Origin of the sequence: Ancylothrix sp. D3o, from assembly GCF_025370775.1 — a bacterium.
Taxonomy (GTDB): Bacteria; Cyanobacteriota; Cyanobacteriia; order Cyanobacteriales; family Oscillatoriaceae; genus Ancylothrix.
The window spans coordinates 1-115,343 of record NZ_JAMXEX010000014.1 but is presented as its reverse complement, the minus strand read 5'-3'; the positions used below and the strand labels follow the sequence as shown (position 1 = coordinate 115,343).

Sequence of the window (115,343 nt, the reverse complement as noted above, 5' to 3'; positions counted from 1 at the left end):
TTACTTCTCGCGCTATTACAAAAGAAATTCGGGCCGGTCGTGGAATTCATCCTGATGGGAGTGCCGGCGGGCCTTTTGTGTATTTAGATTTGCGACACATGGGACGCGAAAAAATTATGTTGCGCGTTCCTTTTGCTTGGGAAGAAGCACACCGGCTTGTTGGTATTGATGCGGTGGAAAAACCGATGCCGATTCGCCCAACTGTTCACTATTCAATGGGGGGAATTCCTGTTAATGTGGATGGCAAAGTTCGCAGTGGGCCCGATAATTTTGTGGAGGGATTTTTTGCTGCCGGTGAAGCAGCTTGTGTCTCGGTTCATGGTGCAAACCGGCTGGGGAGTAATTCGCTTTTGGAATGTGTTGTTTATGGCAAACGTACAGGTGCAGCAATAGCTGAATATGTGCAGAATCGCAAAATGCCGCAAGTTGATGAACAGCGTTATTTAACAACTGCGGTTAAACAAATGCAAGCTTTGTTTAATCAAAATGGGGAAATTCGGATTGGCAAATTGCGTCAAGATTTCCAAGATTGCATGACTCAACATTGCGGGGTTTTTCGCACGGAGGAGGTGATGCAGGAAGGGTTAAAGCAACTTGAACAACTCCAGCAACAATACCAAAAAATTTATTTAGATGACAAAGGAAGTTGCTGGAATACGGAGATCCTTGAGGCAATTGAGTTGCGAAATTTGATGATTGTTGGCAAGATGATTTTGACTTCGGCGTTGAACCGCAAAGAAAGTCGCGGTGCTCATTCTCGTGAGGATTTTACCGAACGGGATGATAGTAATTTCTTGAAACATACGTTTGCTTATTATTCGCCGGCGGGGATTGATTTACAATACCGGCCGGTGACTATGACGCTTTTCCAACCGCAGGAACGCAAGTATTAATGATGGGAGAGGAAAAATCTCTTTCTGATGGTTAGGGTGTTTTAAGTTCCAATTTATTCCTATTTGCAGATTTTTTCGTCTGGCAAATAGGATATCTTTTTTTATAGTAGTAGCAAAAAAAATTAGAGGCTAAAATCATGGCAGATAAAGAAAAAAAAGCTGCACCGACAACAGAAAATGAACAAGATTATGGGGATTTACCGCAAGGAATTACTGAGTCTTATGGCACCGGCGTTAAAGAAGAACCGGCCATGAATGGTGCCCGCAGAATGCGAAAAGAAATGGCTCAATATAATTCCCTGGGCCCAGAATTAACCGGCGGCGATATTGATGCAGCTTGGGATCAGGCAAATGTGGGGGATGAAGCGGTTGGCGGAACTGTTGCAACACCGGATCAAAATGTAGTTGAAGAATTAGCAGCGGCGGTGGGTTTAGAAATCGATGATCGCACTGATTTGCGTACCATCGATATGTTAGATGAACGCGACGATAATAGGTGGGAATTAGACCCAATGGCTTCGGAAGATTACGAGGAACGCCGGGATTAATAAGGGCAATTTTCATCGAAAAACCGGCAGTGAAAATGATGGGAAGAAAGCCCAAAAAAAGGGTACAAATTGATAAAACTGCCCGCATTGAGTTCGGCTATAAATCGCTGCGTCCAGGGCAAGAGGAGGCAATTTTAGTAATTCTGGAAGCTCACGACACGCTGGCGGTGATGCCCACCGGCGAGGTGATTTTAGGCGAAGAAAGTGCTGATTTAAAGGCAGCAGGAACGCCGGCAGCAATTTGTAAAATCGCGTTTAGAAATGATGCGTGGTTATGCAGAGTTAGGTAATTGCCGCCGTGAGTATTTGCTTAATTATTTGGGGGAAAATTTAGGCCGGCCTTGTGGGAATTGCGGCTGAGGAAAGTTCAGGAAAGCAGCCATTTCCGCTGTTATGTCGCGTGGTTCATGCAAGCTGGGGAGAAGGCCAAGTGATGCGGTATGAGGGGGATAAAATTGTGATTTTATTTGATGAGGTGGGGTATAAAAATTTGGCTGTTGAGGTTGTGATTCGGCGGCGTTTATTGAGGCCGGTGTAATTCCAAATTAATACCGGCCTTTGATTTTAATTCCCCACTATTTCGACCTCAGCTTGCGACAATCTTTTATAGCTCTTATTCAGCTTTCATCAAAGCTTGAATATCTCCCTCCATAATAATAGGAATATTGCGAGTAATTTTTTCTATTTCCCAATCCCACCAGCGAATCTTTAGCAAAGTTTCTATTTGGGAATCGCTAAACCGCTGCTTAATTTTGCGGGCTGGGTTGCCACCAAAAACCGTATAAGCCGGCACATCACTAACAACCACCGATTTTGCGGCAATAATCGCGCCGTCACCGATACAAACTCCGGGCATAATTACAGATTCATAGCCAATCCAAACATCATTTCCAATCACCGTATCCCCCCGACTTGGCAGGGCAATTAATTTATCCATAGCTGTTTCCCAACCTTGCCCAAAAATTGGAAATGGATAAGTAGAAATGCCATCAAGTTTGTGGTTTGCGCCGTTCATAATAAACTTAACATTTGTAGCAATGGCGCAAAATTTCCCGATAATTAATTTATCGGGGCCGTAGTTGTAGAGGACGTTTTTCTCGAAGTTTTCGGGGTCAATGGGATCGTCATAGTAGGAATAATCCCCGACAATAATAAGCGGGGATTTTATAAAATTTTTGATAAAACAGACGCGCCGTTGGTCTGCCATTGGATAGGGTTTATTGGGGTTGGGGCCGAAATTTGCTGTCATAGTTTTTGTTAATTCAAAAAAGCATTAAAAAGATTTAAAGTTCGCAATTGCTGAGTTGCAGCGAGGGCATCATATTGAAGTTTAATTCGCAACATTGAGCGAACCCGTGCTCGGAGTTCGATGCTATTAATCGGTTTGGATAAAAAATCATCAGCCCCCGCCTCTAAACAACGAGCTAAATCTTCTTTGGAACTTAAAGCTGTTACCATAATAATTGGAATCGGACGCCAGCGTTCGTTAAATTTTATTTTCTGGCAAGTTTCGATGCCATCCATTTCTGGCATCATTAAATCGAGTAAAATTACATCGGGTTGAATTTCATCTATTTTGGTTAAGGCTTCGATGCCACTGGGAAGATAGGTAAATTCATATCCTTCTCGAAAAAGCAATCCTTCGATGACTTCAAAAATGCTTTCTTCATCATCAATAACCAAAAGGCGGAGTTTTCTATTGTTGGTTTGAGTAGGTTGATTTTCCATAAAAATTCTAAAGTTGGGATTGAGGGAGAGTTTGGGAAGCAGCAATCTGCTGAGCGATTGTTTCAGCTAACTTTTTCAAGCTTACAGGTTTGGCGAGATATTCATTCACTCCCGCCTCAAAACATTTTTCCCGATCTCCTGGCATGGCAAGGGAAGTGAGGGCAATAATCGGCGTTTTGGCAAGTTCTGGACTGGCGCGAAGAAGGCGGGTTGCTTCTAAACCATCCATTTCTGGCATTTGAATATCCATTAATATTAAATCAGGTTTTAAATGTTGGGTCATTTGCACTGCTTCTACACCGTTGAAAGCGGTTGCCAGACGATAACCTCGGATTTCTAAATATTCAACAATTGTACTAATATTTGCTTCATTATCTTCGGCAAGTAAAATTAAAGGCGTGTTATTTTGAGGAGCGGGTAAAGGGGTTTTTAGAGGTGTTGTTACGGCTAATAATTTGCGTAAAGCAATTTGGAATTGATAGGCAGAAAAAGGTTTGAGTAAATATTCACAGGGGCCGGTATATTGTTTAATTTTGGCCGGTTCATCGGCGACGGAAACAATCAAAATGGGAATGTTTTGGGTGCGAGGTTCGGTTTTGAGTTGTGCCAAAACATCCCAACCGGAGCGATCAGGTAGTTGTAAATCTAAAATAATTGCATCTGGATTTATTTTTATGGCTTCTTCTATTGTGCCGGTTCCCAAGGGATGAATTTCGCAGTGTTTAACGTTTAATTGTGATAAATAAAGGGCGATTTGTTCGGCGGCGGGGGGAGAATCTTCTACGATTAAAACCTGATTTAAGTTAATAGATAAGTTGCCATAGTTGGCCGGTTCAGCTAAGGATTTTTTGGTTTCTAATTTCCAGGGCAAAGATACTGTAAACCGGCTTCCTTGCCCGACTTCACTTTCGAGAGAGACACTACCGCCGTGCAATTCTACGACTTGCCGCACTAATGCTAAACCTAAGCCGGTGCCGGCATAACGGCGCGTGAAGGAACTATCTAACTGTACAAAAGGTTTAAAAAGTTTGGTAATATTTTCGGCGGAAATACCAATGCCGGTGTCAGCGATGGTAAAGTTTAAAACTTCTTGTTCTAAATTTCCATTAACTTCTATCCAAACTTGGCCGCCTTCGGGGGTAAATTTTACGGCATTACTAAGTAAATTAATCAGCACTTGGCGAATGCGGCGCTCGTCTAGTTCTACTTGTTTGATGTGAGGAGAAATTTGCGAACTGAGTTTAATTTGTTTTTGATAGGCTTGTTGCCTTACAAAGGCTAAACTGGCTTGGCATAAACCTAAAATATCGGTATTTGCCAATTGTAAATCCATTTTTCCTGATTCAATTTTGGCCAAATCAAGAACATCATTAATGAGTTCTAATAAGTGTTGGCCGCTTTGTTCAATGGTTGCTAATTTTTGATGTTGTTTAGTGGTTAAAGGCCCAAAAACTTCATCGCGCAAGGCTTCAGAAAGACCGAGAATTGCTGTTAGCGGTGTGCGGAGTTCGTGGCTCATATTGGCAAGAAATTCGCTTTTGGCTTTGTTGGCAGCAAGGGCGGCTTCGGCGGCGTGTTGCTGGGCAAGTTCGGCTTCGTGGCGAGCAAGGGCAATTGTAATAATTTCACCGGCAACTTTTAACAAATTAATTTCTTGTTCACTCCAAGCTTTCGGCGTTCGCACTGCATCTACTCCTAAGCAGCCGATTAGTTCATTTCGGTGGAGGAGGGGAATGTTAATTAAAGATTGGATGGAGAGTTTTTCTAAAATTGAGCGATCTGCGTTGGCTTCGGGAGGTAAATTGGCAACCTTGGGAATATTAATCAGGGTTTTATTGCTCAGTTGATTGTAAATCCAAGGGGCTGCATAAATAGAGATATTTTGTAAAATTGGCGCGGCGGGGGAAACTGTTTCTGCATACCATTCATGGGTGACACTCCAATGAATTTGACTCTCGGAATAGCGAATTAAATAACTGCGTTCGCCGCCGGTGGCTTCTGCTAAAATTTTGAGGATGAAATTGAGGGCACTTTCAAATTCTCGATCAAGAAAAGCGCGGGATATATTGCTAAGATAACTGTCCATTTTGGCTCGATGTTCAAGCGCTTGTTCTGCTAATTTTCGTTCAATTTCTGCACCGGCTCTGGCGGCAAAAATTCGGAGAATTAACTGCTGGTTGGTGTCGTTGATCATAGGTTTGGTGTCCATTACAGATAAATGACCTAAAATTTGGCCGGTGGAGTCTAGCAAGGGAATTCCTAAATAGCTTTCCACTCCTAAATCAATTAATTCTTGATCTTCGGGAAATCTTTTTTGAACGCTATCAGGATAGTAACAACATTGGCCGGCTAAAACTTTTTCACAAGGGGTGCTTGCAAGTTCGTATTCCACGTCGTCGCTCCAAGTTTCACCCGTCCAAAATGCTAAAGTGCGAACTTTTGTAGTTTGATATATTCGCTGGCTGACAAGCGCATAACGCACCCGCAAAACAATGGCTAAATAGCGAACGCAAGAGCGGAAAAATTCTAAGCCTGTTTGTGCGGCGGTGCCTTCGACAATTAATTGCAATGCTTGTTCTTGTTGTTTGCGTTCAGTAATATCAAAAATTGCTCCATCAAGACAGAGTAAATTATCTGATTGAAAAGAAGCTTGACCTTTTTCGTAAACCCAGCGAATACTGCCGCAGGCGTGAATAATGCGGTATTCTAAAACAAAAGCTTGTCTAATTTCAACAGATTTATTAATGCTAATTTGTACATTTAATCGGTCGTCTGGATGAATGATACTTGCCCAACTCCTTACCTTATTTTTAATAAAATCATTGGCTGGATAACCGCTGATTTCTTCAACCGCATCGCTGATAAATTGCATTGTCCAGTCTCCATCACAAGCGCAGCGATAAATCACCCCTGGTATATTTTCTACTAAGCTTCTAAATCGCTTTTCACTGTGGCGCAAGGCGGCTTCTACTTTTTTGCGATCTCGAATGTCTCTCGCTACCCAAGTAACTGTATTTTCGGAAGTAGGGGTGATGCTGGCTGTAAACCAAAATTTCTCGCCAGCGGCTTCCAAACTGTACTCAAAATTAACAAGTTTTTGCTCGGCTAAAGCTCGCTCTACTTGGCTTTTAAAAATAGGAGCTTTTTCTTCTAAAAAAAATTGCTCAATTGTTAAGCTTAAAATATCAACTTCTGGCGGGTAAAATCGCGCCGTATTGGTTGGGGCAACTTTCAGATTTCCCTCTTGGGTATTCAAAATTAAGACAACATCATTCATCGCTTCAAAAAAAGCCCGGATTTCTGTTTCGGAAGAATGCAATTTGTCTTCCAGTAATTGCCGTTCCCGAATTTCTTGCTGCAACCGGCTGTTTTGTTCGCTGAGTTGTTTTTGCAACAATTTTAAGTGTAACTGATTTTCTACTCGCGCTAAAACTTCTTCTATCTGAAAGGGTTTTGTAATGTAATCTACACCGCCCACTGCAAAGGCTTTAACTTTCTCGCTGGTGTCTTTTAAAGCACTTAAAAAAATTACGGGTATATCACGGGTTTTTGGAGAAGCTTTGAGTTGCCGGCACACTTCATAGCCATTAATTTCTGGCATGAGAATATCCAATAAAATTAAATCAGGAGCCGATAACTCCGCAGCAGATATTACTCTTTCGCCTTTGCGAACTCCCCGGACTTTATAACCTTTTTGTGTGAGGATATCGGATAGCAAACGCAGATTATCTAGGGTATCATCCGCGATCAGGATACTGGCTTTTAGAGGAGTGGTAGAGTGGCTGTTCATTGCTGCTTTTTTTATGAAGTCAGATAGCTTAAAGAGCGGCTATTCTTATTTTAAAACAAATTTTCCAGAATTTACTCGCACCCTACGAGGATCGATTTTAAGGCTTTTCCTCCTTTATTTAGTAATTGTTATGTTCGCTTCCCAACATTCTCTTTACTTCTGTTTTTCCATTTTACTAGCATCTAAAGAATCCCTTATTTATGATGCTACCATCGCGGAGAAGCCCCTATTAATTCAATCACTTTTGTCGGTTCCAACGGTCGAGAAAATAAATATCCTTGCGAATAATCACATTTTAAATTTCTCAAATATTTTAATTGTTCGCTGCTTTCAATTCCTTCGGCAATCACACTCATTCCCATTGTTTTTGCAATACACATGATCGCCGGCACTAAGCCCAAATTTTTATCATTATCCTCCAAACAACCTACAAAAGATTTATCAATTTTAATGGTATCCACCGGAAACGAATGCAAATAAGAAAGTGAAGAGTAACCAATTCCAAAATCATCAAGGCTTAATTGAATTTCTCGCTCTCTTAGTTGTTGCAAAACCTTAGCTGCCGCTTGGGTATTTTCCATAATGGCGCTTTCGGTAATTTCTAATTTTAAGCAGTGGGGATTCAGTTTAGTTTCTGCAAAAACTTCGTCAATTTGATCAATTAAATCCGGTTGATTAAATTGTCGCGCCGATAAATTTACGCTCATAGTAAGAGAAGAATCAGCAAGTCCCGCTTTTTGCCAGACAGTAAGCTGGTGGCAAGCTTCTCGCAACACCCACTTACCAATATCATCAATTAAACCGGTTTCTTCGGCTATCGAAATAAATTCTGCCGGTGGCAATAAACCCCGCAGTGGATGCTGCCACCTTACCAACGCTTCTAAACCGGCAATCCGACCTGTTTTTAAGGCAATAATCGGTTGGTAATGTAATACAAATTCTTGTTGTTTAATCCCCCGGCGTAACTCTGTTTCTATTTGAAAAAATTCCGAATCTATCTCTTTCATTGTTTGATCAAAAATTTGATAATAATCTTTACCAATTTGTCGAGAGCGAGCTAATGCAGTATCCGCATCTCTAATTAAATGTTCGGGTTGATAATAGTTTTCATTTCCTACAACAACCCCAATACGGACACTCATAAAAACTTCATAACCTTGCAGGTAAAAAGGATGAGTGACTGCGGCTTGAATTTGCTTTGCCATCTCGGTTGCTTGGGTGCCTTCTTTCGTATCAGTTAGTAAAATTCCAAACTTATCTTCATCTATCCTCGCTAAAATATCGGTTTGATTTAAACAATTTTTTAGGCGCTTTACAATACCCTTAAGCAGTTTATCTCCTATCTTAGCGCCTAGAGAATTATTGAGAATGTTAAAACGGTCACAATCAACAACTAATAGCGAAAATTGATATCCTTGTTTTGTCTTAAGGCAATTGAGAGCCGTTTGCAAAAATTCAGTGAAAAACTCTCGATTGGGTAAGCCGGTGAGCCGATCAGAGTGCAAAGCACTCACTTTATCCAAGGCTAATTTTAAGTTTTCTTCATACTTTTGTTTTTGCGCCACCAGTTCATTTTTTAACCAGGCAATTTCCTGTTTTGCTGCTTTTAATTCTAGGTGAATTTTAACTTTATTGACAATTTCATTAGCAATAAAAGGCTGGCTGATATAATCCACTCCCCCAACTTCATAAGCCTTGACTTTATCCAAACTTTTATCCAAATGACTTAAAAAAATTACCGGAATTTCTGCGGTGGCCGGATTAACTTTCAAACGGTTGCACACTTGATAGCCATTGAGAACAGGCAACATAATATCAAGTAAAATCAAATCTGGCTTGACCGTTTCAGCAATTTGTAAAGCCGCTTCTCCGTTAAGCGCTTGATGAACTGTGTAACCTAACGGCATCAAAAATTCCCCTAGTAATCGCAAATTTGCCGGCGTATCATCAACGATTAAAATATTACCCAGTGCCCCGGCTATTTGATTTTTTTTCATAATTTCCTCTTCTTTTGGCATAAGGTAGGTATGTTCTTTTTTTGAATAGCATTTTTGAAAACTTATAAAATCTAAACGACTAAAAATCTTACCTGCCTGCGTATTCATAAAATTTGCCAGTGGTTTAAACATTCAAACAAGGAATCTAAATCTCCAGTACGACCGGTTGTTATTGATACCTGTCATTGCTGATAACTCTAGTTTTCACCGTCCGGCAGGTTCTTGGGGAGAAGATAGCGATCTTAAGAAGAACTTAACAGCAAAAAAACCTCTCCCCCCTACCCCGCTTCAGAAGGCGGCAAAGCGGGCAACTTCTCCCCCTTGCCTCAAACTCAGGCGGGGTACGGCGATTAAGTGTTTACTATATGCCCTAAAACTAAACGCAATTCAAGGCATTTTTCCGCCCATTACTTTTTATTAAATCCCTGATATTTTTGGCTTTACCTTCTCTTAAACTCCCAAATCACCAACATTTTCTACGGCCCCCAGCGCCTTTAATGTCGCTTTTTGGGCCTCTGTTAATCCCAATAAACTGGTAATATTCATACCCTCACAAATTCGGGCCGGTCGCAGAGTTTCCACACACACAAACTTTTCTACATCCCAACACTTAATAGTCTCATCCAAAGAGCCACTCATCAGCATTTTTCCATCGCCACTAAACCCCACCGACCATACTCCACCCCTAGGACCTTCTAACACCTTTAAACACCGGCCCGTCCCACTATCCCAAAGCCGAATTGTCCGGTCAGCGCTACCCGTTGCCAGCAAATTTCCGCCCTTTTGAAAAGCCGCACACAACACTAAACTTTGATGACCTTGCAAAATTTTTTCGCACAAACCCGTCTCAACTTCCCATAACTTTACGATCCCATCTTCGCCCCCACTCACTAAAATTTTTCCATCCCCCCTAAACGCCAACGACCAAATTAAACCCTGATGAGCAAATAAACTTTTTACACCCGCATTTTCGCGGCCACTCTTTGAAAAATTACTCGGACTGGCTAAAGAAGAAAAAGTTAGATTTTGACCCATCAAATCCCCTCTCTGGGCTTGTTTCGAGCTTTCCCAGTTTTCCTCAACTGCCAAAACTTTTGTCAGATCCCACACCCGAATAATGCCCTCGGCACTGCTACTTGCCAGCCATTTTCCATCCCCACTAAACACCACAGAAAGCACCCATTTTTCATCTTTTTGCAAAATTTTTAACAAGCGGTTTTTGCTGACATCCCAAAGTCGTAGCGTTCCATCTGCACTCGCACTTGCTAACAATTTTTCCTGGGGATGAAAATGCACCCCCCACACACAGCCAGTGTGTCCAATAAACCGGCAAATTTGCTGGCCGGTGGAAGCCTTCCAAATCGCAATTGTTTTATCTTCACTCCCCGATGCCAGCCATTCCCCATCCCCACTAAATGCTAAACTGCGAATCGATTTTTGCGAGGCTTGCCAACTTCTTAAACACTGCCTATTTTCTTGATTCCATAGGCTAATCATGCCATCTGCACCGGCACTCACAAACGTCTGTTGATTCTCATTCACCGCAATCTCATAAACCGAATTTGTATAACTTTGAATTGTTTGCAGGGCGTGAAATGTGCCGTTTTCTCCAAGTCGCCATAACTTCACCATTTGCTTATCGTTAGCCGCCAGGAGTTTTTCTTTTTCATTCCAACTCACCGCCCAAATTTGGCTGCTAAACCCTGCGAAAACACACCGGCATTCTCCACTTTCAATTTCCAAAACTTTTAATAATTTGCCATCTCCTAAAGCCAGCAGCTTACCGCCAAAACAAAACGCCACCCGCCAAACAAACGTAAAATTACCCTCAAAAGTGTATCGGCATTCCCCACTTTCTACATCCCAAATTTTAATACTTTCTCCATCACAACTTGCCAAAGTTTTGCCATCGAGACTAAAAGCAATTGCTGAAATTTGATGCCGGTGTCCGTGCAAAATTGTGACAGAATTTATGGCTAAATTAACGCTACGACTATCAGCCTTTTCTGTTAAATACCACAGCCGAATTGTTCGATCTGCACTGCCGGAAGCAATCAGCCTGCCGGTGGGACAAAAAGCAATTGTTTGAACAATATCTGTATGCCCTTCTAAAGTTTTAATACACAAGCCGGTTGACTGTTCCCAAATTTTCACAGTGCGGTCACTACTGCAACTCGCAATCATTCCACCTTCAAAACCTAACTCCCCTCCACTAAACCCACCTTTAGGCTTAATTTCCTCCCCGTAAATGGGGCTTGGTAAAGTAGCCAACCCAGAGGTAATTAATGGTTTTTGCTCCACAGAATTAATCGCTGGGTAAAGAGGCGAAACATCCACTCCCCACACCCAATCTGTATGAGCTTGGAAAAGTTGAAAAATCTGGGGATTCTTAACGTTTACTGCTTGAATTTTTCCGTCAAAACTTCCACTGACAAGCACTTCTCCATCCCCACTAAAATTTAAACCCCAAACTGCGCCGGTGTGGGGATGCAAGCGAAACAAAAGTTTTCCATCAGCAATTACCCATAAACACACCTCACCATCCCCATGACTGGTTGCTAAATGTACCCCATCAGGCGATATCACCATACTGCAAATATTGCCAAAATTCTCACTAAAAATTGATTTAGCTACATGAGCGCCGGTGAAGTTACACCCCCGTAAATTTAGCCCCTTCAAATAAGCTTGCAAAATTGTCAAACCGGCCAAATTATAGCCGCTTAAATCTTGGCCCAAATGCACCAATAAATTCAGCGTATTTCCCGCCACATAGCCCCAATTTGCGGCCCCATCTAAACGCAATTTTTCTAAAATTTTGTCAGCCAAGAAAATTAAACCTTCTAAACCGAGAATGCTAGATAATAATTCTTCTATAACTTGCTGTAAAATTATTTGCTTTTGGGCAAAACGCACCGCATCTGTTACTTCAGCTTTCATCAAAGCATGATGCTTAAATAAATTAAACTCTGCCAAATTTTCTGACTCTTGAAAAGCCCGAATTTCCCCACAAACTCCCTCAATCAACCGGCCCGTCACATACTCCATCACCACAGGTTGCAGCGTAAACAACTGCCCCATTTCTGTCGTTTTAATTTCAATCAGCGAACGCCAACCAATAAATTCTATCGCTTCCAAAAGCCTGCCAGAAGACACCAAACGAAGATCCTCCCGCAAACAGTTTAAACTCACCGGCTCCCGATTAATTGCTAACCAAAAAAGAATCTGTTTCTCTAAAGGCGCTAAACGCTCAAATTGCTGCTCTAAAAGGCTGCGAATTCCATTAAAAACCCCAATTCCGCAGCCCAAAAATTCCCCGACATTGCCGGCAAAAATTTCTTGAATAGAAGTCGCTACAATTTTGAGCGCCAGGGGATTTCCTTGATAAATATCAATCAATTGCTTTCGCTCACTTGCCAAACTCTGCAAATTTTTATCGATAAAAATTCTTTCTGCATTTTCTGCCGGTAAACCCTTCAAACTCAACACTCTCACCGCTGCATTTTCCCCTTCCAAAGCCGAAATGCCTTGTGGTTTTTCCCGTCCTGTCAAAATCACACAACTTTGATGATTTGTTTCCGCAATTGCCCTTAAAAATTCTCCATAATCTTCATAACCTTCTCGATAAGAACCCGCCGGACTTCCAGGTTTTAAAATCGTCTCGAAATTATCCAAAATTAACAAACACCGTGCAGATCGTAAATAATAAATTAATTGCGATAAATAACTCTGAGTTGGTTTTCGCTGTATTTCTATTTCATTTTGGCCAAAAAAATCAAGAAGTTCTATTAAAATTTCTTCCAAAAACTGCCCATTTCGCAACGAACGCCAAATTAAAAACTCAAATTTATCCTCCAACAACTGCCCTAACTTTACCGACAAAGATGTTTTACCTATCCCCCCCATCCCCAACAATAACACCAACCGGCACCGGTCAGAAATCACCGCTTTTTTTAAGAGTTCTAATTCCAAATCTCGGCCATAAAAAACCGAAACATCCACCGCCTCCCCCCAATCTTGGGAAGCATTAACACCGACAATTTCATCTAAACCAGGTTGTGTATAATCTTCCTCTTCTAACTCTAGTTGAAACACCTTAAAAATTAGCCTTAAAGACTGTTCATCACTTCCACTTGTACCCCGCAATATTTTCCGAATCGTCGTCGGATGCAGCCCTTGACTACTAATAAGTTGAGTACGTTCAGCTATCTTATTTGCATTATATTTTATTCCCGTTTTCTCTTCTAACTCGCTGATCCGATTTTGGATTTTTTTCGCACCCGCCGGCGTCAGGAGATACCCCCGGTGGCGTTTAGGTTTAGCAGAGTTTTTTTCTTTCACGGCAGTTGTTTTATTTCCCGGTAACAGAACTCTCTAAAAATTCAAAAATTACAAATATCATATCATAAAAATTATCGGCCACAATAAACTTTAGCCTCCAAAACAATTACCTGACGGGGAACCCTAAAAAGTGAGTAAAAAAACCTAAAAATAACAAATCAATCACGTCCTCATACCAAACCCAAAAATCGCCTAATAACCCTTAAAGCACAACGAATTTTCCGATTATAAAAAAAACATTGACTATTAACAGCAAAAACCCCCAAAACAAACCAGTCAACCCATCTGCGGCTAAAAAATAAAAACCCAAACAAACCTCAAATCTAAAGCCAATTTCATATCACCCTTCCCCAACTCCTAGAGAAGTAATTGCTTCCAGTAAAGCCTGCAACAAAACCCATAATTCGCAGTAGCAACCAAACCTCGCTAGATAACTTATTGGCGGCTGTTCCACTATATTACCGCACCACAAAGAGTTATTTAACCAACTCTCAGCAACGTTATTACTCCGAATTTTTTGTGTAAAAAAAACCCAGTTTCTCTCAGAAACCGGGTTTTTGATCGGCTTTTTGATGAGGCTGTATCTTAAAGTAAACCCACAAAGTGTAATAACCCTTGGCCGGTGATTAGTTCAATAACTAAGGCTAGAAAACCAAGCATAGCCAGCCGGCCATTCCAGACTTCCGCATTAGGAGTTAATCCCCATTCCCAACCTTCTTGAGGATACATCTTGACTTTTTGCGTCGGATGTGCTACCTCTTCAAACTTAACGCTGGGTTGATCGAGAGATTCCACAACCATGTCGGCGAGATCATCAACAAAAATCGGATGGGTATTAAGGGCCGGCACACGGTAAAAGTGATGTATCCCCGCCTCTTCTGCCAATTCGCGGTACTCCATGTCAATTTCTTGTAATGTTTCGATATGTTCTGAAACAAAACTTATGGGAACCACTAATAATTCTTTCACCCCTTGTTCTGCAAGTTGGGGGATAGCGTCTTCGGTGTAGGGTTTAAGCCATTCCACCGGCCCAACGCGGCTTTGATAGGCGAGAGTATGGGGGTTAGGCCGGTTGAGGGTTTCCATAATCAAGCGGGTGCATTCCTCAATTTCCCGCTGGTAGGGGTCGCCGGCTTCTTCCACATAGCTGAGAGGTACACCATGTGCGCTAAAAAAGATATGTACTTGATCCGGGTTTTCCAGTTGGTCAAGTTCTTTGGCGATTAAGTCAGCCATTGCTTGGAGATATCCGGGCCGGTTATACCAAGAAGGGATAACAGTATAATCAATTTTTTGAAGATTCGGGTCTTGTTGCCAAATTTTCTCAAGGAGACGGAAAGAAGAACCGCTGGTGCTGATCGAAAATTGGGGGTAGAGGGGGAGGATAACAAGTTTTTCTATTTTGTCGCGTTTGATGCGAGCGATGGCTTCTTCGGTGAACGGGTGCCAGTAGCGCATTCCGATGTACACTTGGGCATCCGTGCCTTTTTCTTGCAAGACTTGCTGCATAGCCAGGGCTTGTTCTTCGGTGATGCGGCGCAGAGGCGAACCGCCGCCAATTTGACGGTAGTTTTCCTGAGATTTTTCGACCCTCAGCGTGGAAATGAGCCATGCTAGGGGTTTTTGCAACCAAGGAAAGGGCAGTCTAATGATTTCTGGATCGGAAAATAAGTTAAAAAGAAATGGTCGGACATCATCAAGTTGATCCGGCCCTCCTAGATTGAGCAATAAAACCCCTACACGGCCCATAGCAGTTACACTTTATAGTTTGTTTTCATTTTCGTTACTGATTTTAACAATGATAAGGCGTCCGGGGGTGAGACGGAAAGAGGAATTTTTATGAAAATCAGCGCTAGGCTGTATCTTGGGCTACACAAGTGTTGTGTATTTATTTAAGGGAGTTGAAGGGTGGCTACAATTTTGCGAGATTGGAGTTATCGCTATCAGTGGCTTTATGATGGCATTTCCCGGTTGGCGGCGTTGGGTGTAGGGGGGGAGAGTCGGTTTCGTCATTTAGCGTTAGAGGGATTGTCAATAAATGCTGATACGAAAATTTTGGATTTGTGTTGTGGTGCCGGTCAAACGACGCGGTTTTTAGTAGAGTTTTCGCAGGATGTGACGGGGTTGGATGCGTCGCCTTTTTCGGTGAAGCGAGCGCGGCAAAATGTGCCGGAGGCGAAGTTTGTGGAGGCGTTTGCAGAAGAGATGCCGTTTTCGGATGCGGTGTTTGATGTGGTGCATTCCAGTGTGGCGATGCACGAAATGGAAAAAGAACAGCGCCGGCAAATTTTTGGGGAGATTTTTAGAGTTTTAAAACCGGGGGGAGTTTTTACTATGATCGATTTTCATTCTCCCACTAATGTATTATTTTGGCCTGGGTTGGCGGTGTTTTTATGGTTATTTGAAACTCATACATCTTGGGAGTTATTGGATATTGATTTGTTGGAAGTTTTGCGGGAAATTGGGTTTAGTGGGGGTGAGAAAAAGTTGTTTGCTGGGGGTGCTTTGCAGGTAGTAAGGGTGTGGAAATAAGAGTTTTTTAACCGCAGATAAACGCGGATGGACGCAGATAGGTTAGTTTTTAAAAAAGAAACCGGGTTTGTTTGAGAAATTTACGTTATGTGGCAAGAAACCCGGTTTTTAATATTTAGTTAGTCGTCTATGAAGCTGTTTTGATAGATGTCTTCAAGGCTGATGGTGAGGTCGAGAGTTTGAATGTAGATATCTTCGGTTTCTTTTAGGGTTTGGCTTCTCCAGTAGCCCTCTTTTTTGCGGTAAATTTCGATTTTGGGTTCTTTTTCAGAAATTAAGATATATTCTTGCAAAGTTGGGATAGCTTGGTAGTTGGAGAATTTTTCTTGCCGGTCGGTGGCTTGGGTTCGGGAACTGAAAATTTCTATGATGAGGTTGGGGTTAGTTTTGTAGGGGGTTTCGGTTTTTTGGGTTGTGGGAATGATCATCATATCGGGATAGTAACAAACAGCAACTTGTTCTATCCAAAGGGGGTTTTCAAAGCTATAGAGTTGATAGGATTTTTCGCGGAGTTTGGCGGCAAATAAAGTTTCAATTTTGGTAGCGATGAGATGATGTTCTTCGCTAATTTCTGGCATTTCAAATTTGTAGCCGCTGACGTATTCATGCCGGCTGGCTTCGGTTTTTTCTTGTTCGATGTATTCGGCAAAGGTGCAAGATGGCATGGTTTCCTCTGTTGGATTTTATGGGTTATATTTTACAGTATGACGGGATTTTGGATTAAGAAATTAGATAAATAACGTTTTTGTTTGACGACTTGGTGATGGGCCGGTGGAGGGAAAATTTTTAGTTGTTATGATGAAGAGAACTGAAAAGGCCGGTGCGGTTTCCAACGCAGAGTTTGGCAAAAAATACACTAACCGGCCTGCTTATTTACGGGGATTTTTTTGCCCAATCAATACAGCGATCTGCTTGCTGAAACCAAAACTCAGAATTCCAGTAAACATAACAACTGGTTTCGCATAAAAGCACCGGCATTTTATCTTGAAGAGCGTTATTTGCGTAGTTTTGACTTAACTGTTCAATGGCGGCTAAAACTTGTTGGCGGCGATCTCCTTCATTCCAGCTTTGATGTCCCCCTATCCATGATCCGCCGGTGGGTTTTAATCGCACTTCTGTTGTTGCGCCATTGGGCAAATATTGGTCTATATATTCGCTGACATTCATAAAGGCGATATCTTGCCAAGATTGAGAATTACGAAACAGGGGTGCAAAGCTATTGCGGAAATATTCAAACATCATTACATTGCCATTTTCTCCGTCAGAAGTTGGCACAATTAAAGGGGGGATTTTTTCAGCTTGTAATTCTTGGCCGCGATAACGCATATCGTTAATACAACCATCGACATTTTGACCGCTTTGCTGACGAATTCCCATGTCTGTATCGCGGATAACGCATAAAATTTGCTCGGTTTCTCCTTGAGATTCAACGGTTAACCAATGGACGCGATTTTCGAGGGCCGGCACACTCCAATTTTCAGGATGTTCGATGGCGCTACGGGGTAAAATTATCCATTCATAACCGCATTTTTTCAGCAAACGAATAAACCGCAATGCTTCCGCAGGATCGCCGGTCATTCCCATTTCTGGCGGCCAAAAACCGCGTACTTTTGAAAGTGCTTTTTCGCCAAATAAATCAGCAAAAACTTTGCGCCATTGCATGATTTGTGCTTCGTGATCGCGTTCGGGGGTAGCGGGGAAATAACAATGACTATAGGCGGTGCCGGCAAATTCGACACTATCGGGATATTCGTTTAAAATATACCGCCATAATTCTATGACATTACCAATCGCTTCCCCATCTACATAGATATTATTAAATAAGCCGGTGCTTAGTTTGGCTAATTCTTCAAGTAAAACCCCTGAATAATCAACCATGATGCGGGGAAAATGCCCTTCTTTTCGCAAAATTTCGATGTATCTGGCGGGGTTTTTGTAAGCTTGAGCAAACCATTGTGCATTCCAGCGTTCTTCGGAATTTTCGGGCCCATTGAGCATTTTTTCAAGGTTGCCGGTGAGGGTTTCTCCTACCCAGATGGGGGGTTGGTGAAAGTGTAGCCAGGGAACGAAGACAGCTAGAGGTTTGGTTGTCATTTTTTAACCGCAGATAAACGCGGATTAACGCGGATGAATTAATTATATTATCTGCGTTAATCTGCGTTCATCTGCGGTTTTTAATTTCTTTTTAAGTTTTGAGTCGGGGTAAGGCTTAAAACGTTAGCGTTCGGGCGTTTCCATCATCTGTAAAACGCTCTTCCCCTACTCCAATAACTTGCACAATAAGTTGACGCGCTGGGGGAGTATAATTACCTTGTTTTGCACCTATTTCAACAAGGATTTTTTCATTTTCAGAAAAGACTTTGTAAGTTGTGGTGGCAAAATTGCCGGTTTTGTATTCAAAGCTTTTTCCATCATCTTCATAGAAAGTAAATTCGCCTTCTCCGGGGTATATTTTTACAGTCAATTCATCAACCGGACGCTGATCAACGTATTGCATAACCGGCATCATGGGAATAACAGCACCGGCCCGGACATAAAGTGGCATTTTTTCGAGGGGTGCGTGTGCTAAAATGTGCTGCGAACCTTGATAACGTTCACCTGTCCACCAATCAAACCAGACACCTTCTGGTAAATAAACACTGCGATATTCCACCCCCGGACGATAAATTGGGGCTGCCATTATTGCCGAACCAAGGAATACTTGATCATAGAGATGATAGGTTTGCAAATCATTGGGATAATGATAAAGAAGCGGTCGCAAAATTGGTGCGCCGGTGGTTGCGGCTTCCCAAAACGCTGTGTAAATATAAGGCAAAAGTTGATACCGCAATTGGATATATTCGCGGCAAATTTTCTCGACTTCTTCACCAAAAACCCAAGGTTCGTGACGTGCGGTACTAAAGGCAGAATGGGCACGCATGAGGGGGTAAAGCATTCCAACTTGCATCCAACGCGCAAATAATTCCGCAGTAGCATTGCCGGCAAAACCTCCAATATCACAGCCTACAAATGCCACACCAGAAAGTCCCATATTGCATAACATGGGCAGCGACATTTCCAAATGATCCCACAAAGAATGATTGTCACCCATCCAAACAGATGACCATTTTTGCACACCGGCATAACCCGAACGAGTTAAAACAAAAGAGCGCTCATGGCGATGCTTTTCTAAGCCTTCAGATGTCGATTTTGCCATCATTAAACCGTATAAATTATGCGTTTCTGCATGGTTTGTGCGGTCATTATCATCGCCTTGCGGTGCATCAAAAGGAAACCAAATTTTATTACCCGGATCGCCAAAAGGCCGGTCATCTAATGCCGGCTCATTCATATCGCACCAAATGCCGCTAACTCCAACATCTGTAAGGGTTTTATGCCAATCTCCCCACCATTTTCGCACATCAGAGCGCATAAAATCAGGAAACACCGCTTTATCCGGCCAGACATAACCATGAAATAACTGTCCGTCGGCTTTTCGGACAAAATAATCGTTTTGCAGACCTTCATCAAAAACGGCATAATCTGCCTCTGGTTCGTATTTTACGCCAGGGTCAATAATCGTCACAGCTTTAAAGCCGTTTTCAGCTAAATTGCTGAGTAAATTTTGATAATTAGGAAAGCGTTTCGGACTCCAAGTAAAAACTCGATATCCCCGCATATAATCGATATCTAAATGAATCACATCGCAGGGAATTTGACGTTGACGAAATTCTTTTGTAAGGTTTTGGACAACAATTTCGGATTCATAACTCCACCGGCATTGATGATAACCTAAAGCCCATTTTGGAGGCAGAGGCATTTTGCCGGTTAACTCGCAATAGGTTTGTAAAATTTGGGAGGGTTCCGGGCCGTAAATGATATAATAATCCAGTTCCGGGGCGCGAGTTTCCATTTTTAAAATTGCCGGTTCTTCGGCACCAATATCAAAGCAACTCCAAAAAGTTGTATTAAAGAAAACACCATAGGCTAAACCCGGACGTAAGGCAATAAAAAAAGGAATCGCTTGGTACATTTCATCAGTAAGCGAACCAAAATCAAGCGCATCTGTTGTCCAATTAGTTTTAACTTGGCTGAGTTTATCTAAAAAGCCGGTGCGTTCTCCAAAACCATAAAAATGTTCGTCTGCGGCAATTTTTTTCCAACTTGCTGTCATTCCCATCCGCCAACCGGCACTTGGGTTTGCATCACAAGCAAAGGCATTTCCTTGTTTATCAAAAAACGAAATTTGGCTATCTTTTGTTACAGAAATTTTAAGTTGTTCTGTCTCAATTTCGGTGTTATTCCCGCTTTGGTTGTGTTGAAATGAAACAACCGGCCACTCACTATCATCTTTAGCCACAGCCCAAGATCGGCGCGGTAAAAAATCGCCATTAGGAGACATTTTGACGCGGATAAGATTGGGCGCCAGGATACTGAGAATTAGATGCGCTTCCCCACACTTAAATTGTACGGAACGCTCATCCTTTTGCACAGATTCTACCGGCTCAATAGTTGACCAAGGTTGAGCGGTTGTAGGAAGTTTACCGAAGTATTGGGGCATAAAATCTCAAAAAATCTCAAAATAAAACCTATTCATTTTGTAGCTTGAATTTAGAAATTTTAATTCCCCCCCAGATAGAGAGTGTTTCAGCCGGTTTTCTCCCTCAAGACAGAGCAAATGTTATGGGCCGATGACCTAAAGTTAACTTTTGTAAAGAGAAATCGGAGAGCAAAACGTGACCCAAGAAGCAAGCGGACTGCACGAACAAGCATTAAGCAAAGCAGCAGAAATTGGTATAGCCAGTCAACTCGATAAAGTCGAAGAATTGCAGGTAAAAGTCAAAGCTGATGCCTTCAAAATGATGGCAGGAGAAATAGATTCTGTCGTCATAGAAGGCGAAGGATTAGTCATGCAAGAAAGCTTGAGAATGGAAAAATTGGAAATGCAAGTTAACAACGTTGCAATTAATCCCATGCAAGCAGCTTTTGGACAAATTGAACTCACCAAACCCACCCAAGGAAACGCGAACGTTGTTTTAACAGAAAACGATATTAACGGCGCTTTTAATTCCGAGTATATCGCCCAAATGCTGCAAAACTTGCAGGTGAATGTCGAAGGAAAGCCGGTGACAGTAGATGTAGAAAGCGTTAACTTTCAGCTTCCGGGGAATGGAAAAATTGCATTGAGTGCAGCCGTAAAAGTACGCGAAACAAAGGAAACCCAACAAATTGAATTTACCGCCGTTCCCCGCGTCCTTACAAATGGCAGCGGCTTGGTTTTAGAAAATGTTGAATATCCAGACAACAAAGAATTGTACCCCGAATTAACCAAAGCTTTGTTAGAGAAAACCGCCGAAATTCTCGACTTTAAAAACTTTGAATTGGATGGGATGTCTTTACGGTTAAACCGGCTTGATGTCAACAGCGATAACTTGAATTTGCAAGCCCAAGCCCATGTCCAAAAAATCCCCACCGGCTGATCTCTAGCTAACTTCTAATTTCCTATTCACTTACTTATTCCTCGAAAGGCACTTTATTCTTGTAGCCACCGTTTGAAATCGGTGGCTTTCTTTTAAACCTTAAATTTACGCCGTCGCTTTATCAATTTGCCCCATCTCTTCCGCCGTCAACTTCACCTTCACAGCCTGCACAGAATCCTCAATACTAGATACCTTAGTTGCCCCAGGAATCGGCACAATACAAGAAGATTTTGCCCGCAACCAAGCCAGCACAATACAATAAACAGAAACTTCTTTTTCTTGCGCCAAATTAGCAATCACCGTAAACTCTTTTAAACTTTTAACCCGGCGACTTCCCCCCAAAGGACTCCAAGGCAAAAACGTCAGCGTTTCCCGTTCACAATATTCGAGAACCCCATCAAATTCTGGTTGCCGGTACCAGGGATTATATTGATTTTGCACAGACACAACCTCAACCACATTCCGAGCCCGTTTTATCTGCTCAACCGAAAAATTAGACACCCCAACAAACCGAATTAATCCCGACTTTACCGCCTCCTTCACCGGCGCCAGCGATTCCTCAATCGAATAGTCAGGATCAGGCGCATGATATTGCCAAACATCAATCGCCTTTTCCCCACCCAAAGCCTCAAAACTCCCCCGAATAGTCTCCCTTAAATGCTTCGGATTGCCATTGCGCGCCCAGCTACCATTGGGGCGCATTAAACCCCCTTTTGTTGCTACAACCACATTATTTTTATTCCCCGAATATTCCTGAATTGCTTTAGCAATAAGTTTTTCATTGTGGTGTTTGTCGCTTTCATCTAAGCAATAAGCATCAGCCGAATCAATAAAAGTCACACCCAAATCTAAAGCCCGCTGAATAACAGAAATCGCATCATTTTCAGGAGGCCGGCCGGTTAAAGATAACGGCATTCCTCCTAAACCAATAGCACTGATCAAGATGCCGGTGTTTCCCAAATGTTTACTTTCCATTCCTACCTTCCTACTCTCATTAGCTTTTCTTGTTATATCCTGAAACATTACCTCCAAACTCTCACCTTTGGTAGAAATCTGCCAAATAAATTTGCCAATAAATATTTAACAAACCGGCATTCTTTCTCCCAACCCCTCCCTAACTTGAAGCACTCGTATAAAAACGCAAAGCAAAGCGCCAAAAACCCATCGAAAAAACCAACAAAAACAGCGCCAAAAACCCCGCCCCAGCAATCCAACCAACCTCACCCCTTCCTAACAACGCCTCCGCCGGCACAGTCGTTAAAAAAGCCACCGGCACCACAAACGTAAAAAACACACGATACCCCGCAGGATAAGCCGCCATTGGATACCTCCCCGCCTCCAACAAACCCCGCAAAACCTCCGTCACATTATAAATTTTCACAAACCAAATACTCGTCGCCCCCAACACAAACCACAAACTATAAAGACTCACCAAACCAAACCCCAAAGGAATCACACCCAGCAAATAATTACTTGCTTGCAAATTTAACTTTGAGCCAGCATACCATAACACAATCACCCCAAAAATAAGATCCGGCAAGCCCCAAGGCGAAATTGTCCGCGTAGACAACCAAAACTGAGAATTAATCGGTTTTAACAAAACAAAATCCAGAGTTCCCTGCTGCACATGATCCACAATCTTATTCAAATTTGGCACCAAAAACGTACTCGAAAACCCTTGCAAAATCGTAAAAATACCCAACACCACAAGCGCCTCCTCCCACTTCCAACCAGCAAAAGTATAACCAGTGCGGTAAAACAAAAACAAAGCAAAAATACTCCCCGCCAAATTCCCCAAACTCGTCAAACTCGAAATCAAAAAATTAATCCGATACTCCAACTCCGCCGCAATAGCAGCACCCCAAAAAAACTTTAAAACATTTAAATATCTAAACATTGTTAACTTTCCTTTCCGTGATTGTAAATAGGTGAAAAACTAACCAAAAACTCTGAACCAAAAACCGAGAAACTCAGTTTATCAAAACTCATTATACACTTTAACCTCTCCAACAGCCCAACTCCACTCGCCACCAACAAAACAATCCCCTCACCCCACTTTGAAGTTTACCCCCTCTAAATTGCCTGAAAATTGCTGCCGGCCTCCCCAAAAAATGTTATCATTCAATAAGGCTTTAAAAATAAAAAATTCATCTTAATCTAGCCCATTTTGTCCAAAATTAAAAAATTATCCGGCACCGACAAAAACCGCCTTATAAAGATGTTTTTTAACAAACCATTCAATCACTCAGCATACTTCGCAGAATTCCCTCTTTACCCTTCACCTAATTTATTAACAAAGCATTTGAAATTGCCCCCCGCCCCCACACCAGGCAAGCCCATCAAATTATCAACCAAACAATCCTAGACCCAGATACCCATAAAACAAGCCACCAAATCACCTAATCTATAAATAGCGACTTCCGCACAGACAAAAAAACAGCCGATACCCATGAAAGATTTTAGCCTCGCACTCCTTAACAAAATAGAAATAATCATCGAGCAATGGGTAGAAGCAGTCCGGCAGGACGAAAAAATCGAAACAGCAAAAGAACTCACCTATAAAGGCATCCGAGACAGCCTCCCCATCCTTCTACAAGCCATCGCCACCATTCTTTCTGAATCAGAAGACAGCGACATAAAAACCCTAGTCGAAAAATCATTAGAACACGGAAAACTCCGCGCCAAACAAGGCTACGACGCCGAAGAAATAGCCAGAGAATACCGGCTAATCCGTTGCGTAATATTTTCAGTATTAGAAGAAGACTTAGAACAAGGAACCACAGTAGAAGTCATTCGCGCCATGCGCTTAATAGACACCGCCATAGACGAAATCATCGCCCGCTGTTTTCAAACCTATACCCAAGAAAGACTCAAAGAATTCGAGCAACTCCAAAGCCAAATGCGCCTCACCAACCAAGAACTAACCCGCCTAGTACGCGCATCCAAAGACAACCTCGCCCACCTCGCCCACGAACTCAAAACCCCCCTCACCTCAATCATCGGCTACTCCGACCTATTTCTGCGGCAAATGAAACAAAACCCCAACGTAGAAAATAACGTCCCCAACCTCGAACACATCGAAAAAGTCCAGCGAAATGGCCGGCAACTGCTCCGCCTGATCAACGACTCCCTCGAAATCTCCCGCTATGAAGCCGGTCAAATGCAGCTTCACCCCACCGAAATCAACCCCCAGACCTTAATCAACCAAACCCTAGAAATGGTCGAATCCTTAGCCAGCGCAAAACTCTTAAAACTCACCCTAGAATGCCAGAATTGCCCAGAACAAGTCATCACCGACAGCCTACGCCTACAGCAAATCCTCACCAACCTCCTCAGTAACGCCATCCGCTACACAGAAACCGGCACCATCAAAGTCATCTGCGAGTCTCTCCCAGACAACCAATGGTCAATCACCATCAGCGACACCGGCAAAGGAATCACCCCAGAAGACCAAAAACACATCTTTGAGCCCTACTTCCGAGTCGTCTCCGCCGATAACTCCTACCTTCCCAACAGCACCGGCCTGGGACTCGCCATTGTCCGCCGCCTCGTCAAACTCCTCCAAGGTCAAATTTCCCTCACCTCCCAACCGGGTATCGGTTCCACCTTCACCATTACCCTGCCCACAGAAGTCTCACTCTCTTAATGCCGTGTTATCTGTGCCACATCTGCAAACCTCTCAGCCACCGCCTTGCCAATTTCCGCTACATCCGACAGCGGCATATAGCGAATTTGCTCCAAAATCTCCGTCAACTCCTTGGACGAAGACACCGGCTTACCCTCCAAATAACTCAGCAACTCCTCCAGCGAATAGCCGGTTCTAGCAGCCAGTTTACTCAACTGCTCAGTTTCAGGAAACGTTTGTCCCGTTTCCCACAACCGAACCGCCGTATCCGTTACACCCAAAAGCCGGCCAAAAGCACGCTTAGTCATACCGCCCCGTGCCTTTTTCACCAGTTCCATCAGTTTTTCTTTACTTTGTGCCGTTACCATCTAGCTTGCGCCACCCATTCTAGCCAAGAGAACTTAACAAAAACTCTTCAGTTTACTTATCAGTGTACAAGTTTCATTTTCATGCTTGACATAAATCAAAACATTGTTTAAAATGGAACTATAAATCATTGCGAACAGCCCCAGCAAGCCAAACCTCCACTCACAAGTTATTCAGGGAGCCACACCTATGTCCCGCAAGCGCCAAAGCCTGATCAGCCGAAAAATCCTCAAACCCACCGTCCAACTCGCCAACAAAATCGGCCAAATCAAGCGCGAACTCGCCCGCCTTATGGCCATGCGCCTTGAAAATATCTATCAAGTCCGCTTACTCGCCCATCAACTCTGGGTTTCCTACAAAGGCAAAGATGGCCGGTGCTGTTCGACATTTTTTAGCTACAGAAAACTGCTGGTCTGGCAAAACCTCGTTCTCCAAGCCATCGCCGAATCTCAAGACTTGCCAGGCGCCTTCAAACTCCGCAACATCCTCAAATTTGAATTCAAACGCTATCCCTACCCCAGCACCATCATCGACACCCTCCAACAAGCCCTAGAAACCCACATCGCCTACCTCACCGGCTGGCCCCAAATCGCCCTCTAATCGGAAAAGAGCCGGTGTTGTGGCGCGATAATTGCCGGAACCCTAAATAAACTCAATAACTTTCAAAACGCTGAGGAAATACTGCTTCAGGCAAATCCCTATTACTTTTCTCAAAAGAACTCTTAAAATAGGGTTTAGTGCGTTTATGTTCGTACATAAGTTTGTCAGCCTGAGCTATCAATTGTTCTAGCGAACATTCACTATTCATATCTCCCCATTGCAAGCCTATACTGATAGAAAGTAGATAGCAGCGATCAGGCTGTTGATTAAAGCGATCAATATTATCTTGGAGTCGAACATAAAAATCATCAGCCTCAGCCAAACAACCAGGCATAAATATAGCAAATTCATCTCCTCCCAGTCGAGCCACAATATCCGCATCACGAAAAGTTTGCTTTAAAATTTGGGCTGCATCAACGATGAGTCTGTCTCCCATTTCGTGACCTAAAGTATCGTTTATATTCTTTAAACCATCCAAGTCAGCAAATAAAAGACAGGCAGAAGTTTGCGTGCGTCGAGCAATTTTCAATTGTTGCTCTGCCAGCAAAAAAAAGCCGCGCCGGTTATATAATTTCGTTAATTCATCCGTTAGAGATAGCTGTCTAACTTCTTCTTCAGCCCTCAGACGTTCCTGTATTTCCTGTTCTAAACGTTGATTTTTTTCGAGGAGTTCCTGATGTTGATGTTGGATCACTAATTGGGTATGAACACGCATCAGCACTTCTTTTTCTTGAAAAGGCTTTGTGATATAGTCTACAGCCCCCACTTCAAAAGCGCGTACCTTTTCGTCAACTTGATCCAGCGCACTGATAAAAATTACGGGAATCTCAGCAGTCGCAGCCGATGCTTTTAAAAGTTGGCAGACTTCATACCCATTCATTTCTGGCATATTGATATCAAGTAAAATGATATCAGGAGCTTGCCGTTCAACCGCTTGGAGCGCCATTCTGCCGTTCAGTGATTTGCGAACTATATAGCCTTGAGACTCTAGTATTTTGGCTAATAATCGTAGATTGTCGGGGATATCATCAACGATGAGGATATTCGCTTGGCGGCCAAATTTGAGAGTAGTCGCCATAATCTTCTCCTAAATTTGAGTAAAAGTAGTGAGCAGTTCAATTTGCTGTTTTTAAAGACATCTTCTCAACGTATGTTAAAGAGACAAACAGCTTATGAATTGGAAGAAGAAACCCTCGTGGGAAAATTGTCTTGAATCAGCTTGAGAATTTCCTCAAATTGATACTGGTTGGCGAATTCTACAAGCTCCGTAGCCAGTGAAGAAAATTCTGGCGATAGTTCAGCAACCAAGTCAATGATCAAAACATCATCCCCGCAGACAGCCGCCTTCTCCAACTGCGTTAGCCATGCCGATGATAACGTGGCCAGAAGCGCTGGATCGAAGCAACTAGAAGCCGGAGTGGAAAGAGAAGATAGGGAAGGCGAAGAATTATGGCCTCTCCCTTGCCCCGCCATTGTTTCTTCCTCATAGATATACTTTAACCCTAGATATTCCGACATCTTGAAAAAGACGGTCTGTTCTCGGAAGGGCTTGCTGATATAGTCGTTGCAACCAGCAGCGAGGGCGAGGGCGCGATCACTCTGGGATGCTTGGGCAGTCAGTGCAATAATAATGCCATTCTGCCCGTGTTCCATTGCCCGAATTTGCTTAGTGGCTTCATATCCATCGAGCACCGGCATCCGAATGTCCATCCAGGTTAAGTCAGGAAGCCATTCCTGCCAAATCTTTACCGCTTCGCGTCCGTTAGTCGCTTCTTTTACCTCTAAGCCTAATTGACCCAGTAATCGAGCGATCAGCCGACGATTTTCAAGCCGATCATCAACCACCAAAATGCGATGATGGGGTTGGCCGGGCGCTAACCCAATCACAAGGCGATCATTCTCTTCGGGTGTAATATTAACTCCGCTCGTGGGAGTAACGGGAACAGTAAAGCTAAATTGAGTGCCCACTCCGAGAGTGGTACTGACAGAAATTTGACCGCCCATCAGTTCCACAAGTTTGCGGCTAATGGTTAAACCTAGGCCGGTACCATTGGCTGAGCGCTTCCCAGCTTGAGCTTGTACAAACGCATCGAAAATGGTGTCCAGTTCTTCTACGGCAATGCCTACACCGGTGTCAGCCACCACAAACCGGAGAATCGACTGAGTGATGGGTGTCGTTTTTTTATCGTCAACCGCAACGCTCACGCCCACAGTAATACTTCCCCGACTGGTAAATTTAATTGCATTACTGAGAAGATTGAGTAAAACTTGGCGCAATTTTTGAGCATCGGCAAGGATGTATTGGGGCACGTCTGGGCTAATCTCCAAAGAGATGTCAAGCCCTTTAGAACTCGCTCGTTCTGCAAACATATTGCGGAGAGAATGCAGCAATGCAATTAAATCAAAGGGGCTCTCTTCAATCGTGCAGTGCCCCGATTCAATTTTTGAGATATCTAACACATCATTAATCAAATTCAAGAGATGATCGCCACTCCGGCGAATCGTGAGTAAGTCTTCTTGTTGACTGGGAGTTAGGGCAGAGTCATGGGCCATCACCTGGGCAAATCCCAAAATCACGTTGAGCGGAGTGCGTAGTTCGTGGCTCATATTCGCCAGAAAAATACTTTTTGCTAAATTCGCTGCTTCTGCGGCTTCCATTGCTTGTTGCAGGGCTCGTTCTTTTTGTTTGCGCTCAGTAATATCTTGACCAATCCCTAACAAATATCCGCTGGAAAGCCTCACGTTTGCCCAAGATGTCTCTAACGATTGTTTGGTAGCGGTTAGCGTAGTTGCATCTTTCCATTTTCCAGTAGCCGACAGCATATGTTCTAAGACACTTTGGCGATAAACCGGGTCTGGATAACACTCTTCTAAGATATCTTTTTGCTTCCAATCCTCTAGCGACCAACCTAAAATTCGTTCTAATTCCGGGTTGATAAATTCAATTATCCCCTCTGGGTTAAACAAAGCAATCATAACTGGGATATGACTGACGATGGTTTGAAACATCTCTTTTTGATGTCGCAGAGCTTCTTCTGTTTGTTTGCGTCCGCTGATATCGCGGCAGATACATAAGTTCATAACTTTTCCTTCTAAAGTCACGCGGCTCCAGCTAATTTCAACATCATAAATGAAACCATCTTTCCGGCGGTGTCGAGTTTCAAAGAGAGGAAAAGTTTGCTGTTCATTTAATATTAGTTCTAGCTCTTCCTTCGACCATTGAGCATCCCAATCAAAAACACTAAGATTTACCGTTTCTTCTAAAGTGTAACCCAGCATTTGGGCAAAACTGGGGCTGGCTTCAACCACTTTTCCCTTTGCATCCATGACAACAATACCATCCATTGAAGTGTGGAAAAGTGTTTTAGTCCGCAGGAGTTCTTGAGCTAGTGCGACTTCGGTTATTTTGCGCTCAGTAATATCTTTCATAAAGCAGTAATGCCCTATGAATTGGTGTTGTTCGTCGTAAGTTGAAATCATCACCAATTGTTTGTAAAAAATTGAATTATCTTTACGGACTCCTGTGGTTTCAACTTCAACTCTACCCTGTTCTACCATCTGCCCATAGGCTGCAATTAGTTTGTCTAACTCGTCGGGATGTACGGTTTTTTGCCAAGCCATTCCGAGCATTTCTTCTGGTTGGTAGCCTGTCAGGTCAGCATAAGCTTTATTGACGAAGAGGTAACATCCTTGGGTATCTAGTTTAGAAATACCGGACACCGCATTTTCTACCGCCTTACTCATTTCTCGCAATTCTGTTTCTGCTTGTTTGCGAGCAGTGATATCTTCTGAAAATTCAAGCAGATAATCGGGCTGATTCTGCTCGTTATAAATGGGAATTTTGATGGTATGCAGCCAACGTTGGCCTAAACTATGACTATCGATGACTTTTTCGGGAATATCCTCAACACTACCTTTGCTGACAGTTTCTCTATCTTTTTGGTCGAAAAAGTTTGCTTGTTCGGTTGGGAAAAAGTCATAGCAAGTTTTGCCGGTGGCTTGTTCGGCGGAAATTCCAAATAACACTTCGCTAGTTTTATTCCAAAACTGAAATACTCCAAATCTTTCAGGATGTGCATCTTTGACAACAATCGCAACGGGTAGATGATTCAAGAGTGCTTGTAAGAAATTCCGGGTTTGTTGAATTTCTGACTCGGCTTGTTTAAGCTTGCTAATATCAATAAAGGTAATGACAACTTGTTTGCATTGATTGTTGGTATCGAACTCTGGGTAAGCATTGACTAATACCCAAATTAAGGGGTCAATTCCTCTGTTAATTCCTAAAACATAATTTTTGAGGGGAATGTTAGAGGATAAAACTTGATTCACCGGATATTCCTCTTTTGGCATAACTGTGCCATCTTCTCGCAGGAAATGCCATGACTGATCAAAGGTGGTTTTTCCCAAGATTTGATCCATTGAAAGCCCTAGTAATTCACAGGCTTTTGAATTGCATAATATGATGCTGGTATCAATTGCGTGAATGACAAAACCAGCAGTTAAGTTATCGATGAGTTGGCGATATCTAGCTTCGCTTTCTTTGATGGCAACTTCAGTTTGTTTGCGTTCTGTGATATCGGTGTGAGAACCGGCCATCCGAATTACTTTACCTTTGTCATCCCAAAGTGCTTGAGCGCGATCCAGAATCCATTTATAGGAACCATCTTTACAGCGAATGCGATGTTCTGTGAGATAGAAGGGTGTTTTTTTGGCAAAATGGTCTTGAACGGCTTCCATGACCCATTCTAAATCATCGGGATGTATGCGGTTTGTCCATTCGTCCAAAGTGTTTTGGATTTCATGTTCTTGATAACCCAGCATTTCTTTCCACCGGCTAGAAAAGAAAACTTCGTTGCTTTGAATATTCCAATCCCAAATGCCGTCGTTATTCCCGCGTAGCGCTAGTTCCCAGCGTTCTTCGCTCTGACGTAGTGCTTCTTCAGCTTGTTTGCGGTCACTAATATTGCGGGCAATTTTTGAAGCTCCAATGATATTGCCGTTTTCGTCTTTAATTGGTGAAACAGTAATTGAAATATCGATTAAAGCTGCGTCTTTTCTCAGCCGTTTTGTCTCGTAATGTTTGATGCGTTCTCCTTGCTGAATTCTGCGAATATTGTTGTTTTCTTCATCTTGATATTCTGCTGAAATTAATTTTGTCGCCCTTTGGCCGATGATTTCTGCGGCGGTGTAACCAAAAATCCGCTCGGCTCCACGATTCCAGCTTGTAATTACATTATCTAAATCTTTACTAAAAATTGCATCTTCTGAGGATTCAACAATGGCGGCTAGTCGAGCGATCTCAATTTCTGCCTGTTGTCGTTGGTGAATTTCCCGTTCTAACTGACGGTTAGCTTTTTTAAATTGATGAATTTGACGATAGCTAATTTGGGTTAAATAAACGATTAATACAAGCATCCAAACTAAAGCTAAACCGCCTATTAAGACGACATTTAGCACCGGAGATTTTACTTGTTCCAGTAATTCGGGAGTGGGAGAAACCTCTAGGCGCCAGTCGGCACCATAGGTTTTAACGACTACCGTTTTGTGAGGGAAAGATTGAGATGTATTCCCTTGGCTGTAAATTAATTCTGCGCCATCATAAATCGCAACGTTATACCCAACCGGCACTTTTAAAATAGTGTGAAATAAACTTTGAAACCGAAAGACTCCAAGAATAAACCCATCAAATCTTTCGCCTACAAATAGAGGAACCGTTGCCAGAAATCCTTTACCGCCTTGAGCCAGTGCAATCTTGCGTGTTAAAATAATTTGACGTAAATCACGAGCCACCTGCAAAGTAATCTGGCGACGTGGCTCCTGACTCAAATCTAAGTTTTTTACGGCCTCATTTCCTATTAAAGGTACAACCCAGCGGACTTTAAATGAGGGATCGACCCACTCCAGCGCTTGACAACCGTAGAAATCCTTTACATAGGCTTCAGCATCAGCTTCCCAAAGGTCTTGGGGTGTAGCGCCACTCACTTCCCAACGATTTGCCATTTGCTGAAGTGCGACCATCCGAATTGATAATTCTTCGCTGATTTGTGACTTGATCGCATTGGCTTGTTGCTCAATTAACTGCTCGATGTGGAGTTGTTCGTTGGCAATTAGCTCTTGCCACAAGAATAAAACAGCCACAGAAGCGAGTAAACCAAGCAGCATAAGTAGCAGGTTCTTGACTAATGCGTGATATAAATTTTTAATTTGGTTGAGTCGAGGGATGATCATAATTTGAGCGGACTATCAGAGCAATAAGAGGATTTAAATATGCTTTATATTCATTTTATTCGATTTTATAATTTAATGGTTCAGTGTTTTAGCTGACTTTGAAGATGGACATTCAGAGCGTTTGTCTGTTAAGTAAGTCAACTTAATTAAACTCTATATGTAATGTAGGTTGGGTAGAGGAACGAAACCCAACACTCTCAACGCTTTGATGGGTATCGCTTACGCTCTACCCATCCTACAAATAATTAAGTGCTTCTACTTATTATGAAAAGAAAACGAGGATCTCAAAGTCACGAAGGTAGCTAAAGATGATTTTTGAAAGAATCCATCAAGCCTTAAACCAAGGAAATACCGGCCCTTAATATTTCTTAAGCCAAGATTGGATAAAAGATTTGAATCGGGTTTTTTCAGCATCATTATTGCTTTGCTGAATGCTCACGGAATTTTCTCTATCGAAACGGATGTGATAATAAAGCTCAACCAGCGATTCCAAATCGTCAATAAAAGCTAATTCTGGTTGTTCGTTTTTTAACCGCTTTATCCAACTTTTTAAAGGTTCGGAAGGAGGGCGAATAAATCCTAATTTTTTTAGCTTGTCTTCGATTAAATAAAATTCGGAAACCAAATCAGGTATGTTATTGTTTTGACTGGATTTAAAGGTTTTCGAGGTTTTAGTTAAACGGCGGATCTTTTTGGGAGAGCTAAATTTCCACCCCAGAAAAATTATTAATACCAAGACTAGCCCGCCGCCATATTTCCAGCCATAGCTACCGGCACCCTGCCGTAATAATAGGGAAAATTTAAAAGTCAATAATGACCATAAATCAGAAATAAAACTCAATTGAGAAGCAGCGTTATCCTCTACACTTATCCAGTCAGCCGGGGTTGTATCAAAGGCTTGCCATTTTCCCGCTATATAAGCTAATGTCCAAGCATGAGCATGACGACTTCTGACAATATATTGGCTCTCCAAAGGGCTAAATTCGTGAACTGAATATCCAACAGCATAACGTGCTGGAATGCCTAAAGAGCGCAACATAAGGGCTGTAGAAGTGGCAAAATATTCGCAATGTCCAGAGCGGGTTTCTAATAAAAATGTTGATAAGGGTGTCAGGTGATTACTTTTAGCTGTTTGGTTAAGAGAATAGCTGAAATTTTTTTGAAAAAATCTGTCTACGAGTTCTAATATTTGGGAAGGTGATTTGCCTTTGATATCCAATTGACTGATGATTTTATTGATGGCAAATAATTCGGATTTGGGAATTTCTAGGTCATCTTTAGTTGGCGGACTATCTAAAGAAAGGGTATTATTAAAATAAGCTTGATAGGCAATAAAATCAACTTTTCCTTCTACTTTGACTGTGCCATATTTATTTTTCTCCATTTTGATGACGGGTAATTCATTAATTTGAAAAGTTCCGTCCGCCAGCCTTAGCAAACCTTGATTTTTTTGGAGTGTGGCAAAAATATTAATCATTGAGGAATTTTCTGTTTTACTTCCTAAATGCCAAGTTTTGCCATTACTTTCTGGTTGAAGGACAGCAAAATTAGGATTTAAGGCTATCCAAGTAGAAGATGTGTATTTATTATAAGTTGCTTCTCTTAGCAGTCGGGGGGGAGTTTGTTTGGCTTCTGGAGTCACTCTTAAAATAATTTCATTTGACTGTTTCAATAAACCAATTTCTCCCATTTTGGTTTGCTTTTTCAAAAAGTCTGTTTCTTGTCCACTAGAATTGCTCAATAATTCCCCCATATAATTTGATACGGCTGAGTGGAGTTGATGCAGTCCAATTTGGCCGATAAAGCCCATACTACCGGCAATTAAAAGCAGAGAACACCAGGTTATAAGTGAAAATCTTTTTGTTCGCCCATAAAATAAAGCAACGGCTGACATTAAAAACATCCCAGCATAAAAAGAGATATCTCTGGTGTTGCCGGTACTAGCGGAGAGTAGACAAAGGGCAAAATAGGGATAATTTAGATTAGCAGTAAAGCCATTATGAGGTTCTTTTTTTGTTTTGTTATCTAGGAAGAAAAATAGCGAGCGTATATCTACGTTTTCTTTAACAGAGTATGCCTGAATAAGCAGGAGAGGAAAAAATACAAGAGGAAGCCACTTCAATAAATTATAGATAAAGTAAATTGAGCGATTAACAATCAAAAGATAAATCAGTAAACCGCACAAAATAATCAGACAGAGATTAGCAATGCGTCTAAAATCATTATCTGAAAAATCCCACCGAGAAGAAAACCAGCGAGCGGCTTCTAAAACAATGGCAATTGGCAAAGCTACAATCCATAGTTTTGTTTGCCAGCCCCAAAAAATTACAGCAGTACCCAGCAGAAACATTGGCATTTTCATAGTTTCATTAACTCCTCTTGTATTTTGCCCAATTTTAAGAGATGAAAGCTAGTTAGCTCATCGTTAATAAGGCGAGAATCTAATTCTTTTAATTGAGATTCTTTATTTGTTAAAATTAAAACTAAGGTAGAGATGCCTCTACTTTTAAGATAATTCACTAATCTTTTTCTCGGTTCGTCCCAACACAAAAATATACAGATGCACCCGCTTAACAGAGAAACTTTTTCAATGACAACGGGAATAATAAATTCAAAATCTTTGTCTCGACAGGCTCCGAGTGAGGCAAGAATTTCTAACATTTTATCAGTGGAATTCAGCCCCCGACCAAACGTAAAGCAGTAAGCTTCTTGAGCAACAAACATCAAATCTAATAACGATTCTTGAGTCTGAAATTCACCGGCTAATGAAGCAGCAATTGAGATAGCCTCTTCTAAAATTTCGCTATATTTTTGGGTTTGAAAAGTATCGAGAATTAAGGCGTGCCTAACAAAGAACTCATCTTGCTCTTCTTTGACAATTGGTTTGCCTACTTTTGCCCAACTTTTCCAATGAATTTTTCGTAAAGGATCGCCGGGACGATATTCTCGCAAAGAGCGAAATTCTTCGGAATCTCCTACAGATGAAGCTAGTGCTATACCACCGGATTGATATCTTCTTGACCCCGGAAGTTGAATCGGTGGAACGTGATATAATTTTGGTAAAATTAACAGTGATTGGGGCAAAGAAATGGTCTTGTAAGCATTCCAAAGCCCAAACGGATCTGACCTAGCTACTGTTAAACCTGTCAGGCGGATAACGCCTCTATGGGTGGGCTTAATTTCAAGTACAATTTCTGTTTTGCTATGGGGTGCAAGAGAAGGCAAATTTATCGCCTTAGCTGTAGCGCACTGTTTCCTAGAAGTTAGCCGCAGCCATCGATAATAACCCAAGTGTTTATCAAGAAAATTGCGTTGTTCTTCACTAGGTGCGGGTGTTTCTATAAATTCTTTAAAATTGGGGCGCGGATCTGCAAAATTTTCCCACAATTTTAGGCTGTTTTGAGTCTGGTTAGTTTTGTTTTGTACAATAATGCGGTACTTGAGAGTGATTCCAACTGTGGCAAATCTTGGCAGAATCCGCACTGCATTATAGTGGAAGCGAAAAAAACGACTGTAAATTATTGAAATGGTGAGGGTTGATAACAGGAAGGTAAATATTTGATAGGTCATGCTCTCATTGGTGTCTAAGCCAAAAATGCCTGAGAAGATTAGGCTAATTAAGACTATTAAACCATTGGGGGTTAATCGTTTTTTGGCTGAATATTCGAGGGAAGAAATGAACCTAAAAAGTTGATAAATAATGTAGGTCATTTTTTAGGCCGGTACAGGAAGAGTTGTAATAATTTCTTCAACAACGCTGGCGGCGGTTTTTCCAGAAAAACGCGCTTGGGGTTCCATTACTAGCCGGTGAGCAATCACTGAAATGGCCGGTTCTTGGATATGTTCGGGTGTAACAAATTCATAGCCATCAAACAATGCTAATGCTTGAGCAATTTTCATTAAAGCGAGGGATGCTCTCGGACTTGCCCCTAATTGTACGCCTTCTGCTGACCGAGTGGCATTGACAATATCGACGATATAACGTTTCAATTCTTCGCTTATTCGCGTTTGTTTGACTTGCTGTTTTAATAATATTAAATCCTCTAATTGGACACAGGGTTGAAGTGCATCAATTGGATGCTGCTGAATTTGATCGGAAAGCAGGTTAACCTCGTCTTCTGGCGAAATGTATCCTAAACTAAACTGAAGTGCAAAGCGATCCATTTGGGCTTCTGGAAGTGGATAAGTCCCACGAGATTCTACTGGGTTTTGAGTAGCAATTACAAAAAATGGGTCTTTAAGTTTCCGCAAATTTCCATCAATGCTAACTTGGAATTCTGCCATTGCTTCTAACAAAGCTGACTGAGTTCGCGGTGAGGAGCGATTGATTTCATCAGCCAAAACAATATTAGCAAAAATCGGGCCTTCATGGAAATGAAAAGTGCGTTCGTTGGGGTCAAGCATGGAAATTCCCAAAATATCGGAAGGTAAAAGATCGGGCGTAAATTGAATACGCTTAAATGTTACATCTACCGAGAAAGCTAGGGCTTTTGCTAGGGTTGTTTTACCAGTACCCGGATAATCTTCTAGCAAAACGTGCCCCCCGCTTGCAAAGGCTGACAACAATTTTCTGATTGCTGCTGATTGCCCTTTTATTACCTTTTCAATGTTGTTGAGAATTCTTTGATAGGTTTTTCTGCCACACCGGCCCTGATTTTCTGTAATTGCTTTATCCATAATTATTTGGCTAGGTAAAAATGCTGGTTACTCATATTAACGGCTCTATTGCCTTAGTTCCATGATATCCCGCCGCCTAGCCTAAATCAAGAACTATGCTCCCCCCAAAACAATTTAGGGGGAGAAAGTCAATAAAATTATGGATTTTAATTTAATTAAGGTGGAATTCTACCTAATTATTCGTTAGTTCGCCATCAGTAATTAAGGAGGTATTTCGGCTCAATTTTTAGCTACCCTTCAGGGTAGGCATTTTCTAATGATATCTAGTTTGTATGATTATTCCCATCGTTCGTTCTAAGTTACTTTAAAGATGTACAGGTGCTTTTCTGATGAGAAGGAACCGGAAAAAACCCTCCTTCTTGCATTTCTTGAACGCTCTCTTTAACCGCCTCAATGATGCGATTCATATCTTGATCTGTGTGGGCTGTCGAGAGAAAACAGCTACGACCTTCGCAAATAAAAATACCCTTTTCCAGTAAATGAAATAGGAAGGGATCTATATCAATAGAAGCCGCAGCGCGAAATTGCGAACCGAAATTAACAAGCCAGACAGAAAGCTCATTTTCTTTGAAATAAGCATTCAAAGTTTCGACTAGCTGGGAAGTTCGATAATTTAACTGTTGCTGAAGAATTGGGCCTTGATTTTTCAGATAATAAAGCACAGAACGTGCAGCAGCCAAAGCCATTGGGTGCTTGCAAAAAGTGCCGGCAAAAATTGTTTTTTCTACCTGGGGGTAAGAATCATCGCCATAGTTCCACAAACCGCCGTCAATTTTATCCATATAAGCGGCTTTTCCGGCGATAACTCCAATGGGCATACCACCCCCGACAATTTTGCCGTAGGTGGCGATATCTGCCTCAATGCCAAACCACGCTTGGGCGCCGCCTTGATGAATTCGGAAACCGGAAACCATTTCATCAAAAATGAGGGCAATTTCTGATTCTTTTGTTAATTTTCTAAGTTGGTGGAGAAATTCTTTAGGCTGCAAATCGAGGCGGCGACTTTGCACCGGCTCAACTAGAACTGCTGCTAATTCGTGCCGGTGAGCTTTGATAATTTCCAGGGATTGTGGGTTTGCGTAATCTAAAACTAAAACATTTTCAACAAAATTAGCGGGAATTCCGGGCGCTTTTGGCATTGTTTGTAAATCGCCATTTATCTTTTTTTGAATTGCCAGAATTCCGTCAAAATGACCGTGATAAGAACCAGAAAATAAAGCAATTTTATTGCGTTTAGTTGCGGCTCTTGCTAAACGTAGGGCTGCCATTACTGCTTCGGTGCCGGTGTTAGAAAAAGCCACGCGATCCATTTTTGTTAGTTCGCAGATTAATTCTGCAACTTCTCCAGCCAATTCTGCTTGAGCGCCAATTTGCAAACCGCTATCAAGTTGCTCTAATAAAGCTTGTTTAATAAAAGACGGATTGTGACCAAAAAGATTGATACCAAATCCCATCGTGATGTCGATGTATTCATTGCCATCGATATCCCACATTTTAGAGCCTAGGGTTTGCTTTGCCACAAGGGGATAAAACATCTCTTTAACAGGAAGGCGAAACCCATCAGAAGCGCGATTATCAGCAAGAACAGGCCGATATTTTTGGGCGAAACTTTTAGAAGTTTTTGTGCGTTGGGTGTAGCGCTCAATCAGGGCTAATAGATGTTTTTGCTGTAAGGATTCATTCATTTTCAAATCTCCAAAAATTTAAGCAGGTAGGATGTTGTACATTGCGCCCTTATAGGTTGTAATGAGGGGCATTAATTAAGCCACGATCACTGAGATGAGAAAAGTAAGTATGAAACAAATTTGCGTTTGCTGGCGGGCAAGTAATCTCTGTGTTAGCAAGTCCATTAAGCGTATTTTTGCAATCAAACTGTAGCTCTTCTGAATGGGGCATTTTTGCTTCTGAAAGTTTTTCGGAAAAAAGACTGGCAAGGGGGTATAAAGCATGATCGGGAGAATTGCCGGCGCGATTGATTATTTCTGCTTGCCAAGTTGGATAAGAAACCCGATCCACTGGATAGCCAAGCGCTTGCATCCAAGCGACTAATTCACTCAATAAAAAAGAATCTGGGTTGACTAAGTGGAAATTTTTGCCGCTCGATTCTTGTTGCTTTGATAGGTGAATAATTGCACGGCTGACATAATCCACCGGCGCCACATTCATCATCCAGTTTCCATCGGGTACGCATCCTAATTGCACACATCCTGCAAGCAATATAGAAAATGAATCGCTGGGATTGCAGGTGCCGGTTTTGCTGTCTCCAGAAATGCGTCCTGGGCGGTAAATACTGATAGGAATTCCGCGAGAACGCCCGATTTCAATTAACTTTTCTGCCACCCATTTACTCTGAGGATAAGCGCCTTTTAGGGCTTCTCCTGGGGTGAGTTGGTCTTCCTCTCCTATAACCTTTACGCTGCCTTCTTGCGTTGAAGAAAAAACGGATACAGTAGAAACGAAATGCACGGGTTTAAGCTTAATTTGACACGCCAACCGCAGAATTTCTTGAGTACCTAAAACATTTGATGGTTTGAGATATGAATAGGGATAAGTAAATTTGACAAATGCCCCATTGTGATAGATGACATCAATTAGGCTTGCCATTTCTTGAAACTTTTCTTGGGAAAGCCCCAAAAGTGGCTGAGCTAAATCTCCAGCAACCGGCATTATACGATGGCTTAAATTTTCGTCCCAAATCGAATAAGATTCGAGGCTAGTTTGGATACGTTTCTTGGCGGATTCAGCATCAGAAGAGCGCACCAAACAATAAATTTTTGCTTGAGTTTGTAGGAGCAATTCGCGGAGGAAAAAGGCTCCTAAAAAGCCGGTTGCTCCTGTTAAGAGAATGCGAGTAGGTTCACCCACCGGCCCCAAAAATGCAGTTTCAGGATGTATGGAAGAGTCGAGAATAGCTTCAGCATTAATATCGAAATTGGAAGGTAGGAAATCAGAAGATTTGCCCGCTTCTTTCATCTCGATTTTTTCAGCCAAACCGGCCACAGTAGGAGCCTCAAATAACACACGCAAAGGCAATTCTACCTGAAAAGATTCGCGTATTTTTGCTAACAACTGAGTGATTAGTAATGAGTGTCCGCCTAAATCAAAGAAATTATCGTGAATTCCTACTTTTTTAAGAGCGAGTAGTTGACTCCAAATGCCGGCAAGAATTGCCTCAACAGAAGTGCGAGGCGCTACAAAATTATCGGTTAAATTGGCGGCGGTTTCTGGTGCTGGTAGTGCTTGCCGGTCTATCTTGCCATTGGGGGTTAGTGGTAAGGATTTCAGAACAACAAAAGCCGAGGGAATCATATATTCTGGCAGCTTTTCTTTGAGGAATGAACGCAGATCATCAATTAATTCTGAAGCCTGAGATCCGAGTTTTGAGGGAGAAACAATATAGGCTACTAAACGCTGATTACTGAGTTTCGAGTTTTGAAGCAAAACAACTGCTTCGCGTACAGAGGGATGATGAGAAAGCGAGGCTTCAATTTCCCCTAATTCAATACGAAATCCCCGCAGTTTTATTTGATGGTCGATGCGTCCGATAAATTCGATATTTCCGTCTGGCAAATAGCGAGCCAAATCACCAGTTTTATAAAGGCGATTTTCTGCTTTTTGATTGAATGGGTTGGGGATAAATTTTTCTGCTGTTTTTTGAGGTTGATTTAGATAGCCGCGAGCAACTCCTGCACCGGCAATATATAATTCACCAGCCACTCCTACAGGCACCGGCTGCAAGTGTGAATCTAACAAATAAATCTGCGTATTTGGCAGGGGAACGCCGAGAGGAACTGTGTCAGAAATGCCAGGATTTTGCGCTTTTACCTGATAAGTTAACACGCCCACAGTTGTTTCTGTCGGCCCGTAGTGATTGAATATCAAACAGCCTGGATTGTATTTTTGAATGGTCTCAATTAAATTCCAATTCAAAGTTTCTCCACCGAAAATTAATCGCTTTTTGGGTAATATTTGCGAGGGGTTAGAAGCGCTCAACAAAGCTTTTAGGTGAGAGGGAACAATTTTCAGACAATCGATAGAATGTTGCTGAAAATAAGCCGCAATTGCTTGAGGATCTGTTGCGCGTTCTTGAGAAATAATGTGCAGGCATCCACCCGAACACAAAGCGGGAAAAATAACGGTGTGTCCCAAGTCGGCGGCGAAGGTGGAAACGGTGGCATAATTTGCACCGGCTGGGAGGTTTAATTTGTCCTGAATTCCGTATAGGTAATTGAGCAGTTGCCGGTGTTCAATGGCGACGCCTTTGGGGGTGCCGGTGGAGCCAGAAGTATAGATAACGTAAGCTAAATTTTCAGGAGAAGGAGAGGCGGAAGTAGCAGGAGAAAAAGAGGGAATTTCTGCATCTAAGCAGACTATATTTGCCTGAGTTTCTGGTAACTTTTCGATGAGATGTTGTTGGGTTAACAGGACAGTCGCCTGAGCATTTTGCAACATCAATGCTAGGCGATCTTTTGGCATAGAACAGTCAATTGGCAGGTAAGCACCACCGGCTTTAAGGATGCCTAAAATTCCAGCCAGCGCGTCTAAAGAGCGCTCAACGCAAATGCCAACAATAACCTCTGGCTTTACGCCTAATTGCTGCAAATAATAAGCGATTTGGTTAGCGCGATTGTTAAGTTCTGCGTAAGTAATTTGCTGATTTTCAAAAACAGCAGCAATGCTATCTGGTGAGCGCTCGGCTTGTTGTTCAAATAATTGATGAACGCACTTATTTAGCGGGTAATCAATTTTTGTGTTGTTGAATTCTACTAATAATTGATGACGGGCATTCTTGCTGAGAATTTCAAGTTGGGTAATTGCAGTTTCGGGGTTGTTGGCTGCACTTTCTACGAGGGTATAAAATTGGTCTGCTAAACAGCGGATGCTGTTTTCTGTGAGGTAGGCAGGATCATAGTTAAATTCAACATTGAGCGCGTCTTTTTGACGTTGACAAGATAATTTAACTTTGAAGTAATCGCAGCAAGCATATTGTTTGTAGAGCGAAAAAGATGCGCCCGCAGCAGAATAATTTTCGAGATATTCTTCAAACTCAAAACCAAATGTAGAGAGAGATTCCTGGCAAAAATATTCCTGCCATTTATATGCTTCGTGAGCGTTTTGTTGAACTTGCTCCAAGACTTCAGCAAAGGAAAACTCTTCTTTTAAATGGCTACACAGCGGTAAAAATTTGGCAAACAAACCTAGCGCTGGTTCTAGTTCTTCGTATTTTCGACCGTCGAATAATACGCTGACGATGATATCTGATTTGCCGGTCAAACGCCAGAGCAAAATTTTCCAGCAAGTCAGCAAAAATGTAGACACTGAGATGTTGTACTGGCGGGCGATAACTTCGACTTTTTCCAGCAAAGCTAGGTCTAATTTTACCTCAAAAGCTTGGGGTGAAAATTGAGATTGGGTGTCAATTAGTTTATTTTCAAAGGGCAAATTTAAACTCGCTTGCGGCGCTAATTTTTGCTGATTCCAGTATTCTTTACCTTCCGCCGCTTCCTCATCTTCGAGTAGTTCGTTTTGCCATTCGGAAAATTGAATGTATTGCACAACTTCATCGGAAAGTTCTTCACCTTGAAGGCTGGCTGCATAGCACTGGCTGATTTCTTGAACTAGATTTTTTAGTGTGCGATTATCAGCGCACAGTGCCGGCAAACTGACTAGCAAAATATGTTTGTCAGATGAAAGTTTAATTAAAGATAAGCGCCAAATAGGATTTTGATCGAAGTTAAAGAAAGCCCTCTTTTCTTGGTCAAAAATCTCGGCGATTTTGGCTTCTTGCTGTTGAGGATTAACATCACTTAAGTTAACCCAGTTCCAGAAAACAGAGCTAGGTTCTGAGATAACTTGTATAGGAGTTTTCAGCCCTGCTTTTCGCTGAAAGCTTGTGCGAATAATTTCGTGACGTTCGCTAACTTTTTCTAAAGCTTTTTTGAGGTTATCTGTTTGAAGATTTCCCTCAATCAAAATAGCCGCTTGAACGCGATAAGCAGGGCTGTTTTGCTGCAACAGCCAGAGATATTTTTGTTGGGGGGAAAGCCGAAAACCGTTAATTGTTTGCATTGTTCCTATTTCTCCAAACACTACTTTATTCTTCCAGACAAACGCAAGGAACGAGAGATGATAAAAAATTAAACTTCTGATTCTGCAATCATTTCGCCCATTGCTACAACAATTTTTCGTGGGCCGGTAAATGGATTCCGACTGTGAGCGGCAAGCATATTATCTAGCATTATGATGTCTCCTGCTTGCCAGGGGAAACTAACAGCAACTTGCGCGTAAATTTGCTGAATTTCTTCCATTACCGAGTCTTCAATAGGAGTGCCGTCACCGTAATAAACATTGCGGGGGAGGTTTTCTTCTCCAAATACGGATAGTAAAGAGGCGCGAGTTGCTGTATCTAAACAGGAAATATGATGCAAAGGAAGTTGATTAAAAAACACCATTTCTTTAGTTTTTGGGTGCTTAGCAATTGCTGGGCGAATTTTGCGAGTTCTCAAATTATTTCCGGCTTTCCATTCAAATTCTATTCCAGCTTGCCGGCAGTATTTTTCAACTACAGATTTGTCTTCGGTTTTGAAGAAATCTTGCCAACTTACATCTAGTCCATCTGTGTAGTTGCGGACGTACATTATTTGCTTTTCGGCAAATTTTTCTCGCAGTTTCGGGTTGAGCATTTGGTAAATTTTTCGGCAGTCAACTATGGGGGTTTCTCCGCCTTGTTGGGCCGGTTGAACGCAGAAAAACCAAATTTTCATAGGCCAGCGGTGCAAGTGCGAACTTTCGCTGTGAAATAAGATAGCTTTATCGGCTGGGTAAGGAGTTGAACCGTACACTTTGCCGCTAACTCCTTCGCGTGGTAAATCGCCGTATTCACCAAATAATTCCGAACAAATTGAGAGAGCAAATTGCTCGAATGCAGAAACAACAGGGCCGGTGAATCCTCGAAAAAGAATTCCTCCATGTTTGAGCAATTTTTCTTCTATAAACTCGCGGTTATTTTTTGCCCAATCTGCAAGATCAACATCGGTTACTGCCGGTTTTATTACTAATGGAAAGTGTTGGTCGGGGTGCAGATACTCGGTTTTTATCAAGTCGCCTTGCGGCAAAGCTACTACCTTTGGCTTGACGCTTTTAAATTTGCTGAAATTGCTTTTTTCGCGCTTTACTTCTTGCATAATTTGTTTTTGCTTCTCAGCTTCGGGGATAATTTCTAAAGTGTTTAAACGACTGTCTGGCTGCGCCACAATGCTGCCTAAGAGGGTTTCAAAACGATTTGATATTTGAGAGATAGTTTCTCTATCAAATAGGTCGGAATTATATTTCCAACTGCCGTTAATTTTTCCCTCTGTTTCTGACACGAATAACGCCACATCAAATTTAGCTGTACCGCTATCAATTTCCACCGGCATTAAAGTTAAACCGGCTAGTTCTAAAGTCGGCATAGGCGCATTTTGCATGACAAACAAAACTTGAAACAGCGGTGTCTGACTCAAACTGCGCTCTGGACGCAATTCTTCTACTAATTTATCGAAGGGTAAATCTTGGTGAGCATAAGCTTTTAATGTCACCTCGCGGACTTGATCAAGCAGTTGCCGAAATGTAGGATTACCGCGCATATTTGTTCGCAAAACAAGGATATTGACAAAGAAACCAATTAAGGCTTCTGTCTCCACTTGGGTGCGGTTTGCCAGGTCAGTACCAACGACAATATCCTCTTGATTTGTGTAACGATAAAGCAGCGTTTGAAGTGCTGCTAATAACGTCATAAACAAGGTGACATTTTCTTGACGGCTGAGGGCGATTAAGGCTTCTGAAACTTGCGTAGAAAGCTGGAAATTTTGAATCTCAGCTTGATGATTATAAACGGCAGGATGCGGTTGTTTTGTGGGTAATTGCAGCGGGGGCAAAATTTGACCTAACTGCTGTTTCCACTCCGCGAGTTTTGCTGATAAAACTTCTCCTTGTAGCCAGTTTCTTTGCCACACAGCATAGTCTGCATACTGTATAGAAAGTTCGGGGAGGGGAGAAGGTTTACCGGCACAAAAAGCTTCGTAAAGCGCCGCTAATTCCCGCACTAATATTCCTAGCGACCAACCATCAGCAACGATGTGGTGTATTGTCAGCAACAGCAGGTATTCTGTGTCGTCTAATTGCAGCAAATTAACGCGCAATAAGGGCCATTTTGTGAGGTCAAAAGCTTGTCGCACTTCTTCACCGGCAAGTCGCATGGCTTCGGCTTCTCTTTCAACTTCCGATAAGTGCCTTAAATTTATTATGGGAAGTGTGAAATTAAAAGATGAAGTAATAACCTGAACTGGTTTCCCTTCCACTGATTTAAAAGTTGTTCGCAAAGCTTCGTGACGCTTGATAACTTCCTGAAAACTTTGCTCGAATGCCGACACATTGAGAGGCCCTTTCAAGCGCACTGCTGCGGGGATATTATAGGCAGGATTTCCGGGTTGTAATTGGTCGAGAAACCACAGTCTTTGTTGAGCAAAAGAGAGGGGTAATTCTCCATCCCGCAACACCGGCTTAATAGGGGGAGCTTTAAGTTTTTCACCGGCCCGATATTGGGAGATACTTTCGCTGAAAGTTGCAACGGTAGGCGATTCAAAAATCAACCGTAGAGGTAAGTCAATTTGAAAAGCTTTTCCTAAGCGAGAAATCGCCTGAGTAGCCAGCAATGAATGGCCGCCCAATTCAAAGAAATTATCGTTAATTCCTACCCGCTCTAAATGGAGAACGTCTGCCCAAATTTTTGCTATTACTTGCTCGTCTGAAGTTCGAGGCTCGGCAAAATTGCTATCAAATTCTGCTGTGTTTGTGTCAGGTGCAGGAAGTGATCGCCGGTCGATTTTTCCGTTAGGCGTTAAAGGCATTGCTTCCAGCATTACAAATGCTGAAGGCATCATGTAATGAGGTAATTTTTGTTTGAGAAAAACGCGCAAGTTATTAATAAATTCAGAGAATTTAGGAGTAGTGTTTCTGTCCCCATTCAAGAGTTCGGAATTAGCAACTATATAAGCAACTAAACGCTTGTCACCTGGATTGTCTTCTCGAACGAGGGCGATCACTTCTCGCACGGTTGGGTATTGGCTGATCACCGCTTCAATTTCGCCTAATTCGATGCGAAATCCGCGAACTTTTACTTGGTTGTCAATTCGCCCGATAAATTCTATATTTCCATCTGGCAGATAGCGCGCCAAGTCCCCTGTTTTATAGAGGTATTTTGAAACAGTTAATGATGAAGAATGCTCTATAAATGAAGCATGAATTCCGCCCTCTGCAAAGGGGTTAGAAATAAACTTTTCTGCGGTTAATTCGGGCCGGTTTAAATAACCTCTTGATAAACCTGCACCTCCTATGTGTAGTTCGCCAAATACTCCTACAGGAACCGGCATTAAATAACGGTCTAATATATAAATTTCATTGTTGGCAATGGGGCGACCGATAGAAACCAATTTTTTGCCATCAAGCTGATAAATAGTAGACCAAATTGTGGTTTCTGTAGGGCCGTATAAATTCCACACAGAAGCGCCCCGTAAAAGCAATTGATCGGAGAGTTTTTGAGGTAAAGCTTCTCCACCACAGAGTATTTTTAATTGATTGCTTTTCTGCCATCCTGCTGCTAAAAGCATTTTCCAAGTAGCAGGAGTCGCTTGCATTACTGTTGCGCCAGAATTTAGCAAGGTTTCTAACAGTTTTTGTCCGTCAGATGTGACGCTTTTGCTGGCTACAATGAGGCGAGAACCTGTTGTAATAGGCAGGAAAATTTCTAGGGCTGCAATGTCAAAAGATAAGGATGTTACTGCCAGCCAAACATCTCGATCTGTGATGGCGAGTTGCTGGCGAATAGAAGTTAAGAAATTGACGACAGAGGGGTGCGTAATTTGCACTCCTTTGGGTTTGCCGGTTGAGCCTGAAGTATAAATGACATAGGCTAAATTGGCGGGATTTGGGATGGATAGGGCGCGATTAGTGCAGCTTGATATGGCATCCCATTCTGCATCTAAAAAGACTGTAGAGGCACTGTTTTGAGGCAGCGTTTTTAACAGTTTTTTCTGAGTTAATAATACGGGAATTTGTGCGTCTTCCAGCATTAATGCAATGCGCTCTGGCGGATAGGCTGGATCGAGGGGAACGTAAGCGCCACCGGCTTTGAGGATGCCGAGAAGTCCGACTACCATTTCTAGGGAACGCTCGACATAAATGCCCACTAAAGTTTCTGGATTGACACCAATTTTTTGCAAGTAATTTGCGAGATTATTTGCTTTTTCGTTCAGTTCCCGATAAGTTAGAGATTCATTTTCAAAAACCACAGCAATCGCATCAGGTGTCTGTGCTGCCTGGGTTTCAAATAGTTGATGTATGCAGTTATCTTGCGGAAATTCCGATTGAGTATTGTTCCACTCGGCAAGTAGTTGATGCCGTTCAAATTTTGTCAATATTGGCAAGTTTGAAATGCGCTGAGCGGGATTATCAGCAATGCTTTCTAGTAAGGTTAAAAAATGTCCAGCTATCCGCTTTGCAGTGCTGCTATCAAACAAATCTAGGCTGTATTCAAGGGCTGCATTAATACCTTCTGAGCCTTCTTCTAAGTCAAGCGCTAAATCAAATCTGGCGGTTTTGCGCTCTATTTCTAAACTGCTTAAGGTAAGTCTGGGTAGTTGTATCTGCGGTGTCTGAACATTTCGCAGGGAAAACAACACTTGAAACAGCGGATTGTGGCTTAAATCTCTTTCTGGTTGCAGAATTTCTACGAGTTTCTCGAAGGGAAGATCCTGGTGATTGTAAGCACCGAGGGCTACTTCTCGCACGCGCCCAATTAATTCTTTAAAAGTTGGGTTATGCGACAGATCGGTGCGGAAAACTAAAGTGTTAGCAAATAAGCCAATTAATCCCTCAATTTCGCGGCGGTTGCGGTTAGCAATGGGGGAGCCGACTAATATATCTTCTTGCTCTGTATAGCGATAAAGCAGTGTTTTAAATGCTGCCAGCAAAGTCATAAATAAAGTGGCTCTTTCCTGCTGGCTTAATTCGTTAAGCTTCTCTGTAATTGCCTTAGAAATGGTGAATTTATGCACCGCACCTCGGAAGGTTTGCACTGCCGGTCGGGGCCGGTCAATTGGCAAATTCAGCACCGGAAGATTGCCGCCTAGCTGTTTTTTCCAGTAACTTAGTTGTGTTTCTAAAACTTCTCCTTGTAACCACTGCCGTTGCCAGCTTGCAAAGTCTGCATATTGCACCGGCAAATCGGGGAGAGGGGAAGGTTCCCCCATGCAAAAAGCTTGATAAAGAGTGGCGAGTTCCTCAATAAATAGCCCCATTGACCAACCATCAGAAATGATGTGGTGTGTGCTGAATATTAATACCCAATTTGAATCGCTTAAATTCAGCAATTTAGCCCGCAATAATGGTGCTTTTGATAAGTCAAAAGGTTGTTGAGATTCTGCGACAATTAGCCGCTCTACTTCGCCATTACGCTGCGTTTCAGGAAGCGAACGCAAATTAATTTCTGCAAGCTTAATTTTTTGATTTGCAGTAATAATTTGAGTGGGTTGTCCATCGATTGTAGTAAAGGCAGTTCGCAAAACTTCGTGACGCTTGATAAGTTCATTTAAACTTTGCTCAAGGGCGATGAAATTAAGTGTGCCGCTAAGGCGCACAGCGGCGGGGATGTGATAAGTAAAGTTGCCCGGATTTAATTGCTCAAAAAACCACAACCGCTGTTGAGCAAACGACAAAGGAAAAAAATTAGATTCTCGACTTTGAGGGCGAATTTCTGCCGGTGAAATGCTTTGTTTTTTCTGCTTGAGTAGCTGCAACATCAACTCACGCTTTTCGGGAGAAAGAGAGGCGATACGTTCAATTAAATCACTCATTAGTTAACTCCTTGTTGGGTAATAATTTGTTTAATTTCTTCTTCTGACATTTGTTCCATCTCTGCTAACATCTGAGCCAGCATTTCACTATCCAATTTTTCGGCTTGTTTTTGGGTAATTGCCACACCTAAATCAGCGACAGTGGGAGACTCAAATAAGCGCTGCAAAGACAACTCGACTTCAAATATTTGGCGGACTCTGGAAATTACTTGTGTGGCTAATAAGGAGTGTCCTCCTAACTCAAAAAAGTTATCGTAAATGCCGACTTTTTTAACTTTGAGAACTTCCACCCAAATAGTAGCTAAAGTTTGCTCTGCATTGGTGCGAGGTGCTACAAAGTTTCCTGTCAATTCTGGTCGCGTTTCATCAGGTGCGGGCAGTGATTGCCGGTCTACTTTTCCGTTAGAAGTTAAAGGCAAAGTTTTGAGGATTACAAAAGCCGAAGGCACCATGTAATCAGGCAATTTTGCTATTAAAAAGTTGCGAATTTCGCTCTGGGTAGGTGTTTGTTTTTGATGGGGAACTAAATAAGCAACGAGTCGCTTTTCTGAGATTTCTTCTTCCCGCACCACAACTACAGCCTCGGCAATGTCTGGATGTTGCCTGATTGCTTGTTCAATTTCTCCTAATTCTATGCGGAATCCTCGAATTTTTACTTGATTGTCAATTCGCCCGATAAATTCAATATTTCCATCTGGTAAATACCTCGCTAAATCGCCGGTTTTATACAGTCGTTTTTCTGCCTGGGTGTCAAAGAAATTACGAATAAATTTTTCTGCTGTAGCTTCTGGCCGATTGAGATATCCGCGTGCTAAATTATCACCACCAATGTGCAGTTCACCTGTTATGCCTACCGGCACCGGCTGCAAATGGGAATCTAAGATATAAATCTGAGTATTGGCAATTGGAAGACCGAGCGGAACTGTGTCATAATCGGCTTTTATTTTATCGAAATTCACTGCATAAGTTAACACTCCCACTGTCGTTTCTGTTGGCCCGTAATGGTTAAAAACCAAGCAATTAGGAGACAAATTCCGAACCTTTTTAACCAAATTCCATTTGACAGGTTCTCCTCCTAAAATTAGCCGCTTCTGAGGCAAAATAAACTGGGCTTCCGGGGAGTTTAAAAGAGCGGCTAGGTGAGAGGGAACTATTTTGAGGATGTCGATAGAATTGCGGCGGAAATATTCAGCGAGTGCCTCTGCATTTGTTGCGCGTTCTTGAGATATTATGTGCAAACAACCACCGAAACAAAGTGCAGGAAAAATTGCTGTATTTCCTAAGTCGGCGGCGAAGGTGGAAACGGTGGCATAATTTGCACCGGCTGGGAGGTTTAATTTTTCCTGAATGCTGTACAGGTAATTAAGCAGTTGCCGGTGTTCAATGGCGACGCCTTTGGGGGTGCCGGTGCTGCCAGAAGTATAGATAATGTAAGCTAAATTTTCCGCAGAAACACAAGCAGTATAGCTGTCAGAAAAAGTGGGAATTTCTGAATCTATGCAAACAATATTTGCCTGAGTTTTAGGTAAGCTTTCAATCAGCCGTTTTTCTGTGAGCAACACCTTTGCCTGAGCGTCTCCTAGCATCAGCGCCTTACGCTCTTTAGGTGTTGTTGGATCGATGGGTAAATAGGCTCCACCGGCTTTTAAAATACCCAGCATTGCCACAATCATTTCTAAAGATCGTTCGAGGCAAATTCCCACAATTATCTCTGGTTCAACTCCCAAGTTTTGCAGGTGATGAGCTAGTTTATTGGCGCGATCATTGAGTTGCCGGTAGGTGATTTTGTGATTTTCAAAAACAACGGCAATGCTGTCTGGATCGCGTTCTGCTTGTTCTTCAAAAAGCTGATGAACGCATTTGTTATTCGGGTAATTTTTTTGAGTTTGGTTAAACTCCACGAGAATTTGCCGGCGGGCGCTATCACTCAGAATTTCTAAATGATTGATGTCAGCTTGGGTATTTTTCACCGCACTTTCTAATAACGCCTGAAAATGCTCTGACAAGCGCTTGATATCTTCTGCGTCAAATAATGCTGAATCATAGTGGAATTCTGCGATTAAAGAATTATCCCGACGAAGGCAGGAAAGTTTGAGTTTGAATGGCTCTAGGCAGGAATTTTGCTGAATGAGGGAAAATGAAACGCCAGAATTGCTGTAGGTTTCAGGCTGTTTTTGCCACTCAAAACAGACGGGGAAGAAACTATTATTTTGATCTTTTGGCAGTATTTCTTCCCAGCTAAAGTATTCTTGCCAGTTGTGCATTTCGTTGAGATTCGTATCAACTAGCCGCCACAATTCCGCGAAAGTTAAGTTATTTTGCAAGTCAAGCTGTAGGGGTAAATATTTACACAGCAGCCCCAGTGATAGCTCTAATTCTTGATATTTTCTGCCGTCGATAGCGACACCGATAATTAGGTTTGGCTGTTTGGTAAGCCGCGCCATTATAATTTGCCAGCAAGTCAGCAAGAATGTAAGAATCTCACTCTCATGTTTTTGGGTGATTATTTCTAGTTGCTTAAATAAATCACCCCGAATTGTCATTTTTTCTAGTTGCGGCTGAAATTCGGCTTCGGAATTCTTCTTTTGCCAAGGAAGCGTTAATAAATCCAAAGATTCAATGTTCAGTTTCCGCCAGTATTCTTTACCGATTGTTGATTCTTCGGCTTCCAGTAACTCATTTTGCCACTCAGCAATATCTGCATATTGCATTGGTTCATCAGATAGGTTTTCACCGCCCCCACTGGTTGAGTAAAAAAGACTGAGTTCGCGTGTAAAGTTTTTCAGGGTATAACTATCTGCAATTAAGGCCAAAAAGTTTGCCAGCAATAGGTGTTTGTCTGGCGCTAGAGTGAGTAAATAAATATGCCAAAGTGTGCCGCGCTCAAAATCAAAAGTAAGCCGGTTTAATTCTTGAATAAATTCTTCGATTTTAGATTCTTGCTCTTCAGTAGGCAAACTGCTCAAATTGTGTTCTGCAACTGAAATTTCATCAGCGCTAGTGATCACTTGCAGAGGTAATGTCATTCCTGGCAAGCAGGGAAAGTTTGTGTGCAGAATTTCGTGCCGGTTTACCACCTTTTGCAGCGCCGTTTTAAGAAGTTCTTTTTCGAGATTTCCTTCAAGAAGAATTGCACCCTGAACCCGATAGGAATGTTTGCAATTATTTTGTTGAACCTCCCACAAATGCCTTTGCTGCGGAGATAGTCTAAACCCTTCGATTGTTTCTTTTTGCATATTTACACTTCCTTTCATGTGTCTAAATTTCTTGACAGCTAAATCCTTCTGCCATCCCTACAACAACTCGACGCGAACCTACAAAAGGTGTCCGCCCGTGCGCGGCTAACATATTATCTAGGAGTAAAACATCTCCTTCTTCCCAAGGAAAAATTATCGTTTCTTGCTGATAGCAATAGCGAATTTCATCTAAAATATAATCTTCGATTGGCGAGCCATCGCCGTAATAAGCATTGCGTGGTAAATCTTCTTCTTTAAAAGAAGTTAAAAGCTCTCTCCTAACGGCGGTATCGAGACTGGAAATGTGGAAGAGGTGGGCTTGATTAAACCACACCATTTCTTTTGTTTGGGGGTGCTGGGCAACGGCCTGACAAATTTGGCGAGTTTTTAAGCGATTATTGTTTCCCCATTCTAATTGAATTCCGGTTTTATTGCAATAGTTTTCTACCTCACTTTTGCTATCAGTATTGAAGACATTTTGCCAGGGCAAATCTACACCGGCCCCGTAATTTCGCACATACATAACTTTTTTTTGTGCGAAGCGCTCTTTAATTTTTGGATCGATACGTTCAAAAACTTTGCGGCTGTCAGCTATCGGGGTTTCTCCTCCTTGTTCGGCTTTTTTAACGCAGAAAAAAGCAATTTTTAGAGGCCAATTTTTAGAATAGGCCATTTCATTATGAAGGGGGATGAATTGCTCGGCAGGATATTCGGTGGAAGTGTAGATATTTCCGCTTAGTTGACTACGCGGAGTTGAGCGAAAAGAATATTCTAACAACTCGCCGCCAACTGCTTGTATAAACTGCTCAAAACCGGCTACTCCGCCGACTTCAAAGCCTCGAAAAAGTATTCCGCCCTGCTTCAATAATTGCGTTGTAATTGACTCTCGATTGTTGGTAGCCCAAGCGGCGAGGTTTAATCGATCTACTGCCGGTTGAAAAATGGCCGGTAGGAGGTTTTCTGATTGGAAATAGGACGTTTTTACTAATTCCTCTGGAGACACGCTGACTGCTTTGCGTCTAACTGTGCCTAATTTGGGAGAATTGGGGTTTTTTAGTTCTGTATTGGTCATGTTTTTTCTTTTGGTAGGTAGGGTTTTTAGAGGGTGTTTTGGGCTAGGTGAGGTTTTTATAAGATATGTGACTCTGGGTTGATTTTTTTAACCGCAGATGAACGCAGATGGACACGGATAGGTTATTTTTTTGTTGCTTTGCGTTTGGCTATTTTTAATTTTTGAATGTTTGAGGCTTGGAGTTGTTTTTCTTTGTTTTTTTGGTGCTGCTTTTCTGCTTCAGCAACGGTTTCTGCTAAGTCGTTTATTCTAATATTGGGTTGGTCAACAATTTGGTGGACAATTGTTTTAAAACTTCGCACCATTCGCTCAATACTCGCTGCCTCAAATAAGTCTGTTTTATACTCAAATAAGCCTTGAATTCCTTCGGTAATTTCCCAGCAAGTGAGGCTAAAATCGTGTCTTGACGTACCGGCACCAAATTCCAAAACACTTAGCGTTAAACCGGCCAACTCCAGAGGTGGCATAGGCGCATTTTGAAGCACAAACCAAACTTGAAACAGCGGGTTATAGCTGAGATTTCGCTCTGGCTGCAATTCCTCTACGAGTTTTTCAAAGGGTACGTCGGGGTGAGCATAAGCCTGTAATGTTGTCTCGCGTACTCGGCTTAGAAGTTCGCGGAAAGTTGGATTGCCGGCTATGTCAATTTTCAGGACTAAAGTATTGACAAAAAATCCAATTAATCCCTCTAATTCCACTCGGCTGCGGTTGGCAATTGGCGAACCAATAGCAAGGTTTTCCTGTTTTGTATGGCAGTATAACAAAGCTTTAAATACTGCCAATAAAATCATAAAAAGTGTAACTTCTTGTTGCTGAATTAGGGTTTTTAGGGATTCCGTTAATGACGCAGAAATCACAAAAGATTGCTCGGCTCCTCTAAAATTTTGTGCTGATGATCTCTGCCGATCTGTTGGCATCACGTCTAAAACACCGTTTAATTGTTGTTTCCAATAAGCTAACTGTTTTTCTAATTTCTCTCCCTGCAAACTCTGTCTCTGCCAACTTGAAAAGTCGCCATACTGCACAGGAAGTTCAGGAAGTGGGGAAGATTTGCTAGTAGAAAAAGCTTCGTAAAGCGCCCCCACTTCGCGCACCAAAACCCCCATCGACCAACCATCAGAAATAATGTGGTGCATCGTCAGCAGCAACACATATTCTGCATCATTAAGTTGCAAAAGAGTAGCCCGCAACAAGGGAGCTTGCGTTAAGTCAAAAGGGCGCTGGGCTTCTTCTACAGCCTGTTTCTCAACTTCAATTTTTTGCTGTGATTCTGGTAAATTTTGTAAGTTTATCACAGCTACATTGAATTTTATATCTGGAGAAATAACCTGAGCCGGTTGTCCGTTTACCTCTGCAAAAGCAGTCCGCAAAACTTCATGTCGCCTGAGAATTTCATTAAACGTTTGTTGCAATGCCGGCAGATTGAGTTGCCCTTTCAAGCGCACAGCCGCAGGAAGGTTGTAAGCATAATTTTGGGGAGACAATTTATCGAGAAACCACAGCCTTTGTTGGGCGAAAGAAAGCGGCGCATAATCTTGCTGTAATCGCCTTTGAATGCGTTTCGATTCTTCCGTTTGTACGGCATTTTTTCGTAATGCTTTGAGTAGGAGTGTTCGCTTATCGGGCGAGAGGTTTTTTAGTCGTTCTGAACGATTATCTGGTTTCATTATTGACCTCCTCCCAGGGTTGGTTGTTTGCGATATTTAAGGAAAGTTTTGCTGCTATTTTTCGCTGGTCATTTAAAACAGCGTTGATATCTGCTTCAGTGGTGAGAGGGTTCGCAAGGACGACTCGCAAAGCAACAATGGGAATGGTTTTGCCATAGGAGGTATTTTGCACAGTTGTCCGCGATACAAAGGTTTGACCGGCCCGGCGCTGGGCATCTTGAAGGCGCTCATTAAATTGATTGATGACAAAATTATCAGCTTTTGTCAGTTTATTTTGGGTGGCTTTTTGCCTAAATGGTTCGGGAAGATAGCGATATAAAAGAATATTAATTGCCGGTTCTAGCAGTAACTCAAATTCTGAGCTTTTCGTAATTAAATCAGCAAGATACTTGGTTTTTTGTATCCCCGCATTTATCAAAAATTCATAGCCTTTATGACCGATGATATTTAACGCGGCTTGCAAAAATAAACTCACAGCCGGTCTTGATCCTTCCAGAGAGCGTTTGCCTAAATCAATAGAGTCTTTTCGCACTGTGTAGGGCGCGTTTTTTTCAATGACTTTTGCGAGTTGGGGATTGCGAAATAAAACCATCCCTATTCCCATCGGCAAATACATTTGTTTGTGTCCATCTACCGTGACGGAATCTGCCAACTCAATGCCTGCCAGTTTGTGCCGGTGTTGTTCAGAAAAAAGCACCGGCCCCCCCCAAGCAGCATCAACATGAAAATGAGCGTTTGCTTCCTGCGCGATCTCCGCTATTTCTGGGAGAGGATCGATACTTCCTGAATCGGTACTGCCGGCAATTCCAACAATTGCTAAAATATGCAAATTACGCGCCAGACACTCCGCCACAGTTTTTTGCAAAGCTTGTAAATCAATGGCGTGATTGCAATCAGTTGAAACTTTGATTAAACTGCTATCTCCTATGCCTAATAAACCGGCAGCTTTTTCAAAAGAATAGTGCATCAAATTAGAGCCAATAATTACCGCTCCCTTGTAGCCATAAAACTCTAATGCTGCGTGCAAGCCTTCTTTTTCGATGCCTTTAAAGCCTTCTTTTGGCCCTAAAGAAGCGTTGCGAGCACACCATAATGCTGAAACATTAGCAAGTGTGCCCCCGGTGGTCATAATACCAAGTGTACTCTCGCTTTTTTGAATATGTTGGTTGTAAAATTCCTCAGAAAAATCGTAAATTAATCGGTGCATCATCGCCAAAGTTTGGCGCTCACAGGGGCTTAATGTTTTGGCAGTTTCCATCTTGACCGAATTTTGATTCATGGCGGTCAAAAGTTTGCCAATTGGACGCACAAAATAGGGAAGTGCGCTTGTCATGTGACCGATATATCGGGGAGAAGAAGTGTGAATGGAATGGGCAACAAGTGTTTCAGTTAAATCATCTATATAGTTACCAACCTCCGCAGGAAAATCGGGGATTTGGCTTTTTCTAAATTTATCAAAAATTAATTCTATATCTGCATCTGTACTAGCAGTTTTTGTTTTCAAAAAATCTTGAGTAATGGCAGAAATTTGTCTTTCCATTTCTCGCTCGGCAAAAAGCGATTGCTCACCAGCTTTAAATAGCTCCATTAAGTCTTCTTCAAGCCGGTTTGCTGAGGCTTCTAAGGGCCGCACTTTGTCTTGCAAATCCACCACTTTTATTGTTTCACTCATTACAGTCATTTCCTTTTAAATGGGTATGTTCTTCAATTCTTGCGCCTATTTCCCTATACGGGTTTTCTACTCAGCACTTCCCACAGTTTGCACCTCCTCTTTTTCTAACTGATCGAGCAATTGATCTATCTGATCAGAATCAGCGTTTGCTAGAATTTGATCCTCTATCAGTTCAGCCAAATTCTGAAGAGTAGGAACGGCAAAAAAATCGCACAGCGCCAACTCTACCCCAAAGCTTGATCGCACTCTTGATATCAATTGAGTTGCCATCAGAGAGTGACCACCCAAATCAAAAAAGCTATCTTGAATTCCCACTTTTTCTACTCCTAAAACAGCCTTCCAAATCTCCGCTAGTTCTTTCTCCGTAGGTGTTTGCGGCTCAATTAAAACTTTCTCTTCAGAGAGGCTCTCGTATTTTTCAGGCAAAGCCAAATAGTCTATTTTTCCATTGGGCGATAGTGGCAGTGCATCTAATACCACAAAAGCTGAAGGTATCATGTATTCCGGCAGATTTTCTTTGAGAAAATAACGCACTTCATTAATTAATTCTGACTGTTTCGCCGCCTGCAAGCTTGCAAAATTAGGAACAACATAAGCTACTAAACGCTGTTTATCGGGCGCATTTTCTTGCAGCAAAACAACAGCTTGAGAGACTGAACAATGCTGAGAAAGTGCGGCCTCTATTTCTCCTAACTCAATGCGGAAACCGCGAATTTTTACCTGACGATCAGCACGTCCCAAAAATTCTATATTCCCATCTGGCAGATAAGAACCTAAATCACCTGTTTTGTACAAAACTTTTTGATGAGGTTTACCTATAAACTCTAATTCTTCCTGCCAAAATGGGTTAGGAATGAATTTTTCAGCAGTTAATTCGGGCCGGTTTAAATAGCCTTTTGCTAATCCATCACCACCCACATAAATCTCACCGGCAACCCCTATCGGAACTGGTTGTAAGTTGCGATCAAGCAGGTAAATTTGTGTATTAGAAATTGGCCGACCAATGGGAACTTTTTTCAACAAATCACCCTGAGTTGCATCATACCACGTCACATCAGCAGCAACTTCTGAGGAGCCATAAAGGTTGATTAATACCCGTTGGTGTAGGCGTTCACGAAACTGCTGGCAGAGTTCCATTGGCAAAGTTTCTCCGCTACAAACCCAATATTTTAAGTTAGGTAAAAGTCGGTCTAAATTGGGGAAAGAATCTAAGATAACCCGCAACAAAGAAGGAACCAACACCAACCGCGTTACATTTTGCTTTGCTAAAATTTCCACGAATTGGTTAATATCTTTAACTGCTTGATTGGGAATAATAACAGTTGCCAAACCATGCAGCAAAGGAGCAAAAATTTCCCAGACAGAATCAACAAAATTTAAGGAGGTTTTTTGACAGCAAATTTCTCCCTCAGTAAAGGGGTAGGGGTTCCAAAAACAGCGATTAATTACACCTCGGTGAGTGCCTAGTACGCCTTTGGGGGTGCCGGTGGAGCCAGAAGTATAGAGGAGATAAGCTAAGTTATCAAACCCCTCTTTAACGGCAGGATTCTCATCACTTTGTTGGGCAATCTCTTCTTTATCAGCATCTATAAATACAATTTTGGCGTTATGTTCGGGGAGAATTTCTAGGAGCTTTTTCTCAGTCAAAAGCACAGAAACTTTTGCATCTGCCAACATAAAAGCAAGACGTTGTTGGGGATAGGCAGGATCGAGAGGAACATAAGCAGCACCGGCTTTAAGAATACCCAAAATTGCCGCTACCATTTCCAGAGAACGCTCTAAACAAATGCCTACTAAAGTTGCTTTTTTTACCCCTAGAGATTGCAGATAATGCGCTATTTGATTGGCTTTAGCATTCAACTCGCGGTAAGTCAATTGTTGATTTTCGCAAATTGCCGCCACTGCATCCGCAGTTCTTTCTACCTGCGCTTCAAATAATTGCTGAATTAAGGAATTGTGGGGATATTCAGCTTCGGTATTATTCCAATCTACGAGCATTTGTTGCTTTTCAGCAGCGCTCAATAGGGGTAATTCTGATAGTTTAGCGTGGGGATTAGCAGCCATTCCCTCAAGTAAAGTTTGCAGGTGTCCCAGCATCCGCACAATCGTATTTTCTTCAAAGCAATTGCCATCAAAAATAATTTTGATTGTCAATTCTTCCCCTGGCACTGCGATCAGCGTCAGAGGATAATTCGTTGTTTCTAAAGAGCGAATATTTTGGATTTTTAAGTTATGAACTCCCTCCTGCAACGCATCATCAAAAGGATAATTTTCAAAAACAAAAAGGCTCTCAAATAAAGGCAAATTACGGGGAATTTCGCTCCACCGCTGCACCTCTACAAGGGGGCTGTATTCGTACTGTCGCGCCTCAAATTGTTGAGCCTGAATTTGTTTTAAACAAGATAAAAGAGAATTTTTTGGGCTAATTTTGACACGCACCGGCAGAGTATTTACAAACAACCCAACCACAGATTCAGCACCGGCTAAATCAGGTGTTCTCCCAGAAACAACTGCCCCAAAAACCACATCTTCTTCGCCACTATACCGGCTCAAAAGTAAAGCCCAAGCTGCTTGAACAAGAGTATTTAGAGTAAACTGATGTTGACGAGCCAAAGATTGCAATGCAGCGGTGGTTTTTGCAGAAAATTTAACCTGCTTTTCACCGTTGATTTCTAACTTATTCTCTCCGACAAAATTACCCCGGCTCAGCGAAGTTGGAGCCGCAAAATTTTTAAGAGTGCAGCGCCAAAATAACTCAGCCGCAGATAAATCTTGCTGGTGCAACCATGCGATGTAATCTCGATAAGGACGAGGACGTTTTAGTTGCAATTCCTCACCCTGACAAAAGGCTTGATAAAAGGAAAAAACTTCATCCAGAACGATAGAAAGTGACCACCCATCTAAAACTAAGTGATGGTGGCTTAAAATAAACTGAAAAGCATCTTCATGTAACTGCGCCAAAGCAATGCGAATTAGGGGAGCAGATTTTAGCTCAAAACCCTGCTCTCGATCAGCTTGCAAGAAAGTTTCTAGCTGCTGTTTTTGTTGGGTATCAGAAAGAAAGCGCCAGTCCATTTGCTGACAAGAAATTTCTGCTTGTTTGCGGACAGCTTGCACCGGCTCTTTCAAATTCTCCCAGACAAAAGAAGTCCGCAAAATGGGGTGCCGGTCTACAACTTTTTGCCAACTTTTTTTAAACGCTGAAACATTAAGAGAGCCACGCAAGACACACATCAATTGCCCAAAATATACCGCCGATTTTGGCTGGTAAAGGGCATGAAAGAGAATGCCCTGCTGTGCGGGAGATAAGGGATAAAAATCTTCGATATTGCCTTTGAGCATATTCATTACATCTCTCCTAAAATTGCAGCAATATTATCTAAATCGTCTTGCTCCCACCGGCTCCACTTAAACTCAGCAAAGTCAGAAGGAGTAAAGCCGGCAGCGTCCGAAGACTGACAGTATTGAATTATTAATCGCAGGGCTTTTATAAATTCCACCGCTAAACTTTCAATCGTTTCTTGACGGTGGATATTTTCGCTGTACGTCCAATCTATTTGTAGTTTTCCGCCGACAATAAACGCATTAATTTCGATTAAATAACGGCGATTTCCCTGCGGGCTGCGAATCGGCCCACTTGGCTCTGAGGATAACATTAATAAAGAAGATTCTGGCAACACTTGGTCAAACTGTCCAAGATAATTAAAGCATACCTCAGATTGCGGCAAATTGTTTAATTTTTCCCCAATTTCTCCGCTCAAATATTTTAAAACACCAAAACCGATACCGCGATTTGGTACACTGCGTAACTGCTCTTTCACTGATTTAAGCGCAGTTCCTAAATCAGCAGGTTTTACTAAATTTATCAGCAGAGGAAAAACTGAGGTAAACCAGCCTATTGTACGCGATAGATTGACATCTTCAAAAATATCTTCCCTTCCGTGTCCTTCTAAGTCAAGTAACAGACAATTGCTACCCGTCCACCGGCCAAAAACTTGAGCTAAAGCAGTCAGCAATACATCATTAATTTGAGTGCGGTAAGCAGCCGGTACTTCTTGCAAAAGCGCTTTGGTTTCTTCAACACTCAAAGAAACTGATGCTGTCTTTTCAGAAACCACTAAATTAGCTTTGTGGGAATCTATCGGCAAACGAGAAACTTGCTTATCAGACAAAGCCAGCCAGTAATTTAACTCTTCCTGTAATTCCTCGGATTTTCCCCACTTTTGCAAGCGTTCCGCCCAAGTTTTAAAGGAGGTTGTTTTGGGTGATAAAGTAACCGTTTCATTACGGCTAATTTGCTCATAAATTATTTGGAAATCTTCAATCAAAATTCGCCAGGAAACAGCATCAACAGCTAAATGATGAATCACCAATAACAGACGATTTAATCGGCGTTCACCAAAATCAAATAAGGCAGCACGAAGCACCGCACCCTCTGACAAATTCAAACTAGCTTGCAATTGGGAAGCGCTGGTTTGAAAAGCCATTTCTTGCTCTTCTGGAGGCAGCAAAGACAAATTAACGCGGCTAAACGGCACATTTTTTTCTGGATTAATAATCTCTTGTTGCCAGCCAAATTCGCCTCGCTCAAAACGCAAACGTAGTGCGTCGTGGTGTTTCAGCAATTCTTGCAAAGTCCGCTCAATTAATAGAGGCTCAAGAGGTTGGCGCAATTCTAAAAGCACAGCCTGATTCCAGTGATGCGGATCTAAAAGATTTTGCTCAAAAAACCAATGTTGAATCGGTGTCAAAGGAACTGTGCCGGTGATTAATTCTGGTTCAGTTTTGTTTACCTGATCCGCATCTGCTACGGTGGCTAATTGGGCAATTGTTTGATGTTGAAACAGTTGTTTGGGTGTAAGTTTTAACCCGACTTGATTTGCTTTAGAAATCACTTGAATACTGAGGATAGAATCGCCGCCCAATTCAAAGAAATTATCCTCAACGCCAACTTGTTCTAAACCTAGAACCTGCGCCCAAATTTCAGCGAGGATTTGCTCAACCGGCGTGCTGGGTTTGACAAATTTTTCAGAAATTTGCCCGCGATCTCTTTCCGGTTTCGGCAAAGCTTGGCGGTCAATTTTGCCATTATTAGTTAAAGGCAAAGCCTCTAGCAAAACGAAGGCAGGCGGCACCATGTATTCTGGTAATTTTTCTTTCAAAAAGCAGCGCAGCTTGCTAATTAACTCGCCGTTTTTAGGCGCACGTCCTGCCACGCCCCACTGTGTTGAATTAGAAACAATATAAGCAACTAAACGTTTTTCACCCGGTACATCTTCCCGCACTATAACCACAGCCTGCGCGACATCTGGATGCTCTCCTAATGCGGCTTCAATTTCTCCTAATTCAATGCGAAAACCGCGTATTTTTACTTGGTTATCTATTCTTCCCAAATATTCTAAATCGCCATTTGGTAAATAACGAGCTAAGTCTCCCGACTTGTACAGTTTAGCGCTGGAATTGTTATTAAAACAATTGGCAATAAACCGCTCATTTGTTAATTCGGCCCGATTGAGATATCCCCGTGCAACACCGGCACCCCCAACGTAAATTTCACCCGGAATACCGATAGGAACCGGCTGCCGGTTTTGATCAAGTAAATACACTTGTAAATCAGCAATTGGACGACCAATAACACTCGCATTTTTACTTAAATCAGCCATAGTCAGCGGTCGATAAGTGACATGAACAGTTGTTTCTGTAATGCCGTACATATTGACAAGTTGTGGTTGCTGATCGCCATGCCGGTTGAACCAAGGATTTAAAGCTTTTAAGTCTAAAGCTTCTCCCCCAAAAATCACTAACCGCAAACTCAAATCTTGAGAAATTCCTAGCGATTCTTCCGCCTTGATTAACTGATAAAATGCCGAAGGTGTTTGATTAAGAACAGTAACTCGTTCTTCGCATAACAATTTATAAAAATCTTCAGGGGTTCGGCTGACAGAATAAGGCACAATTACCAATCGTCCACCGTATAGCAAAGCACCCCAAATTTCCCATACGGAAAAGTCAAAAGCATAAGAGTGAAACAGTGTCCACACATCCTGCTGATTGAAGTTGTAATTTGACTGGGTAGCAGCAAACAAACGAACAACGTTTGAGTGAGGAATTAAAACGCCTTTGGGGGTGCCGGTGGAACCAGAAGTATAAATAATATAGGCAAGATTTTCGGCAGAGATTTCGCTATCAAGATTTTCTTTACTGTATTGAGAAAAATCTGCATCAAGGCAAACAAATTTAGCGTTGCATTCAGGTAAGTTTGGCAACAACTTTTCTTCAGTCAGCAACACCTTTAACTGTGTGTCTTTGAGGATAAAACTAAGGCGTTCCTGGGGGTTAGCTGGATCAAGTGGAACGTAAGCACCACCGGCTTTTAAAACCCCAATAATCGCAATAATTGTATGCAATGAACGCTCAACACAAATACCCACCAAAGCTTCAGATTTTACGCCAATTTCTTTTAGGTAATGTGCGAGTTGATTGGCTTTCTCGTTCAGTTCGCCGTAAGTGATTTTTTGGTTTTCAAACGTCACCGCCACCGCATCAGGAGTTTGGTTTACCTGTGCTTCAAATAATTGATGAATACAACGCTCACTGCTATAGTCGCTGTCGGTTTTATTCCACTCAACCAACAACTGATACTGCTCTTTTTCTCCCAAGATTGGCAACTCTTCAATTGCTCGATCTGGGTTAGCCGTTATCCCTTCCAGCAACGTCAGAAAATGCCCCGTCATCCGGTTAATAGTAGCTGCATCAAATAAATCGGTGCTGTATTCAAAATGGCCGTTAATTTCTTCCCCATTTTCTTCTAAATGCAGCGTTAAATCTACTTTTGAAGTCTGATTTTCTACATCTAAAATCGAGATATTTAACCCAGGCAAAGACTCAGCAGCAACCGGCGCATCTTGCAACACAAAAGCCACCTGAAACAGCGGATTATAGCTCAAATTTCGCTCTGGTTGTAATTCTTCAACCAGTTTCTCAAAAGGCAAATCTTGGTAATTATACGCTGCTAAAGTTATCTCTCGAATGCGAACGAGTAACTGCTTAAATGAGAGACTTTCTGACAAATTTGTTCGCAATACTAAGGTATTGACAAAAAAGCCGATTAACCCTTGAATTTCTGGCCGGTTGCGGTTAGCAATAGGAGAACCAACGCAGATATCAGACTGTCCTGTATAGCGATAAAGCAGGGTTTTAAAGGCTGCTAACAGCGTCATAAACAGCGTGACATTTTCTTGCCGGCTGATATTTCTCAGTGCTTTAGTCAGCGTTTTTGGAATCAAAAAAGATTCTTTTGCACCGCGATAAGTTTGCACAGCAGGCCGGTGCCGGTCGGCTGGCAATTCTAGCAAAGGAGGTGCGCCACTAAGCTGCTTTTTCCAGTAGTTAAGTTGAGTTTCCAAGCGTTCGCCCGAAAGCCATTCCCGCTGCCAAATTGCAAAATCCGCGTATTGTATAGCAAGTTGAGGAAGTGGGGATTTTTTACCATTCAAAAATGCTTCATAAAGGGCTGCTAATTCTTTCAGAAAAACACCAATTGACCACCCATCAAAAATAATATGATGCAGGGTAAGTAATAGGACGTATTCTTGAGAATTTAAGTGAAGGACTGTAGCTCTTAAAAGCTCACCTTTTGTTAAATCAAAGGGCTTTTTAGCTTCTTCTGTTGCTAGTTTTTTAACTTCCCCTTCTCGTTGATTTTCTGGTAATTGTTGCAAGTCTAAAACCTGTAACCGGAAATTAAAGTTTTGCCGTACTACCTGCACCGGCTGTCCTTCCGCAGTTGCAAATGTCGTCCGCAAAATTTCGTGCCGGCGAATAATTTCTTTAAAACTTTGCTCTAGCACCGGCACATTTAACCGGCCTTTTAACAATAAAGCTGCTGGTAGGTTATAAAAAGGATTACCAGGTTCAAATTTATCGATAAACCATAGTCTTTGCTGGGCAAAGGATGTGGGGAATACAAATACTTCTTCTTCGGTAAAGTTTGTGGTGGCGGAGGTTTCGGTGGTGGGTTTTTGGGAAGAGTAAACTGTCATGGTTTTTTTTGGTGGGGTTTATTTTTTAACCGCAGATAAACGCAGATGAACGCAGATGGGATGGACGCGGATAGGTTAAAGGGTTGGAGTTGGTGGGAGGGTTTTTTAGTTAGCTCAAGGAGGATAGTTTCATGCGATAGGCGGAGCGGGAGACGGGGGCAATTATTGGTTCTTCTACGGTGATTTGTTGAGATTTTCTTTCGGAAATTTTTTCGGCAAGACCAGCCAGTGAATGCCTTTCAAAAATCTCGCAAAGCGGCAATTCTACTTGACAAGATTCTCGCACTTTTCCAGTTAATTGAATTGCTAAAAGCGAATTTCCGCCAAGTTCAAAAAAGTTATCGGAAACACTGAGTTTTTCAATGCCCAAAACTTCTGAGCAAATTCTCACCAGCATTTCCTCAACGGGTGTGCGAGGTTCAATAAAAGTCTTTTGTTCTGGAATTGCTGCATCGGGTTCAGGCAATGCTTTACGGTTAATTTTGCCATTCGCAGAAAGTGGCAGTTTATCGATGATTACAAATGCCGACGGCACCATATAATCTGGCAGTTTTTCGCTCAAAAATTGTCGCAATTCGCAAGTTGCGGGTACAGCATTTTGTTGAGGCAAAATATACACGACTAAGCGTTTTTGACTGTGATTTTTTCCAAAAGCTGTAACAATCGATGTTTTGACTGCTGGATGCTCATTTAACGCGGCTTCTATTTCTCCTGCTTCAATGCGATATCCACGAATTTTTAAACGGAAATCTTCTCGCCCTAAAAATTCGATATTGCCATCAGGTAAATAGCGCCCTAAATCTCCTGTTCGATACAACTTTTCACCGGTGACAGGATGGGTGATAAAACTGGCTTTTGTTTTTTCTTCATTTCGCCAATATCCTTTAGTTAAACCTACTCCAGCACAACACATTTCACCGGCAACCCATACGGGGCAATCTTCCAATTTTTCATTCAAAATGTAATACTTTGTATTAACAATTGGCTTCCCGTAAGGAATGCTCTGGGAAAAACATTTCCTTTGAGATTTTTTGTAGGTTGGGTTGAGCGCAGCAAAACCCAACTCATTAGTTGAATTGAGCGCAGCAAAACCCAACTCATTAGTTGAATTGATCTCATTAGTTGGGTTTCGTTCCTCAACCCAACCTACCAATGAGTCCGTTTTTCCATTTGGCGAAGGTATTGAAGACGGATCGACGTTTTCCACCACATACCAAATATTCCAAAGAGTCGTTTCAGTGGGCCCGCCGACACTGACAACGCGGCATTTGTCCACGAGTTGCCCCAACCGTTCAGGCAGCGTCACCGGAATCCAATCTCCTCCTAAAAATGCCCAGCGCAAGCACACTGGTAGCACATCATTTCGACCGGCAGCGTAATCAAGCAGCATTTCCATCATCGGCGGCACCGAATTCCAAATTGTGACGCCCTCTTTGAGCATCAATTCCGCCCAGTGAGAAGGATCTAGCCGTTTTGCAGCATCGGGAATAATGATTGCCCCACCGGCAGCCAGCAACCCAAAAATGTCATAAACCGACATATCGTGATGCAGCGCCGTCACTGCAATAGCGCGATCCGAAGCACCTACCTTAAAAACTTCGTTGGTGTGCAGGATGGCATTTACAACGCCTCGGTGGGCAATTTCAACGCCTTTCGGCAAGCCGGTGGAACCTGAAGTATAAATCACATAAGCTAAGTCTTCTGGTTGCTGCACCGGCACCAAAGCTTCCTCACTTTCTCCCCTCAATTCATCAGTATCAACGCATATTCGCTGCACACCAGCCGGCCACACGAAGCGCTGATTTACCCAAGATTGCGTCAAAACAAACTGAACTTCGCCATTTTCAAGCAAATACAACAGCCGTTCTTGTGGTAGCGCCGCATCTACAGGCAAATAAGCGGCCCCAGATGCCAAAATCCCCAGCACAGCCACAATTTGCTCCCATCCTTTCTCCATCACAACGGCAACTAATTGATTAGGACGAACGCCTAAATGTCGCAATCGATGCCCAACTTGATTGGAAAGACGGAATAACTGGTTATATGTGAGAGTAACTTTACTCGTAATCACCGCTGCTTCCTGTGCCCGCAGCTTCACTTGGTGAGCAAATAACTCATGCAGCAAGACATCAGGTATAGGTGCATTGATGCCGTTAACAACCGCTCTTTGTTGCAAGTGTGCCGGGGGTAGCATCTTTCGTGCCGTTTTGTGCCACGTTTCCTCTTCTGTGGCGAGGCTTTGTAACAGCCGGCAATAGGCATCAAACATATCATCAATCATGCCTTGCGGAAAAAGGTCTTCCACCGCATCCCAGCTAAAAGACAACCCCTCAGCAGTTTCGGTAAATTGTGCATCTATCCAAACTTGCGGCGTTTGACCGATTATATAAATTAATTCTCCCAATTTTTCAATCATAGAAAAAATTGAATTATCTTCCCCAGGCGCATTTTGTGGATCGATAGTGAATACAACCGGCATCAGTGTTGCGGTGGTACCTTGCGCTTGGGCAAGTTCTCGCAAAATTCGCACACCGCTAACATATTGGTGCTCTAAATCTTGCCATAATTGTTCTTGCAAACGTTTTGCTTTTTTCTCAAAACTTTCTCGATTTGAGTTATCTACTTCCAGCAAAGTAAATGAAGCAAATTCGCCGATCAGTTCCTCAACTTGAGGATGCAAAGGAAGGCGATTAAAACGCGGCACATTAAGTGTAAAGCGAGGCGTTTTACTCCACAGAGAAAGAATGTCTGCGTATGCAGCTAATAATAAGCCGGTGGGTGTGAGATTGGCTTGAGCAGTGCGGGTTTTAAGACGCTGCCAGGTTGCTGCATCTAAACGATTACTCCAGCGTTTAAATCGCGGTTGCGTCAAGGAATTTGGCTGTTTGGCCAGGGGTAATTCTGGGGCCGGTGGCAGCGTTTTTAAGCGATTTCGCCAGTAGTTTAAAGACTGCTCAAATAAAGGTGATTTTTCTAAAGCAATAGTGGCTAATACGCAATCACGGAAAGAAAGTTCCAAGGGTAAAATTTCGATATTTGGATTGGTGTAAAACTTCACCAAATCTCCGAATAAAATTTGAAAACTCCAGCCATCTATGCACAAAGCATCAATACTAATGTGCAGACGAGTACGGCGATCTGTAATTTGGCAAGCGCAAATTTCAAAAAGCGGCCAACGATCCAAAGGTAGCACTTGGTGGGAAAGGCGATTGCGAATTTCTTCTAGTTTTTCACCGGCCAATTCTGCATCAATATTTCGCAAATCAAAAACCTCAATTTTATACACCGGCACCTTTTCTAAAATTTGCTGTTCTCCATTTGGCAAAACTATTGCTCGCAGCATATCGTGACGTTCTACAACTCGCTGCCATGCCAAAGAAAACCGCTCTAAATCTAAATTATCGCTCTCAATTTCTACATAACCGTGAATGGCAACATTACCCATTTCAAAAAAGCTATTTCTGCCAATCCAGTATGCCTGCTGCATTTCGTTAAGCGGAAAAGCTTGGTAGCGATTTTCCACATTTGGAGTAATCACCGGCAGCGAAAAAATCGGCTCTTGTTCTGTGTTTTTTGCCTCGGCTATCACCGCCGCCAAATTTGCCACCGTCGGCGATTGAAATAAAGCTCGCAGTGATATTTCAACCTGAAACGCATCACGCACTTTAGCAATCAATTGAGTTGCCAGTAAAGAGTGACCTCCCAACTCAAAAAAGTTGTCTTCTCTTCCCACCTTTTCCACACCCAAAACCTCAGCCCAAATATTAGCTAAAACTTTCTCTTCTAAAGTTTGAGGTGCGATAAAATCGACTTCGGATGTGTTTGGTAATGGTGCAGGAAGTGCCTTGAAATCAACTTTACCATTAGTAGTTAATGGCAGTGATTCTAAAAACACAAAACTGGCCGGTATCATATACTCAGGCAACTTATCTCGCATCCAGTGGCGCAGGCGTCTCGCCTGCGAATCCTGTGAATTTAAAACAACATAAGCAACTAAATGCTTATCACCTAAATCTTCCTCCCGCACAATAACTACTGCTTCCGCAACATCTGGATATTGACTTAGTGCAGATTCAATTTCTCCCAACTCAATACGGAAACCCCGAATTTTTACTTGCCTGTCAGTTCTCCCAATAAATTCTAAATTTCCATCAGGAAGATAACGTACCAAATCGCCGGTTTTGTAAAGTTTCTCACCTTCTACATTGCTAAAAATATTAGCAATAAACTTTTCAGAATTTAGCTCAGAGCGATTAATATAACCTCTGCTAACCCCCGCACCGCCAATATAAAGTTCCCCCGCTACCCCAATTGGAACAGGTTGCAAATTCTCACCCAGCACATAAATACAAACATTGGGAATAGGACGACCAATTGACACCGATTTTGCTGTAGAAAATTCCCCAGATAACTCGCACCATGTAGCCACAATTGTTGTTTCTGTAGGGCCGTAAGTATTGACGAGGCGCACTTTTTCTGATACGCAATTTCTCCACTGTTTCAGCGACTCTAAAAGCGCCGCTTCTCCGCCAATAATTACCAAGCGTACTGATGGCGGAAATTCTTGTTTTTCTCTGCTGAGTCTAGCAGTTAATTCTCGCCAATAAGCTGTCGGCAAATCTAATATAGTTATTTGCCATTCCTGACACTTTTTGAGGAAAGAAGAAACGCTATCTAACATCGAATACCCACGCAATACCAAAGTTGCTCCTTGCGTTAAACAAGGATAAATTTCTTCAGCGCTGGCGTCGAAACTCAGAGAAGCAAATTGTAGAACTTTATCACCGGCTTTAATGCCATATTCAATACTCGCAGCTTGAGTATAATTTGCCAAAGATTTATGCTCTACCATCACTCCTTTTGGCTTGCCGGTAGAACCCGATGTATAGATAACATAAGCAAGGTTTTCTGGCTGAACTGCACTCTCAGGATTAGCTGAATTTTCTTTAGCAATTCTCTCCCATTCTGCATCCAAACAAATCACATAAATATTATTTGTCGCCGCTATTTGTGCTTTTAATTCCGCTTGCGTTAGCAATACCCGAATTTCTGCATCTTCTAGCATGAATGCGAGGCGCTCTTTGGAATAGTTCGGATCGAGCGCTGCATAAGCACCACCGGCCTTTAATACCCCTAAAATAGCCACAATTGCATCAAATGAGCGCTGCATATATATCCCAACAATCACATCAGGTTTTACCCCAAAAGATTGCAGGTAATGTGCAAGTTTATTCGCTCGCTCATTGAGTTCGCGGTAAGTAAGAGTTTTGCATTCAAATTGCACCGCCACAGCATCAGGAGTTTTTGCCACTTGTGCTTCAAATAAGCGATGAATGCAGGTATTTTGAAAGTTATTTGTTTGAGTATTATTCCACTCAAATAAAAGCTGCTGAGTTTCTGCTTTTGTAAGCAAAGATAAATCTGACAGCCGTGCGGCGGAATTGGCAACGATACTTTCTAATAAATTTTGAAAGTGTCCTGTCATTCGGGCAATAGTTGCCGGTTTAAATAAATCTGTACTGTATTCAAACCAGCCTTTAATCGTTGTTTCTGTGGCTTCTATTTCGAGGGTTAAATCAAAGTTTGTGGTGCCGGTGTGGATTTGTTGGCAGTTTAAACTTAAACCAGGCAATTCTAACGCGAATTCTGAGGCATTTTGAAAAGCAAACATCACCTGAAATAGGGGCGCATGACTTAAATTACGCTCTGGTTGTAATTCTTCTACAAGCTTTTCAAACGGCAATTCTTGATGTGCATAAGCGCCTAAACTTACCTCCCGAATTTGAGCAAGCAATTCTCGCAAAGTTAGATTGCCGGTTAAGTTAGACCGCAAAACTAAAGTATTGACAAAAAATCCAATTAATGATTCAGTTTCGCTGGTATTACGACCGGCAATTGGTGAACCGATGAGGATATCTTCTTGGCCGGTGTAACGATAAAGCAGCGTTTTAAATGCTGCCAACAACGTCATAAATACAGTTGTTTTTTCCGTTCGGCTTAATTGCTTAATTGCCTCTGTTAAATGCTCTGGCAATTCAAATAATTGCCGGCTTCCCTTATAACTTTGAACAGCAGGGCGAGCAAAATCTGTGGGTAAATTTAAAATTGTTTCGCTACCCTTTAATTGCTCTTTCCAGTAAGCAAGTTGAGTTTCTACTTTTTCTCCTTGCATCTGTTGACGTTGCCAATTTGCAAAGTCTGCATACTGAACCGGCAAAGCTGGAATTTCGGCTAAATTATTATCAACAAAACCTTGATAAAATGCGGCTAATTCTCGCAAAAACACGCCCAAAGACCAACCATCAAAAATGATATGGTGTGCCGATAAAAGCAGGATATGTTCACTTTCAGATAAGCGCAAAAGTTTAGCCCGGAGCAAATTAGCTTGAGTTAAATCAAACGGTAATTTTGCTTCTTCCGCAGACAGTTTTTGCACTTTTTCTTCGCGTTTGCAAGCATCAAAATTACTTAAATCTATAATCGGCAACCAAAAATTACCAACAGCCTTAATAACTTGTATGGGTTGTTTTTCGGCACTTGTAAAACTTGTTCTCAAAATCTCGTGCCGGTCGATAATTTTCTCAATACTTTGTCTGAGTGCTTCGGCATTAATTTCTCCTGTCATCCGAACTGCACCGCAAAGGTTATAAAAAGGATTTCCTGGTTCCAATTGATCAAAAAACCACAAGCGTTCTTGAGCAAAAGACAGGGGTATATTTTCAAGCCGAGAAACTGGCTGAATAAAAGCACTAATCGGCTCTTTTGTCAATTTTCCTAAAATCTTTTCTGCCAATTGAGAAATGCTCAATTCCTCAAATAAGTCTTCAATTGCTAAACCTATTTTTAAGTCAGCTTCGATGAGATTTTTAAACTCAAACACCGTCAACGAATCAAAGCCAAAATTCCTAAAATCTTGGGCTGATTCAATTTGAGCCAAACTAACTTTCAAAACCCGCGCTACCTGCTGTCGCAAATAGTTTTCTAACTGTGTCTGCTGTTCTTCTAAACCGGCTGTTAGCAGATTTTCTCGCGTCAGCTTATTTTCAATTTCAACAAAATCAGATATTTCTAAAATGCTACTAGCCACAACTTCCAAGTTGCCAGCTAAAAACTCTGCATAGGCGGCGCGGCGTTGAATTTTGCCGCTAGTTGTTTTCGGAATGCTGCCAGGTTTTATCAGCAAAATTCCATAAGTTTGCACCTCATATTCCACCGCAATTCTGTCACGGATGGCGCTTAGAATTTCTTCGCTATTCGCCGGCACTTTGCGACTTTCTAATTCTTGAACAATAACCATTTGTTCAACACCGCTCACTTTCACAGAAAATGCTGCATTAGCCCCCAAACGTAAACCGGCATGACTACGTTCTGCTGTTCTCTCTATATCTTGCGGGTAAAGATTGCGACCTCTAATAATAATTAAATCTTTAAGCCGGCCTGTAATAAACAGTTCTCCCTCGCGTAAAAAGCCTAAATCTCCAGTTCTTAAAAACGGCCCTTCTCCTGTATCAGAAAGATAGGCTTGAAAAGTTTTTTCTGTCTCTTCTGGGCGATTCCAATAACCTCGCGCCACAGTTTCACCGGCTACCCAAATTTCTCCTACTTCGTTTGCAGCGCACTCTCTCAAAGTTTCAGGATTAACAATGATAACTTTAGTGCCAAAATCTGGAAAACCGCAGCCTACTAAAGTTCTGATTTCTTGCTCTTCTGGTGAAGCTTCTAGTATTTGATTGTTTTCCAGCGCCTCTGCTTTTACTGCTAAAAAAGCCGGTGTTTCTGTGCTGCTAACTGTGGAAATTTTCAGCGTTGTTTCTGCCATTCCGTAAGCCGGACAAAAGGCATCAGCACGAAATCCGAACTCTTTAAAAGCTTCGCTAAATTGTTCGAGAGTTTCTTTATTGATCGGTTCTGCGCCGTTATAGGCAACGCGCCAACTGCTCAAATCTAAGTTTTTTTTGTGCTCAGAGAAAATTTTGCGCGAACATAACTCATAAGCAAAATTTGGGCCGCCGCTGTGGGTGGCTTTGTAGCGAGAAATAACTTCTAGCCAACGAATCGGGCGCTGAGTAAAGGCTGCCGGTGGCATAAAGTAACACGGAATCCCCATATAAAGGGGTTTGAGCAATCCGTCAATTAACCCCATGTCGTGAAAGGGGGGAAGCCATGTAACGGCTACGCTGTCGGAGTCGTGCTGAAAGCCTCGGTGAATGTATTCAATATTGTATAGAACGTTTGCATGGCTTACCATCACGCCTTTCGGTGTGGAGGTTGAGCCGGAAGTGTACTGAAGATAAGCCACTTCATCCGGTTTAATTTGCGGCGGTTGCCATTTTTGGCTGTCATCGTAAAGCGTTTCTATTGCCAGCCAGCGCAGGGTTTTGAGTTCTGGCGCTTGCGAGCATAGCTGCTCTAAATTTTCCAGGTGTCGGGCGGGCGCTAGGGCTATTGTTGCCTCGCAGTCTTTGGCGATGGCGCTAATTTTCCCTAAATTGCGTTTCAGCTTTGGCGGATAAAGGGGAACTGCAATAACTTGGGCGTACAAACATCCGAAAAATGCGGCTAAATAGTCCAATCCTGGGGGAAACAGCAGTAAGGCTCGTTCGCCACTCATACCCAAAGCTTGAAGCCGTGCGGCGTGTGCCCGCGCGAGCTTGTCTAACTCTCGGTAAGTCAAGCTGGCTGTTTCGGTTTCTCCATCTGCCAGAAATGTATATTTTTGCTCTGGTTGGTGGAGCGCTCGGTTTTGGAGAAGTTCTACTAAAGTGGCAGAACTTTGGGTGAGTTGCTTTCCGTTAATGCTGTTGTCACTCATGGATTTCTCTTAACCTAAAAGTCTTGTTTGCAGCAGGCCAAGGGGTTAGATCAAAATTTCTCAAAATGGCCTTTCCCGCTGGGAATCGCTGGCGGGTGTCACGAGTCTCCTGTTTGGGCCGTTTTAGTCTTCAGTTCAGATACAAGCGCTTAAAAGGGGTAAAAAGCGTTGGTTTTGAAGTCTTCCTGTTGATCGCTATCACGTCAAGTCCCAAGGATCTGGGGCGATTCACAGCTATGCTTTACAGCTATTGACTTTAAGTACAGTAGCTTACTTGGTAGTAATTCTCAATAATAGTTTAGTAATTCTGTTGGTTTGTGTCTTTTTATATATGAAAATCTTTTTTAACAGGGGCCGGAGAGTTTCGACGAATTGCCTTATAAGCTTGTTGGAGTGGGCAGTTTAGGCACATCTGACCACATTCGAGAGGGGTCTGATCTCCCAGATTAAATTGAAAGTAATTTTCATTAATTTAGGCTTGACAGGCGTGATAGCTCTGGTATCTAATTAACATACTTTCTTATTAAGGCTCTAGGGACTTCTTGCTCTAACCCAGGGGCACGCCAGCCTAGAGAACTTGTTGACTCTCCTAACTGACTGAGGGGCGCGTCCTCCCGTACCTCCAGCATTCTCAAACCAAGCCCGTTAGCGACGGGACAATCAAATCGATTTGGGCCCAAAACTGGGCTGTGTTTTCGATTGGGTAGTTTCAGAAGTTATAGAAGAGCAGCAAGGCTGTAACAGATCGTGTTGTGCAAGCAACTCAAACCAGAGAGCCGAAGTTCCATCAATTTTTGATTAATAAAAAAAGTAATGAACAGATCGCAGCAATTACTAAGCAGCCTTGGGCTGGCAGGATTCACCTCGGCACTAATCGCTCAGTCGGTTTGCGCGGCCAATATCGCGCAGGTGACTGCCGTTCGCGTCAACCCTACGCCAGAAGGCATTGAAGTTGTCTTAGAAACTGAAGGTGGTAGAGCGCTGCAAGTCTTTACTACCAGTTTTGGCGACACTGTACAAGCTGATGTTATCTCTGCTCAACTGCGATTAGCGGGGGGAAATCAGTTTCGTCGAGACAACCCGGCTGCTGGAATTGCTGCTGTAACCGTTACTCCTTTAGATACCAACAGTATCCGAATCAAAGTGATTGGCCAGGGCGGGCTACCAGTGGCACGGGTGGAACAAGGCGGTGGGGGTGCAATTCTCAGCTTAAAACCGGCTACCGGGACGGCTCAAACACCGGCCCCTCCTGGGGTAACACAGCCGCCGGTGCAGCCCGGAGTACAGCCGCCTACAGTCCAGCCTGGAGTGCCGGTGGATTCTTTACCAACTTTGCCGCCTACAGCCCAGCCAGGAGTGCCGGTGGAGCCAGGAGTACAGCCGCCTGTAGCTCAACCTGGGGTGCCGGTGGAGCCAGGAGTGCAGCCGCCAACAGCCCAACCGCCAACAGCCCAACCAGGAAGACCGACCCAACCAACAGCCCAGCCAGGGGTGACGCCTCAACCGGGGGCTGATCGAATTGAGATAGTCGTCACTGCAACCCGAATCGAAGAAAATGTGACCAACGTGCCGCGCTCCATAACAGTAATAGACACAGAAGAAATTGAGGAGCAGGTAGGGCCATCGAGAAATATAGGAGAAGCTCTAGCAAATCAGGTTCCAGGTTTCGCGCCTCCAACTCAAACTACCACCACCTATGGCCAAACTTTACGAGGCCGTGACGTTTCTGTTTTGATTGACGGCGTACCGCAAACCACCAATATTCAATCTTTTGGCAGAGAATTTAGAACTATCGATCCCAGCGCTATCGAACGCATTGAGGTAGTGCGTGGTTCCACCGCTATATACGGCTCTCAAGCTACCGGCGGTGTGATTAACATTATTACTCGCAGACCAACAGAAGATAGCCTAACTTCTACAGTCGAATTAGGTGCAAGTACCTCTTTAACAAATACCGAAGATGGTCAAGGCTTTAATGGTAAATATGGTATTTCTGGTAGAGAGGGTAATTTTGATTTTACCGGCAGTGTTTCTCTGGCAAGCAGTGGTGCTTTTTACGATGCCCAAGGTGATCGCATTCCCTATTTTGAACTCGGCGGAGATAGCAGCAGAATTCTCAACATACTGGGCAAAATTGGCGTAGATTTAGATGACCAGCAACGGTTACAACTGAGCTTTAATCGCTATCTGGAAACACAAAATCCTGATGTTATCCCAGATTTTAGCGTTGATGATGAAGAGGGAACGCAAAAAGCTCGTGCCATCAAAACCGGCAATTTAAATATTATTGGAGGGCAAACACCAGGAAATAGAAATACACTTTTTAATTTGAGCTACACCAACGATAACCTTTTTGGTAGCAGCCTACAAAGCCAGATTTACTATCGAAGAAATTCTAATATAGGCGTGCCTTCCGATTATCGTAGCTCCGATTTCTTTGGCCCGTTTGTTGGCGTTGCTAATTCTCGAACCAGAACTGAACAATTAGGAGGCCGGTTAGCAATTACCACACCTTTATCTAGTGACGAAAAGGTACGATTAGTTTGGGGTGCGGACTATGTAAACGAAGATAGCGAACAGAATTTTGATCTTTACGATCCCAATGAATTTGATGCAACAGGAGGGCGGGTTTACCGGAAAATTGCTGAGCGTCCTTTCGTTCCTGCTTACAATTACAATAGCCTTGGCCTTTTTGGTCAATTAGAATGGAATATTGATGAAATTGTCATTTTAAGCGGTGGTATTCGTCACGAACGCATCGGCTTAAGAGTTGATGATTACACGACCTTTAATGAGCGAAATATCCAAGGAGGAGAGCGGAATTTTGATGCAACGGTTTTTAACTTAGGAGCAGTCTATAAACTTGACGAAAACTTTAGTGTATTTAGCAACTTTTCTCAAGGTTTCTCTGTACCAGATTTTGCTCGGATTCTCCGCCAACCTCCTGATGATTTTGTAGGGATTGAATCTTCTTTAAACATCACTCAACCGCAGAAGGTTAATAACTACGAAATTGGCATCCGAGGAGGCTGGTCAACGGTGCAAATGTCGTTAGCTGCTTTTTATAATACCTCTGATTTGGGAATAAGTTTTCAGCCGGTTGGCAACACAGGCCGGTTGGAACTTATTCGCGCCCCAGAAAGGATTTATGGTTTAGAAGCTACAGTTGATTGGCAGCCGGAAAAAACCTGGTCAATTGGCGGGACTGCTACTTATCTGGAAGGCGAATATGAGGACGAAGATGGAAAATACATAGGCATAGATAGCAGCCGAATTCCCCCGGTAAAACTAACAGCTTATCTGGAAAATCAAACTACACCAGAATGGAGTAATCGTTTGCAACTCTTATATTCTGGAAATCGGGATCGGGCCTTTGAAGATGGCTCAGATGGTGGCCCTATTAGTAGCTATGTAACCTTAGATTACATCAGCACAATTCAAGTGGGAAATGGCCTGCTACAACTCAAAGTCGAGAATTTATTGAATAACGAATATTTTCCCGTTCTTTCGCAATATCTAGCCGGTTTTGGTGCAGATAGTTCTAACTATGCAGCGCGAGGTTTAACTTTCAGTGTTAATTACCGTCTGGACTGGTAATTATTTATCGGCTGGGTAATTTAAGCTAATCAAAAAGTAGGCGTTACAATACACCAAAAAAACGCCTACTAGATGAGAAAAACAGTACAGGCTTTGAGGAAAATTTCGAGATGAAGTTCCGCAAACTCGCATTGACACTGCATTTGTATTTGGGGTTGATGGTAGGAATGTTGCTTGCGGTAATCGCTTTAACCGGCAGTTTGCTGGTTTTTGGAGACGAAATTGAGCATTTCCTTTATCCCCAACTTTTGCAAGTAATTCCTCAAGCCGAAAAAATTCCCCTAGAAACTGTCTTGCAAATTGTCCAAAAAGCTTATCCCCAAAACCAAGCTATTAGTATTTTGTTGCCGCGAGGAATTGAGGAAGTTTGCCAAGTTTCGATGCTTTCTAAAAGTGAGGAATTGCTGAATGTTTACGTCAATCCTTACACCGGCATCATCCAAGGTTCACGCCTTTGGAAAGAAACTTTTACGGGTTTTCTGTTTACAATTCACGCCGAATTAGCTGGGGGCGAACTCGGTCACATCTTTGTTGGATTTTGCGGAATTTTAACTTTAATATTGGCTTTAACCGGCTTGTTTTTGTGGACAGGTTGGCGCAATTTTGAGCGGGGATTTTTGATAAATTGGAAAGTTCACTGGCAGAGGAGTTTATTCGATTTACATAATTTTTCTGGCATTGCATCTGTTGCTTATCTTCTCTTAATTGCTGCTACAGGCACAGCTATAATTTTTTATGTGCCTTTTGAAGAAACTATTTATCGGCTAACGAATGAAAAACCTCAGCCGGCCTTGGTTTCTCATCCGCCAGCCGGTGGTTCGCGGCAAAATCTTGATGAAGTTTTACGCCAAGTTGATACAGTTTTGTTGCCGGCTAAAACTACTTTTATTTCTCTGCCTTCAACTCCTGAAGCTACTTTTAAAGTGCGGAAAAGATTTCCTAATGAAGCTCACCCAAACGGCAGCAGCACTATTTACCTTGATCAATACAGTGGCGAAATATTAAGGGTTGATAGTATTTATTCTTTTTCTCTAGCTGACCGGATTTTGAATGCTCTTTATCCTCTGCATATTGGCAGTTATGGGGGAATTTTATTTCGGGTAATTCATGCGATTACTGGGTTATTAACGATTGTGCTTTTTGTTAGTGGTTTGGTGATCTGGCGGCAGCGATATTTGGCGAAGCTTTACCGGGATAAGGTGATAGAGGAGTATAAGGGTTTTTCGCCGGTTAGTCAGCAATGGCCTTGGTTTTGATTTTTTTTTAACCGCTGAAGTAGGATGAACGCGGATAAATGCAGATGGGTTTTTGGGGGGGGTTTTATAATGCGAAAGTTTATTCAAATTTGGCTTGGACAAACTGCTTCAATTATTGGCAGTTCTATGTCTGGTTTTGCTCTGACTATTTGGGTTTGGGAGTCTACTAATCAAGCGACGGCTTTGGCTTTATTTATTTTTTTTGCTCAATTGTCGCGCATTTTGATAGCTCCGGTTGCCGGCATTTTAGTTGATCGTTGGAATCGAAAGTTTTTAATGATTATTAGTGATGCTGTGTCAGCGCTGTTAACACTCATTATTTTATTGCTTTACGTCAACCAAAGCCTGCAAGTTTGGCATTTATATCTTGCAGGAGCAATTAGCGGCTTTTTTGAACAATTTCAGCAGTTAGCCTACTCAACTACCATTACAACAATGGTGCCAGAAAAACATTACAGCCGCGCCAGCAGTTTAAGTTTTTTGGCAATTTACAGCGCGAGTATTATTGCTCCAACATTGGCGGGGGTTCTCTATTCTGTTATAGGGTTGAATGGGATTTTTTTGATTGATTTGGCAACTTTTACAATAGCGATTTCTACAGTTTTATTTGTCAAAATACCCCAGCCGGCAATCACTCCTCATCCCAACTCAACTCGCCCTCACCTGTTGGAAGAACTCAGCTTTGGATTCCGCTACATTGCCAAAAGTCCGAGCCTGGTTGCTTTGTTGGTGTCAGTTTCCCTCTTTTGGTTTGCTCACGACATCGGCGCTGCACTCTACTCGCCAATGATTTTGGCACGCACCGCTGCTGATCCCAGAATTCTCGGTAATATCCTTTCAGCCGCCGGCGTGGGTGGTGTTGTCGGCGCATCAGTCATCAGTATTTGGGGTGGGCCCAAACAGCGAATACGCGGCTTTTTGCTCGGCATCGTCGGCACCGGCTTTAGTAAAACAGTTTTTGGGCTCGCTCAAGTAATTTCGATCTGGATACCGGCTCAATTTTTCTCATCTCTGAATTTTCCCATTGTCGGCACTTCCAACGAGGCGATCTGGTTGGCGAAAGTTGAGCCAGAAGTTCAAGGCCGAGTTTTCGCCACCAGAGCAGTTTGTATTCAAATCGCCTCAGCAATTGGCTTATTAATAGCCGGGCCCCTTGCTGATCGTATCTTTGAACCGGCAATGCAACCCGGAGGTTTTTTAGCCGTTATTTTTGGCGGAATTGTTGGCACAGGTGCCGGTGCCGGTATGGCTTTTTTATATGCTATTTCTTCGTTTGGTTTATTTTTAATTGGAGCCGGTGGATATTTTTACCGGCCCCTACGGAATATGGAAAACCGGCCCATAAATAATCAAAAAATTTCACCGACTGAATTGAGGGGATAGCATCTGACGCGAACTCAAATGAGCTTCAATTTCTGAACGAGATCGCCATACAGGGCGCAATTTCTTTTCAGCAAATAACTGCAATTGATCGCCGGTTTGAGGCGAATTTGGTTGAGTAGAATTGCCATAACTATTCAATGCCATTGCTTTAACAGGATTAGAAAACTCAATTGCCGCTACAAAAGAATCACCGGCAACCGCTTGAAAACGATTTTCTTTACCAGGCGCAAACCACACAGATCGAAATACCCCCAAAGAACCATCACCCCCGTTTGCCGGCAAATTTTCCCCTTGATAAGCCAATCTAAAAACCTCCCCCCAGGCTACGTTTAATGCGCCATAAGTCGCCTCAACTTTATTAGCTGCTGCTTCCAATACTCGCACCGCCTCCACTGGATTTGCCAACCCGTCTGGCGTTGTTAAGGGTGCATTTTCGCTCCAAGGTTTAGCAAATAAATTATCTTCATCCATCGCTTTTTCCCAAAAAGCAAACAGCACAGCACCACGACTTTCTGCATCAACTTTACGATCCCAAGCCGCCAGAACTTCCGCAGCACGACGGGCTTTTTCGCTGCCTTTTCTGGCGACAGGAATTAAATCATCAAGGATGCGCTCAGCGAGTTCTACCTGAGTGGAATGTTTATATTTAATCAATTCCTCAAAAGAGATTTTTTCGTCTTCTAAGAGCATTTTTGCTGAGCGCTGAGCCCGAAAATCCATCGGCCCTCGCGGTGCCATGTAGGGGGGATAATTGGCCGGTTTAATCGGGCTGGGAAAAGTTGTAGTCCAGGGTGGATCGTTGGCATTTTGTAACCACCCACTCGGCGGATCAATGACTCGTGGTAAATCGGAATAGGGATGAGTTTTTGTCCATAAAGTCTCTGATGTTTCGCCGGGAATAATGCCAGACCAATATTTAAAATCTCCTTTTTTCCGAATCGGAACTTGACCGTTAAATAAGTGCATAATATGCCCTTCGCGGTCGGCATATATGACCGTAAACATGGGAATTTCTAAGCGCTTTAAAGTTGTTTCAAATTCATTGAAATTTTTTGCTTTCGCCATATCCCACCACTGCTGAAGGGCTGCCGGTTTATCGAGCCCGACAACCCGCAAGGCGACGGCTTTACCATCTTTTTCTGTTAGAACCGGCCCGTGAACAGAACGCCGTATTACTAGAGTTTCTGAGCGGAAATTTCCATTGTTTTGTTTAACTTTTAAAACTTTTTCTTCTTGCTCAAACTTTTGAATTTTGCCATCAAAAAGATAGCCATCTTTAGCTAGGGTTAATTGGTAAGCATCCCATCCATCGTGAGTGTTTACGGTGTGAGTCCATCCTAAGTTATCGTTAAAGGCAATTGTTAAAATAGGAGAGCCAATAAGAGTAGCGCCGTAAGCGTTAATTTCTGGGCCGGTTAGTTGCGCTTCATACCACAAATATAAATCTGACCAAGGTAAATGAGGATTTGCCAAAAGCATCGCATTTCCGCTTTGAGAATGCGAAGGAGCAATTGCCCAACCATTTGAGCCTTTAGGGGTGTTATTTTCAGAATTTTGAGCAAGCTTTGCAACGTTTTCTGGCTCGACTATAAAAGTAAAATTGATCACGCGCTGCTGGTGAGCTAATACGTCTGCCGGTGTGAGGGGTAATGCTACTTTTAATTCTTCGCTGATCGCCTCTGGATGCTCTTTTATATAGGCATTCATGCCATCAGTAAAAGCATCAATATAGTTGCGAAAAATGGTATTTTGTGCTTGATACCACGCTTGGGCGCGATTAGGAATTCCCATAGTTTGCACTAAGCGATCAGATTCCAGATAATCTTCGCCCCAATATTCGGCAGCTTGCCCACGCGCTTGCCCATAAAGACGCAAAATCAGATTACCATGACTTTGCATTTGTGCCCATCCAAAAGAGTAGAAAAGGCTTTGATTATTGGTTGCAAAAATATGAGGAATTCCGTAGGTATCCCAAAGTATTTGGGGGCCGGTTTCGGTTGCGGATTGACTGCAATTATTGAGGAGCAAAACTAAAGTAAAACTCATCAATAAAGAGATAATCTGTCTGATTGGTTTTTTTAGTTTTAGAAACACTGTAAGTTAATTGATTAGGGTTAAATTGAAAGTAGGCAGCCTTTTGAAAAAGCTGCCTAAATAAACCGCCGCCAACTTTGAGGTTATCAAGCTATTTTTGAAGCTGTCCCTGTTGCCAATTTCCCTCTACTTTTGTTCCATCCGCATAGACGTACGAACCTTGACCGTGTTTTTGCCCGTTGAGAAATTCGCCTTCGTAGCGATCTCCATTGGCATAAACACAAACGCCTTTGCCGTTGAATTGCCCATCGCTGAATTCCCCTTCACAGCGATCACCATTGGCAAATTTATAGACACCTTTGCCATTCATTTTGCCATCATTAAATGTGCCTTCATAACTATTGCCATTGGCAAAAGTATAAATGCCTTTGCCACTAATTTTCCCGGCTTGAAATTCGCCTGTATAATTGCCGCCCTTCGCAAAAGTAAGAGTACCTTGCCCCTGAAATTGACCATTGACAAAATTGCCTTTATAACTATTGCCGTTGGCAAATTCTTGGACACCTTCGCCATTGAAATCGCCATTGTTAAATTGTCCTTGATATCTTCCCCCTTCTTTAAAGGTTAAAATTCCCTGTCCTTGAGGTTTGCCATTAACAAAATCGCCTTCATAACGATTTCCATTGCCGTATTCTCGAATTCCTTTGCCGTTAAATTGTCCTTCAGTAAATTGCCCTTCGTAGCGCCCTCCTTCGGCAAAGGTATAAATTCCTTGTCCGTGAGGTAAATTGTTGAGCAAGTCTCCTTCATAGCGGTTTTTATTTGCATATACGCAATTGCCTTTACCGCTAATTTTGCCGTCTTTGAGTTCGCCTTCGCAGCGAGTTCCATTACTGAAAGTGAACGCGCCTTTACCACTAGGAGAACCGGCAACAAAAGGGCCTTCATAGCGTGTACCGTTGGAGGTTGTAAAGACTCCCATACCTTCAAATTGGCCGGTTTTAAATTCCCCTTCGTAGCGGTTGCCGTTGGGAAATTCGCGGATGCCTTTGCCGTTGAATTCTCCATCAGCAAATTCTCCGTCATAACGCCCTCCTTCTTTAAAGGTATAGATGCCTTTACCGTGAGGTTTACCGTTGAGAAATTGCCCTTCGTAGCGGTCTCCGTTGGCGTATTGGCAGTTGCCGGGCCCGCTAATTTTACCGTCGCTCAATTCTCCCTCGCAGCGGCTTCCATCGGGCAAGGTTATAACTCCCGCGACTGCACGGGGAGAGTAAATTAAAGATTGGGCAATTGACAAGCTAGATGCGAGTAAAAGAGCGCTTGTCATTTGATAAATTTTACTTGTTTTTGTTGCAGTTTTTTCAAGCTTCATACTGGGTAAAAGTTTCTACAATGTGGTTGGTCTATGGTGGGTATTTTCCCGGCACAAATAGTGAGTTTTTTAAAGCGATAAACTTACTCTTTGTTGCCGAACAAATTTAATCATCGAGATCAAACCGAACTGCTACGATTTTTCCCTGGACTCCACTTTCTGATGAAGAGAATTTCCAATTTCTCACAGTGTTGATAGCAGCTTGATCAAAGTCTTCGTGACCGCTGGAAGTCGCTATTGAGGCATCGACGACGTTACCATCAGGGTCTATGTTAAGAAGGACTTCCACTACCCCTTCTCGTTTTTGTCTTCTGGCTGAGATGGGATATGCCGGTTTATTGCAGCTAACGCAAACTCCTGGTGTACCACCGCTACCCCCCGACGGACGCCCCGATCCTGCTGTTGAACTTTCTGGTTTTGGCATTGCTCCTATACCGCCGCCAAAGGGCTCGGATGAACCGATGCCATCGCCACTGCCGGCACCCCCAGATGAGGAATTCCCGTTATATCCTCCACCGCTGTCACCTCCGCCGTCACCTCCAGGGATTCCTGAAGAACCTGGATCTCCTAAGTCGGGGAATCCGCCACCAGAGGAACTACCACCCCCAGGACGATAGGCGCTAACCGGCGGATCAGTATTTCTGGGCGCTCGCTGCATTGCGCCTGAATTGTTTCCAAAGGGTTCTCCTGAACCGATGCCGTCGCTATTGCCAGCGTCAGCGGATGAGGAGTTCCAGTTATTTCCAACACTGCTGTCACCGCCAGGGATGTCAGGAGAACTTGGGTTTACTAAATCTGACAAAGAGTCGCCAGAGGAACTGCCACCCCCAGGACGATAGGCTGTGACTGGCGGATCGGTTGTCGGTGGCCGGTCTATGGGTGGAGAGTTATTTCCAAATGGCTCGGATAAAGGTTCGCCTGTATCGCTACCTCTAGCGGGTGATGAGTTTGGTTCACTTTCTCCGAGGTTTTCAGATTTGTTTGGGTTTGGCGCATCGCTCATAAAGTCTGTTGAGCCGCCGCCACTAGGACGAGAGGCGGTGACGGGCGGCTCGTTGGCAGGAGGATCGGTGGCCGGTGGGTTAGAGTTATCTGTTTGAGGGGGTTCTGAAGTATCTGCCGGTGGAGAAACCGGAGAATTGGTGATCGGCGGTGAAACCGGCTCTTCTTTTAAAGTTGGCGGTGGTGTAACCGGCTCTTCTTTTACAGTTGGCGGTGGTGTAACCGGCTCTTCTTTTACAGTTGGCGGTGGTGCAACAGCCTCTTCTTTTAAAGTTGGCGGTGGTGTAACAGGCTCTTCTTTTAAAGTTGGCGGTGGTGCAACAGCCTCTTCTTTTAAAGTTGGCGGTGGTGTAACAGGCTCTTCTTTTAAAGTTGGCGGTGGTGTAACAGGCTCTTCTTTTAAAGTTGGCGGCGGTGTAACCGGCTCTTCTTTTGGAATTTCTTCTACCGTCTCAGTTTTTGCCGGTTCGGGCGGCGGGGCAACCTCTTTTTCTGCAACAGGTTCTGGCTCGACTGCCTTGGTTTCAGGCTCCTCAACTACAACAAATTCAATAGGTTCTTCTTCGGCTTCAGCAGCATTGACAAAGTTGAGGCTAAACGGTAGCACCACACCGTGCAGCACCGCTGAGGCTAGAAAGCTCAATGCCAGAAACTTTTTGAGCTTCTGTTGTTGTTGTTCTCTTTGCGCCGCTGAAAAGTTAGAAACGCTCATGCGTTATGGCTCTCCTATATGCAGGGGTTGGGAAAATGTTTGCTCGTTGCCCCACCTCTCCCGAAGAGACAAACCAGCTTCGGGTTAAGTGTGTCCTTGACTAGGAACCTACAGATCCTATAGGAAGCAGGGATCTTTTCTCAAGCACTCTTGATAATTATTACCATTTATTTAGAAATATCTTTTGAGATTACCAAGCATCTTACCCTTGGCCCTTGGCTCACCTTTGTAAAATTGGCTTTGGCAGAGCTTGGTGTCTGATCCGCTGACTTGGCTTTGGATAAACCAGGCTAAATAGCGCCAAAGCCTTACAGGTATGAGTTTCTTTAACACTTATTCAGATTTTTATATCATTTCTACTTATTAATAATTGCCTTAAGGATGAAAAATTTTTATATATAAACGGCGTAAGGGCTTGACATTTAATCGAGTTTGTGGAAATCTAGTTGAGAAATCTTTTTAAATAAAGAGATGAGGAAAATTCCTAGTAAAAGCTTTTAATAAGAAAGCGCTAGTACAAAAATTTCTACAGATAGCGGTAGCGGCGTTTTGCGTGTACTGACAGATAGGCGCTCTAACCTCCGCGCACTATTGTGTAGCTATTTTGGAGTGAAATTATTTCGAGTCCGAATCGCTTTCCCCGGCTTCTGTGACAAAAAAACAGGGAAAAATTTTTGCGGTTTCGGTTTTTCAAGCAAAGGCGTGTGAAGCGCAACTATCGCGCAAGCGATTCGATCAATATATCTCGTAAAAAGTGGAAACCAATGGATAACTTTATTTATATTTTTCGTGCAGGGGGTATCGTTTCTTGGCCACTGCTTGCCTCTTCAATAGCGGCAGTTGCGCTGATTATAGAACGCCTTGGGTTTTGGTTTCGGGTGAACCGACGACAGCGGCGAATGGTGAAAGAAGTGCTGCACCTGTATCGTCAAAACCCAGACACAGCCATTAAAAAGCTGCAAGTTAACGCCGATCTGCCGCTGGCGAGAATTTTTTTAGAAGCTTTAGAACTCGAAGATCCGAATGCTGAAGAGTTTCGCTTAGCGCTCGAAAGTGCTGCTCAGGCGGAAATTCCGGTTCTCAAACGCTTTAATACAATATTTGACACAATCATCAGCCTTTCGCCGTTATTTGGGTTGCTGGGAACGGTTTTAGGATTAATTACCACCTTTGCTGCGCTTAAACTAGGGGATATAGGAGGTACCAGCACAACAAACGTCACCGCGGGTATTAGCGAAGCGCTGGTATCTACAGCTATGGGTTTGGTGGTAGCGATCTTTACCCTAGTTTTTGCGAATATGTTTCGCGGATTTTATCTGCAACAGATAGCTTTTATACAGGAAGCAGCAGGGCAACTAGAGTTACTTTACCGTCACCGCTACGAACAAAAACAAAAACAAGGAGAACCTACTTATGCGCCTACCCGATGAACCTGACAATATTGCTCAAATTAACATCGTCCCAATGATTGATGTGGTTTTTGCTATTCTTACGTTTTTCATTGTTTCATCACTTTTTTTGAGCAAATCGGACGGAGTGGCGAAAGAAGAATTGCCGGTCAATTTACCACAAGCAACTACGTCTCAGCCTCAACAAGCGCCTTCTAAAATTACTGTTACGATTGATGCGAAAGGAGCGTTAATGGTGGACAAAAAAGCCGTCAAAATAGATGAGCTTGAAAGTGCTGTGCGGCAGATAATGGGAACAAATGAAAGCCAGTTAGTTGTGTTAAATGCTGATAAAACAGTTGATCATGGCAATATTGTAGAAGTCATGGATCGATTGCGGAAAATTAAAGGCATTAAGTTAGGAATCGCTACTGTGCGACCTTAGTTTAGCTTTAGGGAGTTTGTTAAGGGGCAAATGTTGGCAGGGGATGTGAAGATTACTTGACCTGCAAAAAGTTTTGGCGATGACTCGGACGCAAGGCGGCGAAAGTATGAAGATGGCAGCCTAGAAAAAACCGGCCCCTATTTTCCCAACCACAAACCCCCCCGAAAAAGCAACGCATCTAAATTATTTTCTAACTTGCCAATCTCCCATAAACGCGCTGTTTCATCGGCAGAACCACTCAACAAAAATTCACCATTGGGGCTAAAAACCACACTCCAAACCCATCCATAATGACCATTAAATTGCTTAATTTCTCTTCCTTCTAAATCCCACAATCGAGCCGTACCATCCGCTGAGGCGGTGGCAATGCAATCATTTTTCGGGCTAAAAGAAACGCTTAAAACTGCGCCATGATGCCCTTTAAAAATGGCGATTTGTTTTCCTTCTAAATTCCACAATCTGGCGGTGCCATCCTCAGAGCCGGTTAACACTAAGTCACCATTGCGGCTAAAAGAAACGCTCCAAACTAAGCCTTGATGCCCCTTAAATTCGGTGATAATTTTACCGGATAAGTTCCATAATTTTGCGGTACAATCTGCGGATGCTGTGGCAATTTTTTCTGGTTGGGGACTAAACGCCACGTCATACACCCAATCTTGATGCCCCTTTAAAATTGCTTGTTCTTTTCCTTCTAAATTCCATATTCTTGCTGTATGATCTGCTGAGGAAGTTGCAATTAAATTATTGTCAGGGCTAAAACTTAGTGCTAATACCCAGCCGGTGTGCCCTTTACACTCTTTTAGTAATTCCCCGTTTGGATTCCATATTTTCGCCGTTTTATCCTCGGAAGCTGTGGCAATTAAAGAGTCATTTTGGCTAAACTTTACACTGGAAACCCAACCACTATGAGCTTTAAAGCTGCTAATTTCTTGGCCGGATATATCCCATAATTTAACTGTACCTTCATAACAAGCGGTTGCTATTTTATCGCCAAAAGAGTTAAAAGTCGCATTTAAAATTTTATCACAATGCGGTTGAAATTTAACTTTTTGCTTTCCATAAATATCCCATACTCTGACAATTCCCTCGCCGGTGCCGGTAACTAAATATTGACCATTGCCACTAAAACAAAGACTGCCGGCGGTTCCTTGATGTCCTTTAAATCTGTCTATTTCTTTACCTGATAAATCCCATAATCTTGCTGTACCATCAAATGAGCCGGTGGCTATATATTTGCCATCTGGACTAAAACTAACACTTTTTACCCAGCCGGTGTGTCCTTTAAATTCTGCCTTTCTTTTTCCTTTTAAATCCCACAATTTGGCTGTTAAATCTGCGGAGGCTGTGGCAATATATTCGCCGTTGGGACTAAAACAAATACTCAATAACCATCCGTCAGCAGCTTTGATTTTTTTTAGTTCTTTTCCGCTTAAATCCCATATTCTAACTGTACAATCTTCGGAGCCGGTGGCTATAATATTTTCCTGGGGATGAAACATCACGGCTGTTACCCAGCCTTTATGTTTTTTAAATTCTATGATTAGCTTAAAATTTTCATCCCAAACTTTTGCAGTACCGTCTTCAGAAGCGGTGGCTATCAACTTGCCACAACTACTAAAATTTAGGCTGGTAATTCGGCGGGGATGTGCCTTAAATTGCGTTAACAATTTTCCAGCAAGATCCCATACTCTGACAATCCCATTTTCACAGCCGGTTATTACTAAATTTTGTGTATTATTAAATGCTAGGGCCGGCACACTTCCTTGATGATTCTTTAATTCTACGCATTTTTTTCCAGACAAATCCCACAAAATCGCGGTGCCATCATTAGAAGCCGTTGCAATATAATCTCCCTGGGGACTAAAACTCACACAATTAACAGCACCTTGATGCCCTTTAAGTTGTTTTTTTTCTCGAATGGCATCTAAAATATTTTGCAATGCTTGGACGGGACTGGTAATTGAATAATTCGAGGATTCTGCATTTTCAATTTGCCATTTTTGCAAATCTTCTCCCGCTTGCATTGCTAACAACAACGCTTCAATTTCTTTGCCCTCAACTTCAAATAATCTTAATGCTTCCCCTCCCTGTCTTTCTATTTTAGTGCCAAGTCGTGCTTGTTGCAGCATTTTATATGCTTGTTGTTTGGCTTCTTCTAATATTTGTTTTGCTTGCCTTTCGGCTTGTAATTCTAATTTAATTTGTACCCGATCTAATCGCTGACTTTCTGCCAAAAAATCATCATCTTCTACACTTAAACTTTTACCGGCTTTCCATGCTAAAGCCTCTTGCAAAGCTTCTCCTCGCAACAGCCGAGAAATATCTAGCCGGTTTGAGTCCAACCAAGCCTTAATAGCTTGACTGTAGGGACGCAAAGCACTTAATTGTTGAGTGACCCAACTTTGATTAAAAACTTCTTCATAAATAGCATTAGAAACCTTTAGCTGGCTGTTTTGCTTGACAACTAAACCCGACAATCTTAACTCCATTTCTTCAGGAGAGTCTTGAACCTTAACAGAACCTTTTTGCAAAATTTGTTGATATAATCCCAGCAACCGACCGGCCCGCAATTCATTACTCAAAAGCCTGTTTCTAATTGTTCTCAAATGCTCAGGCTCATCCTGAGATTCCCAATTTTTAATAATGTGATTTCTGACAAAACTTTCCACAGAAATCTCTTCATTTTCTGGCAGATTAAAATTTTGGATAACTTGACAAAGCTTTTGTGTAAGAAATGGTTGCCCTCCCGTCCAACTTAACACCTCTTTAATCACTTTTTGGGGATTTTTAACCTTTTCTGCCAAACCCTCGCTTAAAGCTAAATTAGCCTCATCAAACGTAAAACCACATAACTCAATTGCCCTGCCAATATTAAAAGGAGTACGCTTTTTATCTGCCATTAAATCTGCCGGTGTCGCCACACCCAACAAGCAAAAACTCAACCGCAAATATTCAGAATTTTCGGCCCGCTGATTATAACAAGCACGAATAAACGCAAAAAAATCATCCTTAAACGGCACCGAAATAATACTATCAATTTCATCAATAAAAATGACAATTTTTCCCGAAAACTCCCCTAACAAAACCTCCTCAATAAAAGCTTGTAAGCGTTGCACCGGCAATAACCCATCCCTCTCATACCACCAGCTTTTAAAATCAAATTTTCTCCCCAAACCAAAACCGCGCAACAACTCAGAAACCACCCCCCCATACCACTCTAACTCATACGTCTTACTAGCATTCCCAAAACTCCCCAACCGTGTCAAATCAATCGAAGCACATTTAATCCCCGCCGCCTTTAAAAGCTTCATCATTTGCACCCTTAAACTCGACTTCCCCATTTGCCGAGAATTCAAAACATAACAAAACTCCCCCCCCTTCAAACCCTCATACAAATCAACATCAGCCTTACGACTCACATAACTAGGATGCTGAAACTCCAAACTACCACCAACCTGAAACTTATACCCCATAAAAACCCCCAACCAAAAACATAAATTCATCCGCGTTAATCTGCGTTCATCTGCGGTTTAAAAACCTTACAACCGCTCCCGAAAATAGCGCCGATATAACTCACACCTCGGACTACTAAAATCCCCCAAACGTTGAATCAAACCCATACTATATAACTTATAACCCTGCAAAGTTTCCACACGCACCGGCACATCAGAAACCACCACATCCTTTAAAGCCGCCTCCAACTTAGGATGCTCCTTCAAAACATCCAAATGGCGGCGTAAATGATCACCATAAATACCCGAATCAGTCATCGCCTCCCCCAGCAACTCAGCCAAAGATTTTTGAGAGCGAGCAAGATGATAAAACATCAACCGAATTAAATAAGGATGCCCTCCCACCATCTCCAGCAAACGAGATAAACCATCCTCACCAATTTGCAGTTCCCAATCAAGCGAATGTTGCCTTACTAAACATTCCACCTCTGCCAAACTAAACTCTCGCAACTCCACCGGCAGGCCCACATTAAACGGCGATTGATTAATATCCAACTTACCATAATACTCGGTCGAATAAACCACAACCAACCGCAAATTTTCCCAAATTTCCACCGCCTTAGCTTCCTCATGCCAACTTCGGAGCATCGGGAAAAACTGACCGGCAATTTCTGGATACTGAAACACCCGATCTACCTCATCCAAAGCCAACACCAAAGGCGCATTTATCTCCTCCAAAATACTCGCTTCAAAATACGTTGTACAACTAACAATACTTCCCCTTGCCTCATCCCAATACTCCCCTAAATTTGTCGGTTTTTTTAACTTTTGACCGGCATAAGCACACATCCACCGCAAAAACTTATCTAAATCACTAAAAACCGCCTTCTCTGCTTGCAAAAAATTTAACATCACCGTTTGATATCCCAAATTTTTACCCTCTTCTAAAATTCGGTTCAACAGCGAAGTTTTCCCCATTTGTTTCGGAGCTTTAACATTAATCAGCGCTCCCGGTTTTCGTAGGGCTTCATAACACTCACTTTCAATCGGACTACGCTCTATATAAAAAGGCGAATTTAAGGCAACTGCTCCCTCTGGAAATTCTAACTTTTTTGGCGATTTAGTATTTAATAATTTCTGGTTCTTCTCCTCTTGCTGCGCTTTTCGTTGCAACCCAGCCCGAAAATTTGTTTTACTTACTTCTTCGCCTAATGCTTTAGATAACATCCGCCAAAGCTTCGGGCCCACTGTTCGCTGAAGATAGTTAGTTGCATATTCTGAATTTTCCGACATTTCCTCATAAGTTTTGTTTTCCCACGCCCCCCGCAAAATAACGATCTCTACATCACTTAGATGTTTTTTTGTCTGCTTAAATACTGCCTGATCTGCTACCTTAAAAGCTTGTTCAAAATTTATCTGTTGGTCTGACATATACGTTTATTTTTATTAATTTCAGGACGATTTAAGCAAAAAGTATTAACAGTATTATAACCTCCTTATTCTAAGGATTGACCGTTGGCTTTCATTCCGGCAACCATCCAAGCGGATTTTTTCACCACCTCTCTGTATTAGAGCAGTATTGCAATTTTTACTTGACGCGAGGAAAAATTTGTTCCCATTTACTACCCGCCAACCGGCCCCTAAACCGCTCCATAACACAAAAATGTTTTTTTGTCAAAACCAACGTGCCGGTTTTCAAATCGGCCCAGTATGCAGCCAAGAGCATCCGGGGTAAAAAGCTGAAAGCAGCGTCTAGCCATTGTAACGCCTTAACCAATTGCACTTGCGCCCTAATTACGCTTCCAAAAGTGTCAGCAGTAGCTACCCACACAGGGAAATAGTAGTTAAAAGTAGTAGAAGGTAAGGGCAACAGACAGCGACTTTAAAAATAGTCTGTTTCCGGATCGAGACAGTCGTTAAAAGGACTATGCGCTAAGCCCAAATTGATTTAACCTTATTAACAGTTTACCCCCCGAAGGTTTTATGTACTACTCCAAATTTAATGACCAAAATCCTCACTTGCAAAAACTCTTTCCCCAAGGTGTGCCGGTGTACAACTCAACCCCGGATGAATTTCAAGAACTCTATGACGAAACCGGAGAACTTCTTGATATTATACCGGCCTTTCGAGTCAACCTTAAAGCCATGACAAAAAACGATGAACTCACAATATTAAACCTTTGTGCTTCTACAATGGATGACCCCCTTTTTATTCAAGGTATTTTCAGACTTATAGATAATGGCTGGCTGACGATTCCTGAAGATTGGATAGAGTCCGTAGTATGGCGTGCCGGTGAAACTGTGTTTTGCTTCAAATGTGATGGCAATCCTACCCCCATCGAAACACCTATTCTTCACAGTTTTGTTTAATAATCAGGGGCAATTATGCCGGCACTTCTCACTCCTCGCACCCATCCGAAAAAAAGGCAAATTCCCGTTTTTTCACTTTTTACCAATCATCCGACTTTGGCTTTTTCTTTTTCCCCCAATCATCCTCTACTGGCGGCGGGGGAGTCGGCGCCGGCGGAGGAATAATCACCCGATAATCTGCATCCGTTACCGGCTCAGTTTTCTTATCTGGAATCAATTCGATTTTTGGCGGTTCAGATTCCGCAGACTCCCGATAGCTGTAAGAATAAACTGAACCCGTCCAAGAAGTTGATTTTGGTTCCTGCGAGGCTTCATAATTTTTATTTTCCAGGTTTCTATTTTCCGGTGTTTCTTCTTCCCAATCTTCATAAAACTCATCATCATCTATATCCGGTTCTGAGTAATTATTTCTTCTGGCGGTATCCTCATTTCTTGGTCGAGTTTGTTCATTGGCCCGCCCCCGCAGATTATCCTGCAAATCATCATCTTTTTCTTCGCGCCAGCCCACAGCACCCCCCGTAATTGTTTCACTATAAACTCTTTCAGGGCGATCATAATTATCTTGTAAAACTGTATCGGTTCGGGGTGCCGGTTGACGAGGAGGAATATCATTTTGCCGCGAAGGAATGCGCCGATTTGACGCCGATTCTTGATTTATCAAAGGATGGGAAAACTTAAACAAAGCGCCAATTATCAAAGCCGTTACGACTCCGGCAAAAAACGCCCCCAACACCCACACAGAAAGAGGAAGCGTCAGGGAAGCCATTCCCAAAAACACCAAAGGCAAAGCAAAAGTCGAACTATTTTGCACAGCAAAAATCGTCAAACTTCCTAACAAAACAAACAACAAAACATTCCGAATTTCACGCATATTTTTTAAATGCCCAAGACATTTTTTATTGTTCAGGACAAACGCACTCGTGAAGTTAGAAACCGATTTTTTTTGACAAAACTGGTTTCTGGACGCATCACCTTTTGCCCTATTTATATCCTTGCCAACGTTCAAGCGGGATACAATCAATATCAAGCTGATCCAAAGCGCGAGCCACCACAAAATCCACCAAATCTTCAATGGTTTTGGGGTGGTGATACCAGGCTGGAATTGCCGGCACAATTCTTGCACCCGCCTCCGCCAATGTTGTTAAATTCCGTAAATGAATTAAACTAAAAGGCGTTTCACGCGGCACTAATACCAGTTTACGACCTTCTTTTAACTGCACATCTGCCGCACGTTCGAGCAAATCTGAACTCACACCCGCCGCCAACTTCCCCACCGTACTCATACTACACGGAATAACGAGCATCCCCAAGGTGCGAAACGAACCACTGGCAATATTTGCCCCCACATCTTGCCAAGGGTGACAACGAAGTTTACCCCCCGTCACACCACCGGCCATCTGACGCCAGAAATCTTCTTGCTGGGTTGGTTCTGCCGGCATTCTAATATTTTCCTCAGCCTGCCAGACCATATAAACAGATTTTGACGCCACCAACTCCACCGCATAATCTGCACAAAGCAAAAATTTAATTGCCCGTACCGCATAAATGAGGCCAGATGCGCCAGAAACCCCGATAATTAAAGGTTTAGTTTTTTGTGTAAAATCTTCTGTCATTGTGGGGTGGGTAAAGGTAAGAGGCAAGTTGATTTTACCAATTACCAATTACCAATTCCCAATTATGCTTTACCAATGACTATCAAAATCATCAAGATCGTTATTATCCACCATACTGCCACCGCTGACTGCGACTAAATCAATTTGCTGGCGGTAGTAGTCAACGCTTTTAACTTGCACTTCCACCCGGTCGCCAAGACGGTATTGTTTGCGGTTTTTGCGTCCTACAAGAGTTTGTTGGCGAGAGCGATATTCGTACCAGTCATCTTTTAAGGATGAAACATGGACTAATCCTTCGACCATAAGTTCTTCTATTTCTACAAAGAACCCGTAGGACTGGACGCCGGTGATTAATCCGCCAAAGGTTTCGCCGGTGCGTTCTTTCATCGCTGCTGCTTTTTTTAGCCCCACCAAATCTTCCTCGGCTTCTTGGGCAATTTTTTCGCGGTCGATGAGATGAGACACCATTCCCGAAAGAGTTTCCTCGATTTCGTTTTGCAATTCAGGAGGAAGAACATTCCAGTGGATTTGTCCTTTGGCGTTGCTGTGACGCAAGTTAACGCTTTCTTTGACACGGGTTGTACGGCGGTCGCGCCCGTTTTCAAAGACGGTATGCAAGACTCGCTGAATCATTAAATCTGCATAACGGTTTACAGGGGAACTGGCGTGAGCATAAGGCCGGTCTACTTCGCCAGTACCCAAAGATAAACCAAAATGCGGCCCTGGGGAAGTGCTATAAGCTGCCGGTCTGAGTGTTTCTTGCAAGAGATAAGTTAAGACTCGTTCGTTAGAAGTGCCGGCAAATTGTTCTTTAAAACGTTGGTAATCTTGGGGGCGTATCTCTTCAGCGGATTCGAGTTGTAAAGAAGCGCCTAAATTGCTGGCTAATTTGATAAATTCTTGCACTTCTTCAATATCAGGGGCCGGTTGAACGCGATAAAGCGCCGGCACACTTAAAGCGTGCAATTGAGATGCAATGACTTGATTTGCCAGCAAGATAAATTCGCGGACAATGCCTTCGACACTATGGCTGGGCGAATTTAACAATACACCAAGGGCACCTTCATCATCAAAGGCACTGCGAACGCCTGAGCCGTATTGGGTGGGAGGCAAATTTAGCTCAATGGCGCCGCGATGTTGGCGTAGGCGTTGTACTCCTTGACAAATAGACTGCAATTGCTCAATCACAGGGCTCAGAGCAGAGTCTTCTTCCTTGTCAAGAATGGCACCGGCTTCTTCACAGGTTAGCTGGTGATTAACTTCGATGACACTTGGTTGAATTTCGTATTCAATAACTTGTCCAGAGGAATTGAGGGTAATTAATACCGAAATTGCCAGCCGGTCTTCTCCTGGTAAAAAAGAGCAGCGATTACTGGAAATAGTGTCGGGAAACAAGGGGATAAAAATATCTCCCAAAAATACGGCTGTACCGCGTTTTTTTGCTTCGCGGTCGAGCACAGAATCGCTGGTTACATAGTAGGCAACATCGGCAATGTGAATGCCTAAACGCCATTTCCCGGCAGCGCGAGTTTCTAAAGAAAAAGCGTGCTCAATGGTGGGATTTGCTGGGTCTTTGATAAAAGTTAAGGTGAGAACTTTTCGCAGATCAAGCCGGTTTTTTAAGTCAGCTTTCCGTAAAATTTTGGGTAAGGCTTTGGCTTCTTTTTCGACGAGTTCATTAAAGAATCGGGGTAGGTCATGTTTGCAGCAAACAATATCAAGATCGTTGGCTTCTTCGGCATCGCTGCCCAGGATTTGGGCGACGCGACCAAGAGGCGGATAATAGCCTAAAGGATAGCGTACTACTTCTACATGAACTAGGTAATCGATGGCTTGGCTGAGGTCATTTTCTTCGGATTCGACATCGATCTCAAAAAGTAGCCGGTCATCAAGGGGAATGGCTTTGTAGATGGTTTTTCCTTCAGGGGTGGAAATTTGTTTTAATCGCGCTAAAACGCTGGGGTTAGCACGTTCTAAAACTAATTTTACTTCGCCTTCGGGGGAACGCCGCCGACTGCCATCTTTGATGACTTTTACTAATACGCGGTCGCCATTCCAAGCGGTGCTGAGGTGGCATTCGCGGATATAGATGTCTTCTGAGTTTTCGGCATCTTGAATGGCGAAACAAAATCCTTTGCTGCTGCACCGGAGTTTGGCTTCGACGATTCCTTCTTCATAGACGCGGCGGTATTTCCCGCGTTCTTTGACGAGGATTCCTATTTTTTCTAAGGCATCAAGGACAATTTGAAATTTCCGCAGGCTGCTTTTGTCTTGGCATCCCAGTTTTTTTTCCAAGATTTTTGGCGCAACCAATTTGTCCTCAGAAAAGTTGGCTAACAATGAGGCGATTGAAAAGTCCATGTAGCGCTGGTTCCTTGTGGTCTTTTTTGTTGATTTCTCCTACACCTGTCAAATTGCCAAAGATTTTAAACTCATGGGTATTTTGTTGGAGTTGGGTGTGGTTGTTTGGTGTAAAACCCCTAGTTTTTTCAATCTCTTGGTTTTTTGATCCTTTGAAATCCGTTGTAGATTGCCTGCGGCGAGCCGGAGGTTATCGCTGTTGTGCCGGTCAATTTGAGCGAGAGTTATTTAAACCTGGCGTGACTTATTTTCAAGAAAGATGGCTGTCACACCAAATAACTAGAACTCAAAATTCCTGTTGCCTGCATGAAGCTCTTCGCTGTCTGAAACGCTGAAAGGCTGTGCGTGCAACAGAATCGTTTTAAACTAACAAGCACAGCAACGTTTGTGTTGTCGGCTTGTTTAGGGAGCGGTTTTGTGGGGCATCGTTGCACTGTTTGCTACACTTTCACGTTTGTGGTGCGTTGTGGCAACTGCCAAGCCATTGCTCCCCCAGTGAGCCGGGGGTACACGCGATTGCCTTCTGCGAGCCGGAGGTTATCACAGGTGGACGGTTGTTAGCCGCATGGTGTAGTCTGTTACTTATTGTAAGTTTTAGTGGGTCGAAACGTTACGTTTATTTTTGCCGGCGGCCTTGAATTGTTGTAAATATTTGCTTTTCTCAAGTTGGCTTGTGTCTTTTCGCTTGTTGCTCGGCTTTTTATACCAATCTGATATTTAATCTCTACAATCTAAGAGGGTATCTCCAGGCGCTCTTGCCAAACAGTTGACCGGCTTCCTCAACAGATCAGTTTTTTACCAGCACTGTGAACGGTCGCACGGAAGCTCTCCTCTCTAGTTATCTGCTTTTAATTTGCATATTGTTACTTGTCGATTTGTTAAATAAAATGCTGAGAACAAATCTAAGGCAAGCAAAAAAAGAAAGCGAACTAAAAAAAGGGGAGGCAAAAGATGCAAACAAAATGTGTTTAGTTGATTAAGATTATGATGTTTTCTGACTTTCGCTCTCGTTATCCAACGGGTTGTTTAATTTCTGAATTTGTAACGGTGGATCGCGCTCAGTATATTGTGCGGGTTTTGGTGGTGGTGGATGGCGTGACGCTTTCTGCGGCGCTGGGGGCGGCTCTTTCGGTGGAGGAGGCTGAAGAGAAGGCGAGAATGCGTGCTTTGGCGGTATTGCCGGTGGAGTGGTCGTCGGCGGCAAAAACTGTTCCTTCAGAGGTTGGGGCCGGTTTTGTGCCAACTCCGGCAAAGGTTTCGCCAACTCCGCCAATCACGAAGCAAGAATTAATTTCGCCACCAAAGGCGACAAGTTTTCCTACGAGTTGGGAGCCTCCAAAGGGTGTATCTTCTTCGGTGCCGGTGGATGATTGGTTATCGGAGACTCCGGAGAGTTTTTCAACTTCGCCAAATGTGTTGGAAATTCCCCCACAGGTTTTTGAGCAGGTGGATGAGGAGCCGGTTTATTCGGGGTTTTCTGCAACTGAGCCGGTGGAAGTTTCGCCGCCACTAGAAACATCTCCTCTGCCTTCCCCAACGAGTAAAAAAGAGATATCTGAGCAACTTACCAAACTCATTGGTAAGGAAATTCGACGGCTCGGCTGGACTGCTCAACAAGGAAAAGATTATCTGATGCAAGCTTTTAATAAGCCATCTAGCAAAGATTTGGATGAGAATGAGTTGCTGAGTTTTCATCTTTATTTAGAGTCACTTCCCGATCCTGAAAAATAAAAACATAGTAGGGGCGATGCAAAAGTGCATTGTCCCCTTCAATTTCCGGGTATTCGTGTTTTGAGAGATTTTTTTTAAGAAGCTTTCAAGAGTTGTTGTTTCAATAAAAACGCTATTTTTGGCAAGTTTTAAGTAAAATTAATCAAAATTTCTCGGTTTTTAGTTAACACATTTTGAGGAAATTTAGCTGGGGCTTAAAAGAAAGAAAGTTAACAATATCAAACAGAGGTTTTGCTGTGGAATATTGTTAACTTTGTGTAAGCCTGCTAAAGAAGGGTTCTTTTGGTTAGACCGGCCCGAATCAATTTAGCTAACAGCGGCGACGGGACGCTGGGCTGAAGGACGCCGGTCAATTACCTGGTCGATGAGTCCGTAATTTTTGGACTCTTCGGCAGACATAAAAAAGTCGCGTTCGGTGTCTTCGGTAATTTTTTCGATGGGTTGGCCGGTGTGGGCGGCCAAAAATTCATTCAGGCGGCGTTTGTGATAGAGAATTTCTTTAGCCTGAATTTCAATGTCGGTAGCTTGGCCTTGGGCACCGCCGAGGGGTTGGTGAATCATAATCCGCGAGTGGGGGAGACTCATGCGCTTGCCTTTGGCACCGGCACTGAGCAAAAATGCACCCATGCTGGCCGCTAAACCGACGCAAATGGTGGAAACATCGGGGCGGATGTGGTTCATGGTGTCCAAAATGCCCATGCCGGCTGTAACTGACCCTCCGGGCGAGTTGATGTAGAGATAGATGTCTTTTTCTGGATCTTCGGCTTCGAGAAAAAGTAACTGAGCGACAATCAAATTAGCCAGATCGGAGTCGATGGCTTGTCCGAGGAAGATGATGCGCTCACGCAAAAGCCGGGAGTAGATGTCGAAAGCACGTTCGCCTCGACCGGACTGTTCAATAACAATAGGTATCATGGGCCTGCTCGTTCACGCAACTATTTTTAATTATTAACAATTGTACGAGTTTCAAGGGACTTGCCTTTGGTGAGGTTTCCGACTGGGGAAGGCGCAAATTTATGGGCCTCTCCCAGGCTATGTGACATGATGATGAGGGTTGACTGCGATAATATTGACAATTGGCTCGGTGTTTAACTTAGGGGGTGTCCGATGGCTTCCCACAATCTAAATGAAATGAAAGATAGCTTTACGGGGAACGACACTTCGGTGCCGGTGCGTGGTCACTTTTTGTCAAAGGGCTTGCAGTGGCTTTTTGGCCGTTTAAATGTGCGACAAAAAATTAGTCTTGCTTCGTCGCTGGCTATCAGTATTGCGATTGTTGGGGGTTTAACGGGTCGTTTTATTGAAACCTCTTATAAAAATCAAATTAGAATCCAATTAGGCCGCGATTTAGAACGGGCCGATTATTTAACACATATTAACGGGGTGGTTTGGCAGGCAAAAGCGCAGCAACCCCGCTACGGAAGTTATCTTGCTTCTGGGCAAAATTTTCAAAAAGATGTGGAGGAATGGCGGGGCAAAATCACGGAAATTGACCAGCGCTTAACCGAGTTTCAAGACTTGCTGGATCGAGCGGATTATGGTTCAAAATATGACACCCAAGAACTGATAAAGCTTTGCAAAAGTTATAAAAAATCCTTGCAAGCCTATTCTCAAAAAATGGAGGGCATTTTAAAAAGAATTCAAACAGCCCAACAAAAAGAACAGGCCCGAAAAGTGGCCCAAAGCTTGATTGTTTTTGGCAATAATTCTGAAGCGAAAAATCTTAAAGTTTTAGCTAATCAATCTGAGTCTCAGGCACGGGATTTGCGGAGTCGCGCCCAGGCAGAATTTATGGCCTATGAAAAAGCAGAAAAGCTGGGGTTTGGAATTTTAATGGCGAGTTTTTTGGTGTCTATTGGGCTGGCTTCTTTGTTGATTAAATATGCCAGCAAGGCAATTGCTAAACCGATAGAGATGACGACTAAAATTGCCCAGCAAGTTACCTCGGAATCTAATTTTGAATTGCAAGCGCCGGTGACGACGGCGGATGAAGTTGGACAGTTGGCGACTTCGCTTAATGAATTGATTAAACGGGTGAGAGAATATACAGAAGAGTTGCAAGAAACTGCCTATAAGGCGGAAACTGCAAATCGAGCAAAAAGTGTATTTTTGGCAAATATGAGTCACGAACTCCGCACGCCTTTAAATGCAATTCTTGGCTATAGCGAAATGCTGCAAGAGGAGGCGGAGGATTTGGAGGCGGAGGAGTTGATACCGGATTTAGAAAATATCCAAACGGCGGGCCGGCATTTGCTAACGATGATTAGCGATATTTTGGATATTTCTAAAATTGAGGCCGGTCAGGTAACGATCTATTTAGAAGAGATTGATATCGACCATTTGATTCAAGATGTGGTGATTACGGTGCAACCGCTTGTTAGCAAAAATCAGAATTTTCTTGAGGTAAATTGCCCCAGCGATCTAGGTGTAATGCACTCTGATTTGACGAAAGTGAGGCAGGTGTTGTTGAATTTAATCAGTAATGCGGCTAAATTTACCGACGAAGGCAAGATTACTCTGACGGCAAAACGAGAAGAAGAAAAACCGGCAATTGAACACACAAAAGAAGATGCGGATCTTTTTCTTTATCCTTGTTCGTTTATTGTTTTTGAAGTCAACGATACTGGCATTGGGATGTCCCCAGAACAAATTGAGCAAATTTTTAAACCTTTTACTCAAGCAGATGTATCTACAACTCGTAAATATGGAGGCACCGGCTTGGGTTTGGCGATAAGTCAGCGTTTGTGTGAAATGTTGAATGCCACTCTTTCTGTAGAGAGTGAAGTGGGCAAAGGTTCAACTTTTAAAGTGCGTTTTCCAGAAAGGGTAAAGTAGTGATGGTTTGGCAGAATACGGGACGATTATAAATTATCCTGATAGTCAGATTGATTGAGGTATTGGTAGGTAGCGCTTGCAACAAAACTCAGCATTGGGTAGAAATATTTCAAAACTGAGGTCTGTTCTTGTGCTTTTTTAACATTTCTTGAGTATCAACGCTACCTTTATGCGAACTTCAATTATTTTTTATCTTGTGTTGGCTTTTATTGCTCAAAATTTGAGTCTAACTGCAAGTGCTTATTCTAGTCTGGCTTTTGCAGAAAATACGCCCGATGCGAGTAAGTTTATTGTTAACGCCGGCACTCCTACATCAGCCTCAAATCAATCGCCGGTGGCACAATTGCCGGTACTCGCGGCTGATATTCAAAACCATTGGGCAAAAAGTTTTATTCAACCTTTAATCGCACGGGGAATTTTTTCAAGTTTTTCTGATAGTAATTTTCGCCCTGAGTTGCCGGTGAATCGCGCTCAATTTGCTACCATTATTCAACAAGCTTTCCCACAAAATCCTATTCGTGGTGCTGGAAAATTTGCCGATGTACCGGCAGATTATTGGGCCTATAATGCTATTCAAAAATCTTATCAAATGGGATTTTTCAATTCTAACTCTAACCTTTTTAACCCCACCCAAAACATTACCCGTCTTGAAGCTTTAACGGCTTTGGTGGAAGGTTTAAAATTACAAGCAACCACAGTTAAACCAGAAAATTTAAACGCTTATTTTGAAGATGCAGCAGCAATTCCTGTTTCATTGCGAAATAGTGTAGCGGCGGCGGTAGAAAACCGGCTGGTTGTCAGTTATCCAAATGTGCGTTTACTCAATCCTTCCCAAGTTGCAACGCGAGCAGAAATAGCGGCATTTGTGCATCAAGCTTTGTTGAAAACCGGCCAATTATCGCCCTCGATGCCGGTGGCAAACCGGCCCCAAAATTCACCACCGCCACCGGTTGACATTCGCTCATCTATGCCGGTATTCACACAACCACCGCAAGGTTTTAGCTTGCAACCAACCCTCAGCGCATTACAGGCAGTTGAAACTGATTATACTTTAGGAGCAGGAGATCGCATTCGTTTAGATATTTTAAATGTGCCTGAATATTCGGGAGAATTTCAAGTTTTAGTCAATGGCGCAATCAACTTACCTTTAATTGGCAAAGTTGATCTTAAAGGACTCACCTTAGAAAGAGCAAGCGCCGTTATTTCTTCAGCTTATAGTTATTACATCAGAGAACCAATTGTTACGGTGAGTTTACTCGCACCTAGACCTTTAAAAGTGGCAATTTCAGGAGAAGTGAACCGGCCTGGTTCTTATACAATGGGGTTGAGTGGAAGCGATGGTAAAGGTGGCATTCAATTTCCAACATTAACTCAGGCAATACAACTAGCTGGAGGAATAAATCAAACCGCAGCTTTGCGGCAAGTTTTGGTACGCCGGCCTCAAAGAAATGGTGCTGATCAAATTATTGCTGTCGATTTATGGGCATTATTAAGAGAGGGTGATTTAAGGCAAGATATCTCATTGCAAGATGGCGATACTGTCTTTATTCCCACTGCTGTTAATCCCAATTTAGCCGAAGCTTCCAGAGTAGCAACTTCAAGTTTTTCGACACCAAAAACCGAACCTTTAAACATTGCGGTGGTAGGGGAAGTTTCTAAACCGGGTTCTTATACAATTAGAGCAAGTGAAAATGGCGACCGGCCTACTTTAACGAGAGCAATTCGTGAGGCGGGAGGAATAACCCAATCCGCAGATATCCGGCAAATTTCAATTCGTCGGCTGACTCAAACCGGTGCTGAGCAATTGGTAGCGATTGATTTATGGCAGCTTTTACGCGGTGGAAATTTAGAGCAAGATGTGATTTTGCAGCAAGGAGATACGATTCTAATTCCGACTGCAAATGAGGTAAATTTAGCCGAGGCTGCTCAATTAGTTTCGGCGAATATTTCGGCAGATCAAACGCAGCCGGTGAATGTGGCTGTTGTGGGTGAAATTGCCCGTCCGGGGACTCATGTTGTGAAGGTAGAAAAAGCGGGAGAATTGCCAACAGTGACAAGAGCAATTCAGGTGGCCGGTGGAATTACCCAATTAGCAGATATTCGCAAAATTCAGGTGCGGCGAATAACAAGAGATGGCAACGAAAAAACCTTAAATTTAGATTTATGGCAGTTGTTGCAGTCAGGAGATATGCGTCAGGATGCTATTTTGCAAACCGGTGATACGATTGTTATTCCTACCGCAATTGCCTTGAATGAAACTGAGGCAAATCAACTTGCAGCGGCGAGTTTTTCTCCGCAGGTAATGGCGATTAATGTGGTGGGAGAAGTGGTGAAACCAGGGGTGGTGCAATTGTCTCCAAATACGCCTTTAAATCAGGCAATTTTGGCTGCCGGTGGGTTTAATAATCGGGCGCGTAAAGGTTCGGTTGATTTGATTCGTTTAAATCCCAATGGTACGGTTTCTAAACGTAGTATTGACATTGATTTTGAGCAGGGTTTAAATGAAGAAAATAACCCAAGTTTGCGGCCCGGTGATGTGGTGGTTGTTGGTAAATCAGGGTTGGCCGGTGTTACCGATACATTAGGATCAATTTTAAGCCCGTTAGGTGGAGTTTTTTCTCTGTTTAATTTCTTCCGTATTTTCCAATAAAAACTCTAGGGTGTATCTACTATCGAAAGGATATCTAATAACAGAGCCGGTTTTGTTGGGGGGTTTTTCAACCGCATCCTATAGCAGATGAACGCAGATAGATTAATTTTTCAATATGTCTATTAATCCCCATACATCAATGCTGAAACAATACATGAATGTCGAAATAATACATCCATTGCAACAGGATACATTAATTTCTCTGCCCATAGCCCACCCTACGCGGGCTGGTGATTTGGATGATGAGCAGGAATTAGGCTTAAACCGGCTTTTAGTTCTTTTTAAAAAGCGAGGCGGTTTGATTGTGGGTACGGCAGCATTTGTAACTGCTATGGGCGGTATTTGGAGTGCATTAGAAACGCCAAAATATGAAGGAAGTTTTCAGCTTTTGGTTGAGCCGGTGACTCCACAAGAACCGGCCAATAAATTGATGTCAGCAATGCAAACAGCAAACGCTACTTTAGATTATGAAACTCAAATTCAGCTGTTGTGGAGTCCCAGGGTGATGTCTCCTATTATTAAGGAGTTGCAAGATAGATATCCAGATTTAAATTATGAGTCTTTGTTTAATAAAGAATTTAGTGGCGATGAAGTTTTATCAGTGACGCGGCAAAAGAAAACAAAGCTGCTAGAAATTCGTTATCGCTCTTCTGATCCAGAAAAGGTAAAGTTTGTTTTAGAAAAAATTGCGGAAGGTTATTTGAAATATAGTTTGGAAGACCGGCAAACTGATAGCACTCAAGCAATAAAATATATTGAAATTCAGCTTCCGGGGTTGCGAAAGCGTGTGGATGAGCAACAGGAAAAAATCCAAGAATTTCGTCAGCAGTATAATTTTATTGAACCTCAGTTTCAAGGCGTAAAATTAACAGAGCAAATGAGGGCGATTAATAATGAACGTTTGCAGGTGGAAACAGTTTTAAATCAGCAGGAAAAACTGTATGAAATTTTGCAAAGTCGGCTTGGTTTAGCTCCAGATGAAGCGCTGGCGGCTTCTGCGTTAACTCAAGCACCGGCCTATCAAAAATTGCTCAATAATTTACAAAACATTGAAAGTCAAATTGCTATTGAATTATCAAGATTTACAGAAAATAACCCCAAAGTTAAGTTCTTGCGTGAACAACAGCAAACTTTAATGAGTTTGTTACAACAAGAAGCAGAAAAAGTGCTGGGAACAGAACAAGCTTTAAAGACTTTACCTTTTCAAGATTCGCTGAGGTTAAATTTGACTCAGCAACTTGTGGATGCTGCGAATAATATTCAAGTAGTACAGGCGCGTTTAAAGGCGGTGGTAGGTGAGGAAAGCCGGTTAAATAAACAAGCGCAAGATTTTTTAGTTTTAGTTCAGCAATATTCTAATTTAGAGTGGGAGTTACAAATTGCTACTCGGACTTTAAATCAACTTTTGGCACAAAGAGAAAGTCTGCGTTTGGAGGCTGCAAAAGAAGATGTTCCTTGGGAGTTAATTTCGCCACCAGAATTGATGGAAGATAAAGAGGGAAATGCGAGGCCGGTGGTGCCAAATTTACCAAAAAATCTGGCTTTGGCTGGGTTTTTGGGGTTGGTTTTGGGGGCGGGTTCTGCTTTGGTTGCAGAAAAGTTAGATCGGTTTTTTCACTCGGTGGATGAGTTGGAAAAAACTTTAAAGTTGCCGGTTTTAGGTACAATTCCCGACAAGGAATTTATCAAGGAAAAAAACCGGTTAAAGTTTGACAAAGAAAATACTTCTCAGTCAGCTTTTCGCGAAGCTTTTAGGGTGCTTTTTACCAAGCTTTGGTTTTTAAAATTTGGGACTCCTATTAAATCTTTAACAATCAGTTCTGCGACTTCTGGGGATGGAAAATCTACGGTAGCTATCAATTGTGCACTGGCGGCGGCGGCGCTGAACCGGCGCGTTTTATTGGTGGATGCGGATCTGCGCCAGCCTCAAGTTCAGCAGCGGTTGGGTTTGTCAAATCATCTGGGTTTAAGTGAGGCAATTTATTTAGGTTTAGATGCAGAAAGTGTGATTCAAAAAGTGCCAAATCAAGAGAATTTATTTGTAGTAGCGGCGGGGGAAATTAAAATGGATGGAGGCCGGTTTTTAGCTTCTCGACAAATGGAATTTTTGATGGGTCAATTTGAAAAAGAGTTTGATTTTGTAATTTATGATTCTCCGCCTTTATTAAATGTAGCAGCAGCGAAAATTTTGGCAAAAAATACCGATGGGTTACTTTTAGTTGCCCGCCTGGGCCAAACTGACCGCAATGCACTTTTACAGGTATTTGAAAATTTAAAGATTGCCAAAGTGCCGGTTTTAGGTTTGGTTGCCAATGGTGTAAAAACCTAAATCTGAAATCTATTAAAGACGAAATTACGAGAATAAATCTAGGGGTAAATGGCCGTACATTTCGTTAATTCCATCTTCGTAAGAAGATTGACAAGAAACTAAAACCCCGCGATAATCGCCTTCATAAGAACTCAAATAACACAAGCCTGATTTCGGGTTGAATTTAATATAAATTGGCCCCACAGCACCGGCAATATCCAAACTTGTTTGATAGCCTAAAGCTTGAGTATAAGATTGCAAAGCAGCTAAACCTTCTTGAGGAGTGCCGGCGCATATTCCTAACATTTGATAATCAGAATTTTCGGCAACTAATAATAATGCTTGTCTTACTTCGGCTTTTTCTTCTTCCGAGTTGATGGTTTTGGAAGTATTACAGTTAAAAGCTTCAAGAATTTTTTGAGCTTCTGCGAGGGAGAGGTTAGTGGGGTTAGATAGCGGCATAAGTAGAGCAGTGCATCTTGCCTGCTTAAGTAGAGTGATAGAGTTCTTGTCATTTTATACCGCCAAGCGTTAACCAATGACAAGAATAACAGAACGAGCCTTTCCCCCCCTTCCCTTATCTGTTGCAGGCGTTAGGTTCTTCTCCCCTCAATCACTCATTTTCCTCATCCAGCAGCCCCGACATAGACCACATAATACCCACAGCCAAACCTTTCGCTATCGTCGTAATATCATCACTCTTGGATGCTTGATCCTTCCTCCGTCCCAAAGATTTATTTTTCGGCGGCTCCTCTTCATCCCAGGGAGACTTAATAATATTACTTTCCCTCTCCAACTCTCCCCCAGAATTTCGATTAACTTCTTGAGACATTTCCTTACAATTCCTTTAACTTTTAATGGACAATCAACCCCAATGTCACCCCGATTTTTCATCAATAAAAACCGTCAAACACCTCTCCCAAAAGTATTAACGGTTTTGCTTATAATCCTGAAAGCGGACGCGACCGGCTCTGATAAGACGACTTAACCAAAAAAACCGCCGCTTCTCAGTAGCGCAGTGCATCTTGCCTGCTGTATTTATAATGCCACACCCTTTGAACTACAGCCTCTTTTTATAAGATTCCCGAAATGTAGCTAGTTTTTTTATATCTCGTCAAGGTTTTTATAAAATTATTCTCTATTTCTCCCCTCACCGGCCCCAAAAAAAAGCAGGTGGGGGCTTGACTTTCTGGGAAATTCACTCTATATCATTAAATGATAGTAATCTTTGTTTAAATATAAGAGTTACTTATAACCCAATTATTTCAAATAACACCATAAATTTCCCAGCTAAGATAATAAGAATTGTCACAAAAAAATCGGCCTATCAGCAGTAGACTGCCTATAGCCGCCCGCCTAATTAACTAGCCGCTACACTATCTGCCAGCAAATTAACAAAAGGGCCATCCTCACGAATAACAGAAAAAACTTGTTTTGTGCTTCACCAAAGAAACCAGGTTTATCTAATAACTTTGATTTGAGCACAGAAATTTTGTTAAGAAAGCCGGTTTATGAGTCCGATATACTGTCTCAATAGAGGTGACATCATGTAAATATGTTCGTTTTTTTCTACCCAACAACGACGGTAAAGAGATTGTAGGCTATCGAGTAAATCTGAAGATGGCATCCGGGCAATTTCTAATAATTTAGCGAGTGCGAGCGGCTCATCTTCTTTAGCTAACAGAGATAAAAGTTGCTTTTCGCGTTCCGATAGCCAAGCCAACGGTTGCTCTAAAATATCTTGCAAATATTGAGGCAATAAAAAAGGCTGGCTTTGTAACATCTCAGTCACAGTTAAGCCTAATTCAGCCAGAAAATTCGCCACAGTTTTTAACCATAAAGGATTGCCTTGATAATGGTCAATGAATCCTAAGCAATTCTCGTCGCTTTCTAATCCTTGTTCTGCGATAATTTGGTGCGCTGATGCAGTAGACATCTCCGGAAACTCTCAAAGCTGCTCTCTGACTAGCTTTTATACTTTAAGTAAAGGCACAGATGATTACCTAGCCTACACCATAAAACAAGGGTTTGAGTTTATTGCTATTGCTAACTAAGCTAAAAAATCGAGGAATTTGCCTGATTTCTATGAGGAGACAACAGAAGCTTTCACGACTGGTAAAATAAGGGATTTAATTCGGAGTCTCACTAATCCACAAATAGTCATAATGACTTGTTTATACTTTTTAGGAATTAACCTAAATCTTTCTTGAACAACTCGAAATATTTTGAGCAAACGAATTTGGTGTTCAACACATATTCGGTGGCTGGAAAAAATTTTATTCTCTTGTTTCTGCTCTTTGGTTAACTTTCCCTTTCGTGGTCTTTTAATTGGAGTCTCAATTAAATCTTCCCCCTTCTAAGCTAAATCTCCTTTAAACTTTTGTTCGGGAGCAAAACTGTCGCGGTTTTCTCGAAATAAAGTTATATCACTTTTTGGTCCAGGCTCTCCTGTTATAACATCCACAATATCTTTGCCGTTTGGTAAGACAATAATTTGAGTTTTAAATGTATGATTACTTTTCTTAAGAGAATAATACTTTTCCTGTTCGCTCTGAGTTCCAGGTCTTTCCCTGACTTGTTCATAGCTATCAACAATTAATTCATAAGCGGTGAGTATTTCTTTAACCATCTCATAGTCTGAATCTTTTTTTTTACTTGTTCAAGTAAACTACATGGTAGTAATTCTACTCTTTTGTGGTAGCCCGTAATTAAATGTATCATTGGCTGTGGTTTCGCTTATTCCAAACTGGATATCAAGAAGTTGAAATGTGGTCATTTGTCTTAAATAGACTAAAGTCAAAATTATTTGTTCTTATGTAGATAATTTGGGTGGACGGCCACCTCCAGCCGAGATAATTCTTTTTTTCTTTGATTCGGCGAGAATTGGTTTTTTTTGATGTAACTTTTCGGCATTTTAAATTAATGATTGTAGCTCAGGATACCCGACACCAATTAATCGTTGTGTTTCTTGAGGGTTCTTGTTTATATGCTCTAGTATAGAACTCCTAAGTTTGGTGGAAAAAACTGTTATTATATTCTTTATACCAGAAAATGATACTATTCCGGAGATGACTATTGAGAACCACGAGTTCACACCTGTTTTGTTCGCACAGCCATCGAAACAAGTCAAATCCAAATCTTGCCAGTCGGTCTTTATGGGCAACGACAACCATTCGGACATCTCCCGACAAAATTCGTTCCAGTAAGGAAAGTAGTTTTTTTCGCTTGAAGTTGAGCCCCCCTCCGATTTCCGAGATGATTTCAGCTTGCGGGTAGAGGTTGCTGAGTGCGGCGACTTGAAGGTTTTGGTCTGGTTGTTGGGCGCGACTACTAACTCTGGCTTAGAGGACGACAATTCGGTTGTTATTATTGTTGCCAGTTTTAGTGGTATAAGACTCGACGTTGTAGCGTCTTTGTCCTGATGGAGTTCTGATGGTTTCAACCCTCGCCATTTTCTTCCCATCGACGCAGGGTTCGTTCATTGACTCCAAGGATTTGGGTTGCTTCCTTGGGTTTGACATACCTAGCAATAGGAATATCCTTAATTCTCCTCTACCATTATACTTTATTGTCCGGTTTTGCCCAGAAATTTTGAAATTAAATCAATCTCTGTTAGGCTTACAGTTCTATTTTTACTCCGTTTGCAAAAATTTATAAATACTTCTCTACAAGAGGGTTCACAGTGGCCCTAATCCTGACTAAGCTATAAAACAAATAGCAGAATTCGGATTTTCTTATTTGTCAAAGGTTAACCCAAATAAAGGGTAGCCAATGCCCCCAAACGAAAAAAGGGACAGTTCCACCCCTCCCCAGCAAATATATATATCTTTTCCAAGCCTATCACCATGAATACCATCAGCGCCCTCTCCTTCCCCAAGGGCACGCCTGAAACCCTTATCACGGAAGCATTAGAAAGCCTGCCGTTATTTAGCGAACTTCTTTCAACCAACCGGCCCGTTCTTGAATTAGACGTTATCGACCACCTGCTGGATCTAAAGGAAAAACTGGGTACACAGGTGTTCAGCAGAGTCCTGAAGTCACAATATCCCCTAACTGCTAAGGAAATAACGCAAAAGCTGGGGATGGCAGAACTCAAACAGAACCTAGAATACGCCGTCCTCCTAAGCCCCACCACACTAGAAGCTCTCCTGCAAATAGGGACTGAAGGTTGTTCCGCCTTGGCGAAGGGTTCAGCGGAAGCCCGCAACCACACTTATCAATCAGGTTTTTAAAGTGGCCGGTGTGACAATCCCCACTCTGAGAGCATTGGTTAAACGGGAGAAAAAAGGATTTAACCCACTTCCCTCAAGAGAAGAAATTGCACAGTACCAACCGACCACCCTCGTTACCATCACGAAAGCCGGCAAGCAAAAAAACCTCGTTGCCGAGGTTATAGAGACACCAGATATTCTCGGACGGGTTCAAGTAAGGTTGGTCAAGACTAATCGTAAAAAAACTTTATTCTGGTGGGAGATTGAATTGCACCAGTTAACCACGCCTGACGCGGAAGATGAAGTGCCACCGGCCACACTCGCCCCGATTATCAAACAGTTTGTCCTACAAGACACGGATGGGAAATATGGTGGGCTTTCAGACAACGATGTAGAAAGCGTCAGAGAATTACCAGGAAATTAACGCTCAAACGACAACCGGCCCCTATAGCAATTTGTAGGCGACGGCGTGGCTTTCCCATTGTTTAACTTTTTCCTTTTAACTCTAAATACCTCACCGCTCCGAATCCCCCTACATCCCAGAGGTCGAGATGTCAAATTCTCCATATTCGCTCACTATAACTTTGTCTCCAACTTTTAAACCCAGCTTTTTTAACCAACCGGCATTAAGTTCTATCACTCCATCTACTGGGGCCGGTGGTGCAAAGGTTGTGCATGGGGTAGATTTGCAGGGCTGTGCATTTTCGACGGTGTAGATAACTTTCGAGTTTTTCGTAAAAATCATGTCCAACGGGATGAGAGTGTTTTTCATCCAAAAACTAGCCTGCTCTGGTGGGTCGTAAACAAATAACATTCCTTGGTCTCCTGGCAACCACTCCCGAAACATTAAACCTTTGGCTTTTTCTTCTGGTGTCCTGGCTACTTCCAAGTCAAAGATTTTGCCTTTTATGTCTACCTCTCCAGATATGGGTAGGCTTTGCGGTTTGTTGAATTCGGCAATCCAATTTTGCATTAAAGGCCGCACATTTAATACACCGGCAACCGTCAAACCACAAACACCGGCCACGATACAAGATGTTACAAAGTTACTTTCTGCTTTACTCATAAATGTCTCTTAACTGTTTTGATACACTATGTAAACCATGCAAACGAAGATAAAACACCCAGCCCACACACTACGCCAAAAACTCCCTAAAAGAAACATTGGGGCAAATATTACAATGCCAATCAAAACCATTACACAAACAATTACAAATGAATAGATTAGCTTGGCGGTGTTTATCCGTTCAAGAGCCTTTCTTATTTTCTCCATACTCCCTCTTGCAAGTGAGACAAAATAGAGTTTTCGCAGTCCCTCAAACCTTTGTTAAGTAAGTCGGTTAACTCTTTGTTTGCCACTCCCGAAATGTACACAGCCTCAACTCTTTGGTTGCCGTTGAATACAACCTTAAAAGATTCCGACTCAAAAACATAGTATTTAGTCGCTAAAAGTTCCTTCAATCCTAACACCGTTTTCTTTAACTGTTCAAGATTCACAAGCTTAACTAAAAGAGAGTTTTCCAAAGTATCATAGCCTAAGATAAAAACTTTAGATTAATCAATCCCCCTAAGTTAATCTCTCGCCTAAAAGTACCAATTTGTAATGGTAAAATTGGTGAGGTTTTAATTTCGTAGTCACCAATTAAATCGATGTCTAACTGGGGCGATTGCGGGCGATTTCTTAACCGCTCTAACTCTTGCTCTGGATTGTAGGGGCTTGCTGGTGCCGGTATTCCAACATCACAAGAGAATTCACCTATAGGAATTTTTACCTCATTTCCTCTTCTAATATGAAACTCTCCGTCAAATCTTGGGACATAAAAAATACTATAATTGTTACCCCCTGTTGAAACTATAAATTTACTTCCCTCATAAAAATACTCCCACTCGTTATATTCAAACTCTGGACACGCTACATTTTGCCACTCAGAGTCTAGTACCGTGCTTGATAAAACAGGCGTTTTATCTGATACCAATGTTCCTAGTAATTCCCAGTCCCTGAGTCGTGTTTGATTTGCAGCGGACTCTCAAACAGCCTCCCTATATCTACCCTCAAAAAACCATTCATACTTAGGCGTACCCTGTGCAAACACCGGCACCGGCAGAAGTAACAACGAAACCACCGCTATAATTAAAACCCATTTTTTCATCTTCTCCTCCTCCCGTTCCTGGGCCCGCCTTTTCCAAAAAATACCCTCCATAAAATCATTGAATAAAAGAAATATCTAATGTTATAAAGTCCCCCTAAATTAATTTCTCGCTGAAAAGTTCCGATTTGTAGAGGCAATGACGTTAAAGTAGGGATTGGGTAGTTTCCTATTAAGTTGATATCAAAATTAATAGGCCGGCTTCTTCTTATAGGTTTGATGTCTTCCAAGAAATTGTAAGGGGGTGCCGGTGCTTATATTCCCAGTATGCAAGAGAAATTTTCGGGCGATTTCTTTATCCTAACATTTATTATATGATTAACACCAAAAGTTACGAATTATCCTGATACAATTTTTCCATTGTTATTTATTATTAAAGTCGAAAAAAGTTCGGCATTATTTGCATAAACGTATTGCCATATAGGCTCAACAAACTCTTTTAACTTTAGTCTAGCGATTTTATCGCGTGACCAAAAAACGGGCCGTGATTAGCCCGTTCAAGTTTTTACCCTTCCTCTACCCCGCAGACTTCCGAAACCAGCGCTCTGAATAAATGCCGGCAAGCAATACTCGCAAGATTCGACCGAATCAATCCAATTGGCACGCCGTTTGATTTCTTAAAATCGTAAATTTTCCCTAAATGCTGGCAGATTGGCTTAATGACAGGATTCCCCTCTAAATCCGTTGTTCTAATCAACCGGCCACCCTGCGGCCTATTTTTAACCGGCTCAATTCTGACATAAATCCACTGCCAAAAAGCCTTTCGGCAAAGGCTGCTACCATGTATGATGCTACGTTCTTCTTTATCTCCAGAAGCCTTTTCACTGGGTGATTCTCCCATCGCTTTTTGAAATCTCCTCAGTCAGAGGTGCTTTTTAGTTTTGTTTCCAGACCGGCGCCCTTTACGCTCGACAACTTCAGGTTTTCCATCTTTCAAAAAATTTTCAATTGGGAAGGCAACCGACAAAATAATGGGTTGAGTTTTTTTCAAGAATGCGAAACTGTCCAGCACTTTTGAATAAGGTTTAAAGCGCGAGTCTGTTCTGTAGAGATAAGTCATCTCTTTTTCAATTGCAGCCATCTCACGCTCTAAATCACAGAGGCGCGCCGCGTCTAATCGCGATGATTCAGTTAAACCGGCACCGATGGTTTCTTGGTAGAGACGGTCGTATCGCGGTATCATTTTTTCACCAGCAATCCACCCCCAAAGCGGCGGGCTTAAATCTGCGTTTTCCTTTTTACTTTGAGAGCGCTGCACTCGTTTTAATGCAACTTCTGGGAACTGCCATGCTAAATCTTGACGTAGCCGGTTGACAATTGGGGATTGCACGCGGTTCAAGTGTTCGAGCCGGTTTATCATGCCCTTTAAAACTGCAATAATTTCATCACGAAACCCGACAAACCTGTGTTTATGATTGTCGTAAAAACTGCAATAATGAGCCCAGCAGAAAGCGTCTGTATCATCGTTTTTATCTTCAAACCTCAGCATTTTACGATGAGATTTCAAGTCTTTATGATTAATCCTTCTGACTTCATAGCGCTTTCCTAACTGCTCAATCCAAACGCGAGCATAATTCATGCCGGTGGGTTCTAAACCAACAACGACATCCCCATCTCCAATGAAATTTATGTGGTTTTTGAAAACTCTTGAAAAGGACTAGCCTACAAAATTGTTGAATGCCGTTACAGCTTGCTTTATTGTTAAGCGCCGGTTCTTTTCTTGAATTTTTGCGGAATAATTTGGACTCATCCCGCGACACCCTAGACGGGTGTTTCGCCGGCAGAGTCAAGGCCGACTCATTCAGGCGGGTTTATTTAATAGCTTATTGTTTTCGTGACTGAGAAATCACTTAATTAAAATCATTCCAATTTATTTTACAGTCTAAGTTTTCCACCATAAATCCCAGATATCGGTCAATAAAAGAGGTGATTTCTGTTTGGGTGTATCTGTTTAACATTCCCCAACTTCCAACCGCAACCCATTTAAATAATGATGGGAGATGTGGGGATTATCCTTTCTAATCAAACAAATTAACAGCAATGAAGTTACAAAACCTTTAAAAAGGCTATGGTTCTCTTCTTCCTGGCGGGATTCAATTGTTTGAATGAGAAAAATTTGGCTTCTCTGAAAATTTTACGGTTTTTCGGTAGCCGCAAATATTCACAAAAATCATGTAAATATTGCTCTGGACATTGCAAGACGGGAAGGCATTTAGCGCCATCTTGATTAGCATCTTTTACAGCCTGTATTAGAGGCTCTAACATCATGTCAAAAATGAATTATTGTGTTTTGGGTAGCATTGGTTTGTCCTGTTAATTTGCGGGAATTATGGGGCCGGTTGTTTCAATTCCGTTCTTTTGGCAATGTTCGGTGACTTTGTTTAGTTGCTCGTTTTGAAGGTCAACCATGTCAGCGTACCAATTGGCATCTTTTCTTGTTGCCAAACCTTCACCATCACAAAGCTGGCAGTAGTCATCTTCTCCGTTTTCACTAGTTCTGCCGCACTGGGGACAATCCACCAATTGCTGCTCGTATTCTTCTTGTAATTTATCCTCATCCTCAGATTCATAATAGACATCTCCGAAATAAAAACCAGGAGGGATGCTTTATGGTAAAATATAATTTTAGCGTAAATTAGATATGAGTCAATTAAGAGAGTATCTGGAGAATAATCCCCAACAAGCAAAAAGGCTATTAGGGATGGAATATCAACAACTTATAGAGATCATTAAAGCAGCTCAGTTATTAGAGTCAGAAAAACGACAGGCAAAAGAAAAAACTAAAATTAGGTTAATTAAAGGGGGTGGGGGTCGTCGCCCTAAATTATCTGTGGAGTCACAAATCTTACTCACTCTAATTTACCTGCATCAAATGCCGACATTTCAAATGTTAGGATTACAGTTTGAAGTTAGTGAATCAACAGCCAATGATATTTTCCATTACTGGATAAGAATCTTGAGAGAATTACTGCCAGCCAGTTTATTAGAACAGGTAAAAAAAACGAGAGTGATTGGGAGTGGGTAGAACAAATTGTGCTAGAATTTGAGTTAGTAATATGAAGCTCGAAACAGCCTCTTGAAAGACCTATAGACAATCAAGAGCAGAAAAAATATTATTCGGGTAAGAAAAAAACACATACCTTTAAAAATCAAGTCATTGTCATGCCCAACGGAAAAGAAATAGTAGATGTAATTGTGGGTTATCCCGGCGCAACAAGTGATCTTACATTGTGGAGGGAAAGAAGGCAGGAATTGGGCAACAATCAAAAATACAGAGGGGATAAAGCTTATATAGGAGAA

68 protein-coding genes and 2 pseudogenes (1 of these 70 running past the window's edge) are annotated in these 115,343 nt (G+C 42.5%); 23 read left to right on the top strand and 47 right to left on the bottom strand.

Annotation, left to right across the window (positions count from 1 at the left end; translation table 11 throughout):
• The 5 genes from NG798_RS20455 to NG798_RS20435 all read left to right on the top strand — a co-directional run.
• On the top strand, positions 1 to 893 hold the 3' portion of the coding sequence (locus NG798_RS20455; RefSeq protein WP_261225555.1) for a succinate dehydrogenase/fumarate reductase flavoprotein subunit. The gene continues 835 nt to the left of window position 1, outside the view; the window shows 893 of its 1,728 coding nt (coding positions 836–1,728); its start codon lies off the left edge, out of view; it ends in the stop codon at positions 891 to 893.
• Between the two features lie 137 nt (positions 894 to 1,030).
• Positions 1,031 to 1,441 carry a DUF6335 family protein gene (locus NG798_RS20450; protein WP_261225554.1) on the top strand — a complete coding sequence of 137 codons (411 nt, stop codon included), beginning with the start codon at positions 1,031 to 1,033 and terminating at the stop codon, positions 1,439 to 1,441.
• Positions 1,442 to 1,476: 35 nt separating this feature from the next.
• Entirely contained in the window at positions 1,477 to 1,731 is a 255-nt protein-coding gene (locus tag NG798_RS20445) for a hypothetical protein (RefSeq protein ID WP_261225553.1), read from the top strand.
• Positions 1,703 to 1,801 carry a RecQ family zinc-binding domain-containing protein gene (locus tag NG798_RS28205; protein ID WP_375338987.1) on the top strand — a complete coding sequence of 33 codons (99 nt, stop codon included), beginning with the start codon at positions 1,703 to 1,705 and terminating at the stop codon, positions 1,799 to 1,801. The genes NG798_RS20445 and NG798_RS28205 overlap by 29 nt, the downstream gene beginning before the upstream one ends.
• A complete protein-coding gene (locus tag NG798_RS20435) occupies positions 1,785 to 1,979 on the top strand; it encodes a hypothetical protein (protein ID WP_261225552.1) in 195 nt (64 codons plus the stop codon). Before NG798_RS28205 ends, NG798_RS20435 begins: the two co-directional genes overlap by 17 nt.
• A 75-nt stretch (positions 1,980 to 2,054) precedes the next feature.
• On the opposite strand, the gene NG798_RS20430 is transcribed toward NG798_RS20435, so the two are convergent.
• From NG798_RS20430 to hemH, 6 genes are all read right to left on the bottom strand, one after another.
• Complete coding sequence (locus NG798_RS20430; protein ID WP_317619616.1) at positions 2,055 to 2,690, bottom strand: CatB-related O-acetyltransferase; 636 nt, start codon at positions 2,688 to 2,690, stop codon at positions 2,055 to 2,057.
• Between the two features lie 8 nt (positions 2,691 to 2,698).
• Positions 2,699 to 3,169 (bottom strand): PleD family two-component system response regulator, encoded by a 471-nt coding sequence (locus NG798_RS20425; RefSeq protein WP_261225551.1) that lies wholly within the window; start codon positions 3,167 to 3,169, stop codon positions 2,699 to 2,701.
• 7 nt (positions 3,170 to 3,176) lie between these two features.
• On the bottom strand, positions 3,177 to 6,959 hold the full coding sequence (locus NG798_RS20420) for a response regulator (protein WP_261225550.1): 3,783 nt from the start codon (positions 6,957 to 6,959) through the stop codon (positions 3,177 to 3,179).
• A gap of 206 nt (positions 6,960 to 7,165) precedes the next feature.
• On the bottom strand, positions 7,166 to 8,956 hold the full coding sequence (locus NG798_RS20415) for an EAL domain-containing response regulator (protein ID WP_261225549.1): 1,791 nt from the start codon (positions 8,954 to 8,956) through the stop codon (positions 7,166 to 7,168).
• Positions 8,957 to 9,406: 450 nt separating this feature from the next.
• A complete protein-coding gene (locus NG798_RS20410) occupies positions 9,407 to 13,294 on the bottom strand; it encodes an NB-ARC domain-containing protein (protein ID WP_261225548.1) in 3,888 nt (1,295 codons plus the stop codon).
• A 585-nt stretch (positions 13,295 to 13,879) separates the two neighbouring features.
• The gene (gene hemH / locus NG798_RS20405) at positions 13,880 to 15,043 is read right to left on the bottom strand and encodes a ferrochelatase (RefSeq protein WP_261225547.1); all 1,164 of its coding nucleotides are present in this window, start codon (positions 15,041 to 15,043) and stop codon (positions 13,880 to 13,882) included.
• 159 nt (positions 15,044 to 15,202) lie between these two features.
• Between hemH and NG798_RS20400 the strand changes: the two genes are divergently transcribed.
• Positions 15,203 to 15,826 (top strand): class I SAM-dependent methyltransferase, encoded by a 624-nt coding sequence (locus NG798_RS20400; RefSeq protein ID WP_261225546.1) that lies wholly within the window; start codon positions 15,203 to 15,205, stop codon positions 15,824 to 15,826.
• 119 nt (positions 15,827 to 15,945) lie between these two features.
• On the opposite strand, the gene NG798_RS20395 is transcribed toward NG798_RS20400, so the two are convergent.
• The 3 genes from NG798_RS20395 to NG798_RS20385 form a co-directional block, all read right to left on the bottom strand.
• The gene (locus NG798_RS20395) at positions 15,946 to 16,491 is read right to left on the bottom strand and encodes a Uma2 family endonuclease (protein ID WP_261225545.1); all 546 of its coding nucleotides are present in this window, start codon (positions 16,489 to 16,491) and stop codon (positions 15,946 to 15,948) included.
• 208 nt (positions 16,492 to 16,699) lie between these two features.
• Positions 16,700 to 17,920, bottom strand: coding sequence for a glycoside hydrolase (locus NG798_RS20390; protein WP_261225544.1), 1,221 nt, complete (start codon positions 17,918 to 17,920; stop codon positions 16,700 to 16,702).
• Positions 17,921 to 18,035: 115 nt separating this feature from the next.
• The gene (locus NG798_RS20385; protein ID WP_261225543.1) at positions 18,036 to 20,366 is read right to left on the bottom strand and encodes a glycoside hydrolase family 31 protein; all 2,331 of its coding nucleotides are present in this window, start codon (positions 20,364 to 20,366) and stop codon (positions 18,036 to 18,038) included.
• 175 nt (positions 20,367 to 20,541) lie between these two features.
• Between NG798_RS20385 and NG798_RS20380 the strand changes: the two genes are divergently transcribed.
• Entirely contained in the window at positions 20,542 to 21,285 is a 744-nt protein-coding gene (locus NG798_RS20380) for a DUF2993 domain-containing protein (protein WP_261225542.1), read from the top strand.
• Positions 21,286 to 21,390: 105 nt separating this feature from the next.
• Here NG798_RS20380 and NG798_RS20375 read toward each other — a convergent pair whose 3' ends face one another.
• Positions 21,391 to 22,260 carry an aldo/keto reductase gene (locus NG798_RS20375; protein ID WP_261225541.1) on the bottom strand — a complete coding sequence of 290 codons (870 nt, stop codon included), beginning with the start codon at positions 22,258 to 22,260 and terminating at the stop codon, positions 21,391 to 21,393.
• Between the two features lie 139 nt (positions 22,261 to 22,399).
• Complete coding sequence (locus NG798_RS20370; protein ID WP_261225540.1) at positions 22,400 to 23,182, bottom strand: ABC transporter permease; 783 nt, start codon at positions 23,180 to 23,182, stop codon at positions 22,400 to 22,402.
• Between the two features lie 552 nt (positions 23,183 to 23,734).
• On the opposite strand from NG798_RS20370, the gene NG798_RS20365 reads away from it, so the two are divergent.
• Entirely contained in the window at positions 23,735 to 24,931 is a 1,197-nt protein-coding gene (locus tag NG798_RS20365) for a HAMP domain-containing sensor histidine kinase (protein WP_261225539.1), read from the top strand.
• Here the strand turns inward: NG798_RS20365 and NG798_RS20360 are convergent.
• Positions 24,928 to 25,278, bottom strand: coding sequence for a helix-turn-helix transcriptional regulator (locus tag NG798_RS20360; RefSeq protein WP_261225538.1), 351 nt, complete (start codon positions 25,276 to 25,278; stop codon positions 24,928 to 24,930). The genes NG798_RS20365 and NG798_RS20360 overlap by 4 nt on opposite strands.
• 187 nt (positions 25,279 to 25,465) lie before the next feature.
• Between NG798_RS20360 and NG798_RS20355 the strand changes: the two genes are divergently transcribed.
• Positions 25,466 to 25,876, top strand: coding sequence for a hypothetical protein (locus NG798_RS20355; RefSeq protein ID WP_261225537.1), 411 nt, complete (start codon positions 25,466 to 25,468; stop codon positions 25,874 to 25,876).
• Positions 25,877 to 25,928: 52 nt separating this feature from the next.
• On the opposite strand, the gene NG798_RS20350 is transcribed toward NG798_RS20355, so the two are convergent.
• The 15 genes from NG798_RS20350 to NG798_RS20280 all read right to left on the bottom strand — a co-directional run bounded on the left by NG798_RS20350 (position 25,929) and on the right by NG798_RS20280 (position 73,173).
• Positions 25,929 to 26,954, bottom strand: coding sequence for a diguanylate cyclase (locus NG798_RS20350; protein ID WP_261225536.1), 1,026 nt, complete (start codon positions 26,952 to 26,954; stop codon positions 25,929 to 25,931).
• Between the two features lie 92 nt (positions 26,955 to 27,046).
• Complete coding sequence (locus tag NG798_RS20345) at positions 27,047 to 32,104, bottom strand: PAS domain S-box protein (RefSeq protein WP_261225535.1); 5,058 nt, start codon at positions 32,102 to 32,104, stop codon at positions 27,047 to 27,049.
• Positions 32,105 to 32,462: 358 nt separating this feature from the next.
• Positions 32,463 to 34,466 (bottom strand): transglutaminase family protein, encoded by a 2,004-nt coding sequence (locus tag NG798_RS20340; protein ID WP_261225534.1) that lies wholly within the window; start codon positions 34,464 to 34,466, stop codon positions 32,463 to 32,465.
• Complete coding sequence (locus NG798_RS20335; RefSeq protein WP_261225533.1) at positions 34,463 to 35,815, bottom strand: DUF58 domain-containing protein; 1,353 nt, start codon at positions 35,813 to 35,815, stop codon at positions 34,463 to 34,465. The genes NG798_RS20340 and NG798_RS20335 overlap by 4 nt, the downstream gene beginning before the upstream one ends.
• A gap of 3 nt (positions 35,816 to 35,818) precedes the next feature.
• On the bottom strand, positions 35,819 to 36,781 hold the full coding sequence (locus NG798_RS20330; RefSeq protein ID WP_261225532.1) for a MoxR family ATPase: 963 nt from the start codon (positions 36,779 to 36,781) through the stop codon (positions 35,819 to 35,821).
• A gap of 299 nt (positions 36,782 to 37,080) precedes the next feature.
• Positions 37,081 to 38,466 carry an aspartate aminotransferase family protein gene (locus NG798_RS20325; RefSeq protein WP_261225531.1) on the bottom strand — a complete coding sequence of 462 codons (1,386 nt, stop codon included), beginning with the start codon at positions 38,464 to 38,466 and terminating at the stop codon, positions 37,081 to 37,083.
• A 49-nt stretch (positions 38,467 to 38,515) separates the two neighbouring features.
• Complete coding sequence (locus NG798_RS20320; protein ID WP_261225530.1) at positions 38,516 to 42,850, bottom strand: non-ribosomal peptide synthetase; 4,335 nt, start codon at positions 42,848 to 42,850, stop codon at positions 38,516 to 38,518.
• Positions 42,851 to 42,918: 68 nt separating this feature from the next.
• Positions 42,919 to 48,672 carry a non-ribosomal peptide synthetase gene (locus tag NG798_RS20315; RefSeq protein ID WP_261225529.1) on the bottom strand — a complete coding sequence of 1,918 codons (5,754 nt, stop codon included), beginning with the start codon at positions 48,670 to 48,672 and terminating at the stop codon, positions 42,919 to 42,921.
• A complete protein-coding gene (locus NG798_RS20310) occupies positions 48,672 to 51,908 on the bottom strand; it encodes an amino acid adenylation domain-containing protein (protein WP_261225528.1) in 3,237 nt (1,078 codons plus the stop codon). Before NG798_RS20310 ends, NG798_RS20315 begins: the two co-directional genes overlap by 1 nt.
• Before the next feature lie 22 nt (positions 51,909 to 51,930).
• Positions 51,931 to 52,980 (bottom strand): TauD/TfdA family dioxygenase, encoded by a 1,050-nt coding sequence (locus NG798_RS20305; RefSeq protein WP_261225527.1) that lies wholly within the window; start codon positions 52,978 to 52,980, stop codon positions 51,931 to 51,933.
• Between the two features lie 122 nt (positions 52,981 to 53,102).
• Positions 53,103 to 54,647 (bottom strand): condensation domain-containing protein, encoded by a 1,545-nt coding sequence (locus NG798_RS20300; protein ID WP_261225526.1) that lies wholly within the window; start codon positions 54,645 to 54,647, stop codon positions 53,103 to 53,105.
• Positions 54,634 to 56,319, bottom strand: a complete 1,686-nt coding sequence (panP, locus tag NG798_RS20295; RefSeq protein WP_261225525.1) for a pyridoxal-dependent aspartate 1-decarboxylase PanP — start codon at positions 56,317 to 56,319, stop codon at positions 54,634 to 54,636. The genes NG798_RS20300 and panP overlap by 14 nt, the downstream gene beginning before the upstream one ends.
• A gap of 66 nt (positions 56,320 to 56,385) precedes the next feature.
• Complete coding sequence (locus NG798_RS20290; RefSeq protein WP_261225524.1) at positions 56,386 to 59,667, bottom strand: amino acid adenylation domain-containing protein; 3,282 nt, start codon at positions 59,665 to 59,667, stop codon at positions 56,386 to 56,388.
• Entirely contained in the window at positions 59,667 to 64,361 is a 4,695-nt protein-coding gene (locus tag NG798_RS20285; RefSeq protein WP_261225523.1) for a non-ribosomal peptide synthetase, read from the bottom strand. The genes NG798_RS20290 and NG798_RS20285 overlap by 1 nt, the downstream gene beginning before the upstream one ends.
• A gap of 109 nt (positions 64,362 to 64,470) precedes the next feature.
• Positions 64,471 to 73,173, bottom strand: coding sequence for a non-ribosomal peptide synthetase (locus NG798_RS20280; protein WP_261225522.1), 8,703 nt, complete (start codon positions 73,171 to 73,173; stop codon positions 64,471 to 64,473).
• An 813-nt stretch (positions 73,174 to 73,986) separates the two neighbouring features.
• Here NG798_RS20280 and NG798_RS20275 point away from each other — a divergent pair.
• The 3 genes from NG798_RS20275 (at position 73,987) to NG798_RS20265 (ending at position 79,409) form a co-directional block, all read left to right on the top strand.
• Positions 73,987 to 76,770, top strand: coding sequence for a TonB-dependent siderophore receptor (locus NG798_RS20275; RefSeq protein ID WP_261225521.1), 2,784 nt, complete (start codon positions 73,987 to 73,989; stop codon positions 76,768 to 76,770).
• A gap of 110 nt (positions 76,771 to 76,880) precedes the next feature.
• Positions 76,881 to 78,026 (top strand): PepSY domain-containing protein, encoded by a 1,146-nt coding sequence (locus tag NG798_RS20270; protein ID WP_261225520.1) that lies wholly within the window; start codon positions 76,881 to 76,883, stop codon positions 78,024 to 78,026.
• A 69-nt stretch (positions 78,027 to 78,095) separates the two neighbouring features.
• Complete coding sequence (locus NG798_RS20265; protein ID WP_261225519.1) at positions 78,096 to 79,409, top strand: MFS transporter; 1,314 nt, start codon at positions 78,096 to 78,098, stop codon at positions 79,407 to 79,409.
• Here the strand turns inward: NG798_RS20265 and NG798_RS20260 are convergent.
• The 3 genes from NG798_RS20260 to NG798_RS20250 form a co-directional block, all read right to left on the bottom strand.
• Positions 79,386 to 81,455 carry an acylase gene (locus NG798_RS20260; protein WP_261225518.1) on the bottom strand — a complete coding sequence of 690 codons (2,070 nt, stop codon included), beginning with the start codon at positions 81,453 to 81,455 and terminating at the stop codon, positions 79,386 to 79,388. The two genes, NG798_RS20265 and NG798_RS20260, sit on opposite strands and share 24 nt — an antisense overlap.
• A 139-nt stretch (positions 81,456 to 81,594) precedes the next feature.
• A complete protein-coding gene (locus NG798_RS20255; protein WP_261225517.1) occupies positions 81,595 to 82,773 on the bottom strand; it encodes an MORN repeat-containing protein in 1,179 nt (392 codons plus the stop codon).
• Positions 82,774 to 82,924: 151 nt separating this feature from the next.
• A complete protein-coding gene (locus NG798_RS20250) occupies positions 82,925 to 84,532 on the bottom strand; it encodes a TonB family protein (RefSeq protein ID WP_261225516.1) in 1,608 nt (535 codons plus the stop codon).
• A 764-nt stretch (positions 84,533 to 85,296) separates the two neighbouring features.
• Between NG798_RS20250 and NG798_RS20245 the strand changes: the two genes are divergently transcribed.
• Positions 85,297 to 85,962: a MotA/TolQ/ExbB proton channel family protein gene (locus tag NG798_RS20245; RefSeq protein WP_261225515.1), complete on the top strand. Its 666-nt coding sequence runs from the start codon at positions 85,297 to 85,299 to the stop codon at positions 85,960 to 85,962.
• Entirely contained in the window at positions 85,946 to 86,365 is a 420-nt protein-coding gene (locus NG798_RS20240) for a biopolymer transporter ExbD (RefSeq protein ID WP_261225514.1), read from the top strand. The genes NG798_RS20245 and NG798_RS20240 overlap by 17 nt, the downstream gene beginning before the upstream one ends.
• Positions 86,366 to 86,502: 137 nt before the next feature.
• Here the strand turns inward: NG798_RS20240 and NG798_RS20235 are convergent, their stop codons facing one another.
• Positions 86,503 to 89,868 (bottom strand): AAA-like domain-containing protein, encoded by a 3,366-nt coding sequence (locus NG798_RS20235; protein WP_261225513.1) that lies wholly within the window; start codon positions 89,866 to 89,868, stop codon positions 86,503 to 86,505.
• 36 nt (positions 89,869 to 89,904) lie between these two features.
• A complete protein-coding gene (locus tag NG798_RS20230; protein WP_261225512.1) occupies positions 89,905 to 91,248 on the bottom strand; it encodes an AAA-like domain-containing protein in 1,344 nt (447 codons plus the stop codon).
• A gap of 552 nt (positions 91,249 to 91,800) precedes the next feature.
• Between NG798_RS20230 and NG798_RS20225 the strand changes: the two genes are divergently transcribed.
• On the top strand, positions 91,801 to 92,187 hold the full coding sequence (locus NG798_RS20225) for a hypothetical protein (protein ID WP_261225511.1): 387 nt from the start codon (positions 91,801 to 91,803) through the stop codon (positions 92,185 to 92,187).
• Between the two features lie 79 nt (positions 92,188 to 92,266).
• On the opposite strand, the gene NG798_RS20220 is transcribed toward NG798_RS20225, so the two are convergent.
• From NG798_RS20220 to NG798_RS20210, 3 genes are all read right to left on the bottom strand, one after another.
• Positions 92,267 to 93,058, bottom strand: a complete 792-nt coding sequence (locus NG798_RS20220) for a LapA family protein (protein ID WP_261225510.1) — start codon at positions 93,056 to 93,058, stop codon at positions 92,267 to 92,269.
• A gap of 109 nt (positions 93,059 to 93,167) precedes the next feature.
• Positions 93,168 to 93,800, bottom strand: a complete 633-nt coding sequence (locus tag NG798_RS20215; RefSeq protein ID WP_261225577.1) for a flavin prenyltransferase UbiX — start codon at positions 93,798 to 93,800, stop codon at positions 93,168 to 93,170.
• A 69-nt stretch (positions 93,801 to 93,869) separates the two neighbouring features.
• Complete coding sequence (locus tag NG798_RS20210) at positions 93,870 to 96,161, bottom strand: ribonuclease R family protein (RefSeq protein ID WP_261225509.1); 2,292 nt, start codon at positions 96,159 to 96,161, stop codon at positions 93,870 to 93,872.
• Positions 96,162 to 97,145: 984 nt separating this feature from the next.
• On the opposite strand from NG798_RS20210, the gene NG798_RS20205 reads away from it, so the two are divergent.
• Positions 97,146 to 97,892 carry a hypothetical protein gene (locus NG798_RS20205; protein WP_261225508.1) on the top strand — a complete coding sequence of 249 codons (747 nt, stop codon included), beginning with the start codon at positions 97,146 to 97,148 and terminating at the stop codon, positions 97,890 to 97,892.
• A gap of 306 nt (positions 97,893 to 98,198) precedes the next feature.
• On the opposite strand, the gene clpP is transcribed toward NG798_RS20205, so the two are convergent.
• Positions 98,199 to 98,807, bottom strand: coding sequence for an ATP-dependent Clp endopeptidase proteolytic subunit ClpP (gene clpP, locus NG798_RS20200; RefSeq protein ID WP_261225507.1), 609 nt, complete (start codon positions 98,805 to 98,807; stop codon positions 98,199 to 98,201).
• A gap of 192 nt (positions 98,808 to 98,999) precedes the next feature.
• Here clpP and NG798_RS20195 point away from each other — a divergent pair, with 192 nt between their 5' ends.
• The 3 genes from NG798_RS20195 to NG798_RS20185 all read left to right on the top strand — a co-directional run bounded on the left by NG798_RS20195 (position 99,000) and on the right by NG798_RS20185 (position 105,706).
• Positions 99,000 to 100,727: an ATP-binding protein gene (locus NG798_RS20195; RefSeq protein ID WP_261225506.1), complete on the top strand. Its 1,728-nt coding sequence runs from the start codon at positions 99,000 to 99,002 to the stop codon at positions 100,725 to 100,727.
• Between the two features lie 169 nt (positions 100,728 to 100,896).
• On the top strand, positions 100,897 to 103,377 hold the full coding sequence (locus NG798_RS20190) for an SLBB domain-containing protein (protein WP_261225505.1): 2,481 nt from the start codon (positions 100,897 to 100,899) through the stop codon (positions 103,375 to 103,377).
• A 115-nt stretch (positions 103,378 to 103,492) separates the two neighbouring features.
• Entirely contained in the window at positions 103,493 to 105,706 is a 2,214-nt protein-coding gene (locus tag NG798_RS20185) for a polysaccharide biosynthesis tyrosine autokinase (RefSeq protein ID WP_261225504.1), read from the top strand.
• 24 nt (positions 105,707 to 105,730) lie between these two features.
• On the opposite strand, the gene NG798_RS20180 is transcribed toward NG798_RS20185, so the two are convergent.
• From NG798_RS20180 to NG798_RS20155, 6 genes and pseudogenes are all read right to left on the bottom strand, one after another.
• Positions 105,731 to 106,147 (bottom strand): DUF1824 family protein, encoded by a 417-nt coding sequence (locus tag NG798_RS20180; protein ID WP_261225503.1) that lies wholly within the window; start codon positions 106,145 to 106,147, stop codon positions 105,731 to 105,733.
• A gap of 151 nt (positions 106,148 to 106,298) precedes the next feature.
• Positions 106,299 to 106,517, bottom strand: a complete 219-nt coding sequence (locus NG798_RS20175; protein WP_261224636.1) for a hypothetical protein — start codon at positions 106,515 to 106,517, stop codon at positions 106,299 to 106,301.
• A gap of 663 nt (positions 106,518 to 107,180) precedes the next feature.
• Entirely contained in the window at positions 107,181 to 107,621 is a 441-nt protein-coding gene (locus tag NG798_RS20170) for a hypothetical protein (RefSeq protein WP_261225502.1), read from the bottom strand.
• A 147-nt stretch (positions 107,622 to 107,768) separates the two neighbouring features.
• A pseudogene (locus NG798_RS20165) lies at positions 107,769 to 108,314 on the bottom strand (transposase family protein).
• Positions 108,315 to 108,353: 39 nt separating this feature from the next.
• Positions 108,354 to 108,461 (bottom strand): transposase family protein, encoded by a 108-nt coding sequence (locus NG798_RS28200; protein WP_261225501.1) that lies wholly within the window; start codon positions 108,459 to 108,461, stop codon positions 108,354 to 108,356.
• Between the two features lie 298 nt (positions 108,462 to 108,759).
• Positions 108,760 to 109,231: pseudogene (locus NG798_RS20155) on the bottom strand (IS607 family transposase); the annotation flags it as partial.
• 299 nt (positions 109,232 to 109,530) lie between these two features.
• Here NG798_RS20155 and NG798_RS20150 point away from each other — a divergent pair.
• Together NG798_RS20150 and NG798_RS20145 are read left to right on the top strand one after the other, a co-directional pair.
• Positions 109,531 to 109,917, top strand: coding sequence for a hypothetical protein (locus NG798_RS20150; RefSeq protein WP_261225500.1), 387 nt, complete (start codon positions 109,531 to 109,533; stop codon positions 109,915 to 109,917).
• Between the two features lie 10 nt (positions 109,918 to 109,927).
• Entirely contained in the window at positions 109,928 to 110,320 is a 393-nt protein-coding gene (locus NG798_RS20145; protein ID WP_261225499.1) for a hypothetical protein, read from the top strand.
• Between the two features lie 108 nt (positions 110,321 to 110,428).
• Here the strand turns inward: NG798_RS20145 and NG798_RS20140 are convergent, their stop codons facing one another.
• The 5 genes from NG798_RS20140 to NG798_RS20120 all read right to left on the bottom strand — a co-directional run bounded on the left by NG798_RS20140 (position 110,429) and on the right by NG798_RS20120 (position 113,664).
• On the bottom strand, positions 110,429 to 110,962 hold the full coding sequence (locus NG798_RS20140; protein WP_261225498.1) for a DUF192 domain-containing protein: 534 nt from the start codon (positions 110,960 to 110,962) through the stop codon (positions 110,429 to 110,431).
• Between the two features lie 469 nt (positions 110,963 to 111,431).
• On the bottom strand, positions 111,432 to 111,872 hold the full coding sequence (locus NG798_RS20135; protein WP_261225497.1) for a hypothetical protein: 441 nt from the start codon (positions 111,870 to 111,872) through the stop codon (positions 111,432 to 111,434).
• Between the two features lie 51 nt (positions 111,873 to 111,923).
• A complete protein-coding gene (locus NG798_RS20130; protein WP_261225496.1) occupies positions 111,924 to 112,046 on the bottom strand; it encodes a hypothetical protein in 123 nt (40 codons plus the stop codon).
• A gap of 502 nt (positions 112,047 to 112,548) precedes the next feature.
• The gene (locus NG798_RS20125; protein WP_261225495.1) at positions 112,549 to 112,884 is read right to left on the bottom strand and encodes a hypothetical protein; all 336 of its coding nucleotides are present in this window, start codon (positions 112,882 to 112,884) and stop codon (positions 112,549 to 112,551) included.
• A 21-nt stretch (positions 112,885 to 112,905) separates the two neighbouring features.
• Positions 112,906 to 113,664, bottom strand: a complete 759-nt coding sequence (locus NG798_RS20120) for a transposase (RefSeq protein WP_261225576.1) — start codon at positions 113,662 to 113,664, stop codon at positions 112,906 to 112,908.
• Between the two features lie 1,020 nt (positions 113,665 to 114,684).
• Between NG798_RS20120 and NG798_RS20115 the strand changes: the two genes are divergently transcribed.
• Together NG798_RS20115 and NG798_RS20110 are read left to right on the top strand one after the other, a co-directional pair.
• Complete coding sequence (locus NG798_RS20115) at positions 114,685 to 115,068, top strand: transposase family protein (protein WP_261225494.1); 384 nt, start codon at positions 114,685 to 114,687, stop codon at positions 115,066 to 115,068.
• 62 nt (positions 115,069 to 115,130) lie between these two features.
• Positions 115,131 to 115,343, top strand: a 213-nt coding sequence (locus NG798_RS20110; RefSeq protein ID WP_261225575.1) for a transposase family protein, incomplete at its 3' end; no start/stop codon positions are given.

Bases quoted from the DNA above. Each gene is read 5' to 3' on its own strand.
- NG798_RS20450 (WP_261225554.1), top strand. From the start codon at position 1,031: ATGGCAGATAAAGAAAAAAAAGCTGCACCGACAACAGAAAATGAACAA.
- NG798_RS20445 (WP_261225553.1), top strand. From the start codon at position 1,477: ATGATGGGAAGAAAGCCCAAAAAAAGGGTACAAATTGATAAAACTGCC.
- NG798_RS28205 (WP_375338987.1), top strand. From the start codon at position 1,703: ATGATGCGTGGTTATGCAGAGTTAGGTAATTGCCGCCGTGAGTATTTG.
- NG798_RS20430 (WP_317619616.1), bottom strand. From the start codon at position 2,690: ATGACAGCAAATTTCGGCCCCAACCCCAATAAACCCTATCCAATGGCA.
- NG798_RS20425 (WP_261225551.1), bottom strand. From the start codon at position 3,169: ATGGAAAATCAACCTACTCAAACCAACAATAGAAAACTCCGCCTTTTG.
- NG798_RS20420 (WP_261225550.1), bottom strand. From the start codon at position 6,959: ATGAACAGCCACTCTACCACTCCTCTAAAAGCCAGTATCCTGATCGCG.
- NG798_RS20415 (WP_261225549.1), bottom strand. From the start codon at position 8,956: ATGAAAAAAAATCAAATAGCCGGGGCACTGGGTAATATTTTAATCGTT.
- hemH (WP_261225547.1), bottom strand. From the start codon at position 15,043: ATGGGCCGTGTAGGGGTTTTATTGCTCAATCTAGGAGGGCCGGATCAA.
- NG798_RS20395 (WP_261225545.1), bottom strand. From the start codon at position 16,491: ATGCCATCTTGCACCTTTGCCGAATACATCGAACAAGAAAAAACCGAA.
- NG798_RS20390 (WP_261225544.1), bottom strand. From the start codon at position 17,920: ATGACAACCAAACCTCTAGCTGTCTTCGTTCCCTGGCTACACTTTCAC.
- NG798_RS20385 (WP_261225543.1), bottom strand. From the start codon at position 20,366: ATGCCCCAATACTTCGGTAAACTTCCTACAACCGCTCAACCTTGGTCA.
- NG798_RS20375 (WP_261225541.1), bottom strand. From the start codon at position 22,260: ATGGAAAGTAAACATTTGGGAAACACCGGCATCTTGATCAGTGCTATT.
- NG798_RS20370 (WP_261225540.1), bottom strand. From the start codon at position 23,182: ATGTTTAGATATTTAAATGTTTTAAAGTTTTTTTGGGGTGCTGCTATT.
- NG798_RS20365 (WP_261225539.1), top strand. From the start codon at position 23,735: ATGAAAGATTTTAGCCTCGCACTCCTTAACAAAATAGAAATAATCATC.
- NG798_RS20360 (WP_261225538.1), bottom strand. From the start codon at position 25,278: ATGGTAACGGCACAAAGTAAAGAAAAACTGATGGAACTGGTGAAAAAG.
- NG798_RS20355 (WP_261225537.1), top strand. From the start codon at position 25,466: ATGTCCCGCAAGCGCCAAAGCCTGATCAGCCGAAAAATCCTCAAACCC.
- NG798_RS20350 (WP_261225536.1), bottom strand. From the start codon at position 26,954: ATGGCGACTACTCTCAAATTTGGCCGCCAAGCGAATATCCTCATCGTT.
- NG798_RS20345 (WP_261225535.1), bottom strand. From the start codon at position 32,104: ATGATCATCCCTCGACTCAACCAAATTAAAAATTTATATCACGCATTA.
- NG798_RS20340 (WP_261225534.1), bottom strand. From the start codon at position 34,466: ATGAAAATGCCAATGTTTCTGCTGGGTACTGCTGTAATTTTTTGGGGC.
- NG798_RS20335 (WP_261225533.1), bottom strand. From the start codon at position 35,815: ATGACCTACATTATTTATCAACTTTTTAGGTTCATTTCTTCCCTCGAA.
- NG798_RS20330 (WP_261225532.1), bottom strand. From the start codon at position 36,781: ATGGATAAAGCAATTACAGAAAATCAGGGCCGGTGTGGCAGAAAAACC.
- NG798_RS20325 (WP_261225531.1), bottom strand. From the start codon at position 38,466: ATGAATGAATCCTTACAGCAAAAACATCTATTAGCCCTGATTGAGCGC.
- NG798_RS20320 (WP_261225530.1), bottom strand. From the start codon at position 42,850: ATGCAAACAATTAACGGTTTTCGGCTTTCCCCCCAACAAAAATATCTC.
- NG798_RS20315 (WP_261225529.1), bottom strand. From the start codon at position 48,672: ATGAGTGATTTAATTGAACGTATCGCCTCTCTTTCTCCCGAAAAGCGT.
- NG798_RS20310 (WP_261225528.1), bottom strand. From the start codon at position 51,908: ATGCAAAAAGAAACAATCGAAGGGTTTAGACTATCTCCGCAGCAAAGG.
- NG798_RS20305 (WP_261225527.1), bottom strand. From the start codon at position 52,980: ATGACCAATACAGAACTAAAAAACCCCAATTCTCCCAAATTAGGCACA.
- NG798_RS20300 (WP_261225526.1), bottom strand. From the start codon at position 54,647: ATGAAACCAGATAATCGTTCAGAACGACTAAAAAACCTCTCGCCCGAT.
- panP (WP_261225525.1), bottom strand. From the start codon at position 56,319: ATGAGTGAAACAATAAAAGTGGTGGATTTGCAAGACAAAGTGCGGCCC.
- NG798_RS20290 (WP_261225524.1), bottom strand. From the start codon at position 59,667: ATGAATATGCTCAAAGGCAATATCGAAGATTTTTATCCCTTATCTCCC.
- NG798_RS20285 (WP_261225523.1), bottom strand. From the start codon at position 64,361: ATGACAGTTTACTCTTCCCAAAAACCCACCACCGAAACCTCCGCCACC.
- NG798_RS20280 (WP_261225522.1), bottom strand. From the start codon at position 73,173: ATGAGTGACAACAGCATTAACGGAAAGCAACTCACCCAAAGTTCTGCC.
- NG798_RS20275 (WP_261225521.1), top strand. From the start codon at position 73,987: ATGAACAGATCGCAGCAATTACTAAGCAGCCTTGGGCTGGCAGGATTC.
- NG798_RS20270 (WP_261225520.1), top strand. From the start codon at position 76,881: ATGAAGTTCCGCAAACTCGCATTGACACTGCATTTGTATTTGGGGTTG.
- NG798_RS20265 (WP_261225519.1), top strand. From the start codon at position 78,096: ATGCGAAAGTTTATTCAAATTTGGCTTGGACAAACTGCTTCAATTATT.
- NG798_RS20260 (WP_261225518.1), bottom strand. From the start codon at position 81,455: ATGAGTTTTACTTTAGTTTTGCTCCTCAATAATTGCAGTCAATCCGCA.
- NG798_RS20255 (WP_261225517.1), bottom strand. From the start codon at position 82,773: ATGACAAGCGCTCTTTTACTCGCATCTAGCTTGTCAATTGCCCAATCT.
- NG798_RS20250 (WP_261225516.1), bottom strand. From the start codon at position 84,532: ATGAGCGTTTCTAACTTTTCAGCGGCGCAAAGAGAACAACAACAACAG.
- NG798_RS20245 (WP_261225515.1), top strand. From the start codon at position 85,297: ATGGATAACTTTATTTATATTTTTCGTGCAGGGGGTATCGTTTCTTGG.
- NG798_RS20240 (WP_261225514.1), top strand. From the start codon at position 85,946: ATGCGCCTACCCGATGAACCTGACAATATTGCTCAAATTAACATCGTC.
- NG798_RS20235 (WP_261225513.1), bottom strand. From the start codon at position 89,868: ATGAATTTATGTTTTTGGTTGGGGGTTTTTATGGGGTATAAGTTTCAG.
- NG798_RS20230 (WP_261225512.1), bottom strand. From the start codon at position 91,248: ATGTCAGACCAACAGATAAATTTTGAACAAGCTTTTAAGGTAGCAGAT.
- NG798_RS20225 (WP_261225511.1), top strand. From the start codon at position 91,801: ATGTACTACTCCAAATTTAATGACCAAAATCCTCACTTGCAAAAACTC.
- NG798_RS20220 (WP_261225510.1), bottom strand. From the start codon at position 93,058: ATGCGTGAAATTCGGAATGTTTTGTTGTTTGTTTTGTTAGGAAGTTTG.
- NG798_RS20215 (WP_261225577.1), bottom strand. From the start codon at position 93,800: ATGACAGAAGATTTTACACAAAAAACTAAACCTTTAATTATCGGGGTT.
- NG798_RS20210 (WP_261225509.1), bottom strand. From the start codon at position 96,161: ATGGACTTTTCAATCGCCTCATTGTTAGCCAACTTTTCTGAGGACAAA.
- NG798_RS20205 (WP_261225508.1), top strand. From the start codon at position 97,146: ATGATGTTTTCTGACTTTCGCTCTCGTTATCCAACGGGTTGTTTAATT.
- clpP (WP_261225507.1), bottom strand. From the start codon at position 98,807: ATGATACCTATTGTTATTGAACAGTCCGGTCGAGGCGAACGTGCTTTC.
- NG798_RS20195 (WP_261225506.1), top strand. From the start codon at position 99,000: ATGGCTTCCCACAATCTAAATGAAATGAAAGATAGCTTTACGGGGAAC.
- NG798_RS20190 (WP_261225505.1), top strand. From the start codon at position 100,897: ATGCGAACTTCAATTATTTTTTATCTTGTGTTGGCTTTTATTGCTCAA.
- NG798_RS20185 (WP_261225504.1), top strand. From the start codon at position 103,493: ATGTCTATTAATCCCCATACATCAATGCTGAAACAATACATGAATGTC.
- NG798_RS20180 (WP_261225503.1), bottom strand. From the start codon at position 106,147: ATGCCGCTATCTAACCCCACTAACCTCTCCCTCGCAGAAGCTCAAAAA.
- NG798_RS20175 (WP_261224636.1), bottom strand. From the start codon at position 106,517: ATGTCTCAAGAAGTTAATCGAAATTCTGGGGGAGAGTTGGAGAGGGAA.
- NG798_RS20170 (WP_261225502.1), bottom strand. From the start codon at position 107,621: ATGTCTACTGCATCAGCGCACCAAATTATCGCAGAACAAGGATTAGAA.
- NG798_RS28200 (WP_261225501.1), bottom strand. From the start codon at position 108,461: ATGACCACATTTCAACTTCTTGATATCCAGTTTGGAATAAGCGAAACC.
- NG798_RS20150 (WP_261225500.1), top strand. From the start codon at position 109,531: ATGAATACCATCAGCGCCCTCTCCTTCCCCAAGGGCACGCCTGAAACC.
- NG798_RS20140 (WP_261225498.1), bottom strand. From the start codon at position 110,962: ATGAGTAAAGCAGAAAGTAACTTTGTAACATCTTGTATCGTGGCCGGT.
- NG798_RS20130 (WP_261225496.1), bottom strand. From the start codon at position 112,046: ATGAAAAAATGGGTTTTAATTATAGCGGTGGTTTCGTTGTTACTTCTG.
- NG798_RS20125 (WP_261225495.1), bottom strand. From the start codon at position 112,884: ATGGGAGAATCACCCAGTGAAAAGGCTTCTGGAGATAAAGAAGAACGT.
- NG798_RS20115 (WP_261225494.1), top strand. From the start codon at position 114,685: ATGAGTCAATTAAGAGAGTATCTGGAGAATAATCCCCAACAAGCAAAA.